Origin of the sequence: Brenneria nigrifluens DSM 30175 = ATCC 13028, assembly GCF_005484965.1 — a bacterium.
Taxonomy (GTDB): Bacteria; Pseudomonadota; Gammaproteobacteria; order Enterobacterales; family Enterobacteriaceae; genus Brenneria; species Brenneria nigrifluens.
The window spans coordinates 2,522,987-2,636,256 of the sequence record NZ_CP034036.1; the positions used below are offsets into that span (position 1 = coordinate 2,522,987).

Here is a 113,270-nt window from a genome sequence, read left to right on the forward strand (position 1 = left end):
CTATGATGACTTCCTTGAACGCTATACCGCAGGCGTTGCGGCATTGCGCGCGGGCGATCCGCTCGATCCCTCGACCACCCTGGCGCCGCTCTCTTCACAGAAAGCCGCCGATGAAGTGAGAGAGAAAATTCAGTTCGCCGTGGATCATGGCGCGACCGCAACGGAAGTCGGTCCCAAAGTGCCGCAGCAAGGGGCGTTCGTCCAGCCGACCATTCTGACCGATATTTCACCGGACAACCCGGCCTATTATATGGAGTTCTTCGGACCGGTATCGATGATTTTCCGCGCCAAGGACGAAGACGACGCGATCCGCATCGCCAACGACTCGCCTTTCGGTTTAGGCGGTTCCGTCTTCACCCAGAATGCTCAGCATGGCGCGGAAGTGGCGAAGAAAGTCTCGACCGGGATGATTTTTGTCAACCACCCGACCATGGTCAAAGCCGACCTACCCTTTGGCGGCGTGCGCCGTTCAGGGTACGGACGTGAATTAATCGGATTAGGCATCAAAGAATTCGTTAACCATAAGCTGGTCAACATTGTTGATATCGATGCTGAATTCTGATTCAGCGGTTTCGTAGCAGGACGACCCGTATTTGAATTTCCGCTGCGGAAATCAAGTACGGGTCTTTATTTAAACGCGACTTTTATGAAAAAATCAACGCGCTGATATCACAGCAGATAGCGGCATTGGCAGACGCCATCAAAAATAACGCCTAGCCGCCATCCCGTTGCGCCAATAATAACGTAAATGGTCAGCATTAATCCGAAAAGCACCGTCCGGCGGAAATACCAGGCCGACGGCGCTAATCAAATATATTAACCAGGATAGCATCAGGCAGGGAAATAGGATATCGAGTGTTCGGGCGCATCATTCTTTGCATTGATAATTAAATCCCACTCGCCAGTGTAAGGAACCGTTAAATAAACCTCCCCTTCCGCACTCAGCCTTATAGCGTCTTTTTCTGCTGTTTTATTTTGAGGGTTCACGGCCGGCGAACCGTTAATCATCTGAAGATCAAAGGTATTAGCGCATCGAACAATTACCGTATCACCGCCAAAAAGACTCAAACACGTGCGAATTACAGACATACACCCTCCGCGGCACACCGCCATTAGCATGCCTTTATGAAGCCAATCTATCGATCATTTCCCACAACGGGATTTTCATAACAACAAAATGTATACCGGCGGATTGTGATTTAGATCAAATTAATTCCACGTTTCCAACCAATCGCCGGTGGAATAAGATGAACCCATGGCAGACAACGTCTTATTAGGTTTTTTGATAATTCTTCATAACCGCGATAAACAATATAATCAGCGCGCCACGAGGGGAATTTCACAGAATAAAATGCGTCGCAAGCCGGTAAATAGCGTCTTCCACCAATTTTGATGCTGAACTCAACGCACAAAAAGCGCTACTTGGAAATTTGCGGCCTATACTTTTAAGGTCATAGTGAAATTGCAGAGGCTGGTATGCTTTGGTTTGAGGAAGGTTTATATCTGAGAATAAAACAGTTGGACAACGGACCGGCACCCTTGCCGCTTAACAACGGATTTAACTGCGAGACCGCCTACCGAGCCATTGGCGTGTTTAATCCGTCGGAAACGTCAGACGCCTATTACATTTTCTCCAACGACAGGGACGAGGTGTGGTTTATCTGCAACCGACATCTGCGCACGGTAGCCATATCGCCTGAACCGGCGGATTTCCGGCGGCCGCTGGCTTCATTTTAATTATTTCCCCGCTGACGGATATCTCAAATAAACAGGGCCATGCAAGGTGACCCGCTACGATACGAAGGCCATACTCACCTTTTCCATCGGAAAAAGCTATGAAATCATTTTTCCCTGGCGAACCGGAATCGACGATAATCAGCCCTGAAAATAGCTTTATGCGTTAATGCCTTGCCATTTATCCGGCAAGGCATCAGAGGAAAATTTGCATGTCCCATATTCATGACCGGCTTGACTGGAATCTGCTGCGCACATTTCTGGCGATTGTGCAGGAAGGGAACATCAGCCGGGCGGCCACCCGGCTGCATCTGACGCAGCCGGCGGTCAGTCTGGCGCTGAAACGTCTGGAGGAGCGGCTCGGACAAAACCTGATCGCCCGTAACGGCAACACTTTCGATCTGACCTCGGCCGGCGAACTGGTGTATCGCGAGGCGCTGGCGATTTACGGCAGCATCGCCCGGCTGTCGATGACCGTGCAGAACACGCCGCACGATCTCAGCGGCGTGGTGCGCCTGGCGTTGGTTTCCGGCGTCAACAGCGACATTCTGGATAGCGTGATATGCGAGTTCCACCATCACCATCCGCGCGTCAATTTTGATATTACCAGCGGTTCAAGCGCCGACGTGCAGCACGCCCTGCTGCATTATCAGGCCGGGCTGGGTATCTGCCTGAAAAACAAAAGCATACCGGGACTGTTGGATACGCCGTTGCTCCACCAGCGATACTTTCTCTACTGTGGGAAGCCGCATCCGCTGTTCGGGCAACCGCATCTGAATGTCAGCGATCTGCATAATGAGGATTTCGTCTCTTTCGCCAGCGAACAGTTGGACGGCGTACTGGCGCCGCTGGCGCTGTTCCGGGCGCAACAGGCGCTGGAGGGACGGATCATCGGCACCAGCGCCAGCCTCGACGAAGTGCGGCGCATGGTGCGCGCCGGGCTGGGGATCGGCGCGCTGCCTGAACATGTGGTGAATGCGGAAGTGGAGGCGGGGCATCTGTGGAAGCTGCCCCCCGACGACGGCATCGCGCGCATCACCCTGTACCTGATGTGGAATCAGGCGCCGAAACATAATCAGGCCGAAGAAGCGTTCCACCACCGTCTGCTTGAGGCGCTGCAACTGGCGGGCTATTAACTAATGCGTTAAATCAGCAACCGGGTATCGTTTTTCGGCAGCAGCGTCGCCGCCAGCAGCCTGCGGGTGTAGTCATGGCGCGGGTTGGCGAACGTCGCCGCGCACTCGCCCTGCTCCACTACCTTGCCCTGATACATCACGCACACCCGATCCGACAAGTGCTCCACCACCGCCAGATTATGGCTGATGAACACCATCGCCAGATTGAACTCCCGCTTCAGCGACAGCAGCAGGTTGATGATTTGCGCCTGCACCGAGACATCCAGCGCGCTGGTCGGCTCGTCACAGATCAGCGCCGCCGGGTTGAGTATCAGCGCTCTGGCGATCGCCACCCGCTGTCGCTGCCCGCCGGACAGCTCGCCGGGATAGGCGTGGGCCAGCCGGCGGGGAAAACCGACGCGGTCCAGCATATCCAGCACCTCGCGCCGCCACTCGCCGCCGCGCCAGTGAATACGCAACGGCTGCAACACGGTTTCATAGATGGTATAGGACGGGTTGAGCGACGAGTATGGGTCCTGAAATACCGGCTGCAACAGGCTGGCGCGCGCCAGACGCTCCATCTCGCGCACCGGTGTGCCGCGCAGCAGCACCTCGCCGCTTTCCGGCAGGTTCAGCCCCAGCATAATATTGGCCAGCGTGCTTTTACCGCAGCCGGACTCCCCCACCAGCCCAAGCGTCTCCCCGGCGTTCAGCGTCAGCGAAACGTTATCCAGCGCCTGTACCCGTCCGGCCGGCTTCATCAGCCCGCCGCCGATGCTGAACGACTGGCTGACGCCGTTGACCTGCAACAGCGGGCCGGTTTCTGTTTCACGATTCATAGCGGTTCCTCCGCGGTGCGAACGCACTCATAACGATGTTCCTCGCCGGTTTGCCGCACCGGCAGCGTCTGCTGGCATACCGGCTGCCGCCAGGCGCAGCGCCAGCGGAACGCGCAGCCGTCCATCTCGCCCAGCAGTTCCGGCACCCGCCCTTCAATCACCGGCAGATCGGAGCCGGGTTGCGTTTTACCCGGAACCGGAATGCTGGCGATCAATCCGCGCGTATAGGGGTGCATCGGCCGTTGCAGTAACTCCCCGGCCGGCGCGGATTCGACAATGCGTCCGGCATACATCACGCTGACTTTGTCCGCCATCGCCGCCACCACGCCAAAATCATGGGTGATCAGCAACAGCGCGAAATTGTGCTGCCGCGCCAGATCACGGATCAGCGCCAGAATCTGCGCCTGGATCGTCACGTCCAGCGCGGTGGTCGGTTCGTCGGCGATCAGCAGAGACGGCTTGCCCATCAGCGCCATGGCGATGATAATGCGCTGGCGCTGCCCGCCGGAAAACTGGTGCGGATACTGGCGAATGCGCTCGGCAGGCTGGGGAATGCCCACCTGCTCCAGCAGTTGCACCGCCCGCTCGCGCGCCTGTCGGCGGTCAATTTTCTCATGCCGCATCACCCCTTCGGTCATCTGTCTTTCGATGGACAGCGTCGGATTGAGCGTGGTCATCGGATCCTGAAAAATGATCGCGATATCGCGGCCGCGCAGCGCATCCAGCTCCCGCTGCGACAGCTTGTCCAGCGCTTTCCCCTGAAAGGTCATCTGCCGGGCGTTGATTTTCGCCTTACTGGTTTGCAGGCCGAGCAGCGACAGCGCGGTAATCGACTTGCCGCAGCCCGACTCGCCCACCAGACACAGCGTTTCTCCGGCCCGCAGGTCGAAATCCACCCCGCGCACCACCTTGAATTCCCCCTGTTCGGTGGGAATGGCGATGCGTAAATCGCGTACCGTCAGTATCGGTTCATTATTCATCGTTTCACCCCCGCCCCCATCACATCGCGCAGACCGTCGCCGAACAGATTGACCGCCAGCACCAGCAGGCAGAGCGCCCCGCCCGGCAGCGCAATCAGCCACGACTCGAACAAAATGTTATCGCGCCCTTCGGCGATCATCAGCCCCCAGGAGGGCGTGGGCGGCCTGACGCCCAGACCGAGAAAGGAGAGCGCGGACTCCAGCAGGATCACATTGGCCACTTCCAGCGTGGCGATAACGATAATGGTATTGCGCAGGTTCGGCAGAATTTCCCGCAGCATGATAAACACATGGGACGCGCCCACCGCCCGTGCCGCGCGCACAAACGCCTCGTTGCGCAGCGACTGGGTTCTGGCGCGGGTCACGATGGCGAACTGATCCCACACCAGCAGGCCGAGAATGGTCACCAGCGTCATGATCGACGCCCCTTTCAGCGCCACCGCCGCCAGCGCCACCAGTACGATCGGCAGCGACAGGCGCGTGGTGATCAGAAAGCTGATCAGCATATCGACGCGGCCGCCGAAATAGCCGGCCAGCACCCCCAGCGAGGTGCCGATAACCCCGGCGACCACCACCACGCCAATGCCGATACCCAGCGAGATGCGGGTGCCGTATAGCAAACGCGACAAATAGTCGCGTCCGAGCTGGTCGGTGCCGAGCCAGTGGCCGCCGCTCTCCGCCGCCTGCCAGAACGGCAGCGCCAGCCGGTTGTCGAGATCCTGGGCGATGGGATCGTAAGGCGCCAGCCACGGCGCCAGCAGCGCAATGGCGATCATCAGCAACAGGATGCCGCCGCCGATAATAATGCCGGTCTTGCGAAAACGCTTCAGACTACGGCGCGCAGGCTGGTTTTCCGCCGCCACCGGCGAAGAATCTAACTGTGACATCTCAGGACTCCCTAATCCGCGGGTCAAGCCAGGCATTAATCAAGTCGGCCAGCGTGGTCAGCACCACATAGATTAACGACAGGATCAGAATAATCCCCTGCACCACCGGTAAATCGCTGCGCAACAGCGATTCCCAGGCCAGACGCCCCAATCCGTTGAGGGCAAACACGCTTTCAATGACAATCGAACCGGACAGCAGGATGCCGAGCTGAACCGCCGCGACGGAAACCAGCGCCAGAATGGCGTTACGCATAGCGTGACGCGTCACCACGGCCCGCATACCGATCCCCTTCGAGCGCGCCGTGCGGATGTAATCGGCCTGCATCACGTCCATCATGCTGGCCCGCATCAGCCGCATCAGCGCCGGCGTCGCGTAGTAGCTCAGCACAATCACCGGCAGCAGATAGCCCTGCCAGCTATCGGCGCCGGAAATCGGCACCACGCCCAGCCAGACGCCGAAAATCACGATCAGGATCAGGCCGAGCCAGAAGCTGGGGATCGCCTGCCCGGTCACCGCAATCAGCAGCGCCAGCCTGTCGACGATGCCGCCGGGCTTCAGCGCCCCCAGCACCCCCAGCGGAATGGAAACCGCCAGCGCCAGCAGGAACGCGCTGACGCCCAGCAGCAGCGTAACCGGAATACGTTCGCCGATAATCTGGCCGACCGGCATGTTGAAGTAGTAACTGTTGCCCAGATTGCCTTGCAGTATGCCGCCAATCCAGCGCAGATACTGTTCCGGCAGCGGGCGGTCGAAACCATAAAGCTGGCGCACCAGCTCGGCGTCTCTGGCGCTGGCTCCCGATCCGGCAATGGCGATGGCCGGATCGCCGGCCAGATAGGCCAGCGCAAAACTGATTGCCGATACCGCCAGCGCGACCAGCGCGGCGACCAGCAATCTTTTTAGTGCGAATCTCAGCATCTCGATGCGCTCATTGCAGTGTGAATAGGGGTAGATGCCCGCCGGCGCGGGCAGCAAAGATTACTTCCAGCTTGACAGCCACCAGCGGGCGAACTCATCCGGCTGCGGCGTAAAATTCAAATCTTTCGACAGGCCGTAGTTGATATTGTAATTATACAGCGGTATCCAGTAGGCCTGGTCGGCGATCTTTTTCAGCGCCAGACTGTAGTTCTGCTTGCGCACGTCGCTGTCCGGCGAGCTGTCCGCCACTTTCAGCCACGCCGCCAACTCGTCATCCTTGATCATGTCGTCATCGCCGCCGCCGAAATAGTTGGACAGAATGAAGGCCACATCGCCAATACCGTAGCTGCCCCAGTTGGACATTAGCGCCGGCAACGTCCCGGCGCGCCATTTCTGCACCGCCGCCGCGAACTGGTTTTCATTCAAACGCACGCGAATGCCCACTTTGGCCAGATCGGAGGATACCGCTTCCGCCACCGGCCGCGGCATGGCGGCAAACACCATCTCCAGTTCAAAACCGTTCGGATAGCCCGCCTCTTTCAGCAAATCCCTGGCTTTTTGCGGATCGTAGCCATAGACGGCGACATCCTGCTCACAGCCGAACTGCAACGGATTACAGGCGGAGTTCAGCACCTGTGAAGACTCGCCGCCGAACACCTTGGCGATCTGCTGGCGGTTAATCGCATGCAGCATGGCTTTGCGCACCAGCGGCTGGGCGATTGGCGTGTCGCCGCCGGTGGCCAGGCTGATATAGCCGATACGCATAATCGGCGCGTTAATGATGCTTACCCGGTTCGCCAGCCGTTTGGCCTGATCGGGCGGTACGCGCCAGATCCAGTCCAGCTTGCCGGACATCAGTTCCGCGTATTGGGTATTCATCTCCGGGATGGTGCGGATCACAATATGTTTGATCGCCGGTTTCCCTTTCGGGCTGCCGGCGTAGTGGCCGTCGAAACGCTCCAGCACATAACGCACGCCCGGCGTCTGCTCAACCAGCTTATACGGCCCGGTGCCGACCGGTCGCTCCGCCATGCCCGCCGACCCTTTCTCGGCAAAATAGGCGTGCGGGTAGACGGGCAGCGCATCGGCCAGCATCTCTACCGCGCCGGCAAACGGCTTGGCCATATGAATGCGTACGGTATAGTCATCCACTTTCTCCACGCTGGCGATCCAGTCCACGGAGATTTGGAAACGGGTGCCGTACTCTGGCTTGATCACGGTATTCAGCGTGGCGATAACGTCATCGGCGCTGAAATCGGCGCCGTTATGGAATTTCACCCCTTTGCGCAGCACGAATTCGAGGGTTTTGTCATCGGTGAATCTCCAGGACTCCGCCAGCGCCGGTTTGATTTCGCCGCTGCTCAGATCCTTGTACAACAGGCCGTCATAGATGTGGCGGGCAATGATCAGCCCTTGCCGTCCGGCGATTTTGTAGGAATCCAACGGTTCGGGCTCGTCGGAAAAGGCTACGTTCAGCGTATCATCCGCTTTCCCGGCCAGCGCGGGCGCGCTGTGGAGTGCGGAAAGGGCCAGCGTGGCGCCAAGCAGTGAAGCCAGCAGCGTTTTTTTCTGCGTCATATTCGCGATCCCCATAAGGTGTTGGTAAATGTAAAAACATCAGTGTTGATGGCGGTAAATCTCGGCCAGGCTAACGCCCTGCCGCAATTTCTCGATAATCAGCGGCTCCTGCCGCTGAATGCGGATCGCCTCCTCCGCGTAGCGCGCCATCTGCTCCGCCGGCAGCGCGACAACCCCATTTTCATCCGCCAGCACCAGGTCGCCGGGGCAGACGCGGACGCCGCCGCAGGTCACCGGCCGGTTGACCGTACCGCCGGTTTTACCCCGTTTGGTGGTCAGCGGCGAACGCCCTTTGCACCAGACGGGAAAGCCGTCGACGCAAATGGCGGACAGGTCGGTGATGTAACCGTCCAGGATCACCGCGGCGATGCCCGCCTGCCGTGCGGCCGCCGTCATCACCGCCCCCCAGCAGGCGTGGCGATCGTCGTTGACGCGCTCAATCACCAATATGTCCCCCACATGCGCGGCCGCCAGCGCCAGCGGCAGGCTGTAGCCATCGTCCTCCGGCAGCGACACGGTAAGCGCCGGGCCGCAGCAGCGTACGCTGACCGGCAGCACGCACTGTATCCGGGGAGGCATAAATCCCTGATCCAGCAGGTGGCCCAGCGTGGCCGTTTCCACCTGTAACAACTGTTCAATCAGTGACGCCGTCACGTCATGCGGTAAAGACATGCGCTTCTCCTCTGTCGGCGCCGGTTCAGCGGGCAAGCTGGATCCAGGTTGATTTCGGGTCGGTATATTTATCCAGCGCGTGCACGGACTTATCGCGCCCGAAGCCCGACTGCTTGCGCCCGCCGAACGGCATGGTGATGGCGCCGTCGGCATAACAGTTAACCCATACCATGCCGCTGTTAAGGCGGCGGGCGACGCGGTGCGCCTGACTAAGATCGTCGGTCCACAGACCGGCGCCCAGGCCGTAATCGGTATCATTGGCCAACGCCAGCGCCTCATCTTCACCGCTGAAGCGGCCTACGCCCAGCACCGGGCCGAAAATTTCGCGGCGCATGGCGATATTGCCGTTGTCGCAAGCCAGAATGGTCGGGTTGAGGAACAGCCCGCCGGCCTGCGCCGGCAGCGGCGTCAGGCAGTTGGCGCCTGCGGCCAGCGCCTCGTTGATGCCGTCGAGCACCCGTTGATACTGCGCGCCATCGACCATCGCCCCCACCCTTGTTTGCGGGTCCAGCGGATCGCCCGGCAGATAGTTCCCTGCTTCATGCAATAGCTGTTCCATAAAACGGTCGTAAATCGAGTCTTCCACGTACAGCCGTGAACCGGCGATGCACACCTCGCCCTGATTGATGAAGATCGCCGCCGCCGCCACCGCCGCCGCCTGTTCCAGCCGCCGGCAGTTGGCGAATACCAAATGCGGCGATTTGCCGCCGCACTCCAGCCAGACACGCTTCAGATTGGAGTCCGCCGCGTAACGCATAAAATGCTTGCCTGTGGCGGTGGAGCCGGTAAAGGCCAGACAGTCCACCGCCATATGCAGGCCGAGCGCCCGCCCCGCCACCACACCGCGTCCGGTCACCACCTGCAAGACGCCGTCGGGTATCCCGGCCTGCCGCGCCAGCTCAGCCAGCTTTAACACGCTGAGGCTGGACTGTTCCGCCGGTTTCACAATCACGCTGTTCCCCGCCGCCAGCGCGGGCGCCAGTTTCCAGCAGGCGATCATCAGCGGAAAATTCCACGGTACCACCGCCGCCACCACCCCCACCGGTTCGCGCACCACCGTGGCCAGCACATCTTCCGGCGTCGGCAGCACTTCATCGGTGGCGGTTTCAATCGCGCCGGCATAAAAACGCAGGCAGCGAATGGATTCGGGGATATCAAACGCCATGCTGTCGCCGATGGGCTTACCCATATCCAGCGTCTCCAGCAGCGCCAGCGTTTCGCTGTTCTCTTCCATCAGCTGCGCCAGCCGCTCCAGCGTTTTACGCCGCTCGGCGGGCGACGCGCGCGACCAGACGCCGCTGTCGAACGCCTGGCGCGCATGGCGCACCGCGCGATCCACATCGGCCTCGCCGCAATCGGCGATGTCCGTCAGCTTGTCGCCGGTCGCCGGATTAATGCTGGGCAGCACCGCGCCGTTTTCCGCGTCGGTATAGCCCCCGCCGATCCAGGCGCGCCCTTCGTAAGTCAGTTCCGCCGCGGCCTGCCGCCAGTACGCCAGAGAATAGTCGCTCATGCCTCTTCCCCCTGTTTCACCATAGCCTGTTGTTGTATCTCACTGAGCAGCACGCCGGGCGCGATGCCGTTGCCGTCATAACGCAGTTCGACGATCGCCGGACGCCGTTTCTGCGCGGCAAAGCGCAGCGCCTCACGGAACGCCGCCTCGAACGCGTCGGTATCCTCAACCACTATGCCCAGTCCGTCATAGGCTTCCGCCAGCCGGGCGAACGCCGGATTAGTAAAGCGTAGCGCCACTTCGCGGCCGGGGAAGTGATGCTCCTGATGGGCGCGGATGGTGCCCCACATACCGTTGTTAAACACCAGCACCACCACGCCAAGCTGATATTGCAGCGCCACGCCCAGCTCCTGCATGTTCATCTGAAAACAGCCGTCGCCGGCAAAGCAGACCGCCGGACTGTCCGGGTTCTGCAGCTTGTAAGAGATGGCCGCCGGCAGCCCGTAGCCCATCGCGCCCACCGTCGGTGCCAGCGAACTGCCCAGCCCGGCGAAGGGGACGTAACGGTGCGGGTACAGCGCATAGTTGCCGGCGCCGACGGTGATGCAGCCCTGACCGTCCAGCACCGCGCCGACGATGTTCGCCACCCGGTCAAGACTCAGCGCCCCCGGCGACGGCAGCGGATTGAGGGTCGCCAGATAGGCGTCGCGGGCCTGAGCGCGCAGTTGCTTCCAGACCGGCTCGGCCGCCGGAGACAGCCCTTGCAACGCGGCGGCAAAGGCGTTGACGCTGGCATTGATGGCCAGCGCCGGCCGGTAAACGTGCCCCAGTTCTTCAGGATCGGGATAAATATGAACCAGCGTCTGCCGCGGCGTCGGCGAGGCGATCCAGCTATAGCCTTCGCTGGTGGCTTCGCCGATGCGCGTACCGACGGCAACGATCAGATCGCTGTCGCGCAGTTGCCGGCGCAGGGCGTCGTGCATGGCGTAACCCACATGGCCGACAAACTGATCGTCGCGCTGGTCGTAGCACTCCAGACGCCGCCAGGCCACCCCGACCGGTAGATCAAAACGGCGGGCGAACTGCTGCAACTGCTGCTGCGCCTGCGCGCTCCAGCCGCTGCCGCCCACCAGCAGGAAAGGACGCCGCGCCTGTTTCAACCGCGCTTCCAGCTCCGCCATCTGCTCGGCGCCGGGATAGCTCTCCAGCCGCGGCCGGGCCGCCACGATGGCGGCGTCCGATTCCCCCCACAGCACGTCTTCCGGCAGCGCCAGCACCACCGGCCCCGGACGGCCGCTGGTGGCCACCGCCCAGGCGCGCGCCACATATTCAGGAATGCGCTCGGTACGGTCGATCTGCGCCACCCATTTCGCCATCTGGCCGAACATGCGGCGGTAGTCGACCTCCTGAAACGCTTCGCGTTCGATAAAATCGTTCCCCACCTGTCCCACGAACAGGATCATCGGCGTTGAATCCTGATAGGCGGTATGCACGCCGATCGAGGCGTTGGTGGCGCCCGGCCCGCGCGTCACCATACAAATACCCGGCTCGCCGGTCATTTTTCCATAGGCTTCCGCCATATAAGCCGCGCCGCCTTCCTGGCGGCAAACCACCGACTGGATGCCGTCGGTATGTTCGTTGAACGCGTCAATGCAGGGAAGAAAACTCTCGCCCGGCACCAGAAATATGCGTTTAGCGCCCTGTTCACGCAGTTGTTCCAACAGGATCTGACCGCCATTACGGGAAACTTGAGAGGGGTTCTGCATTTATTTACTCCAGGGTGTTAAATAATCTTTGTTATGGTCCGTACGGATATTCAGCGACTGCCAATAGCGCACCTGTTCAGGCGCAATGGCGCAACGTGAGCGATAGCCTGCGCGCAGGGACTGTTCGCAATCATCGGCAAAGCCGTCTTCGCCGATATTTTTCGGCCAGGGGCCGTCGATCGCCTCCGCGCCGTGGCGCCGGCAGCGCTCGATAAACTGACGGCGCAGCGGCAATAAATGCGCCATGCGGCGCGGATCGTCGGCAATGCCCATATCCAGCGATAAATCGCCGCTGCCCAACAGCGCGGCCCTGACCCGCCCGGTCGCCGTCAAAACCGCCTCAAGGCGCGCCAATCCCTCACGGCTTTCAATGGTCGGCACGATGGCGCCGTCGGTTAAGCCGTGGCGCGTCATCAGTTCATCCAGTTCAATCAACTGCCGCGCGTCCTCAATCTGCGGCAGGAACACCGCGTCCGGCGCGGCGGCGGCAATCGCCGCCAGCTGCGTCTCTCCGCCCTGCGCCAGGCGATCCAGCCGGATGGCGCAGCCGATGGCGCGGCGGCGGCACATCTCCGCCGTCTCGGCAAACAGCCGGCAGGCCGCGTCTTTTTCGCCCGGCGGGGTAAACTCTTCCAGATCCACCACCAGCACGCCCGGCTGCGTATCAATGGCCTGCGCCAGCGTCGCCCTGTCGTGTCCGGCGACGAATAGCCAGCTTACCGCTTTGCTTCTCGCTTGTTGGTTCATCGGTTAGTCCATCCGCGAAGGGAGATACAGCACCAGCTCGGGAATAAACACCAGCAGCAGCAATACCACCAGCATGGCAAACAGCATCACCAGCAGGGGCTTAAAGGTTTCGGTGACCGTGATGCCGGATACGCGGCAAGCGGCCATCAGATCGATGCCCAGCGGCGGGGTATTCGCGCCAATCGCCATATTGACGGTGAGCAGGATGCCGAAGTGAACCGGATCGATGCCGTACTGCTGTAACAGAGGCATGACTATCGGCGTGACGATAATGATGATGGCGATGGTTTCCATAAAGGTTCCCAAAACCAGCAGCAAGCTCATCAGCATCAGCAACACGGTATATTTGCTATCGGTGATATTGCCGATTAGCGAGGCTATCGCCTGGGGAACCTGTTCATAGCTCAGTCCCCAGCCAAACAACCCCGCCGCGGCGATGATGGTTAAAATCGCGGCGCTGATTTCCGCCGTTTCCCGCAGCGAAAGCCAGATTTCCCGCCATGAAATACAGCGGTAAAAGAAAACCCCCAGCACCAGGGCATAGGCAATGGCGGATATCGCCGCCTCGGTGGCGGTGAATACCCCCATGCGGATACCGCCGATGATCAGTACCGGCACCATCAGGGCCGGCAGCGCATCGAGCCAGGCGCGGATTTTTTCCCTGCCGGAGTAGCGGCGGCCGCCGGCCCAGTTATGTTTGCGCGACAGATAGAGCGCGGCGACGACCAGCGCGGCGGCCAGCATCAGACCGGGGATCACCCCGCCCATAAACAGTTTGCCGATGGAGGTATTGGAAGTGGTGCCGTAGACGATCATCACGATACTGGGCGGCAACACCGTGGCAATAGAGCTTGACGTGCCGATCAGCGCGCTGCTGAAGCCCGGCGCGTAGCCTTCTTTGCGCATCGCGGGCAGCAACATGCCGCCAACCGCCACCACGTCGGCGACGCCCGACCCGGACAGCGAACCGAACAGCATGCAGGCCAATACCGCGACCACAGCCAGACCGCCGCGAATATCGCCGACGCTGGCCATGCACAATTTAACGATACGGGTCGTCAACCCGGCATGGTTCATTAGCTGCGCCGCCAGAATAAACATCGGGATGGCCAGCAACGTGAAGCTCTGCATACCCGCCACATACTGCTGAGCCGCCACCATCAACGGCGCGCCGTCGAAGATCAGCAGGTAGCTCATCGCCGCCACCAGTAATCCGAAGGCGACCGGCATATCCAGCAGCAACATCAGGGCGAACATGCCAATCAATACCCAGGCGCCATCACTCATGACGCCCCCTTGTTCTGAAAAGCTGGCCGAGATTAATCAGCACGACGGCAAGGCAACTCAGCGGTACGCTGCCATACACCACCCCGACCGGCCATTGCAGCGCGGTGGTTTTTTGCTCCATCGTCAGCACGGTTAAATCCCAGCCGGCTTTCGCCAGCAGCAGCATGAATACCACCAGCACAACCTGCATAAGCTGGTGAACGGCGTGCTGCCGATTGCGGTTACGCAGCCACAGCCCCAGCAGCCCCGCATTGAGATGACTGCGGCGCTGGCTGCAATAGGCCATCCCCAGCATGGTGGCCCACACCAGTACGATTTCCGGCAGTTCCTCCGCCCATTGCGGCGTGCTGCCCCAGAACCAACGCATGCAGATCGCCCAGCCCATCAATATTGCCAGCGACGCGATGCCGATGGCCGCGACAACGATAAACAAGCTTGAGATACGGTTGATCATCACCCCTCCCGCATCACTGCGCGCTGTAACGTTTGACTTCATCGATCAATTCCGGCCCGAATACCTGTTGATAGGTTTGCCAGACGCTCTGTACGCGCGCGGCGAAAGGTTTGGGATCAACCTCATTAATCTGCATGCCTTTCTCTTGCAGTTTGCCGATCAGATCCTTGTCGTCCTGCCGGGTCATCCGCCGCTGCTCATCGCGCCACTTATCGGCCAGCGCCTGCAACGTGGCCTGATCCTGCGGAGAAATCCGTTTCCAACTGGATTCAGACATCACCAAACAGGCGGGCGCCCACACATGGCCGGTCAGGGAAAGGTATTTCTGCACTTCAAACAGTGATGAGGAATCGATAATGGAGAGCGGGTTTTCCTGTGCGTCGAACACCCGCTGTTGCAATGCTGAGTAAAGCTCGCCAAACGCCAGCGGGGCGGGGCTGGCGCCCAGCGCGGTAAAACTGTCCAGACGCATCTTATCCGGCGTGACGCGAATCTTCAGGCCCGCCAAATCGTCAGGACCCGCGATCGGAGCACGGTTATTGGTGACGTGGCGATAACCGTTTTCCCACCAGGACAGGATTTTTAAACGGTATTTTTCAGCCAGCGTTTCCAGTTTATTGCCTAATTCGCCATCATAGGCCGCATAGGCCGCCTGACGATTCGGCCAGGAATAAGGCAGTTCGACAATGCCGAATTTGGCATCAATAGGCTGAAGCGAACCACAGCCAATTATTCCGGCTTGCAGACTGCCTATTTGTAAACCTTCGACCAGGTTTTTTTCATTTCCTAATTGCCCGTTAGGAAAAAGTTTTATGCTTACCCGGCCGTCGGTTTGCTTTTGCACATCGTCGGCAAAACCGGAAGCGGCGATATTCCAGTTATGGCTGGTCGGTAAAACATGTCCCAGTTTTAATTCAATGGCATTGGCATGCCACGAAAATAATAATGCGGATGCAATTAACGCGGCTACTTTATGATTACTTTTCATATCACCCCCGGTATCAATTTATTTTTAATTCATTGACAGAGTCTTCCCGCAAGGAAAATTAGTCAATTTTAACGATTTAATAGCGCGTATAATTCCCATTTATATAAAAACAAGGTTAATTTCCCCATTGCAATGCATTAATTCAACACCCCCCCCAATAATGTGCAACGATTGCACCAATAAATATCTTTGCGATAAGTTAATTGAATATTTTATTGCACCATAATAGAACAACCCGTTTTGGATATTAGCCAGGCTAATTAGAATAGAGAAAAAAATGTTTACTCCGGAGAGTAAACACGGACGCGTATTTCTTTTTTTACTTACTGCGGATAGACGAGTTGCGGGACAAAATGATTACGCCGCGCGCAGCAGCACGGCATTAAGCAGGACATCACACCCTTTGGTCACATCATCCGGTAATGCGGCTTCGCTCTCGTTATGGCTGATGCCGCCGACGCAGGGAATGAAAATCATGGTGGTCGGGCAATGTTTGGCGATATTGATCGCATCATGTCCGGCGCCGCTGATAATCTCGCGCCAGGCGTAGCCCAACTCCTGCACCGCGCTACGCACGGTAGCGACGCACCGATCGTCAAAATGCGTGGCGGGGCTTAGCCAGTGCCGTTCAATATGGAGCGTCAATCCCCGTGCCGCGGCAATATCGGTTAACTGCCGGCGCACGCTGGTTTCCATCGCCGCCAGACCTCGATCGTCGGGATTGCGCAAATCCAGAGTAAATTTCACCCGGCTGGGAATGGTATTACGCGACGATCCAGGGATCTCCACCTGGCCGATGGTGAACAGCCCGCCAGGAAAGTCTTTGCTCAGCGACGACTCCAGCGACATCAGCATTTCCCCCACGCCGAACAGCGGGTCAAACCGGGATTTCATCGGCGTGGTGCCGGCATGGGCGGAAACGCCGACCACATCGATATCCAACCAGCAGATCCCCTGTCCGCCGGTCACCACGCCGATGGGAATGCCCTCCTCTTCCAGCACCGGTCCCTGTTCGATATGCGCCTCGTAGTAGGCATCGAACGGGCGGGCCAACGCCGTATTCCCGGCATGGCCGATATCGGCGAGCGACTGACGAATGCTGACCCCGTCGCGGTCGGCGATATCCAACGCTTTTTCCAGCGCCAGCGCCCCGGTAAACACCGCCGACCCCAGCATCGCCGGCGTAAATCTCGCCCCTTCTTCGTTGGTCCAGACGGCAATCTCCAGCGGCTGTTCGGTGATAATCTGCTTGTCGTTCAGGGTTCGAATCACCTCCAGCCCCGCCAGTACGCCGTAAATCCCGTCAAACCGGCCGCCCTTGGGTTGCGTGTCCAGATGGCTGCCCATCACTATCGGATTGACCTGCGGATTTTTCCCTTCGCGCCGGGCAAAAAGATTGCCGATGGGGTCAAAATAAATACTCATGCCGGCATCGCGGCACCATTGAATAAATAATTTCCGCCCCAGCTTATCTTCTTTCGTCAACGCCAGACGCGTATTCCCGCCCGCGTCCGTCGCGCCGATTTTCGCCATCTCCATCAGGCTGTTCCACAGACGCTCGCCATTCGCTTGCAACATTCCCGGCTCCTTAACCCCGTTATTATTCATCAATATTATTTTTCAATAATAAAAAATATTCGCCATTTACTTTTTATTTTATCTCTTTCTGACGCTGCCGGTGTCAATCAATTATTTTTAATAGCCGACATTAATATTATTAATAGCCTTATTTCATAAATACTCCCTATAGAAAACCGCGTATTTAAATAACTGTTCAGAATAGTAGTGAAATACTGATATCAGCATTAAACTCAACAAGCAATGCTAACCGTTTAAGTATCACTCTGATTAACCTCTTTTTTATCAAGAAAAATTTCGGCAATCATACATCTGGCGCCGCCGCCGCCCAATGTTTCAATGATGCCTATCGGGGCGCGGACGATTTTGGCGTAATCGGCGAGCAACGCTTTTTGCTCCGCCGAAAACGCATCCCATGCCTGGGTAGACATGGCGAAAACCGGAACACCCCCGACGGATTTCAGCTCAAGCATATTCGCGCAGAACGATTTCATCTGCTCATGCGTAATCGCGATAATCGTCTTACCCGACGCCGTTAAAGACGCTTTGACCTGTTGCGCTTCATGGTTATCCGTTATGGCATCCAGACAGACGACCGCATATTTCTTACCGACGCTCATCATCACATTGGTATGATAAATAGGCTGATTGCACTGATCGTAAGCATGAAACCAAACCGCTTGATATCCGGTTATTTTTTGCAGTTCAGCCATCACTTCGGGGGAGCTGCGGGAGGAATGGCAAACGTAGGCAATCCGCTTTTCATGATCGCAAACCAAAGACCCGGTTCCTTCCAGGAATTTATTCTGTTTTTCAAAATGCGAAATATCATAAAACTGCTTTACGTCGAAACGCCCGGCAAGGTTATCGATGATATCCTTGCGGCGTTCTCTGCGGCGGTTTTCCGCCTCCATCGGGTAGATAATCACCCGGCCCTGACTATCCAGGGTGATCCAGTTATTCGGGAAAATGGAATCGGGCGTGTCATTGGCTTCATCATCTTCAAAAACAATCACGTTCACGCCGACCGCTTTTAATTCATCCACATAGCTATCGAATGCGGCAAGCGCCCGCTGCTGGATATTGTCTGAAACATAATCGGTTTTTTGAAAATAATTGCTCAGGGCGGTCTCTTCATTCACTTTAAATAAAGAAGGACGCACCATAAAAACAGTATCTGTGGTTTGCATTTTTCACCTGAAAAAAACACGTATAAATTTATTTCAACGAGCCTGAAAGAAACTGTTGCAGACGCGGGCTTTTCGGATTGCCGAACACCTCTGCCGGGGAGCCCTCCTCTTCGATCCGTCCCTGATGCAGGAAAACCACATGGCTGGAGACGTGCCGGGCGAATTCCATCTCGTGTGTGACCACCACCATGGTTTTTCCCTCTTCCGCCAATTGCTGCATGATCCGTAACACTTCGCCCACCAGCTCAGGATCGAGCGCCGACGTCGGCTCATCGAACAACAGCACTTCCGGCTCCATCGCCAGCGCGCGCGCAATCGAGACGCGCTGCTGCTGGCCGCCGGACAGATTGACCGGATATTTAGCCTGCTGGCGCGCGTCTATGCCCACTTTGGATAGATAGCGAACCGCACGCTCCCGCGCCTCCGTCTTGCTAATCCCCAGCACCTGAATCGGCGCTTCCATCACATTTTCCAGCACCGTCATATGGCTCCACAGATTGAAGTGCTGGAACACCATCGTCAGACGCGTGCGCAACAGTTGCAGCTGTTTTTTATCGAACACTTTTAGTTGGCCGTCTTTATCGCGAACCAGCCGTATTTCCTCATCATTGACCCAGATCGTGCCTTCGCTCGGTTTCTCCAGAAAGTTGATGCAACGCAGAAAGGTGCTTTTCCCCGAACCGGAAGAACCGATAATAGAGATAACGTCGCCCGCTTTTGCCGATAGCGAAACCCCTTTCAGGACTTCATGTTCGCCATAATGTTTGTGCAGTTCGGTAACCACTAATTTTTTGTCTGACATAGTTGATTCTCATGTTAATGCGATACAGGTGATTAGGGTTTCAGATGAGCCAGCCAACGTCTTTCCGCTTTGCGAAACAGGCTGATAAGCGCATAAGAGATAATCAGATAGATGACGGCCGCAATGCCAAACGCGTAGAAAGGCTGATAGGTGGCGGCGTTAATATCGCGCGCGATCTTCAACAGATCGGGCACGGTGGCGGTAAAGGCCAGCGCCGTGGAGTGCAGCATCATAATGACTTCGTTGCCGTAGGCCGGCAGCGAGATGCGCAGCGCGGAAGGCAAAATGATACAGCGGTACATTTTGAAGCGTGAAAAACCGTAGGCGCTTGCCGCTTCGATTTCTCCATGCGGCACCGAACGGATGCCCCCGGCAAAAATTTCCGCGGTATACGCGCAGGTATTGAGTATCAACGCCAGAATCGCGCAGTTCATGCCGCTACGGAAAAACGCGTTGAGGAATTCCGTACCGCGGACAATCTCCAGGGTATAGACGCCGGAATAGATCACCAGCAATTGCACATACAGCGGCGTACCGCGAAAGATGTAGATGTACAACCAGGCGGGGAAGCTTAGCCAGCGGGACGATGAAACCCGCGCCACCGCCATCGGCACCGCCAGCAAACCGCCGATGGTCACCGAGATGATCAATAACCACAGCGTAATCGCCACACCGGTAAAACGGTAGCCATCACTCCACAGCAGCGACTGCCAGTACTGTTGTAAAATCTCGATCATAACTCAGCCCTCTTGACGCCGATGGAGTAACGCTTTTCCAGCCACAGCAGAACGCCGTTGGAAATGGTGGTGAAAAACAGGTATATCCCGCCGGCGACCAGCGCGTAGAAGAAGGGTTGCCAGGTGCCTTTACCCGCCAGTTGCGTGGCCTTGACCACATCGTTAAGCCCCAAAATGGAAACCAGCGCCGTCGCCTTGAGGATTATCAACCAGTTGTTGCCGATACTCGGCAGCGCGAAACGCATCATCAACGGAAACAGAATGCGGCGGAAAATCTGGGCGCCGCTGAAACCGAAAGCCGTGGCCGCTTCGATCTGTCCGCGCGGCACCGCCATAAAAGCGCCGCGGAACGTTTCGGTAAAATAGGCGCCATAAATAAAGGCCAGCGTGATAATCCCCGCCGTCAGCGGATCGATATTGATTTGGGCGACGCCGAAAAATTCGGTGACGTTATTCAGCGCGATCTGCAATCCGTAGAAGATCAGCAACATCAGCACCAGATCCGGTACGCCGCGGATCAGGGTAGTGTAGATATTGAATATGGCGACGACCGGACGGTAGCGGGAGAGTTTGCCGCCCGCGCCGATAAGACCGATGATCACCGCCAGCAGCACTGAACTCAGCGCCAGCTCCAGCGTCACCAACGCCCCTTCAAAGATAAGTTTATTGTAGCCCTGCAACATATGTCGTTCCTCTGTATCGCATCATCGTTGGAGTGGTGTTCCAGTCGGGGGCATTCGCCTTTGTAAAGTAACCGATTGCATTAATGAAACAATTATTTTTAATATAATTCAATATATTATATTGAAACAATGTCCACTTCCCCGCCGTAAAAGCGCGTTTTTCTCACCCTGAACAGACCTATTTTTCCCACGGCGGCTCATAGCACGGCAAGACCGTCCGGCGCCATCTCCGTCAACACCAGTCCGGCCCGCAGCCCCGGCGCCACATTCGGGTTGGGAAACAGAATCCATTCGCGATCGTGCTTTACCCGGTAAAGTTCCCCCGGCTGTTCGCACAGCAAGGTTCCCTGCTCGAAACAGGTGAAATTGGCGGTATCGTCAGCGAGGTGCAGCCGAAATGCGTCGCCGTGTTTGATGAGCGAACGGGCAACGCGAAACCACGCCGGCGGCGGCCCGCTTCGCGCCGGCAACGCCATAGCGCTCACTTCGGCCCGCAGGGCGCGATCGATAGCGGAAAACTGGTGCGGATCGTTACAGCCAAACGCTCTCGCTTTGCCCAATTCCAACGTGCAACTACCCGCCTGCAACCGCTCGCTGCTGAAATGGCTGAACGTTCCGCCCGGCTCGCTATGCACCACCAGCGCATCCAACCCCGCCGCCGTCAGGCAGTCCAGCAACGCGGCGCTGTAGGGACGTTGCTGATAGGGCAACAGACCAAAGCGCGGCATCTTTGAATCACGGATCGCGGTATGCAGATCATAATGCCGCCGCGCCGCGCCATTTTCCGGCGCATCGGCGGCGAAAAACGCCGTCATCACCTGTTCCAGTTCGCGCGCGCGCGCCGTTTCGCCGCTCGGTGCGAATTGCGCATGACGGCCGCCGAACATCCGGTTCATATCGCTGTGCAGGTAACGCCGCCCTGCGCGCATCGCCGCCGGATTGCCCAGCACCACCAACAGCCGCACCGCCAGCCCTTGCCGACCGGCCAGGAGATCGTTAACCAGCCGATCGAGCAGCTCAATCGGCGCGGTTTCATTACCGTGGATCCCGGCCGATAGCACCACCGCCCGCTGATATCCGCTGTCCGGCGCCAGTTCCAGCACCCCTTCCCGCCACCAGCGCCAGTGCAGCCCGGCTGTTTCACCGCTTGTCTGCCGGGGCAACGCCCCGCGCAACGTCAGCGCTAAAAAATCGTTCATACCCGTTGTTTCCTACCGTTGGAAGGCATAGACCGATCCCAGCCCCAGAATAGACGTCAGGCTATCCAGTGCTTCCCGTCCTTCGCGCAGCAGCATCGGGTCCGCCAGATCGTCCTGAGTCAACCGGTCACGATAGTAACGGTCAACCCACTGATTGAGCGTGGCAAACAGCGGGTCATTCATCATGACCCGCGGATTCACCGCCCGCAGCTCCTGTTCGTTGAGCACGACCCGCAGGCGCAAGCAGGCCGGTCCACCGCCATTACGCATACTTTCGCGCAGATCAAATACCTTGATATCGTCAAGCGGTCCCCCTGACGCGGTCATTTCCGACAAATAACGCCAGACGCCGTCATGACGACGCGACTCCTCCGGTACGACAATCGTCATCCCGCCATCCGGCCGGGTGAGGATCTGGCTGTTGAACAGATACGTGGCCACCGCATCATCGACCGAAACCCGGCTTTCCGGTACTTCAATCGCCACCAGATCTTGTTCCAACTGCGCCATTTTGCCGCGTATCTCGTCCAGCGCCCGTTGTTGATGCAAAAAGGCCTGCTGATGGTGGAACAACACCTGCTGGTTGCTCACCGCGATAACATCGTTGTGGAACACCCCGCGATCGATAACCGCCGGATTCTGCTGCACAAACACCGTGTGGCGCGCATCCAACTGATGCAGGCGGGCGATCGCTTCGCTGGCCTCGCGCGTCTGACGCGACGGATAGCGCTGCGGCCCCGGCTCGTTACCGGACTGGTGCTGGCCGTAAACGAACACCTGCACGCCTCGGCGACCGTAATCGCCTCCCAGACGGTTATGGTTTGCGGCCCCTTCGTCGCCAAACAGCGCAACTTGCGGCAGCGCCGCATGATGGACAAAATGCGATTCGTCACGGAAAATCGCCCGCAGCATCGCCGCCGTGGTTGGCGCTTCGACCGCCCGATGAAACTTATTGTTCAGGTTGGCGGCGGTAAAATGCACCCGGCCATCGGCACTGTCCGCAGAAGGCGACACCGTGGCCGCATTCGCCGCCCACATCGCAGAGGCCGAACTGAGCGCGGACAGCAGACGCGGCGCCTGTTTCATAGCCTGCGCCAGCATGCTTTCGTCGCTGCCGCTGAATCCCAGCCGCCGCAACATCGGCAGATGAGGCCGATCCTGCGGCGGCAATACCGCCTGCGGATGGCCGAGATCCGACAGCGTTTTCATCTTCAACAACCCTTGCTTAGCGGCCAGTTTCGGATTGGCGACGCGGTTCTGATGCCGCGTTGAGGCTTCATTGCCGAACGACAGACCGGCGTAATGGTGCGTTAACCCCACCAGCCCATCGAAATTGACTTCATATCCGTACATGATGACTCCAGAAAACGGAAAATTGCTCAGGCGCACACGCGGCCGATGACGTTATGCCGCCCCACGGCTATTCCGCCGACGTATCAAACGATACCCCCGGCGTCGGGGTGGCGGGCAGCGTCAGCGTTTCGCTCTCCAGCGAGGCCATCGGCCAGGCACAGTAGTCCGCGGCGTAAAACGCGCTGGCGCGATGATTGCCCGATGCCCCAACGCCCCCGAATGGCGCGGCGCTGGAGGCGCCGGTAAGCGGTTTGTTCCAGTTGACGATCCCGGCGCGCGCCTCCAGCAGCAGACGATCGAACCGATCGCGCCGCGGCGACACTAACCCCACCGCCAGTCCGTAGCGCGTCTGGTTGGCGATACGCAGCGCCTCGTCAAAATCCTCATAGCGGATCACGCGCACCAGCGGCCCGAAGTACTCTTCGTCCGGCACGCCGTCCACACCCGTAATATCAAGGATACCCGGCGTCAATAATGCGTTGTTTGCTTCCGGCCGGGTCAAGGTCAGCAGGGCGGTGGCGCCCAGCGCCAGCAGTTGTTGCTGCGCGACCAGCATATTTTCCGCCGCCGAAGAGGAGATCACTCCCCCCATGAAGGGCTGCGGCTCGGCGTCCCAGCGGCCGATGCGCAGCGCGCGCGCCACCTCGATAAACCGTTGCAGAAAGGCGTCGCCTTCAGCGCCGCGTTTTACCAGCAGACGACGTGCGCAGGTACAGCGCTGTCCGGCGGAGATAAACGCCGATTGAATCGCCAGATTGACCGCGGCGTCGCGCTCCACGACCTCGTCAACGATCAGCGCATTGTTACCGCCCATTTCCAGCGCGATGATCTTTTCCGGCTGCCCCGCCAGTTGGCTATGCAGTTGATAGCCGGTGCTGGCGCTGCCGGTAAACAGCAGGCCGTCAGTCTGCGGATTAACCGCCAGCGCGGCGCCGGTGGCCCGCCCGCCTTGCAACAGGTTCAGTACCCCATCCGGCAGGCCCGCCTGCTGCCATAACCGAACCGTCTCCTGCGCGGTGAGCGGCGTCAGTTCACTGGCCTTGAACACCACACAGTTTCCCGCCAGCAGCGCCGGTACAATATGGCCGTTGGGCAGGTGGCCGGGGAAATTATAGGGGCCGAACACCGCCAGCACGCCGTGCGGCCGATGGCGTAACGACGCGGCGCCGTCCGCCATCGGGGTACGGCTCTCGCCGGTGCGCTGCTGATAAGCGCGCAGAGAAATACCGACTTTGCCGATCATTGCCTGTACTTCCGTCAGGGTTTCCCAACGCGGTTTGCTGGTTTCACGGCTGATGACCGCGGCCAGATGTTCCTTATGTTGCTCCAGCAACCCGGCAAAACGTTGCACCACCGCGGTACGCTGCGCCAGCGGCAGGCGCGCCCAGGCCGGGAAAGCGCGTCTTGCGGCGGTGCAGGCGTCATCAATATCAATGGCATTCGCCGCCGCCCCCTGCCATAGCAGTTGATTATCCAGCGGATCGGTTTTGCTGAATTCGGCGCCGCGGCCCTGTCGCCAGGCGCCGTTGATAAATAGCAAAGAAGATGGCATTACTCTTTCCCCCGTGGATTAAGGGTGACCAGACGGGCCTTACCGCCGGGGGCCATACCTAACGCCGCCGCCGTCTGCGCGCTAACGCGCAGACAATCGCCGTCAGGATCGGCCTGCACCAACAGAGCGCGATACTGCTGATAATCATCATTGGCCACCAGACAGGCCGGTAGATCGGCATGCACGGGCGTCTCATCGATCGCTACCGGCAACAGCCGTCCTTCCTTCACCGCACGCAGTTGGTCGATGTCCGCTTCAAGCGTGGCGCCGCCATCGAAAATATCGATGTATCCTCGGTAGCTGAGTCCTTCAGACTCCAGCACCCGGCGTGCCGGCGCGGTATGAGGATGCACCTTGCCAATCACCTCGCGTACCGTCTCTGGCAAAAAGTCGACGTACAGCGGGTGTTTGGGCATCAGTTCGGCGATAAATGCCTTTTGTCCGGTGCCGCTAAGATAGTCCGCCTGGGCGAAATCGATGGAAAAGAAGCGGCTGCCCAGCCCTTCCCAGAACGGCGAATTGCCCTGCTCGTCGGAGTAACCGCGCATTTCCGCCACCACCTTGCCGGAAAAATGCTCGCGGAAAGCGGCGATAAACAGAAAGCGCACTTTGGATAACAGTTTTCCATTAAGACTGTGGCGGTAATCGGGGTCGAGAAACAGGGTGCAAAGCTCGCTATAACCCGTATGGTCGTTGCTGAGGAACAGCGTCGGCACGGCCTTGTAGACGTTAAGCGTTTTGGAGGCATGAACCAGCGTGCCGACACGAAAGTTGTACCACGGCTCCGTCAGCCCCACCGCGACCTCAAGCGCGCTGACGCCAACTACGCGTCCGACGCGGGTATCCTCCAGCACGAACAGATAGCCCTGCTCTTCCAGAGGAAGCTCCCCTTGCCAGGTCTTGATCGCGCGTTCGATACGTGCCGATAGCGTCTCTTCGTTGTCCGGCAGCGTGGTCAAACCGACGCCGGATTTGCGCGCCAGCGCCCGCAGGTCAGCCAGGTCGCGGCGCTCTACGGCGCGAATAATCATCATAATACCCACCTCTTTATCGCTGAATTAACCACGAAGCCGTTCAATTGCGCGTCTAAACCGCAATAGTCCTTCCTCGATGTCACCTTCGGGAATAATCAGTGAAGGGGCAAAGCGCACCACATCCGGCCCGGCGATCAACGCGATCAGCCCTTCCTCGCTCGCCAGTTGGGTAAGCATCTTGGCCTTACCCGCATAGTCGGCGCTCAGTTCACAACCAATAAGCAACCCTTTACCGCGAATATCGGCAAAAACAGGATAGTCAGCATTAATGCTATTCAAGCCATCGATAAATAACTGGTGACGCCGCCGTACGCCCTCCAGCACCTCCGGGGTGTTGATCAGACTCACTACCGTTCCGGCCACCGCCGAGGCCAGCGGATTACCGCCATAGGTGGTGCCGTGCGAACCGACCGAAAACGCGCCGGCGAAGGTGTCGGTCGTCAGCATGGCGGCAATCGGGAAACCGCCCCCCAGCGCTTTGGCGGTAGTCAGTACGTCGGGAACCACGCCATACTGCATATAGGCGTAAAGCGAGCCGGTACGACCGACGCCGGTTTGCACTTCATCAAAAATCAACAGCGCGCCGTGGCGATCGCATAACGCGCGCAGCCCTTGCAAGAAAACCGGGTCGGCCGGCAACACGCCGCCTTCGCCCTGGATCGGCTCGACAATTACCGCGCAGGTGTGCGCGGTAATCGCGGCCTCAGCCGCGTTCAAATCATTGAACGGCACATGGTCAATCCCGCCCGGCAGCGGGGCGAAGTCCTGCGAGTATTTGGGCTGTCCGCCGGCGCTGACGGTAAACAGCGTACGGCCGTGGAAAGCGTCGTTGAAGGCGACGATGCGGTTTTTATCCGCCGCGCCGCAGTCGCGGGCATATTTTCGCGCCAGTTTAAGCGCCGCTTCATTCGCTTCCGCCCCGGAATTGCAGAAAAATACCTTATCGGCAAACGTGGCGTCGATAAGTTGCTTTGCCAACCGCAGCACCGGCTCATTGGTGTAACCGTTACCGATGTGCCACAGCTTGCCCGCCTGCCCGGTTAACGAGGCCAGCACCGCCGGGTGGCAATGCCCCAGCGCGTTAACCGCGATGCCGCCGGCGAAATCAATGTACTCTTTCTCTTGCTGATCCCAGACACGGGAACCCTCACCGCGCGCCAGAATGAAATCAGCCGGCGCATAGACCGGCACCATTCGGTGGTTAAAATCCTGACGTGTTACAACAACTGGTTGTTCCATATTGGCCTCATTTCGCTCGGCGAGATGCCGGAATTTGTTTCTGTTCACACTTTGAACATCGAATCGGGTAATGAAGAAAAAACGTTCGCTTTTTCATCACCTGTTTTGCGCTGAAAAAAGGAGCGAAAGAAATCATTAACTTATTATTAATCAATTTATTAACCCCCTTCTCTATCCGCCTCTGATGCGCTCCGGCGGCAGGCAAGGCAATAAACCTGCTTTTTCAGATAATGATCGTAGAGCAGCTATCGTGCCAAAAAGTGAATAAACCGGGATTGGGTTAAATTTATTACGTAAAAACAATAAGTTAAATTGCATATTTATGCAATATTTATGCATTCGTAGTTATGCGAAAAGAGAAATCGTCATAAAATCATCATGTGATAGGAAAAAATTATTCAACGCCGGAAAAAATAACATTTTTATTTTTCGGAGCAAATAATGACCGCTGCCGCCCTGCAGACAAACCCCGACGCTCCACCTTATTTTAATGTTGCACCAAAAAAGCGAGGCATCTCACCAAAATATGGCAACTCATGGCTCGCGTTTTTGCAGATCAGTTTCCTTCCCCCGGCGGGAGGAAGGATTGGGAGGGAAATTAATGACAAAATTCGATATTGGGGACAAGGTGCCGACGAGGCCGCAACGACGCGCTTGATAAAAAGTCAGTAATGTTCGCCACAGCCAAACGCGCCCGCTTTCAGACAAATAGCGGCCGCAAAGTCCGCGGCCGCTGAAAGGCTGACAACGATAGACCGCCCCTGGATAAAGGCGAGCAAAAACGCGGTGATAAAAGCATCCCCGGCGCCAAGCGTATCAAGCGGCGTGATAGGGCGTGACGCCTGGAAAAACCAATTCTCGCCATCATGCAGCAAGGCGCCTTCCGCTCCCCGGGTCGCGATGGCATAGCGGCAGCCCGCACCGACCGCCGCCGACAGCAATTGACGACAGTCGTCCATCGACATGGCGGAACAGGAGAAGAAACCAAAATCGAGCCATCGGCAGAGCGACAAGGCGGCGGTCTGGTCGAAATCATCGGAAAAGTCATAAGAGAGCCGCCCCGGCAGACGCTGCAACGCCGGTAATAAATGGTCCAAATAACTGTAGCAGCTGGTGTGAAGTAACGAGAAAGAGTTTAAATATTCGATATCACTTAGAATAAAATCCATTGGGGTATTTTTTCGCACGCCGCCTTGATTAGAGCCGATAAAAACACGCTCGCCATCAACCACCGTCAGTTGCGCATAACCATTTTCCCCCTGGACCTGACGACAGCGTGAAACATCAATGTGATGCGCCGCCAGCGAACGCTGTACGTGCCGGCCGGCGGCATCATCGCCGAATACGCCCAGATAAGCGGCCTGCGCATGCAGCAGGCTGGCGTAAACGCTGAAGTTAAGCGCATTGCCCCCCGGATAGCGGATTCGCAGGTGGCTATACCGATCGACGACATTGTCGCCTATGCCGATGACTTTCATATTATTACTCGCAGAACGTTCAGGTCGCCACGCTGCCGTGGCGACGGGCGATCAGTAAGCCACTTTGTTCATGTAGCGGCGGGTTTCCAGCGGGTGGTTGCGGATATGCGCCAACGCGCCGCGGTATTCGCACATGATGCGGTAAAACAATACCGGGTTAAAGAACTCCACCACCGTTTCCGGCAATACGCCGATGCCTAACGCGCTGGCGTCTACAACCTCGATTTTCTCCGCGTACCGGCCGAGAAAATCGCTCACCCGCTCATCCAACGGCCGGGTACGTCCCTCATTCATCAGCAGAATGAAAGGCGTTTGGCGATCCGTGACCTCGAACGGGCCGTGGAAATATTCTCCGCTATGGATAGCCGCGGCATGCAGCCTCTGCATTTCCATTAACGAACAGATGGCGACGCCATAAGCCTGTCCAAAGGACGCGCCGCTGGAAAGCACGTAAAACAGCGCTTCGGACTGATAGCGTTCGGCAAAATCCGCACAGCGCGGCGCCGCCAGGGTACAGGCGGTGGCTATCACCGCGTCAATCTGCGTCATCGCCCGCAGAAAGTCCTCATAATGCGGGTAGCCTTCCGTCTGATGCAGCGTTTCGACGCACAGGCTGAGAATAAGCGTAATCGGATTTTCGGTTACGCTGGTTTCCGTACCCCATACGTAGGAAATGTGGTGATCGCCATACTGGATGAGCCGGGCTTGCGGATTGTGAGACAACGTAATGGTCTGCGCGCCCCGCTGCTGCGCCAGTTCAGCAGCGGCGACCGACTCCGCGGTATTACCGCCATGCGAGCAGACAATGACCAGTGAATTCTTCCCCAACGCTCGGGGAGGAACATGAACAAATTCGTTTGCCGTCGCCATTCCGCTGCGTAACATTGATGATTCACTGTCCAGAAAGTATTTGGCCGGATACATATCAACCAGCGATCCCCCACAGGCAACCAGATAAATCTGCTGTATTCCCCCCTGTTGCCCGCGCTGGCTTATAACGGCTTCAATCATTTCTCTGGCGTTCATAACATTCCTCGGTTTTATTGCGAAAATTTATCTGTTCAATAGCATTCAGGATGCAGGGAACCAACGCCCCTGCAACCGGAAAGATGCGGGAAGACAAGGTGACGGATTAGTCGCCGTACACGTCAAAAGTAAAATAGCGTTTGGCAATGCGATCATAGGTGCCGTTGCTGCGAATCGCGGCAATGGCCTGATTGAGCGCCTGCCGCAGATCTTCGTCCTCTTTATTGAGGCCGATGCCGGTTCCGGGGCCAAAAATTTCCGGATCGTACACCCGCTGGTTAACCTGAACGAAGCGTTCACCCTCGGGTTTGTCAAGCAGGGCAAGGGTCTGCACCGATGCGTCATCCAGCACCGCATCAAGCCTGCCGACAATCAGATCGGCATAGCTTTCGCTGGAGTCCGGGTAGGCGATAATTTTTACGCCTTCATCCTGCCAATACTTCTTGGCGTAGGTTTCAAAAACGGAACCCGACTGTACGCCGACGCGTTTGCCTTGCAGAGATTTGGCGTCCGGCTTTAAGCCGCTCTCTTTACCGGTAACGATATAGGCTGGGGTGTTGTATAATTTGTCGCTAAAGGCTATCGACTGTTTCCGCTTTTCGGTAATCGACATCGCGGAGAGCACCGCGTCGAATTTTCTGGCTTTCAGCGCCGGGATCAAACCGTCGAAACTGTTTTCAACCCAGACGCACTGCGCTTTCAGTTCCGTACAAATCGCATTGCCGAGATCGATATCGAAACCGGCAAGCTGTCCTCGCGGGGTTTTATATTCGAAAGGGGGATAGGCCGGATCGACGCCAAAGCGGATTTTTTGCCATTTCTCCGCCGCCAATGCATCATGACCGCCGGCAAACGCCACTAGCAGCATAAACGGTGAAAAAATCTTCTTTATCTTGCCCATTTTTTTCCCCTGATTAAATTAATACCACAAAATATACCATCAGGAAGAATATTAGCCATATCTGTTACTTCAAAGCAATTTATTCAACACAAATTAGACCATATGGTTTTGTTATATTGAAAAAAACCCATCAGTGGTATAAAAATGACTTAGCATGGGCCGGTGTAATAATGAATTCCTGTGGATTATCCCGCTGTTTTCGCTTATCTTTAAGCAAAACTCATCGTAAGCTTCATTTTTAAAATTAGACCATGAACGAGATAAAACCCAGACACCCGCGCCCGCGAAAAGCGTATTTGCAAGCCAAAGAGAAGCTGAAAGATCTGCTCCAATCGGCGGAATACAGCGTGGGCGACCAAATCCCGCCGGAACGTGAACTGGCGCAGCTCCTGTCGGTCAGCCGTATGACGTTGCGTAAAATCATCGCGGAAAGCGTCAGTGATGGTCTGTTGGAAAAACATGGCAATCAGGGCACCTATCTGGCGCACCGCGCCATTGAACGCCCGCTATCCCAGTCGCTGAAACAGGGGATCAGCAAGATCGTCGAATTAAACGGCGCCACGCCCAGCAGCCGCCTGATCCTGTTCCACGAATCCGGCGCCAGCCAACGTATCGCGCAACGCTTGCAGATTGCGCAAGGGGAGCCGATCGTGATGATTAAACGCCTGCGTCTGGCTGACGATAAGCCTTTTTGCCTGGAGACCAGTTTTTTGCCGCGCAGCAAGGTTCCCACGCTGCAATCCGAAGATCTCAGCCAGGGGGAATCCCTCTACCATTTACTCAACGAGCGTTATCAATTGTATGGCGAAGCGGATGAAGGCTATATCAGCGTCGCCGGCATGACGGAAGACGAACAGCAACTGCTTGAGGCGCCGCCGGATAGTCCGGCGCTGGTTTATCGCGGCGTTATTTTCGACAGCCGCCAGCAACCGTTGGAATATCTGGTTTCCGTCAATCATCCACACCGCGTTTCTTTTAAAATCAATTACTCAATGAATCATAATACCCGCTAAATAGCCTGCTGGCGGTACTGGCGCCGATTGTGCTCTGGTTATTGGGATATCACTTTGGGAATAAAGGAACCCAGCGCTTAGCTATCACTATGGCGCTGTTTTTTAATCCTTTTTCCTGAAGAATTTGACTGAGGTTTTACTGAATGATTTTTTAAATGTTAAAAATCAGCGGAAGCCAAACGCCCCCGCCGATCAATGTTATAACAATATACTTACATGTTATCGATGATATCCTGCGCGAACTCGCTACATTTCCGCAGTTTAGCGCCGTCCATCAGACGTTCGAAATCGTAGGTCACTGTCTTGTTGCGGATCGCGCCCTCAACGCCTTTAACAATCAGGTCGGCGGCTTCGAACCATTGCAGATGACGCAGCATCATTTCTGCGGACAGAATAACGGAGCCCGGATTCACTTTATCCTGACCGGCGTATTTCGGCGCCGTGCCGTGAGTGGCTTCAAACAGGGCGCATTCGTCGCCGATATTGGCGCCCGGCGCAATACCGATACCGCCAACCTGCGCGGCCAGCGCATCGGAAATGTAGTCGCCGTTCAGGTTCATACAGGCGATAACGTCATACTCCGCGGGACGCAGCAGGATCTGCTGCAGGAACGCATCGGCAATCACGTCTTTTACTACGATATCTTTGCCGGTATTGGGGTTTTTGATTTTAACCCACGGACCGCCGTCAATCAGTTCACCGCCGAATTCTTCACGCGCCAACTGGTAACCCCAGTCTTTAAAGGCGCCTTCGGTGAATTTCATGATGTTGCCTTTGTGTACCAGCGTGACGGAATCGCGATCGTTGGTAATGGCATATTCAATCGCCGCACGCACCAGCCGTTTGGTGCCCTGCTCGGAACACGGCTTGATGCCGATGCCGCACTGTTCCGGGAAACGGATTTTATTTACGCCCAGCTCTTCGCGCAGAAACTTGATGACCTTATCGGCTTCCGCTGAGCCCGCTTTCCACTCGATGCCCGCATAAATATCTTCCGCGTTTTCACGGAAGATCACCATATCGGTCAGCTCCGGGTGCTTAACCGGGCTTGGCGTGCCTTCGTAGTAGCGCACCGGGCGCAGACAGACATACAGATCCAGCTGTTGGCGCAGGGCCACGTTCAGCGAACGGATCCCGCCGCCCACCGGCGTGGTCAGCGGGCCTTTAATCGCCACGCGATATTCGCGGATCAGGTCCAGCGTCTCTTCCGGCAGCCACACGTCTTTGCCGTAAATCTGCGTTGATTTTTCGCCGGTGTAGATTTCCATCCAGGAGATAGCGCGCTTGCCCTGATAGGCTTTTTCTACTGCGGCATCAACAACCTTGATCATTGCCGGCGTTACGTCGACGCCAATGCCGTCCCCTTCAATAAAGGGAATAATCGGATTCTGGGGGACGTTCAGCTTGCCTTGAGCATCAACGGTAATCTTTTGACCCTCTTGCGGTACCACTACTTTGCTTTCCATTAACCTCTCCTTCGAGCGCTATTTTGTTAATGACTTGTAAGATATGTGTCGATACTACTTGAATATTTAGCCCGCGCCAATCGTAAAGCATTTCGAGTATAATGCTTTTGTTATTCGCGGCTATAAAGATGATGAATAAATTCTCTGTTAAAAATCACCAAGTTAACCGATTCAGCTCACGAGCGACGAAAAAACGCGGCGCCGTGGAACCGCGGCGCGTGCTGTTGTTCAATAAACCCTTTGACGTGCTGCCCCAGTTCACCGACGAAGCCGGGCGCGCCACCCTGAAAGACTATATTCCGCTCGGCGATGTTTACGCCGCCGGGCGTCTGGACCGTGACAGCGAAGGGCTGATGATCCTCACCAATGACGGCAAGCTTCAGGCCAGGCTCACCCAACCGTCGCAAAAGACGGCAAAAACCTATTACGCCCAGGTCGAAGGCGTTCCTGATGAAACGGCGCTGGCCCGGTTTCGCCGCGGCCTGGAGCTTAAAGACGGTAAAACCCTGCCGGCTGGCGTTGCCATCGTACCCGAACCCGACTGGCTGTGGCCGCGACATCCCCCGATTCGGGAACGAAAAAACATTCCCGTCTGCTGGCTGAAAATCACCCTGTATGAGGGGCGCAACCGTCAGGTTCGGCGTATGACGGCGCATATCGGTTATCCCACGTTGCGCCTGATCCGCTATGGCATGGCGGATCAGAACGTGGAAAACCTGTTACCCGGAGAATGGAAGGAGATCGCTGATGTTTAAGCCACACGTTACCGTTGCCTGCGTTGTTCAGGCGGAGAACCATTTTCTGGTGGTCGAAGAGTTAATCGACGATAAATTGTTATGGAACCAGCCCGCCGGCCATTTAGAGGCCGATGAAACGCTGATTCAGGCCGCCACCCGGGAGTTATGGGAAGAAACCGGCATTCAGGCCGCGCCGCAGAGTTTTCTGCAGTTGCACCAGTGGATCGCCCCGGACCGGACGCCGTTTCTGCGCTTTTGCTTTGCTCTCGACCTGCCGCAGCGGCTGGCGACGCAGCCGCACGACAGCGATATTGAATGCTGCCGCTGGCTGACGGCGGAAGAGATCCTGCATTCCACTCAGTTGCGCTCGCCGCTGGTGGCGGAGAGTATTCGCTGCTATCAACGCCCGCAACGCTATCCTTTAACCCTGCTGGGCGCCTTTAACTGGCCGTTTTAGCGCACAGCGCCGCGGGAATAGCGGTGCAGGTCCGGGCGCAACATGATAAAATGCGCCGCTCGTTTTTCGCTTCAAGTTCAGTTCGTGAGACTCCCATGTCAGATAACAGCCAGAAAAAAGTGATTGTCGGTATGTCCGGCGGTGTTGATTCATCGGTTTCCGCTTACCTGTTGCAGCAACAGGGCTATCATGTTGAAGGCCTGTTTATGAAAAACTGGGAAGAGGACGACGACACCGAGTATTGCTCCGCGGCAACCGACCTTGCCGACGCTCAGGCCGTCTGCGACAAACTCGGCATTGAGCTGCACACGGTTAATTTTGCCGCCGAATACTGGGATAACGTCTTTGAACTGTTTCTGGCGGAATACCAGGCGGGCCGCACGCCGAACCCTGATATTCTGTGCAATAAAGAGATTAAATTCAAAGCATTCCTTGAGTTCGCCGCCGAAGATCTGGGTGCGGATTATATCGCCACCGGCCACTATGTGCGCCGCCGCGACGTCGACGGCAAAAGCCGTTTACTGCGCGGACTGGACGGCAATAAAGATCAGAGCTATTTCCTCTATACGCTCAGCCATGAACAGATTGCGCAAAGCCTGTTCCCGGTGGGCGACCTGGAAAAACCGCAGGTGCGCGAAATCGCCGTGCAATTGGATTTAGCCACGGCCAAAAAGAAAGACTCCACCGGCATCTGCTTTATCGGCGAACGCAAGTTCAGCGATTTCCTGGCCCGCTATCTGCCTGCTCAACCGGGCCCGATACTGTCCGTTGACGACGGCAAACCCATGGGACAGCATCAGGGGCTGATGTATCACACCCTGGGGCAGCGTAAAGGGCTGGGTATCGGCGGCGTCAAGGACGGCGGCGAAGCCCCCTGGTATGTGGTGGATAAAGACGTGGAAAATAATATCCTCTACGTCGCCCAGGGACATGAGCACCCGCGCCTGATGTCTGGCGGATTAATCGCCCAGCAGCTGCACTGGGTTGATCGTCAAGCGTTAACCACGGAATTACGCTGCGTGGTGAAAACCCGCTATCGGCAAGCCGATATTCCCTGCACCGTCACCCCGCTTGGCGCAGACCGCATTACCGTCCGTTTTGATAAACCGGTGGCGGCGGTGACTCCAGGGCAGTCCGCCGTTTTCTATCAGGATGAGGTTTGCCTGGGCGGCGGCATTATTGAAGAACGTTTACAGGAGTGATCGTGGCCAAAAATTATTATGATATTACCCTGGCGCTGGCGGGCATCTGCCAGTCCGCCCATCTGGTGCAACAGCTAGCCCATAGCGGCAACTGCGACAACGACATTCTGCACACGTCGCTCAACAGCATTCTGGTGGTAAACCCGGCGTCGACGCTGGCGGTATATGGCGATGCGCAAAGCAATCTGAAAACCGGGCTGGAGACCCTGCTGGGAATATTGAATACCAGCGGCAAAGGTCCGGGCGCCGAGCTGTCGCGCTATGCTTTCAGCCTGATCGCCCTTGAGCGTAAACTGCACGCCAAAAGCGCTGCGCTCGACGAGCTGGGTAACCGCATCGGCCAGTTGGAACGTCAGTTGGAGCATTTCGAACTGCTCTCTGATACGATCGTCGGCGCGCTGGCCGGTATTTATGTCGATGTGATCAGTACCCTGGGGCCGCGGATTCAGGTGACCGGCTCGCCGGAGATACTGAAAAACAGCCAGATCCAGGCCAGGGTGCGCGCGGCGCTATTAGCCGGTATTCGTTCCGCGGTGCTATGGCAACAGGTGGGCGGCGGACGCCTGCAGTTGATGTTTTCCCGCGGTCATCTGATAAAAGAAGCAAAACAGATATTGGCGCGCTGCTAAGCAGCGATTAAGTTGCGGGCCAGGCGCGCTAATTTTTATTAAAACCGATCCCAGGAGTTGCTTGCGATGGAATTATCCTCACTGACCGCCGTTTCCCCGGTAGATGGCCGCTACGGCGATAAAGTCAGCACGTTACGCGCTATTTTCAGCGAATTCGGTTTGCTGAAGTTCCGCGTGCAGGTTGAAGTGCGTTGGCTGCAAAAATTGGCGGCCTGTGCCGAAATCCGGGAAGTTCCTGCATTTGATGCCGACGCAAACGCTTTCCTCGACCGGATTGCGACGGAATTTGACGAACAGGACGCCGCGCGCATTAAAACCATTGAGCGCACCACCAACCATGACGTTAAAGCCGTTGAGTATTTCCTGAAGGAAAAAGTCGCCGCCGTGCCGGCGCTGCACGCGGTCAATGAATTTATCCACTTCGCCTGCACCTCGGAAGACATCAATAACCTGTCTCATGCGCTGATGCTGGACACCGCGCGCCGCGAAGTCATTCTGCCCCACTGGCGCAAAATCATTGATGCGTTGGCCGATCTGGCCCGGCAATATCGCGATATTCCGCTGCTGTCGCGCACCCACGGCCAACCGGCCACCCCTTCCACCATCGGTAAAGAGTTCGCCAACGTCACCTATCGTATGGAGCGGCAGTACCGTCAACTGCAACAGGTTGAGATTCTGGGTAAAATCAACGGCGCCGTGGGTAACTACAACGCGCATATCGCCGCCTATCCCGACGTCGACTGGCACCGGTTCAGCGAAAGTTTCGTCACCTCTCTGGGGATCGTCTGGAACCCGTACACCACCCAGATCGAGCCCCATGACTATATCGCCGAACTGTTTGACTGCGTTGCCCGCTTTAACACCATTTTGATCGACTTCGACCGCGATATCTGGGGTTACATCGCCCTGAACCACTTCAAGCAGAGAACCATCGCCGGTGAAATTGGCTCTTCCACCATGCCGCATAAGGTCAATCCTATCGATTTTGAGAATTCGGAAGGCAACCTGGGATTAGCCAACGCCGTATTGGGACATTTGGCCGGTAAACTGCCGATCTCCCGCTGGCAGCGCGACCTGACCGACTCCACGGTACTGCGTAATCTGGGCGTGGGGATTGGCTATGCGCTGATCGCTTATCAGGCGACGCTTAAGGGCATCAGCAAACTGGAAGTCAACCGCGACCACCTGAGTGACGAACTGGATCACAACTGGGAAGTGCTGGCGGAACCGATTCAAACGGTGATGCGCCGCTACGGCATTGAAAAACCTTACGAAAAACTGAAAGAGCTGACGCGCGGCAAACGCGTTGACGTCGCCGGCATTCAGGTATTTATCGATGGACTGGATCTGCCCGAAGCCGAAAAAACCCGGCTGAAGGCCCTGACGCCGGCGAATTATATCGGCCGGGCGATTAAAATGGTCGACGATCTGAAATAAGCGCCGACGCCACCGGCGGGCCGCGCGCCCGCCTATCACCCCGCCGCCCTTCCTCTTTTCCGCCGATCCCGTTTATCCGCCGTTTATTATCTATGTGGATAATTTGCTGGATTAAAATTGTATAATACAAATAATTCCGATTACGGATGACTATGATACGCAAACAGAGTTTGCCTATGGCCCGTTTTGCCAGTGTGACAGAGGAAACAGCGATGCGCATTCTGGTTGTCGAAGATAATGCTTTATTACGCCATCACCTTACCGTGCAAATGAATGAAATGGGCCATCAGGTTGATGCCGCCGCAGATGCCAAAGAAGCCGATTATTTCCTGCGCGAACACGCCCCGGATATCGCGATTATCGACCTCGGGCTGCCGGACGAAGACGGGATGAGCGTTATCCGCCGCTGGCGTTCGCAGCAGGCCAAATTACCCATTCTGGTGCTGACGGCGCGCGAAGGGTGGCAGGACAAAGTGGCGGTGCTGGAAGCGGGCGCGGATGACTACGTCACCAAACCTTTCCATATGGAGGAGGTCGTCGCCCGTATGCAGGCCCTGATGCGCCGCAATAGCGGACTGGCGTCGCAGATTATCAGCATCCCGCCGTTTGAAATCGACCTGTCGCGCCGTGAAGTGATGATTAAAGGGGCGGCGATAAAGCTGACGGCATTTGAATATACCATCATCGAAACCCTGATCCGCAACAGCGGCAAAGTGGTCAGCAAGGAGTCGCTGATGCTGCAGCTATACCCCGATGCGGAACTGCGCGAAAGCCATACCATAGATGTACTGATGGGGCGCCTGCGCAAAAAAATACAGAGCGCCGGTTCGCCGGATGTAATTACCACCGTGCGCGGCCAGGGGTATCGTTTCGACATCGCCACCGCTCAGGCGCCGAATGAGTAACGGAAGAGCGCCTTTCTCACTGCGCGTCCGCTTTCTGTTAGCCACGGTCGCCATTGTTCTGGCGCTGTCCCTCTCTTACGGCGTAGTGGCGATTATCGGCTACAGCGTCAACTTCGATAAAACCTCTTTCCGGCTGCTGCGCGGTGAAAGCAACCTGTTTTATAGTCTGGCGCAGTGGCGGGATAACCAGTTGACCATCGCCACGCCGCCGGATATCGATATTAATTTCCCCACGATGGTCTTAATTTACGACCAACAGGGGAAAATACTGTGGCGGGAAAAAAAAGTGCCCGAACTGGAAGCGCTGATCAACCCCGAGTGGCTGAAAAAAACCGCCTACCATGAACTGGATACCGATACCGATACCAGCAGCGCCGTGCTGAAAGGAAATACGCTGGTGCTGAATAGCCTCAAAGCGCTTAACGGCATCCACGCCAATACGCTGACGCACTCAATCGCCGTGAATGTCTACCCGCACACCGAGCACCTTCCGCCATTGACCATCGTGGTGGTGGACCGCATCCCGCAGGAGCTACAGCAGGAAGATATCGTCTGGGAATGGTTCAGCTACGTGGTTATCGCCAATCTTATTCTGGTGCTTCCCTTGCTGTGGCTGGCCGCGCACTGGAGCCTGCGGCCGATCAAAAGCCTGGTCAGGCAGATTGCCGAACTGGAAAAGGGCACCCGCGAACAGCTGGATGAAAACCCGCCGCGCGAACTGTTCAGCCTGGTGAGAAACCTGAACATTTTATTGAACAACGAGCGCCAGCGTTATCACAAATACCGTACCACCCTGACCGACCTTACCCACAGCCTGAAAACGCCGCTGGCGGTGTTGCAGACCACGCTGCGGGCGTTACGCACCGGCAAGGAGATCAATATCGATCAGGCGGAACCCATTATGCTGGCGCAGATAAGCCGCATCTCGCAGCAGATTGGTTATTACCTGCACCGGGCCAGCGTGCGTTCCGAACACCATATATTGACGCGCGAAGTGCATTCCGTGCCCGCCCTGTTGGACGGGCTGTGCTCGGCGCTGAATAAAGTTTACCAGCGCAAAGGGGTGGAGCTGACGCTCGACATTTCGCCGGAGCTCACCTTTATCGGCGAAAAGAACGACTTTATGGAAGTATTGGGCAACGTGCTGGATAACGCCTGCAAATACTGTCTGGAATTTGTGGAGATCAGCGCCCAGCATTCCGATCACAAACTGCATTTGATTATCGATGACGACGGGCCCGGCATCCCGGCAAGCATACGGGCGCTTATTTTCCAGCGCGGACAGCGCGCCGACAGATTGCGTCCCGGCCAGGGGATCGGCCTGTCGGTGGCGGCGGAAATTATCGAGCAGTATCAGGGCGAGATCATCATCAGCGACAGTAAGTTGGGAGGCGCCCGGGTAGAGGCGATATTTTCCCGCCAGAACCCCGGCCCGCATGAGGCATGAAAGTCGGTACAGCCAACGGCGCTTCCGCTATAATTGTTGCAGCCCCCCGTTTTCTGGAAAACATGGTATGGACTATCAACTCAATCTCGACTGGCCGGATTTTCTGGCCCGCTACTGGCAAAAGCAGCCGGTTATCATCAAACGCGGCTTTAATCGCTTTATCGATCCCATCTCACCGGACGAGTTGGCCGGTCTGGCATTAGAAAATGAGGTCGACAGCCGTCTGGTCAGCCACAATGACGGCCGCTGGCAGGTTAGCCACGGGCCGTTCGACAGCTTCGATCACCTGGGCGAGAACAACTGGTCGCTGCTGGTTCAGGCCGTCGACCACTGGCATGAACCCTCTCTGGCGCTGATGCGCCCGTTCCGCCAACTGCCGGACTGGCGCCTGGACGACCTGATGATCTCATTTTCCGTTCCCGGCGGCGGAGTCGGTCCGCACCTGGATCAGTACGACGTTTTCATCATTCAGGGAACCGGCCGCCGCCGCTGGCGCGTGGGGGAAAAGGTGCCGATGAAACAGCACTGCCCTCACCCCGACCTGCTTCAGGTCGAACCGTTTGACGCCATCATCGATGAAGAGATGGAGCCGGGCGATATTCTGTATATTCCGCCCGGTTTCCCGCACGACGGTTATTCCCTGGAAAACTCGCTCAACTACTCGGTGGGCTTCCGCGCGCCGAACGCCCGCGAGTTATTGAGCAGCTTCGCCGATTATGTGTTATCCCGCGAACTCGGCAGCCACCGCTATAGCGATCCCGATATTCCCGCGCGCCAACATCCGGCCGCCGTGCTGCCGCAGGAGCTGGACCATTTGCAGCATATGATGCTGGAGCTGGCGCAGCAGCCGGAGCATTTCCAGAACTGGTTTGGCGAATTTATTACGCAATCGCGCCATGAGCTCGATCTGGCGCCGCCGGAACCGCCCTATCAGGCCGGCGAAGTCTATGACTTTCTGCAACAGGGAGAGCAACTGCACCGTTTAGGCGGCCTGCGCGTGCTGCTTATCGGCGAAAACTGCTTTGTAAACGGTGAGCTAATCGACAGCCCGCATAAGCCGGCGCTGTCGGCGCTGGCCGAGCATCGCGTGGTCGATGCCGCCATGCTGTCGGAAGCGCTGGACGATCCGGCGTTTCTGGCGCTGCTGACCATATTGATTAACAGCGGCTATTGGTATTTTGCCGATTAGGCCGCGCTGAACGAATGCGTCTTACCCCGCCGCAGCCCTCTCCTTCCCCGGGGAGGGAGGCTTTCCCGGCGGTTTTTAGCCTTTGGCGCGTAATGCGGTGAGTTCGACGATACGCATAATCACCGCCACCGACTGCTCCATGCCTTCCAGCGTGACGAATTCGTGTTTGCCGTGATAGTTGTAGCCGCCGGTAAACAGATTGGGACAAGGCAGCCCGAGGAACGACAGATGAGCGCCGTCGGTGCCGCCGCGGATGGGCTTAAGCAACGGTTCGATATCGCAATCGCGCATAGCCTGCTGCGCCAGCGCGATAATATGCGGATGCTGCTCAACCTGCTCGCGCATATTGTAGTAGCTGTCGGTGATCGTCACCTCGATATAGCAGTCGGGATGCAGACCTTTTCCCACTTTCTCCGCAATATCCAGCATCTTTTTCTTGCGCTGTTCAAACCCGTTACGATCAAAGTCACGCACGATATAGTGCATTTCCGCCCGCTCGACCACGCCTTTGATACTGTGCAGATGATAAAAACCCTGATAGCCGTCGGTGCTTTCCGGCGTCTCATCGGCGGGCACCTCCTGATGATAGCGCGAGGCCAGATTAAGCGCGTTGACCATCACCCCTTTGGCGCTGCCGGGGTGGACGTTATTGCCGACGATTTTCACCGTCACCGAGGCGGCGTTGAAGTTTTCATACTCAAGCTCCCCCACGCCGCCGCCGTCGACGGTATACGCCCATTGCGCATTGAATGCCTGCACGTCAAAGAATTGCGCGCCTTTGCCGACCTCTTCATCCGGCGTAAACGCAATGCGGATCTCTCCGTGCGGCACCTGGCGTTTTCGCAAACGCACCAGCGCGGTGATGATTTCCGCGATGCCGGCCTTGTCATCCGCGCCGAGCAGCGTTTTGCCGTCGGTGGTGATCAGCGTATGCCCCAGCAGCTGATGCAGTACCGGAAACATCACCGGCGAAAGCACTTCGTCGCCGATGCCCAGCGCGATATCGCCGCCGCGATAGTTTTCCACAATCTGCGGATTAACGTGCTTCCCGGAATAGTCGGGAGAGGTATCCAGATGGGAAATAAAACCGATGGTCGGCACCGACCAGGCAACGTTGGCGGGCAGCGTGGCCATAACGCAGCCATGCTGGCTTAGCGTGACCTGCTCAAACCCCAGTTCGAGCAGTTCCTGTTGTAATGCGCGGGCAAGCTTCAACTGACCTTCGGTACTTGGCACCTGCCGGACACTCGCTTTTGATTGCGTATCAAAAGAAACGTAATTTAAAAATCGATCGAGTAATTTATCCATCACTATTGCCTCTTGAACCCTGCGTTTCATTATGGAGACGGCACCTAAGGCAAATATTGCGTCAGGTCAGTTTTTACCGTGTTAACACGCGCAAGGAAAACCTTGATGTTTATCCGCCGCGACGCTCAAATAACGGCACAAACCCGGCGGCACACCGCCTGTAACTTACAAAATTCACTCAATAAAACAACAAGCATTCAACATAATGATCCGGCGTATTATCCGTTCGGCACGGGATTTGTGGTGATTATCGCTAAGTCTCGCGGCACAAGTTGGCGTTCGGCGCGCTTTCCCGTAGAATGCCGACCCTTAACTGAGCTCGTAGGCTGAAAGGTGATAACCCTTGACATAGACCGCGCCGGATCCCCGCGTGGATGCGTCATACCAGGAAATAGAGCAATAACCCTAAATGAAAGATAATCGTCCCGCTACTCCGGTCGTTGAACTGCTCGACGTCCATAAAAGTTTTGATGGCAAAGAGATCATTTCCCACTTTAATCTCACCATTAATAATGGTGAGTTTCTCACCATACTCGGCCCTTCCGGCTGTGGGAAAACCACGGTGCTGCGCCTGATCGCCGGTCTGGAAAACGTGGACGGCGGCAATGTCATCCTGGATAACGAGGATATTACCCACCAGCCTGCCGAGCATCGGCATATCAATACCGTATTCCAGAGCTACGCGCTATTCCCCCACCTCAGCGTTTTTGACAATGTCGCTTTCGGATTACGGATGCAGAAAACCCCCGAGGCGCAAATTGCCCCGCGCGTGCTGGAAGCGCTGAAAATGGTGCAGTTGGACGAACTGGCGCCGCGCCGGCCGCACCAGTTGTCCGGCGGACAGCAGCAGCGCGTGGCGATCGCCAGAGCCGTGGTGAACAAGCCCAAGGTTCTGTTGCTGGACGAGTCGCTTTCGGCGCTGGACTACAAACTGCGCAAGCAGATGCAAAACGAGCTAAAGGCGCTGCAACGTACGCTGGGCATCACCTTTATTTTCGTCACCCACGATCAGGAAGAAGCCCTGACGATGTCCGACCGTATCGTGGTGATGCGCGACGGACGCATCGAACAGGACGGCACGCCGCGTGAAATCTACGAAGAGCCGCGTAACCTGTTCGTGGCCAGTTTTATCGGTGAAATCAATATATTCGACGCGACCGTGATCGAACAGATTGACGACCAGCGCGTGCGCGCCCGGGTTGAAGGCTGCGAGTGCGTCATCGCCGTCGGTTTCCCGGTGCATGCCGGGCAGCACCTCAACGTGCTGTTGCGCCCGGAAGATCTGCGGGTAAAAGAGATCGACGAAGGGGCGCAGGCGGACGGCATCATCGGCTATGTGCGCGAACGCAACTATAAGGGCATGACGCTGGAGTCCAGTATCGAGCTGGAAAGCGGAAAAATGGTGATGGTCAGCGAATTCTTTAACGAGGACGATCCCGACGTGGACCACTCGCTGGATCAGAAAGTGGCGGTCACCTGGGTAGAGAGCTGGGAGGTCGTTCTGCACGATGAAGAAGCCGCGTAAACGCTTTCAGAACACCATTATCACCATTATCGTCGCCTGGCTGGTGCTGTTCGTATTCATGCCCAATCTGATGATTATCGGCACCAGTTTTTTAACCCGTGACGATGCGAACTTTATCAGTCTGGCGTTTACCCTGGATAACTACGCGCGGCTGGCCGATCCGCTGTACGCCTCGGTGCTTCTGCATTCGCTGAATATGGCGGCCATTGCGACGCTGTGCTGCCTGCTGCTGGGTTATCCTTTCGCCTTTATTCTGGCGCACCTGCCGCAAAAGGTGCGCCCGCTGCTGATGTTTTTACTGATTGTCCCCTTCTGGACCAACTCGCTGATCCGTATTTACGGATTGAAGCTGTTTTTGAGCACCCGCGGCTACCTGAACGAGTTTTTACTGTGGATCGGCCTTATCGAGTCGCCCTTACGCATCATGTACACCTCGCAGGCGGTGATTCTCGGTCTTATCTACATACTGCTGCCGTTTATGGTCCTGCCGCTCTACTCCAGCATTGAAAAGCTGGATAAATCCTATCTGGAGGCCGCCCGCGATTTAGGCGCCGGCAAATGGCAGCGCTTTGTAAAAATCATTATTCCGCTCACCATGCCCGGCATTATCGCCGGCTGCCTGCTGGTGCTGCTGCCGGCGATGGGGCTGTTTTTCGTGGCGGATTTGATGGGCGGCGCCAAAAACCTGCTTATCGGCAACGTGATTAAAAGCCAATTCCTGAATATCCGCGACTGGCCGTTCGGCGCCGCCACCAGCATCTGCCTGACCTTGATCATGGGGCTGCTGCTGTTGGTTTACTATCGCACCGCCCGCATGCTGAACAAAAAGGGGGAGTTGGAATGATAGGCCGTCTGTTGCGCGGCGGATTTATGTCCGTTATTTACGCCTATTTGTATATCCCCATCATCATCCTGATTGTGAACTCGTTTAATCAGGCGCGTTTCGGCATCAACTGGCAGGGGTTTACCCTCGACTGGTATCGGCTGCTGCTGAATAACGACAGCCTGTTGCAGGCCGCACGGCATTCGCTGACCATGGCGGTATTTTCCGCCACCTTCGCCACGCTGATCGGCTCGCTGACCGCCGTGGCGCTCTATCGCTATCGCTTTCGCGGTAAGCCTTTCGTCAGCGGCATGCTGTTCGTGGTGATGATGTCGCCGGATATCGTGATGGCCATCTCCCTGCTGGTGCTGTTTATGCTGCTGGGGATATCGCTGGGATTCTGGTCGCTGCTGTTTTCCCACGTTACCTTTTGCCTGCCCTTTGTGGTGGTCACCGTCTATTCGCGTCTGAAAGGGTTTGATGTAAAAATGCTGGAAGCCGCCCGCGATCTGGGCGCCGGCGAGGCGACCATTCTGCGCAAAATTATTCTGCCGCTGGCGATGCCCGCGGTGGCGGCCGGCTGGCTGCTAAGCTTTACCCTGTCGATGGACGATGTGGTGGTCTCCTCTTTCGTCACCGGGCCGGCCTATGAAATCCTGCCGCTGAAAATTTACTCGATGGTCAAAGTGGGCGTATCGCCGGAAGTGAATGCGCTGGCGACGATTCTGCTGATGCTGTCGTTATTGCTGGTGCTCGGCAGCCAGTGGGTGCTGCGCGATCGCAGCGGTAAATAATAACGGGTATAACCTTTGGGACTATAAGGAGATCGACGCAATGAAGAAATGGTCACATCTGCTGGCGGCCTGCGCCATGGCTTTCAGCCTTAACGCGGCGCAGGCCGACGACGGCAAAACGCTCTATTTCTATAACTGGACCGAATATGTTCCCCCCGGCCTGCTGGAACAGTTCAGCAAGGAAACCGGCATCAAGGTGATCTACTCCACCTATGAATCCAACGAGAGCATGTACGCCAAGCTGAAAACCTATCAGAACAGCGCTTACGATCTGGTGGTGCCTTCGACCTACTTTATTTCCAAAATGAGTAAGGAAGGCATGCTGCAAAAAATCGATACCGGCAAGCTCGGCAACTTCCATCATCTCGACCCCAACCTGCTGCACAAATCGTTCGATCCCCATAACGACTACTCGGTCCCCTATATCTGGGGCGCCACCGCCATCGGCATTAACCGTGAGATCATCGATCCGGCCAGCGTCGACAGCTGGGCCGACCTGTGGGATACGCAGTATAAAAACAGCCTGCTGCTGACCGACGACGCGCGCGAGGTGTTCCAGATCGCCCTGCGCAAGCTGGGCTATTCCGCCAACACCACCGATCCGCAGCAGATAGAAGCCGCCTACAAAGAGCTCCAGAAGCTGATGCCCAACGTGCTGACGTTCAACTCGGACAACCCCGGCAACCCGTTTATGGAAGGCGAAGTAAACCTGGGAATGGTGTGGAACGGCTCGGCCTACGTGGCCCGCCAGGCCGGTACGCCGCTGGATATCGTCTGGCCGCGGGAAGGCGGCATCTTCTGGATGGATAGCCTGGCTATTCCGGCCAACGCCAAAAACGTCGAAGGGGCGATGAAAATGATCGACTTCCTGCTGCGCCCGGAAATCGCCGCGCAGGTGGCGGAGACCATCGGCTACCCGACGCCGAACCTGGCGGCGAAGAAACTACTGCCGCCGGACGTTTCCGGCGACAAGACGCTGTATCCGGATGAAGCGGTGATTAGCAACGGCGAATGGCAGAACGACGTCGGCGCTGCCAGCACGCTGTATGAAACCTATTTCCAGCAGCTAAAGGCGGGACGCTAACCGCTTCACCCGAACGGCAGGCGGACGCCCTGCCGTTCGGGTGAGCAAACCTGGCGGTCGGCCCACTCATAATACTACCCAGGCTTTTATCGCACGAGCACGTTTCACCTACCTCGGCCTGATGAAAGCGTATTTTCCCTTTCTGCACCCAGACCGCCAGCATCCCTTCGATAACGCCCGGATCGGCGCGAAACGCGCGGCTGATATCCTGCAATGACGACCGCTTTTGCTGTCGCACATAATCGCGTAGTTCAATTAAGCTCATACATCCTCCGAATAGGCGGGATACCCGCCGCGCCTGCGGAATTAACCACTCAGGCGCTTTCGTTCAGGTTTTGCCGGGAAGGCCGATGCTACGGCATAAAACGATCCAAAAAAATGGCCCGTCCCCTGGGGGCAGGCCATCTATGGCTGGATTTGCCCCCCCGGCGAAGAGGAGGCGTTGGAGTGAAGTCAGCACCAGGTTTTAGTCAAGCGACAACCGACCCAGCGGATTAGCGTTTTTCCTGCTGCGCCAGATCCTGTGCGATATGCACCGTTTCGTCCAGATAGGGATCGGGAGCCTGATAGTCTTTCGGCAAATCTTCCAGCGACTTCAGCGGCTTCTTGCCCTCTCTGGCCAGCCGGTCGTTAATCCGGTTCAGGCGCATCGCCTCGTCGTCATCGTTCTCTTTCTCACGCTGGGCAAGATTGAGCGATACCGTATTGCGTTTATCTTTCAACGCGTTATAACGAGCGATATCCTCGGCGATATATTGAAATTCCGGGTCCTTGGCAATGCGCTGCTGATGAAGCTCGTTCAGCGTGCCGATAAGCGGCTTCAGGTCGCCGCTTTTGGTGTAGCTGGCCGCTTTTATGCTATCCCACGGCAGCGCGTTGTCCTCGAATTTCTCTCCGGTGTCCACCGTTTCGGTTCCGGTCGGCATCATCACATCAGGCGTTACCCCTTTCATCTGGGTGCTGCCGCCATCGATGCGATAAAACTTCTGGATGGTGTACTGAACGGAGCCCAATGCCGGCCAGTCGGGGCGCAGCATCTGGTCGTAGATACGATTCAGGGAGCGATACTGCTGTACGGTGCCTTTACCGAAGGTGGGCTCGCCGACAATCAGCGCCCGACCGTAATCCTGCATCGCCGCGGCAAAGATTTCCGACGCCGAGGCGCTGAAACGGTCTACCAGCACCACCAGCGGCCCTTTGTAGTACAGGGTGCCGTCAGTGTCGCTGTCTTCGCGGATTTTGCCGTTATTATCGCGGATCTGCACCACCGGCCCGCTGGGGATAAACAGGCCGGACAGCCCTACCGCCTCGGTCAGCGCGCCGCCGCCGTTGCTGCGCAGGTCAATGACCACGCTGCTGACATGCTGTTTTTCCAGCTTCTGCAACTGCACTTTTACGTCATCCGTCAGCCCGACGTAGAATCCCGGAATATCCAGCACGCCGATTTTCGCCTGGCCGACGTTCTTCACCGACATCTTGACCGCCCGGTCTTCCAGACGGATGCGCTCGCGCGTCAGCGTAACGATACGGGTTTTGGTGCCCTTGCCCGCCGGCAGAATTTCCAGCCGCACCTTGCTGCCTTTCGGTCCTTTAATCAGCGCCACCACGTCATCCAACCGCCAGCCGATAACGTCCACCATCGGTTTTCCATTCTGACCGACGCCGACAACGCGATCGCCCACCGTGATGTTTTTGCTTTTCGCCGCCGGACCGCCGGGTACCATGGAATTAATCACGGTGTAGTCTTCATCCATCTGCAATACCGCGCCAATCCCTTCGAGCGACAGGCTCATTTCGGTGTTGAACTGTTCGGTATTTCTTGGCGACAGATAGCTGGTATGCGGATCGATCTCCCGCGCAAAAGCGTTCATGATCAGTTGGAAGACATCTTCGCTGTTACTCTGCGCCAGACGGCGAATGGCAAACTGGTAGCGCTTGGTCAGCGTTTCCTTGATGTCCTTATCTTCTTTACCGGTCAGCTTCAGACTCAGCCAGTCATATTTGACTTTGGCATCCCACAGGCGGTTCAGCTCGCCGGCATTTTGCGGCCAGGGCGCCTTGTCGCGCTCCAGCTCGAAGGTGTCGTTGCCGGTCAAATCCACCGGCTTGTCCAGCACCGACAACGCATACTGAAAACGCTCAAAACGCCGTTTCTGGGCCAGATTGTATAGCGCATAGGGAAGATCCAGCCGGCCGGACTTCAGTTCGTCGCCCAGCTGCGTTTTCTTATCGGCAAACTGCGCGACGTCGGAGGCCAGCAGCACATTATGGCTGTAGTCCAGCATATTGAGATAGCGGGTAAAGATCTTCTCGGAGAATTGCTCATCCAGCATAAACTGGCGATAGTGCGAGCGCAGAAAACGCGACGCGACTCTGTCGCTCACCGTAGCGTGCTGAGGCTCCTGATGCAGCTGAGGAATCTGTTCAACACGCGTAATATTCTCATTGGCAAAACTCGCGCCCGCCAGCAGTAGGCCTGCGATGACGGTCATTCTGGCTAAATTGTTCATGCCCAGGTTGGCCTCCGTATCAGAACTGCAAATGTTCTGCGCGTACAATCATCGCCATTCCCGAAGCCAGCTGAACCCTGACTTCGCCTTTGGCAATCTCAAGCACAGTGGCATCCATGGCGTCTCTGCCGGCTCTGACTTTGATTTCCTGACCGATTTGCAGTTTGGTGACGTCCGTAACCGCAACCCGCGGAGGCTCGTTGCCGGCGGGCTTAGCCTGACGGGACTGCGCATTGGCGGGTTGCTGAGTAGAGGGCGGCGACTGGCGGGAAGAAGGCTGGCGAGGTTTACGCGGCGAGGCGTTCGCGACGCTACGCTCGCGGCGCGGCGCATTTTTTCCGTTTGCCGGACGAGTGCGCGCGGGTTCGGCCTTTTCTCCGGCTTCACGTTTCTTCGCCTGCTGCTCGGCGCGTTGGGCCTGAACCCTGGCTTTCGCTTCTTCCAGCTGTTTACGAGCATGGTCGACGTGCTGCTGTTCCAGCTCCCCGCAGGGATTGCCGTCCAGATCCACACGCTGCACGCCCAGTTTCACGCCGTACAGATAACGCCAGCTAGAGGTGTAGAGCCTCAATGCGGAACGCAATTGCGTTTTGCTAAGGTTATCCGTTTCGGATACGCGCTCAACAAGATCTTGAAAAATACCGATCTTTAACGGACGTGTTTCACCTTCGGCGGTGAAACAAAGCGGGAACCGCTCTGCCAAAAGGGCAATGACTTCTTTGCTACTGTTCAACTTAGGTTGATTTTCCATGAAATTTCCTGATTACAACGGGTTTGCCAACCGGCGCAGGCATGAACAGGCGTCATTATAATGACGCCATCGGCAAATGCTACGTTATCCTTGCCTCAACGAGGGAGAATTGATAAAAGTCAGCACATCGCTCTCTGCGAGTTGCGTACAAAGCGTCCTCACCACGGCCTTAAGCCCTTCCTCATCGTCTGCGTCAAACCGTTGATAAACAGCGCTGTCAATATCTAAAACGCCGATTGGACGGCCGCTGACCGTCAACGGCAGTACAATTTCGGCGTTACTGGCAGCATCACAGGCAATATGACCGGGAAACACATGTACGTCGCCGACGCGTTGAACCCGGTTTTCAGCCATCGCCCGGCCGCATACGCCTTTACCCAGCGGAATACGTACGCAGGCGACCCGCCCCTGAAACGGCCCCAGAAACAGCCTGTCCTGTTCCAGCAGGTAAAATCCGGCCCAGTTAACATCAGCCAAACGTTCAAACAGCAGCGCACTGCTGTTCGCCAGGATGGTGATAAAACGATTTTCGCCCTCAATCAACGCGGATAAATCGCCGATCAGGTCGCTATAAAATTGTTGTTTGCTCATAAAATACTATTCTATCTTTTTCAATCTACCCAGCCATATGCGCCGCAATAGCCATATATGAGAACCCGCTACAGCATGCCACAAGATTTCTTCATTAGCGCGCAGAATCATTCTCTTTAAATAACGGGACCGCGCATATCGTGCTATTTGTCATTTAATCCCGTCGCTTACCAAGCATAGTCCCGTTTTGCCTGACGCCTCACCCCGTTATGCGACATGGTTCGGCTACAATGTCCGGCACCTGATATACTAGAAAGCGAGTCAATCCGACAGCAGGGAATATGAAAATAGTTAACATAACGAGCCCTGCGCCATTCCCGTCGGCCAGGCCGCCCTATGCCGACGGCGCCGGCATGCCCGCCGGGAAAGCGGCGCGCTATCACCGCTGTCCCGAGTGCGATGCCTTTTTCTCGTTGCCGATCGTCAAACGTAATCAGACGGCAAACTGCCCGCGCTGCAACGCCAGGGTCAGTTCCGGGCGCGACTGGTCCATCTCCCGGCTGGCGGCCATGGCCGTCGCCATGCTGGTGCTGATGCCGTTCGCGTATACCGAACCGTTAATCAGTATCCGCCTGCTGGGCGTCTCCATTAACGCCAGCCTGTTTGAAGGCATCTGGCAAATGACGCGCCAGGGGCATCCGATAACCGCCAGCATGGTGGCTTTCTGTACCGTCGGGGCGCCGCTGACGCTGGTGTTTTCGCTGTTATATCTGTTTTTTGCGCCGCGCATCGGCATGAATCTGCGCCCGATTCTGTTAATGCTGGGCAAACTGAAAGAGTGGATGATGCTGGATATTTATCTGGTCGGCATGGCGGTGGCCGCCATCAAGGTGCGGGAGTTTGCCGACGTGCAGCCCGGCGGCGGCCTGATTGCCTATCTGGTGCTAATGACGCTGAGCGTACTGACCATTATCCACCTGAATGCCGATCAGCTATGGCAGCGGTTTTATCCCCGTCTGCGGCCGATTATTTCGCCGCAACGCTACCGGATATGCCTCGCCTGCCATTTTACCAGCGCGCCCGATAACCGGGGACGTTGCCCGCGCTGCCATGTTCCGCTGCGCCTGCGGCGCAGACACAGCCTGCAAAAATCCTGGGCGGCGCTGATCGCCTCCGTGGTCCTACTGCTGCCGGCCAACCTGCTGCCGATCTCCATTATTTATGTCAACGGCGTGCGTACCGAAGACACCATTTTCTCCGGTATTCTGTCGTTGGCCTCGGGTAATATTCCGGTGGCGCTGGTGGTGTTTATCGCCAGCATTCTGGTGCCGTTTACTAAAGTTATTGTGCTGTGCGGCTTGCTGTTAAGTATTCATCTGCGCATTGAGGACGGCCTCCTCGCCCGAATGAAGATGCTGCGCATCATGCGCTGGATCGGCCGTTGGTCGATGCTGGACCTGTTTGTCATAGCGCTGACGATGTCGCTGGTCAACCGCGATCAATTACTCGCTTTTACCATGGGGCCCGCGGCGTTCTATTTCGGCGCCGCGGTGATTCTAACGATTCTGGCCGTTGAATGGCTGGATAGCCGACTGATGTGGGATAACGATGCAAGACAGAACACCTGAGACACCAACCGCGGCCACGGTGAAAAACAAACGCCGCCTGTCGCCGTTTTGGCTGCTGCCGTTGATTGCCCTGCTGATCGCCGGCTGGCTGGTGTATAGCAATCAACAGGAGCGCGGCGCCACCGTCACCATTGATTTCGTCTCCGCCGACGGCATCGTCGCCGGCCGCACGCCGGTGCGCTACCAGGGGGTTGAAGTCGGCACCGTGCAGGATATTAAGCTCAGCGACGATTTGCGCACCATCCAGGTCGAGGCCAGCATAAAAAACGATATGCAAGAGGCGTTGCGCAGCGGCACCCAGTTCTGGCTGGTCACCCCGAAAGCGTCGCTGGCCGGCGTTTCCGGTCTGGACGCACTGGTGGGCGGCAACTATATCGGTATGATGCCCGGCGAAGGCGAACCGCAGGACCATTTCTCCGCACTGGATACCCAGCCCAAATACCGGGTCAATACCGGCGAACTGCTGATCCATCTGCACGCCGATGATTTAGGCTCGCTCAGTAACGGCTCGCTGGTCTATTACCGCAAACTCCCGGTCGGTAAAATCTACGACTACACCGTCTCGCCGAACCACCATGGCGTGATGATCGACGTGCTGATCGAACGGCGCTTTACCCATCTGGTCAAGAAGAACAGCCGTTTCTGGAACGTCTCCGGCCTCAACGCCGACGTCGGCTTCAACGGCGCCAAAGTCGAAATGGAAAATCTGGCGGCGCTGGTCAACGGCGCCGTGGCGTTTGACTCCCCCGACGAAGGCGAACAGGCCGGCGCGGAGCAATCCTACCGTCTCTATCCCAATCTGGCGCAAAGCCAGCGCGGGGTAGTGATCACGCTCGACCTGCCGTCCGGCGACAATCTGTCGGCGGGCAGTACGCCGCTGATGTATCAGGGGCTGGAAGTGGGAACGCTGGAGAAGATAACCCTTATCCCCGACGGCGATAAAGTCAAAGGAGAGCTGATTATCGACCCGGCGGTGGTCGCGTTAATGCGTGAAGGGACGCGCATCGAGCTGAGCAAACCACGCTTGTCGTTCAGCGATCTGAATATTCCCCGCCTGCTCAGCGGCCCGACGCTGACGCTAATCCCCGGCGAGGGCGAACCGCGCCACCACTTCACCGTGATGGACGACGGCCCGCAACAGCCCGGCGCCCTGTCGATTCAGCTTACCGCCGCGCAAAGCTACGGTATTGATAGCGGACAGCCGGTGTTGCTGCACGGTGTGCAGATCGGTCAGGTGGTTAAGCGCACGCTGGACGAAAAAGGCGTCGGCTTTGTGCTGGCGATAGAACCGCAGTACCGGCAGTTGCTGCATCGCGACAGCAAATTCGTCGCCAATAGCCGCCTGAACGTCAAACTGGGGCTGGACGGCATTCAGATGCAGGGGGCCAGCGCGCAGGAGTGGATCAGCGGCGGCGTTCAGGTGTTGCCCGGCGGCACAGGTGAGGTGCTGCAACGCTATCCGCTCTACAGCGATCTCGAAAAGGCGCGAGAAGGCGTTCGCGGCGCCTCCCCCTCTCCGACATTGACGCTGGTGACCGATAGCCTGCCCGATATCCAGGACGGTTCCATTGTGCTGTACCGCAAGTTTCAGGTCGGTGAAATCATGCATGTGCGGCCGAAAGCGGATTATTTTGAGGTGGACGTCTATATTCGCCCGGAACACCGCAAATTGCTGACGCACAACAGCGTTTTCTGGGCCGAAGGCGGCGCCCGCATCCAGTTGAACTCCGCCGGGCTGACCGTACAGGCATCGCCGCTAAACCGCGCCCTCAAGGGCGCCATCAGCTTTGACAATCTGGCGGGCGCGCCGGAAATCAAAGGCGGCAGGCGGGTGCTTTACGGCACGGAAACCGCCGCGCGCGCCGTCGGCAGCCGTATTACCCTGCGAACCTTCGATGCCGGCAAACTGGCGCCCGGCATGCCGATCCGCTATCTGGGAATCGATATCGGCCAGCTTGAATCGTTGAAGCTCGCGGAGCGGCACAACGAAGTGTTGGTGCAGGCAGTGCTTTATCCCGAATACGTACGCGGCTTCGCCCGCGCCGGAACGCGCTTTTCGGTGGTGACGCCGGAGATTTCAGCGGCGGGGGTCAATCATCTGGAAACCCTGTTCCAGCCCTATATCAATGTTGAACCCGGCGGCGGCGGGGTGACCCGCAGTTTTGAGCTGCAACAGGCTTCCATTTCGGACTCCCGTTATCAGGATGGATTAAACATCAGCGTGGACGCGCCGGAAGCGGGTACGTTACAGGTGGGCACGCCGGTGCTGTTCCGGGGAATTGAAGTGGGCACCGTGACCGGGCTGTCGCTGGGCGTCCTGTCCGACCGCGTCTCCGTCGCCCTGCGCATCAGTAAACGCTACCAGCATCTGGTGAGGAACAACTCGGTATTCTGGCTGGCATCCGGCTATAACCTGGAGTTCGGCCTCACCGGCGGGGTGATAAAAAGCGGCACCTTCCAGCAATTTATCCGCGGCGGCATCGCTTTCGCCACCCCGGCCGCCACCCCGCTCTCCCCGCGGGCGCAGGAAGGAAAACATTTCCTGTTGCATAACGAAGAGCCGAAAGAGTGGCGGCAATGGGGCACGGCGATCCCCGCCAACTAAGCATGCACAGAGACCGCGGAAAACTTACCCCACCCCAGCCCCTTCGCCTGTCTCTTAGTCACATATACTGTTAACGGTATATGTGAGTTCAGCGCTATTTCGTGCGCTAGAAGGCCGTCATTTCTCTGCTATATCGCAGCACGCGCCCGACGCAGGGTGGTTCAAGCGCCACCACCCTCCGGACCCGGGCTGTGGCTGAAATCACGTCGCTGACGCGATGCCTTCGGCGGTCGCCCCCTTTCCCGAACCGCCAGTGACGCGTTCCCGACGCGGCACTGGCTTGCGCCGCTTCCCTGCGGCGCATTCGAGGGGTCGTCCACCTCAGCGTGATTTCTTACGCCGACGAAAAGCAAAGAACAAAGAATGACCCCAAGACCAGAATACACATGGCCTCTAGAGGTTCCTTGGATTTGTGTATAAGAGACTGCCCCTTCGCAGGGGAGGGAGTAAACCACCACCCACTGGCACTGTCTCTGACTCATTCCTGGTTTTTTGCTTTTGGTCGGCGTAAGAAATTATGCTGAGGAATCGGCGGTCTCCCGAATGAGCGGCAGGGACGCCGCGAAAGCCAGTGCCGCGCCGGGAGCGCGTCACTGGCGGTTCGACAGGAGAACGCCGGTTCCGAAGGTACCGCACAGCGGCATAATTTCAGCCGAAAGCCAGGGTTCTCAGGGCTGCGGCGACTGAGCGCCCTGAGTCGGGCGCGTGCTGCGACGTGGCATAAAAATACCTTTCTTCTCGCGCACGAAATAACGCTGGGCTTACATATAACGTTATCGGTAAATTTGTGACTAAGAGACAGTCCTGCGAAGGGGGAGATTACAACACCTTGGTCAAACCGATACTCTTTTCAATCACCACCAGGGTAATTACCGCGACGAAAATAAATATCACCGAAATGGCGTTGACCGCGGGGTCAAAGGTCTGGTCGATATAATTGAAAATCCTCACCGGCATGGTGACCGTCTGCGGCGCGGTGAGGAACAGGCTGACCGACACCTCGCCAAACGAGGTCACGGCGGCGAATACCGCCCCCGCCACCATGCCGGGTTTGATCAGGGGCAGCGTAACGTGCCAAAAGGTATACAGCCGCCCCGCCCCGAGACTCATCGACGCGTCCTCCAGACGGCGATCCATGGAAGCCAGGCTGACGCTGGCCGTGCGTACCGTATAGGGCAGCGCGACGATGACATGCCCCACCGCCAGCCCGGCAATCGTGCCCGCCATGCCCGCCGCGGTGAGCACATAGAGCAGCGCGATGCCCAGCACCACCTGCGGGATCATCAGCGGCGAAAGGATAAAAGCCTGCAAGGCGTCGCGGAACCTGAATTGCAGCCGCGCCAGCGCATAGGCCGCGCCTGTTCCCAGCAGCACGGTGATCGGCGTGACGATCAACAGCAGCATAACGCTGACGTTAAGCGCCTCTCCCCAGCCGGGATTTTCCGCCAGGGCGTAGAACCAGCGCAGCGAAAATCCCCGCGGCGGGAATTGCGGATAGGCATCGGGACTGAACGCCGACAGGGCGATAACCAGCACCGGCAGCGCCATAAACAGATAAATAATCACCGCCGTCGCCCCCGCCAGCAGGGTGAGCCAGCGGCCGTGCGCGGCGGCGCGCCTATTGTTAGTGACCATAGGTTTTTCTTTCCCAGCGTTTAAGTATTCCCCCGGCGAAAAACGCCACCAGCAGCGTGGCGAACAGCAGCGTCAGCGACAGCGCGGCGGCCAGCGGCAGATTGGCGATCTGCAACGCCTGCTGGTAGATGGCGATCGGCAGCAGCGGCTGCAAACGTCCGCCAATCAGCAGCGGCGTGATGTAGCTGCCGGCCGCCAGCGCAAAGACGATAATAAAGCCGGTCAGCATGCCCGGGATCGTCAGCGGCAGGACAATGCGCCGAAAGGTTTCAATCCGCCCCGCGCCAAGGCTCATCGACGCCAGTTTGAGATTGGGGGCGATCTCATTGAGCGAGGTGACCAGCGGCAAGACGGCGAACGGCAGCATCACCTGCACATAGGCGATGATCACCGCGGGCATATTCCACAGCAACGCCAGCGGCCGGGGAACGACGCCCGCGGACACCAGCAGGTCGTTGATCAGTCCGTTCTGGGCCAGCAGCACAATCCAGGCAAAGGTGCGGATCACCACGCTGGTCAGCAGGGGAGAAACCAGCACCACATACAGCAGGGTGCGCCATCCCCGGCCGCGCACCGACACCAGCAGCCACGCCGCCGGATAGGCCAGCAGCAGGCACAGCAGCGCGGTAAAGAGCGCAACCCACAGGGTGGTCCATAAGGCGTGCAGATAGTCGGGCGAGGTGAAGACGATCAGGTACTGCGACAGGCCGTAGCCGGGCAGCGGTTCGAGCAGGCTGTCGACGTTGCCGAGGCTTTGCCCCGCCAGCAGCGCCAGCGGGGCCAGCAGAAACAGCAGCAGGAAGAGCAGCGCCGGCGTCAGTAAAGCCCAGGAGAATCGCCCGGCGCCGCGGGAATATGACTTTACGCTCATCGCGCCTCCGCCTCATTGGGCAAGGCGATCACGTCATCGCTGCGCCAGCTCAGGGTAAACGGCGTGCCCGGCGCGGGGATGGCGTCGAACTGCCCGTCGGCGCTATGCGCCAGCAGCTCGCCGCCGCCGGGCAGTGCCAGCCGCAGCCGCATAACGGCGCCGGTATAGCTGGCCTCCCGCAGGATGGCCGGCGTCCGATTGACCGCCTCCGCCGACGGTTCCGTCGTTATCCGGATGCGCTCCGGACGCAGCATCAGCCCGGACGGCGCATCGGCCGTAGGCTGCTTGACCCGCAGACGCAGCGGCCGATCGGCGGCGGAAAAATGCCGCTGCGCCACAAATTCGCCTTCGTCGCCCGCCGCACGCACGTCAAAAAGATTCGCCTGCCCGATAAACTCGGCGACGAAACGGTTGGCGGGTTGCCGGTACAGCGTCAGCGGCGTGCCCACCTGTTGCAGGCGCCCCTGACCGAGAATGCCGATGCGATCGGAAAGAGTGAGCGCCTCTTCCTGATCGTGGGTGACCAGAATGGTGGTGATGCCCACGCGCCGCTGCAAGGCGCGCAGTTCATCCTGCATCTCTTTGCGCAGTTTGGCGTCGAGATTCGACAAGGGTTCATCCAGCAACAGCACCTGCGGTTCGATAGCCAGCGCGCGGGCGATCGCCACCCGCTGCTGCTGACCGCCGGAGAGCTGATGGGGCATGCGTCCGCCGAGGGCCTCAAGCCTGACCAGCTCCAAAACCTGTTTCACCCGGCCGGCGATAGCCTTGCGCGGCAGCTTTTTCACCTTCAGGCCGTACGCCACATTGTCGAACACCGACAGGTGCGGGAACAGCGCGTAGTTCTGAAACACCATGCCGATGGCGCGCTGATACGGCGGCAGCGGCGTAATATCCCGGCCGCCGAGCGACACCGCCCCGCGGCCGGGGGCGAGAAAACCGGCGATAATATTCAACAGGGTGGTTTTGCCGCAGCCGCTGGGGCCGAGAAGGGAGAAAAACTCCCCCTGCTCAATCTGTAGGCTCACGCCGTCCAGCGCCACATGCTCGGCAAAACGGCGTTCAATATCCTCGAGATACAACCAACTCATTGCCCTCCTCCGAGCGTCTTGCTCCAGCGGGCGGTCCACTCCGCCAGCTTCGGCGTCGCCGTGGCGTAGTCGATCCAAATCAGCTGGTTATAGGCTTCCTCCCCCACCTGCACCTGGCTCTTCAGGCTATCGCTGTATTGCACCTCTTTGTTGGTCATACCGTAGAGCGATTTGTCGGAGAAGGCTTTTTGCACCTCGGCGCCGGAGAGGTAATTCACCAGCTTATAGGCGTTGGCCAGATTGGGCGCGCCTTTGGGGATCGCCCAGTTCGCCGCCCCCACCACCGGACCGTCCGACGGATACACAAAGTCGATTTTCAGCCCCTGCTGTTTCAGGGCGAAAACGCGGCCGTCCCAGTAGGGCACCACCCAGGCATCGCCGCGCTCCAGCAGCGTCTGGATGGCGCCGGGGCTATCCGGGAAAGCCACCGCCTGGCCTTTCAGCTCGGCCAGCTTGGCGAACGCCTTATCCACGTCGGCGCCGTTTTCCAGCTTGCCGCCGAGGGCGTGCACCAGTCCGGCGAAAAATTGCAGCCCGGCGGCGTAGGTGGGCGACGAGATGGCGACGTGGCCCTTATAGGCCGGGTCCCACAGATCCAGCCAGCTTTTCGGCGCATGCGGCACCAGATCGCTGCGGTACGCCAGCCCCAACTGGCCGAGGCTGAACGCGGCGGCGTAGGTTTTGCCCTCGCTGACGAAGCGCTGCTGCACCGAGGCGTACAGCTTGTCCAGATTGGCGATGTGCCGAGCATCCAGCGGCTGCAGCAGACCGGCGGCTATCGCCCGCTGAATGGTATCGGGCTGAAATACCACGATATCATACGGGGCGCGGCGGCCTTTGGCGGCGCGCAATTTCGCGAACCACTCGGCATCCGCCCCGGCCACCACGGTGACTTTGATATTGTTTTCCTGCGCGAACCGATCGAGACCGGCGCTGCGGATATTCTTTTCCCAGTCGCCGCCGTACACCCCGATCACCACGCTGTCGGTCGGCGCCGGCGCGTCGTCGGACGCCGCCTGGCCGGCAAACGACGCCAGGCCGATGGCAAGGGAAAGCAGTAACCGTTTAAAGGGCAGTTTACGCATAGTATGACTCCTGGCTGATTAGTCGGTGGATAGTCTGTTATTGGCTTGTTGTAGCGCCAGCAGCCGCTGCGGCCACTGTTGCCGAATACGCTCGCACATCTGCGGATCGGGCGCGACTTGCGGAAAATCCGCCGGCAGTTGCGCCAGAATGGCGGCGTAAAACTCCCGGCGCAGCCGGCTGCGTTGGGAAAGCGGATGGGCGTAAAGCGCCGCGTTGAGCCGGTCGAGGGAGTCGCTGTCGAAGATCTGCCGCCAGTTGTCCCAGTGCGCGCCGCGTGAAGAGTTCTGACGTATTGACTGGCGCGCCCGCGCCGTCGCGGCGACGTCGATCTGCAGATTATTCAGCACCACGCCGTACAACTCGCGGGCGGCGGCGGCGCTGACCAGTCCCAACGCCACGTCGCGCGTCACCCGTTCGGCATCGCGCAAAAAGGGATCGCCCCAACCGCCGCCGCCGGCGGTTTGCAGCAGGATTTCATCCCCGCGCTTGACCGGCAGCAGATCGATCTTCCCCAGCGCCCGCGCATCGTCGCGCTGCGCATTGAGGGTCAGGCGCGTCGCGGCGCCCGGCAAGCCGCCCTGCGCCCCCCAGGGCTGGAAGCGCAGGCGCTCCATGCCGCGCGCCAGGATCAGGGTGTCATCCTGTAAAATCCGCACGCGGATTTGTTGTCCGCAGCCGCCGCGCCACTGTCCGGCCCCGGCGGAATCGGCGCGCAGGGCGTATTCGCGGATCTCGACCGCCGTTTCCGCTTCCACCATTTCGACGGGATTGTTCGCCAGATTGGAGATACTGTTATCGCGTCCGTCCACGCCGTCGCAGCCAAAGCGTCCGCCGCCGCCGCCCACCATGGGTTCGATAACCTGCACGTTCTGCCCCCGTTCGCTGCGCTGCGCCACCACCAGCGGGATGATGGCGCCGCCGCTGGCCGCCGGCATAATGTCGGGCAATGCCTGTCCCAGCACGCCGTTGAGCACGTCATTGATGCGCACCGCCGCGGCGTGGCGGACGCCGACGGCGGCGGGATAGAGCGGGTTGACCAACGAACCGGGCGGCGCGAAAAGGGTAATCGGCGCCAGCAGACCGGCGTTGAGCGGCACGGTTTTGTCCAGCGTACACACCAGCGCCAGGATGCGCAGGGTCAGCCAGCTATGCACCTCGCCGTGGCTGGGAATATTGATGGCGGCGGCCACCTGCGGATCGGTGCCGCTGAAATCCAGATGGATGTTCCCGTCATCCACCGCGATTTTCAGCGCCAGTCTGACCGGCAGGCCGCTGCCGGCTTCATCGTCGAGATAGTCCGAGAATTGGTAATGGCCATCGGGGATGCGCCGTAACGCCTGGCGCGCCCGGCTGGCGGAATAGGCCGGCAAATCCCGCTGCGCCGCCAGAACGCCGTCCGCCCCATGCCGGGCGACGATGCCGGCGAGACGCCGACGCCCCGCGGCCAACGCCGCCAGCAGCGCCTGAAGATCGCCATGGTTGGCATCCGGCGTGCGGCTGTTGGCGCGCAGCAGCAGAATAATATCCTGATTGAGCTCGCCGCCGCGCACCAGTTTGAGCGGCGGGATTTGCAGCCCCTCTTGAAACAGATCGCTGTTGGTCGGCGAAATGCTGCTGGGAACGTTACCGCCCACGTCGGAGGCGTGCAGAAACGCCCAGCCGTAGGCGATAATTTCGCCCTGATGAAAATAGGGTTCGATAACCTGCAGGTCGGGCAGATGGGTCGCCAACCCGCGGGAGCGGTAGGGATCGTTGGTAAGGATGACATCGCCCGGTTGCAGCGCGCCCACCGCCTGAATGGCGGCCAGGCAATTCAGCCCCACAAACCCCGACACGCCAATGCCGCGCGGATAGGCGAAAAAACGCCCGTCGCGGTCAGCCAGCGCGCAGCAGAAATCGGCGGTCTCTTTCACGTACAGGGTTCTGCCGGTGCGCTGCAGCGTATGGCACATCTCCTCGGTCAAGGCGGTCAGTTTGTTGTTGAGTATTTCGAGCGTCACCGGGTCGAGTTTCATACCGCTGGCTCCTCCTGCTCCGCCAGGCGGGAAAGATGTAAATTTCCCAGCCGGTCGGTAGTGGCTTCCCAGTGCGGCAACACCAGCACGGTGGTATCTTCCTGTTCAACGATGGCCGGGCCGCTAAAGCGGTCGCCGGGGCGCAGCGCCGCCCGCTGATAGACGCGGGCGTTCAGCCAGCGCTGCTGCAAAAACACCGGCCGGCGATGATAAACCGCCGGGGCATCGCCCGCGTCGGCCGCCGTCGCCGACAGGGCGGGCAGTTGGCCGATCAGCGACAGCCGCAGCGTGGTGAGGTCAATCTCCGCCCCGTCGTCGCGAAAACCATAGCTCCGCTGATGCCGTCGGTGAAATGCCTGATGCAGTTGCTCCACCGTCAGCTCCTCCACGGTCAACGATGCCAGGGCGGCGCCCTGCGTATCCGCCAGCGCGATCTTCAGCTCATAGGCCTGCCCGGCATAGCGCATATCGGCGGCGATATTCACCCGCACGGTGTGCGTCAGATGGCGGGCGCTCGCGTTGAACCATTGTTCCGCCTGGGTAACCAGTTGCCGCAGGGTGGCGTTGATTTGCGGCAGACTGTTCGCGCTGACTTTCACCCGTAAACTGCGCACGAAATCGCGGCGCAGGCTGGCGGTGGCCGCCCCCTGAGCGCAGAAGGTTCCGGGGCGCGCGGGGATAAGAATGCGCCTGATGCCGGCCTCTTGCGCCAGAAAATTGGCGTGGGTCGGGCCGGCGCCGCCAAACGGCACCAGCGTGAGCGCCGCGGGCTCCAGCCCGCGCTGCGCCAGCGCTTTAAGCATTTCGGCGGCCATTTGCGCGGTGGCCACGGCCAGCGCGCCGCTGGCGGCGCGGGCGACCGCGTCCTCCCCGCTGAATTCAAGCCGCGCCGCCACCGTCGCCAGCGCGGCCCGCGCCTTTTCCGTGCTGAGCGGCATCGCGCCGCCGAGAAACGACGCCGCATCCACAATGCCGCACGCCAGATAGCCGTCGGTCAAGGTCGCCTGCGTTCCGCCCCGGCCGTAGGCCGCCGGTCCGGGATCGGCGCCGGCGCTTAACGGGCCGACTTTCAGTACCCCGTAGTCATCCACCGAGACAATGGAGCCGCCGCCGGCGCCGATGGCCGACACGCCCACCACCGGCAGCACCAGCGGTAAACCTCCGATTTCGGTGCGCGTGACCATTTCCGCCTCCCCGCCCTGCGCGATGGCGATATCGCTGCTGGTTCCCCCCATATCAAAGCTGATAATGTCGCCGGCGTCGCAATCCGCCGCCAGCTGCAGCGCCGCCGTCACGCCGGAGGCCGGGCCGGAAAGCAGCGTATCCACCGGGCGGCTCAGGGCGGAATCCAGCGGCAGGACGCCGCCGTTCGATGCGCTCACCAGCAGCGGCGCCGCGATGCCCAACTCCTCGATCAGGGACGCCAGACGGGTAAAGTAACGGCTCATCAGCGGCTGAATATAGGCATTCAGCCCGGCGACCAGCGTGCGTTCATACTCACGGATTTCCGGCCATAGCGCCGCCGCCGACAGAACGTTGATATCCGCGTCGTGCAATTTCCGCCTCAGGATGTCGGCCAGGCGCTGTTCTTGCTGTGGATTGGCGTAACCGTTAATCAGCATCAGGGCGACGGCGCTGACGTTTAGTCCACGTATTTCCCCGGCCAGCGCAGCCAGCTCCGGCTCGCCCGGCCAGTCGGTCACCTCGCCGGCGGGATTGAAACGGGCGCTAATTTCCAGCACCCGGTCGCGCGCCACAAACGGGGGCTCGCGTCCGGCATGGAAATCAAAGGATGAGGGCATACGGGCGCGGCCGATCTCCAGCACATCGCGAAAGCCGCGGCTAACCACCAGGGCAATGGGCGCGCCCTGGCGCTGAATAATGGCATTAAGCCCCAGGGTGGTGCCGTGCAGCAACAGCGCGACGTCGCGCGCCCGCAGGCGGCTTTGACTCAGCAACTGGCGCAGCCCCTGACTGACCGCCAGCGCGGGATCCTGCGGCACGCTGGGCTGCTTATGATAGAAGAAGCGATCGCCGGCGGGATTGAACAACACGAAATCAGTAAAGGTGCCGCCGACATCAATGCCGATGCGCACCCCTTGCAGGGGCTGGTTAAGACTCACAGTACCCTTTCTCCTGGTTTGAAAGACAGGTAATGGCATTCATCGCCTGACAAATAATTTTTATCGTTTAATAAGCGGTGAGCGGGATCCTGACGGGGCCTTATCGGCGGATCGCTAAACCAATACGGTTGGTGACGACAGAGGATGCTAACAGCAGGAAAAGTTAAATCTAAATAACAAAAATGATAATAGCTATTAACTTATTGGAAATAGAATTAACCATTTCGGCCCAATAATAGCCTCTGCCGCTGCGGGCCGAACCTGACGGAGGAACTTGGGTTGCCGTGCGTCGCCGCACGCTTGGCGGCGCATTATGCTACACTGCGCGCTGACAATTTTTCCCGCTGCAACGAGACTTTCTACCGTGGCTAAATCGACGCCGACCCCTTTACCTCCTGAGTTCCTCTCCGCCATTCAGGCCGTTATGCCCGCTCATCTCTCCATGGATGAGTTTATTGCCACCTGTCAGCGGCCGTTACGCCGCAGCATCCGCGTCAATACGTTAAAAATCGACAGCGCGGCGTTTTTAAAGCTGGTGGAGCCCTACCAATGGCGTCTGGAACCCATTCCCTGGTGCCGCGACGGTTTCTGGCTGCTGAACGCGGATGATGATGAAACCCTGCGTCTGGGCAATACGCTGGAGCACCTGAGCGGCCTGTTTTACATTCAGGAAGCCAGCTCCATGCTGCCGGTCGGCGCCCTTTTCCACCATGACGCCGCGCCGCGGCGCGTGCTGGACGTGGCGGCGGCCCCCGGTTCCAAAACCACGCAAATCGCCGCCGCCATGGATAATCAGGGAGCGATTATCGCCAATGAATACTCAGCCAGCCGGGTGAAAGTGCTGCACGCCAATATCAGCCGCTGCGGCGTCGGCAATACGGCGCTGACCCACTTTGACGGGCGGGTATTCGGCGCGGCGCTGCCCGAGTATTTCGATGCGATCCTGCTGGACGCCCCCTGCTCCGGCGAGGGCGTGGTGCGTAAAGATCCCACGGCGATGAACCACTGGTCGCCGGAAAGCATCGCCGGCATCGCCGCCACGCAGCGCGAGCTGATCCTCAGCGCCTTTCACGCCTTAAAGCCCGGCGGAGTGCTGATTTACTCCACCTGCACGCTGAATGCGCAGGAAAATCAGCAGGTGTGCCGCTGGCTGCGGAAAACCTTTCCCGACGCCTGCGAATTCGAACCGCTGGACGACCTGTTCCCCGGCGCCGAACGAGCGGCGACGACGGAGGGATTTCTCCACGTCTTTCCGCAAATTTATGACAGCGAGGGGTTTTTCGTGGCGCGCCTGCGTAAAACCGCCAGCGTGGCGCCGCTTCCCACGCCTGGTTATAAAGTCGGGAAGTTTCCGTTCTCGCCGCTGGGCGCCAAAGATCGGGCGGCGGTGATACAGGCGGCGCGGCAACAAGGACTTGGCTGGGACGACGAACGGTTACAGTTGTGGCAGCGCGACAACGAAATCTGGCTTTTCCCCGCCGCATTGGCCTCCGCATTCGGAAAAATCAGATTCTCGCGCATCGGCATCAAACTGGCGGAACGCTTTGCCAAAGGCTACCGCTGGCAGCATGAAGCCGTTATCGCGCTGGCAAACCCCGACGCCGCTCACGCCTACGCGCTCAGCGATCGGCAGGCTTGCGAATGGTTTCAGGGGAAGGACAGCTACCCGGAGCCGACGCCCTCGTCCGACGAACTGCTGCTCACCTACCGGCACAGCCCGGTGGGCCTGGCCAAGCGCATCGGCAGCCGGATAAAAAACAGCCTGCCGCGCGATCTGGTGCGCGACGGCGCCTGCTGCGCCGCAGCGGATAGGCGCTAAAACCCCTGCCGCATGCAACGCCGTCAGGTGGCGATAAAACCATCCGACGGACCGGCTGCTCCTCACTTCTCGCTGATTCTCATCTACAATTGCCTACATAGCGAAAATAAAACTGCAACGCTATTAAGCAAAATTTGAGAGTTACGAAAAATTGAGGACGTTATGTTCGCACTGGTGATATTTGTTTGTTATCTCGGCAATGGTTGCGATGAACTGGTGATCGGCGCGTATAACACCGAAACCCAGTGTCTCAAGGCCATGAAGGAACAGCGCTTACGCCGCGCCGGGTGTTATCCTATCGAAGAGTTTATTGATGGTTTCTGGTTGCCCGCCCAGGAATACGCCGACTTTTAATCCGCTTCCGTCCCGCCGTTACCGACACACGCCAAAACCGCGCATGCCCAGATGAAAATGGTTGGCGTGGGCGGCGTTGTATTCCGGCCCCAGCGCATTGCCGAAGAAAGCGCAGCTCTGTTCAAAGGTGGCGCGCAAATAATCGCCGCGCGCGTCCGTCGCCCGCCACTGATTCAGTACGCTGATACGCCGCCCGTCCGCCAGACGAAAGGCGGAAATATCCCAGGCGTCCGCGGTGGCGTGTTCGCTTAGCCGCCCTTCGGGACGATGATAAATATTGCGGCAGGCGAAGCTGCCAAGATGATCAATGCGCGCCAGCGCCGCGCCCAGCCGCTGCGCCTGCGGTATCGCCGCCTGGGTGACAAACATGGTGCTGCTCAGCGCCAGCGGGCAGCTGGCCAAAAAGCCCGAATTGAGGGTCACGGCGCCAAAACGCTGCACGCGCACCGGGGAAGAGAGCGGGCACTGTCCGTCAATATCCCCCGGTAGGCTGAAGGTGATGCGCCCCTTATCCTGCGCCTGGCGCAGCGCCGCCAGACAGGCCGCCGGGTCATCCGCCAGTTGCCGCAGCTTGAAGCGGGTCACCAGCGTCGGCGGGTCGTCCACCGACAGCGGCGCGAAAGGATCGTAGCCGGGAGGAAGCTGGCGCTGGATCCAAGGCGCCAGCGCAATCAGGCTCCCCAGAATGACTAATACGACCAGCAGTCCCCGCATTGATTTCGCCGTCCCCGTTATTACATGCCTTCAACAATAGTAGGCGAAATCCGGCGCATGTCATCCCGCCGCGGGAGGCGGAGCGCTAAACCGCTATGGGGCGAACGCCGCCGGCGCCATGCCCAGCGATATGCCCGCATCGACAATCTTTTGCCACTCCGCATCGGAAATCACTATGCCGGCGGCCCGCCGCTGCGCGCGGGCATTGAGTTCCGGCTCGCCGGCGATCAGGATCGGCTGCGCGGGGTCCGGCGCCCGCGACGAGCGGACATAGTCCAGCATCGCGTCGTACTCCTTCTGCAACCACGCCATCGACACCATACTGGCGGGATCGATCACAATGGTGGTCATATTGTTCACAATCACCCCCTGGCGCGGATTTTCCGGCTGAATGGTGCCGCCGCCCGATAACAGCCCGGCCAGCAGCTCCGCGGCCAGCACCAGCCCGCCGCCTTTATGCCGCGCAATGGGCTTTAGCGCCCCCTGTTTTTCGCCTTCCCACATCACCCGCGGATCGTTGGTGGAAACGCCGTCGCCGTCGATCATCACCTCTTCATCAAATTTTTTGCCCGCCAGATAGGCGACGCGGGTTTTGCCCAGCGCCACGATGCTGGTGGCGAAATCGAGCACAAAGGCGGCGTTATTTTCGCTTTTCGGAAAGGCGATGCAGATGGGATTGGTGCCAAAACGCGCTTCGCTGCCGCACCAGGGCGCCACAATCGGATCGTGATCGTTGACGTTGACGAAATGAATCGACACCAGCCCCTCCTCCGCCGCCATCTGGCCATAGGTGCCGATGCGCCCCAGATGACAGGTTGACGACAGCGTCATCAAACACACCCCGGTGGTCCTGACGCGCTCGATCGCCGCCTCCATCGCCTCTTTGCCGGTACGCTGCCCGAAACCCCGATCGCCGGTAAACTGCAACACCGCGCCGCCGTCGCGGATCTTGCGCGCCGGGGTGTTGGGATGCATCTGGCCCTGCGCGATAAAGTTTACGTAATGCGGCAGCATGCCCACGCCGTGGCTGTCGTGCCCTTTCAGGTTGGCGGCGACCAGATGTTGCGCCACGCAGGCGGCCTCCGCCGCGTCACAACCCGCTTGCCGCAACAGCGCCCGGGTAATATCCAATAAGCGACCTTCTGAAATCTGCATCTCTCTTCCTTTCACCCTGTTTAAATAAGTAGGTTATCTGCCGACGTTTATCCTACTGCTGAATTTATCGGCGTTAAAACTTTTAAATAAACAAATGGGTCCAGGCGGAAAATCAAGCGATGGCGCACTTAAGGCTGCGCCGTCGTCCGTACCCGCGCGTTTCCCGCCGGCCGCCCGGCGGTAAACCACGGCAGGCAGAGCTGAATCAACGGCCCGATGGTCAATGCGTACAGCACCGTCCCCACGCCGACCGTGCCGCCCATCAGCCAGCCCGCCAGCAGCACGCTGACCTCGATGGCGGTACGCACGCGCCGCACCGGCCAGCCGGTACGGGCGTTGATACCGGTCATCAGACCGTCCCGCGGGCCGGCGCCGAAACCGGCGCCGATATACATCCCGGTGGCCAACGCATTGACCACCACCGCGACGATTAACAACGCGCTGCGGGCCATCAACGACGTCAGCGGCGGCATCAGCGCCAACGTCGCGTCCGCCGCCAGCCCCAGCACAATCACGTTGCTGACGGTTCCCAGCCCGGGCCGCTGGCGCAGCGGGATCCACAACAGCAGCACCAGCGCGCCGACGATGATCATCACCATGCCGATATCCAGCGAGAAGATCGCCGCCGCGCCGAGATGGAACACATTCCACGGGTCCGCCCCCAGGTTGGCGCGCACCAACATGGCGGCGGACACCCCGTATAACACCAGACCGATATAAAGCTGAACCAACCGACGAACCATTCTCTTTTCCTTAATACGCCACCGCGTTGTGGCTATACCTTTACGCAAAATGGACTTAGTATTAAGGTCCAGTTTTTATAAAGTGGACCATTATATATGGCACAGCGCAGAATAGGCGCCCCGTCGCTGCTCCGGTTACTGGGGCGCTGGCATCAGGATCTACCGCGTACCCCGGTCTATCGCCAGTTGGCGGACGGACTGCGGCTATTAATCCTTGACGGCCGTCTGCCGTTGGAGAGCCGTCTGCCCGGCGAACGAGAGTTGGCCTCAGCCCTCGAGATCAGCCGTACCACGGTGGCGACGGCGCTGGCGCAGCTGCGCGAGGAGGGATATCTGGCCAGTCGCCATGGGTCCGGCTCGGTGACGATGCTGCCGGAAAAGGGTTCGAGCGCCGCCGCGCTGCCCGCCGGTGCGGCACCGACGCTGGACCTCTCCACCGCTGCGCTGTGCGCCGGTCCGGAAATTCATCGGGCTTATGCCAGCGCGCTGATCGCCCTGCCCGAACATCTTGGCACCACCGGTTACAACCAGCAGGGGCTGCCGGAGCTGCGCCAGGTTATCGCCGGGCATTATGCGGCGCGCGGATTGCCGACCAGCGCGGAGCAAATTATGGTGGTGAACGGCGCGGTTAGCGGTTTCAGCCTGATTCTGCGACTGCTCACCGGTCCCGGCGATCGGGTGGTGATTGATCATCCCACTTATCCGCTGGCGCTGGCGGCGATTACCGGCGCCTCCTGCCGGCCGGTATCGGTAAGCCTGCCCGAACGGGGCTGGGACACCGCCGGGCTGGCGGCGACGATCGCCCAGACCGCCCCGCGCCTCGCCTACCTGATCCCCGACTTTCATAACCCTACCGGGCGCTGTATGGATGCGGCGACCCGCCAAACGGTAGCGAATATCGCCGCCCGGACGCGCACCACCATCGTGGTGGATGAAACCATGGTCAATCTGTGGTTTGACGCCCCTCCGCCGCCGCCGCTGGCGGCGTTCGACGGTGCCGATCGGGTCATTACGCTGGGCTCCGCCGGGAAAAGTTTCTGGGGCGGTCTGCGCCTGGGCTGGATCCGCGCGCCCGCCCGCACCATCGCATCGTTGGTGCAGATACGAAATACGCTGGATTTGGGTTCGCCGGTGCTGGAACAACTGGCCGCCATCGCGCTATTTAACGAGGCGGACCATTTTTTGCCGCAGCGGCGGGAAACCCTGCGACGGCAGCGCGACGCTTGCGGCGCGGCGATTGAGGAGTTGTTCCCGGACTGGCGGTCGCGCCCGCCGGAAGGCGGACTGTCCTGGTGGATAGAGCTCCCCAAACCGCTGGCCACCATGTTCGCCGCCAGCGCCGAAACCATCGGCATCCGCATCGGCGCTGGTCCGCGCTTCGGCACCGAGGGTGCTTTCGAGCGCTTTCTCCGCCTGCCGTTCGCGCTGGAAGCGCCGCAGATGTACGCCGCGCTGCAACGCCTACAGCCTCTGTGGCAGCACCTGGCGCAGACCCGGGGCGACAGCGGGCGCGCAACGGTGGTATAAGGCGAAAAAAGCGCCGGATAACACTTTGCGATAAGTTAGAATGACGGTTATTTCTGACCTGGGCCAATAATTGCACGCATGAATACACCGTTAAGCGTGATCGCGACGCTCTAAGAACACTGGGGGGTATCGGATTATCGCCGAATGCGACTGGCAGCCCTATACAAACTATTCGAGCGTGGTCATGTATCTGCCGCTTTCCGGGTAGGGTATTGAGATTGCCCCATCAAAAACGGGCATCTTTACCGACATTCAAATATGAATGGAGTAAATTATTTATTTACCAGTTGATCAATATCCAATTTTCTATGCTGATATAAAGCAAAGGTTTACAATGCTTACCATAACAATAGAAATTCAGATAATGACCTGCATTATGGCTCAATTTTTTCTGCCAGCTACCTGAAGCTGGGCAGGAGTGCAAGATCGATTTATTTCAAGTAAGTACGACTAAAAAACATTGACGAATATCTCAAAAATATTTGCTGGGCAGATTCATACAGGAAGACAACCATAATTTACTAACAAATAATTACCTCGGTGGGAGGGATGAATGGAAAGTTTTAAGTCTCGGCTCAAAAACCACATTGAGCATGTCAAGAACGTCCGCGAACACTGTACTACAGAGGAAACAACCAAGCAGGCATTGATTCTACCGTTCTTGGATATTTTAGGCTTCAATGCATATGATCCGCAAAAAGTAAGGGCCGAATATGGTGCGGATTTTCCTGGGGTAAAAGCAGGTGAACGCGTTGACTATGCGCTATTTTGCCAAGGCGTCCCCGTCATGTTTATCGAAGCAAAATCCTACCGAGAAAAGATAGACAACCACTGCCCTCAACTTTCACGATATTTCAACTCCACTCCCGAGGTTACCATTTCAGCCATTACCAACGGCGTGGAATGGCGATTTTTTACTGATCTGAAAGAGAAAAACATTATGGATCCGACACCGTTTTTGCGGATACGGATGGATGATGTTACAGATTCAGATTCAGAGCAGTTATTTCGCTTCCGGCATGATAAGTTCAAACCAGAAGCTCTGCGCACCTTGGCCGAGGAGAGTGTTTACATATCGGCATTTGTGAAAGTTGTTAGCACCAGCCTTAAAGAGGTTGATGCTGAGTTTGTGCGCTATGTAGCTGGACGTGCAAATATCGGACGCCAGCTAAATCAGCGGTTTATTGATTCGATAACGCCTTTAGTGCGACAAGCCGTCGAGCGCTCGGTCAGCGCAATGGTCGTGTCTGGTTTATCCTCCAAGTCGCCAAGTACGGAGGAGGTCGTTAGCAACAATGTGGAAGAGACGGCTTTTGTGGACGAACGTTCTGATATCACCGATCCAGGTAACCCAAATATCGTCACTACCTACAATGAACGGGTGTTATTTGAGAAGATTGCATCAATAGTTGGATCGGAGTATGAACTGCAGCCAAAGGATACCGAATCCTACTACTCCGTACTGTTTCAGGGTAAAACGAACCGCTGGTTGGTTCGCTATTATGACAAAAAAAACCGGCCCTCAATTCAACTGCCTATTGATATAACGCCAATTACCTGCAATGAAATCAAGAGAGCGGGACTTGAATGTGATAACAATAGAATTTTCATAGAAAATCCAGAAAACGTGCTGAGGATATCCGGACTAATACTTGATTCCTTGCAGTACGTACAAAACGATAAGAACTTTCGCAAACGTCGCTCATAATAAAATAACCGCTTTTCGTCAGTTCTAATCCATTCTCCATCCCACTTCGGTGGGATTTTTTGTGCCTGAAATTACCGCACTACCATTAAGTAAAGAACCAATTTATCCCAATAAACACCGATACCTGACCAAATGGTAAAGTCATTAAACGCGCTATTGATTTTATTAGACGACGCTTCGGTAATTCTGACGGCAATAAATACTTTCAGTCAGCATGCCGGCGGGATTTTTGCCTGTTAACCGCTCTGCCGTCCCGCTCCCCAGGGATTGATGATAGGCACGCCCGTCGGCTCGAAATCAGCTACATTACGGGTGACTACTGTCATGCCGTGAACAAGGGCGGTTGCCGCGATTAACGCATCACGCTCGCCGCGCTTATCAGGAATATGAAGGCGGGCACACCGTAACGCCACGGCGGTATCGACAGGCAACGTGCGCCCGACGAACTCCGGCAGTACGTGCTGCTCCAGCCACGAATGCAGCATGGCTCCCTGCGTGGCGTCTCGGCGCTCAACCGACAGAATGCCCATTTCCAGTTCCATGATGGTGATGGCCGAAACAAAGAGATCGGCGGCATCAACGCTTTCCGCCCATGCCGCCACGTTCGCATCAGCCTTGCCAGCCTGCACTTTTCTCAGTTCGGATACCACATTCGTATCAAGAACGTACATCATGAGAAATCAGCCGCCTTAGCTTCGATGATCGCTCGCGGCGGCTCAAATTCGATGTCCGCAATACCCGGCATAGCCAACGCATTAGAAATGTTGCGACGTTGCTTTGTCAGCCGTTGATATTCATCGATGCTAAGTAGCACATGCGCCGGTCGGCCGCGATCCGTAATAAATACCGGGCCATTCAGCGCCGCCTTTTTGGCGCGGGTAACGTCCTGATTGAGTTCTCTACTGGATAAAGTCGTGATGGTCATAGCAGTACCTCCTGCTTGATGCAACTCGTAGTAACGTTACTACAAAATGGATAGAGGTGCAATAATAGGCTACTGATGCACTTTTGGAAATTAGTGGCAACAAAATGGCGGCGGAGTACGTCACAGGATGATATGGGATAGAACACCGAACGGTTAACTTACTGATTTTTAATATAACCCATTGTATCTTAAAAGGTTATAAAAAAAGACCGAATACGATTCCTTTATGCGCCAAATAAGGGCTATCTCGTTGAATAACATAAATTATTCCACTTATACAGTCTAAAAATACATCAAAAAAACCGTCTCACCCTATCCTTTAAAATCAAATACATGTTAGATTTTTCGTAAATCGACGAGAAAATTTCGGGCGCAATTTATGCGAAAAATTGATTATCACGGAACGACAATCTGCGTTTTAGAAGACAATGACATGCTGACTGAGTGCCCACTCGGCGCATACGCTGTTGTTGAAGATTCAGGTTTTTACGTCGTAGTTATCGTCGGAGAGACCGAAGCTGCAGCAATTCACATCGATCCTGTTCCGACGCTTGAGGATGCGCTCGACATTATTGCCGAGCGGCACACGTTTTTTGCGTGAGTATTACAGTGCTGTTAGCACGAAATTCTCATTCGTGAAAATGTACTCAAAGTATTTATCGTTGATAGTGCTGTGCCAGCGCCAACGCAGGCCCAATTGTTTCCCGTAGAAAGATGAATAATCCTGCTGTTGGACTTTAAAGTATTGATACCCCCCGCTTGCATTCCACCCCAAGAATGTTTGTCTGTCGAGGAGTGTGGGGTTTGATGTTTGTAATGTCAGGTACGCCCCTGTGCTGGGTATTAATGCTGACGAACTGCCACTGTCGTATTTCACGCCTATGGCTGTAGGCTGGTTTGAGCCAGTAGAAAACATATCAACAGGGACGACCTCCCCCGTCTCTACGACGATGTAGTCGTAGTACGACCAATCCACATCTGTTCCAATACTGTCTAAATTACTCAGCAATGGGATTCGAACACTATTCGCAATCCACGACAGGCGGTTTGTCGTTTCAGATGCATTCCCCTGCGTCAATGTGAGTGTTGTGGCGTTGGCAATATCGTAATATGCGGATGGGTCTTCATATTCCGTATAGCTGGGGAATACTTTTTTAAACGTTCCGTTGTCATTGATCCAGGCGGCAGCAACAGATTTAAATTCTCCGCCGTCATTGACATTCAGAGCCGAAATAAGGGCGAAAACGCCCCCTTCTGTTTTGCGATAAATCGGCATGATTATTCCTCGATCTGATACCAGATATGGCCCGCAGCGTATCCCGTTGCGTCGGTCGGCGCGACGTCGGCCGATATTGTGTAACTCACCCCGAGATTCTGGCGTGACTGCGCTACGTCGGCGACATCAGCGAGGTTTTGGCTGGCTTCCAGAAAACCGCCACCTTTCACCCACGTACCGAAAACCATCGGATTGGTGCCAACATCAACACAGTAGCGGTGATAAACGTCGGTATTGTTGTACGGGTAATACACCTGCCGAATACCCGATGCGGTTGTTTTGATAACGTCCAGCATGCCGGCCAGCGCAATGGGATAATTACGGGCGAGCGTTGCGTTACTCGTCAGCGACTGGAATTCGCGCCCCGGCGTCAAAACGGTGTTCAGGTCCGCAGTTCCGAGCGATTCCGTGGACTGCGGGACAGCGCCGACATCGCTGGCCGTCAGGCTATCTTTCGTCGCAAGTTCGCCCAGGTCCAGAGCGTCCCGCGCTTCGCTCTGCGCAGTCGCGCCGGCGGCGGCAATCTCAGAAAGATTGTTTTCAATCTGGAGATAAACCTCCGGCACTTCCTCTTCTGTCGCCGTAATCGTTACCAAGGCTGTTACGCCGGAACTAGCGCCTGTAAGGGATAGCGTAGCTGTACCCGCTCCGCTAATTGTTAATGTGCCGGCGGATGATAGTGCGGCAACTGATGCGTCAGAGGACGCGGGATTAACGGATTCTGTATAACCGGCTGGCGAGTACGCAATAGGGATGTTGTAGGTATTCCCAGCGATAAGCTCCAGTGGTACGGTTCCAATGGTAATTGACGTGAGATAAATATGCTGCGTCACCGTAGCTGTAGCGGTCAATCCGGTTGAAATACTGGCAATAATCGTTTGCGTGCCGCTCTGGCCCGCCGTAGCAGTATACAGCCCGTTACTGTCTATGCTGCCCAGCGTTGGATCGGATACAGCCCACGACACCGGATAATCGTCAGCGAGCGATGCTGGTAGAACGGTTCCGGTGAATTGCCGCGTCGTGCCTGCGTTAACTGTCACGGCAGCCGGTGTGATAACGATAGCTGTGGGTGCCCCAGTCCCTTGCTCGGATTCGGCCTGATCGGTTTTTATAATGTAATAAAGACCGATATCAGCGGGGTGCATGCCACCATCGTTTATGGGTATAAGATCCCCAGTATCGATACTGTCAGATGCATTTTGCCGCGGTACCGTGTTCTCTGCTATTCCTTGCCACTCTCCTGAATTGCCTCGCGAATAGTAATTTTTCCCTCCCCATTTAGATAAATCACCACCACTTTTTGAAATGCTTCTACCGGATATAAAATCCGCGTCGTCAGCTCCATATCCACTATCGGCTTGCCACTGCCCAACAGGGTGATAATGTTCCCAATCAGCCTCTCTCAGTGTTCCTACCGGGTTGCTGTCGCTGGCGCCAATGACATAGCGGTCATCTATGTTTGGTACGCGTCCGTCCGGATACTGCAGTGCTAAAATTGGGTTCAACTCAACATCAAATGACTGTCCGTTACATCTCAACTTCCCTTTCGGGATTAATGATTCGGGTCCACCCCAGAGGGTTATTTCACCGATACCAGTTAGATACGGCGTCAACGCAGTTTTTAGTTGGTCGTCGAGATAACTGGCGCCAGCATGCAAGCGTCTGGGCGTAATAACTTGCTCGCTACCCTCGCCCGCGATCGCCTCCGCCTCGGTGGCCTCGCGCTGGATGTACGGCTGCCATTTCGTCGCGTCAGCGCCCGGAGTCGCCATGTTGTTGCCGACGAGAGACAGATACAGTGCGCCGTTGTATTCGACGACTACACCGGCGTCATACGCGAACGCTGCACCGTTGTTGTTGGCCGTTGTGATCCACTCGGGGTATCCGTTGGTCTGGTACTGACGAATCGCGCCGGTGATAGCATTCAGCACCGTATTCATCGCTTCACGTTCAACCGGCTTCGCGTTGGCGTCTGCCGACGGGTCTTTGGCGTAGTCAGCTCCCCATCCCGATGGATAGCTCACACTGCCGTCGCTGGCGGCGGTTTCGGGAATAGTCTGGGTATCACCGTTCGACGCGAACGGAACACGGAAAAATTTCTGATCCATTTATTGAACTCCAGAAATGAAAAAGGCCGCTAAGGGGCCATGGGAGATTTTGATTTGGTTTACGGGTTTACGGGATTTGGTACGCAAGTTTGTAATTTCCTGCCGTCACAGTGCGGAACGTCACGCTGTCTGTGCGCCAACGAACTTCCACTTCTGCCGGCGTCTGCAACTTCCAACTTGATGCCTCGTTGACGTTCAGCACCAGGCGGTCGATTGTCGCAACGTCGGTCGCCGGGTCTGTGATATCAAGAGCAAACGCAAACGCGAGATAGTCCGGTACACCGCCGTTGGCGTCAAAAAACTGCGTCCACTGTGCTGCGTTGATGCCGCCGATATCTGCGGGCGTCATACCGTCAGTGATGAGTTTTGTCGCTCCTACCGTGTCCGTAGTCAGCGCACCGATATCAACCCATTGCCCGCCGCGCCATACATGCCAGTTCACTAAATCCCGCGTAACAGCCACACGAACCGCGCCGTCATTCGTCTGCGTTGCTGTTAGGGTTGCGGAGTTGATTTGTCCAAATGCGGCAACTGACAATAATGATTCTCGAATGGCAATCTGATACTGAGGAGTAAATAAAATTTTCACATCCGTCGCAACAGGAGAGACAACGTTAATCTGCGATAGCGACGACAACTGCGATTCTGGTATTTCCCCTGACTGCGAAAATCCGTTGTTATTAAAATCGTCGGCAGTAGCTGGCGCAGCGACAGGGAAAAGCAAGCCGTTGCTCGAAGAATACCAATCGGACCCGGAATTTATCATAAACATGGTAAATGGAAATAATGATAACTCCCTCAGTGTGATATAGCTGCTACTCGCACTGGAAAATAACTCTTCTATTAGCAATCTATATGATGAGTATTCCGCAGGGACACTATCAATTATAAAACGTCTTACAGCACCGGCGGTATTATTCGTGTCATTAGTGACGGAATGAATTGTTTCCCACGTATCACCGCCATCATTACTACCCTGTAATTTCCATGTCTTAGGGCTATTAATGAGGCCGGCGGCGCGGTTCACAAGGGAGTACCCAGACAAAGCCTTTGCACCCGGCATATCTATTCTCAGCCATTGCGGATTTCCCGGCGTTGGGATTGCGCCAGTAGCACCAACCCACGCATCAGAGCCAGTTCCAGATACTATACGTCGGTCAAATGCGAGGTATGCGTTATATCGAGAATCATAAATTGATGACGCAGATGCGACATAACCGGACGGCGATGTGTTTGATGTCATTACAGGGATAATAGATTCGTCCACACCGGAAATTGATAACGATCGAGATCCGTCCTGAACAGGAAGAGAGTAAAATTCTCCCTGAACAGATGTGGTATATGTTCCGCCAGTATAGGCACTTAATTGGCCGTCAAAAACAACGGCATTAGTTGAATCATAATTTAGTTCACTCTCTGCATTAAAATCATCAATCACGTATGTCTGATTTGTCGCGCCCGCAGTTTCTTTCAGCGCATACGCCGTTAGATTAAAGGCATTCTGCGCGCTGAAACTGAATGAGTGATTCTGCCCGGCTGTCGCGCTGGGGCGATCAACAACAATATAACCGCCACCGCCGCCGGAACCGCCGCCCACCGCGCTGATTATCGTTTTCCCGCTAACCGGGTTTTGTCCCAGCGTGACGCCCGGCCCCGCCTCCAGCGAGTTGATAATTAATGCCTGCGCCTGCTGGGTGAAATCTGTGATGTCAGAAACGGTGTGCGTATGCGACGCTGCCGCTGCGCCCATTTGCGCCGGTGTGGGCGCTAGATTGCCGGAACCCAGCAGCGACTGGCCGAACAGCGAACGGATATTGGTGGCGGAAACGAGCGCCGCTTGTTTCGCGTTCCAAGCCGTTTTCTCGGCGGGAGTAGCAAATTTGCGGTTCGCCGTCTCATTAATCTGGTCAGCGTCATAATCCCCAGCCTGCGCCGTCACCGCGCCAGTGCGCCCGAACACCGACGACACGCCGGAAACTGTGGCCGCCTGCCCCTGAACCCAGTTTGCCGCCACTGCCGGGTTATCCCCGCCATTCAGATAAAACAATGTATCGATATCTGCCTGCGCGCATATGGTCAGGTTCGACGACGACGCCAGCGCCAGCCGTGCCGCCTCGTCCGCAACAACAACATACCTGGACGTCAGCGTTTGCAGCAGCGCCGCGGGGATTTTACCGGATGCATCCAGTTGCAGCCAGCCGTTACCGGTGTTTGCCAGCGACGTTTGCACATACCGCGCATCGCCGCGGGACTCGTTAAAATACTGCGGATGCGGATCGGCATCATTGATATGCGCTGTAATAAGTGCGTCGGCCGTTCCCGCCGCGTCAGCGCCCACATCGCTATATTCCAGCGTGACAGTGCCAGATTTGCCGTTGACAGACCGTACCTGAGTTGCACTCATATTGTCGATGCGTTGTTTCAGAAATTTTGTGCGGTTCGCCAACGCCTGCGCCTGTTCGTTCGCCGGACCAATATCCGTCCCGTCATACCCGCGCACCGGCGTGTCGGTATCCAGTCGCAGCACGTCCGCCGTAAATTCTGCGGTTTCGGTCAGATTAGCCATTTCAACCCCTGTATGTGTACTGGCCGCTATACGTCACGGCCCCATTAAAAAAAATGTTCGTAATCACCTCACCGCTTTCTACGTTCTCCCATTCGCATAGCGGCGTCAGAACCTGCGCGCGAGCCACAACAGTAAAGTCAGCTCCGACATCAGTCACTGTGCTGAACTGGCCGCCGGCATCCGTAACCATCCGTTCCGTGACGGTCGCGCCACCCGGCAGCGTATAAATCAGCGTGATATCGACATCGGACACAACAACGCCGGCATTCGCCGTCAGCTCGCCGGATAGCACCCCATCGACCAAGGTCAGCGTCAATTTCAGATTGGTGTAGATTTTAATGCCATCCCCATGCCAGAACGGCGCCCGGAAATTGGCATAATGCAGGCCGAAGCCGAAAGGCGTGTATGTCAGCGTGCGAGCCTGTTTCGTCCCGACACCCTGCGGCCTTGGTATCAGGTCGTAATCAGCGACGAGCTTTTGCGATCCGACATCAAGATATTCGGTGAACACCGGGCGCATGGTCATATCCTGACCATCCAGAATAAGCGCGCTAGTACCAAGGATGTAATCGGTAGCTCGCTTTATCTCGTCAATCGTCGCGATGCTGTTGTTTTTGAATATCTTCGCCTTAATCATCCGGCGAAAAAGATCATCACTGACTGCCGCCGGGGCGCACGCTGGGTAAAACGTCCCGACTGGACGCTTGGTGTAACCAACGATGCGACCGCAGATATCAAGCTGTTCACCCTCCGCACTGTCAATGTCCAGCATGACCTGGATTTTCGATAACTGGTCTTCAATGCTAGATTGCGCGATATCCGGCAGCGTCAGCAGTAGCGAGATCAACTTCGGGGCATTTTTGTATTGCCAGTACGCCCGCGTCAGCGCCTTATTGCGGTGTTGCATAGGAGACCTCGATACCATCAGCGGAGAACACGGCCAACTGGTTAAACGCGATCGGGATGGTGCTGTACGTCACATCGCCCGCGTTGGTGCCGACGGTGATCGATGCGACGTAATCATCATTGCCCACGATTTTATTTACTGGCGTGAACAGGCGTCCGGCGCCCACGGTTTCGCCGATGCGAAATCCCTGTTTTGCAAATCCGTTCGTTTCGGGAAAACCGTTCAGTGAATAATCAATGATCGCCTGTTTGATTTCGTTATCGGCAGCGCTGGTCAGCGTGTCAGAGACGATTTCCACACGAACATGCGAGGAAATGTATTCCGGCCTGAAAAACGTCGCGTTGAACGGATTCCCGCCCGGCGTGGTGGTGTCTATGCTGATCTGGTTCGGGATGCCGGTGTTATAGCGGTTCAGTCCGCAACCGGGGTTTTTCCGCGCCGCCAGCGCGGCCACGATGTCAGCTACTTCCCCGCCGTCAATAAAGATCGCCATTGAGTGGCCCTCGATGCCGTTCGCGTCTGGCGATGACTCGGTGTTTTCGTAAATGCGCACCTTTTTTACGCCGTCGATGTTTACCAGCGCAGCGTAGATGTTGTCGATCTGGTTGTTGCCGGGCAGCGCCACTGATTCATTGCGCCGGATGCGGAATGCGTCGTCTGTTTCCTCATCAGCTCCCAGCGACGCGGCGTCAGGGTTTGTTACTGACGTGATGCCGCCGACGGGCGTGGCAATGATTGACAGATTATCGGTGTTGGCGCCCTGCGCACCAGCAGTGGCACAGGTCACGCCTACTGTGGCGCTCCCGGCGTTATTGGTCGCTACAATGGTATCCGTAGCCCAAATCGTATTCGTGATACGGTTGCGGACCAGCGTCCCGGCGGGGATTTCCACCAGAGGTGTGCCGGCGAAAACCACCATCGCGGTTGAAAACGTTGCATCCTGCCGCGTGATGCCCGCGAATGCTGCGATGCGGTCAAGCTGCTGGCCGATGGCTGAATTCGGATCAGCAGAGTGATAGGCGTCAATTACCCCCTCATCGAGATTTGCCAGCGTTTCGCACCACGCTGCAATAACGAGTCCGTCCGGTGATTCCGGGTTGATGTTCCAACCGTCATCGATATCCAGATAGCGCTGGCGCATCACGGTTAAATAGCTGTTTAACGTCGTCCCTGTTGCGCCGTCTTTTGTAATCTCAGCCATTAAATGATTTCCTCGTTAAACAGCAGTTCGAACTGTTCGTTATTGGTATCCACCAGCGACACATAAACGGTGATTTTTCGGGTTTTCTGGTCGATATCGAATTCGAACTGGTTAATGCCGACAACGCCCGGCGCAGTCAAAATCCGCTGCTTGATGTTCGCCGCGGCAATATCCGTCTGGTTTTTGCCTAAAATGCTCTGAAACCACGGCGTTCCCTCTGTCACGTTAAGGAAGTATTCACCCAAGAACAGCCGCAGACGCCTAATAATCCCCTGCTGCGTCGCCTCTTTTCCCGTTGCGAAGTGGTCGTCGTGCGTGACGATATCGCCGTCTGTAAAATTGCGGATCACGGTTCAGGCTCCATAAAAAAGCCCCAGCGGATGCCGGGGCGTGGTGTTATCTTGGAAGTTCTCACACAGCCAAGAAGGAACTGACAATGAAAATTGACTTAATACTTTGCGGGGAAATTCTTACCAAGCTAGGTGAATACTACCCCACACCTGCCCGCAGTGAACAGCTTTCAGAAATAGAAAAAATCGCAGGCGATGACGAGGATATCCTCGTTGCCAATCTCGTTTATCTGGAACAGCACCGACTTTTAGTTAGCGGAATTAAGCGCGGACTCAATGGTCACGTTATCTATACAGGTGGACTGGTGCTAACAAAAGACGGTATCGACTACATTCGGGAAGATGGCGGGCTTACAGCATTACGAGATAAAGCTAGCGCCAATTACCAATTGCATGAGGCAATTCTTTCCGAGCTGATTCGTCAGATACAGGCGTCACCCGATACCGATCGAGATAAAGAGGCCCTCGCATCTCAGCTTCGATCGCTTCCCGCCGAGACCATAAAACACCTGTACATGAAACTACTGGATCAGGGTGTTTCATATCTGCCGGGCGTATTTCAGCTAATTCAAAAATTGCTCCGCCCGGAGTGAGTTCATCATCGGGGCGCACCATTGTGAAGCGCCCCCATCCGATATTCTTTCCGAGAAACATCCAGAAATCGAACTGGAAATTTGCGCTTAGATAAAGCCCTCCTGGCTGAAAAACTGCCGTCTGTACCTTTGCCTGTTTCATTTTGGTTCCTCTGTTATTGCGGGCCATTGGTGTTGCTTCCGCCGCGCTCAACGCCGCTATGGACGTGGTTGTCAAAATCAATATCGCCCACGGACAGACCGCCAGCGGTGACCTCAGTTCGACCGTTTAATGTCGTTTTGCCGTTGTGTGTCACGCCCTCATGCGAAACCGTCAACGAAACGCCGCCACATGTCAGGGTTATCCCGTTGTCTGTCAGGTGAATGCGTACCGAACCATCGCGATTACCCATACCCATACCGGATGTAGGCAGATCGGGAATGGCTGTTTTCAGCGATCGATAGCCGGGGGAGAAAAACGCATCGCTGGCACTGAACATACGCATATTATGCGGCGCGACAGGCCCGCCCTGATCAAGCCATGTATCGATCGCCCGTTGGCTAAAATGGATAACGCCCTCAGTCCCGACGGGTAATTCATGGAAAACAGTCCATTCTTTCGTGCCGGAAAAATTAACAGGCACATTCTCAATAATTGATAGTGTTTCAAATGAATCGCCGTTTTTGCGTTGAATTCCGCATTCAACCTGCGCACGCTGATTATCAGGATTGTATGAAATGATCTTTCCCGGAAGACACACCATAAGGCGCGATACAGTGGCTAATTTGGCCGCTTCAATGGCTTCATATAGCGGGTTTTCCCTCTTTGTCGAATCCATCAATAAACCCTCCCGTTTTCAAACCGCAAGTTCGCTGAAATTGTCGTTTTCCACAGGTCGCCGTAGAAATCCCCCTGATGCATGGTTGCAAGAACGGCAAACTTCCCAATGCTGCGCTGTTTCTTAGATGCCTCACCTTCGCCAGGGCGGTAAACATCGCTGAATCCGTATGTTTCGAACTCTGAATAAACATCAACCCAATCCAAAATGCGGATGCGGTGATCAAGTTTGACGTCAACCTCTATCTCTCCGATGTATATTCTCGGTACACCTTCCATACCATTAAATGCCCGTACCTCATGGGTAACATTACGAGAACGCCCATTCCTAAAAATAACTATCCGCGTGCTCTCAAAGAACCAATCAAAATCATAAATCCTTTTCAATTCGTTCATTTCATAGATAGCACTTCCAACACGCGTCTCACCGTAAATTGCAGGGGTAAGATCTGAGAAATCCCCAATAATATCTATGTCAGTTTGAAACACGCTGGCAACATCACGAATTATCTCTATTGCCGGTGTATTATTTCCCCACGTTTTATTGACCGACGCCTTACGCCATCGGTCGAAATGACTCCAGCAATAGAAGCGAATATATGTGGACGGGCCATCTTTCCCGGTTTCGATGTTGTTTATCTGCCCCCTGAAAATTAATCCGTTACTATCGTTATAACCAGCATAAAGAAATAGCTGATCATACTCTCTGTATATGCGCCTGCGCGTTTCCCGCGATATGCCATACATGGATATATTGGCGCTGGCTTCATGGTTGTTTGGTGATCCGGCTACAGAAAAACGGATTTGCATGGGTGGTTCATAAATTAAGTCTTCGCCTCCCATGCTTGATTTTATTATCAGCTTGTAGCTTCTTCCAAAAATCACGCTCATGACGGATACCATACCAAGTTATTCTTCTCCCCAAGATTGGCGAGCGTTGGCGTTTCGCCTTCCAGCACGATTTTACCAATACGGGTATTCAGTCCAGCCAGTAGATTTATGCCAACATGCAGCGCCCTTCCCAGTGCGATCGGGTTGTTGTCCGCATCGCGGATATCCACCACAAAATAGCTATACCGGGTTAACCAGCGGACACGAAAGGCGAGATTATTGTTACCCAACTGAACGGAAAACTCCTGGTCAGTTACAGAATTAATTAACGGAATGATATTCACTGTAACGATACCTCGCCTCTATTGATTGTTGCCTGCCCTTGTGTGGCTGCTGTGTCGTTTTGTGGCAGGTTTGCATTTGTTACATCTGCGCTGCGATTGGCATTAATTAGAACCAACTGACGCATTTCAACCACCAGTTCAAGCCCACCCTCGTTCTCTTTATTGCGCTGCTTTCTTGTGTTGGTAATGATCATGTTGTCATAAGACGCGCCGGCGGAATCAATGACCGTGAGAATTTCGCTGTTTCGCTGTGACCATCGCATTCCGTCTAACGCCTCTTGCGACCGTTTGTTTCCTGATGCTGTAACAGAAAGACCAATGCTTGCGGCGACACCCGCCAGCGCTGCCGTTCCGCCACCAAGCAGCGAGCCGACGGCACCAGCGGCCACACCCGCACCAATCCCACCCAGCGCTGAAAACTGGCCCGCCTGCGCCATTAATGACTTAACCGGGTTATCAGAGATCGCCACTGTCATAATCAATACCAATGGGCGTGTAATGGCGTTGTCGTTGGCGGTATACCCGTTTTCAAGGGGGTATTCACTAACCACGGTAGGAAGTTCGCTAGATTCTTCCAGAATGGCATCAAAAAAAATCCCGCGTATTTGTGGGCGGGATTTGTTGAATATTCCGACAATGCTCATTGGATATCAGACTCCTGTGATAATTTCAGGTTTCGTCCGGCTTCCGCCAACCCCTCTCTGGTTCCTTCCCTTGCCCCCTGTCGAGCAGCTTCCTTGACCGCAGTCGGATCAGACGCCCCTCTTGCATCAACGGTGGAATGAACGGTTACGGTGGTTTCTCTTGATGAATTTCGACTTAAAAACTGCTGGTCAAATTTCTGCTTGTCGTTGTAATACCCCATCGTTCTATCGTAATAATCCAACCCAAAATTAGAATCTACGACACCAGCTATTCGTTGTGGCTGAACGTACCCCTTGCCATTTTCATGATCGATGATTCCCTGCATGAGACGAACCATCATTTGCTTGTCGTTATAATTTAACCTCTCGTTTCGACCTTTTCCGATGGAGCGAGAAAGTTGCTCGGCGTAGGCAGCAACATTATTACCATCAGATGCTGGTGCGTAGGTTTTGATTATCTCATCAATGGTGTCCTTCCCTCGGCCGAAATACAGGCCAAGCTGTTGATAGAGAGCCTCAATACCCTCATCCATAGATGAAAAGACAGCAAAACGACCATTCGTTCCACTTTCCTTTCTGGCCCCTTTTTGCCCCATGAAATTCAAGTTTCCCGGATTGTTATTCCGTATTCCTCTTGGAGCGGCATTGCCTGGGATATCATTTGCGTTGGGATTGGGTCCTGTAGGCATTCTTACTGGACGCTGAGGAACTAGGTTGTCTTTCAGGCCAAAGAACCCAAGAAAATCACTGTACGGATAATTAATATTTTCATTGAGCCACCTTCCCGCCTGACGCTTGTTATAATCCCAAGAAGATGAGGCGCTATCTTTTATATTGTCGAAATCATTATAAAAATATTCCGCATAAGCCGCAGCGCCAAGAATGGGTAGATTGCTAAGAAACATCTTCCCTCCTTTTTGTGCTGCATTTATTGCAACAAGTATCGCTATGCCCTTAGCGGCCTGCTCAAGATATGGCATGGCTTGATCTAATTTTTCAACAATCCCTTGTTTATTATCCATTAACCATTTATCGGCACGACTTGCCAGATCTGTTAATTTTGGAGTCAACCTTTCACTTATTGAGTTACCCAACCCTTCCAAGTTTGTTGTTAAATTCTGAACCGCCGTATTATATTCATCAGCAATTCGTATTGTTTCAGGAGTGATAACTCTCCCTCTCTTGTTATATTCTTCAAATTGCTGCATAACCCAATCAGGGCCTTTTGATAAAACATCCTGCTCCGTGACATTGAATCCAAGCCTTTTTGCAAACTTTGTCAACGCGTCAGGGTTGTTAGACAGCTTCTGCATTTGCGTTGCCGCCCACATAAGCCCAGATTGGGAGTCTTGCAAATCGCCCAACTCATAAGGATTGATCCCGGCATTTCTCAGCGCTTCCTTACTGATTCGACCTTCCCTTGCATCATCCCTGAGTGCGTTTATTTTCTCTATTGCACTCATTGCGTCCTTAACGTTGCCGCCCATAGACTCAAAGGCATAGCCCCAGCGGAGAACGTTGTTAGGGTCAATAATATTTCGCTTAGAGAAGCGATCCAGTTCAGAGACAAAACCCGCAAATTGTCGCGTCAGTTTATCGAATCCAAAGCCAGCAGTAAGCGCTGATGCCATTTGCAGCATGTTATCAGTGACGCCTTTAAATGCTGCCCTTGCCTGATCAAAACTTTTTGCATCGGTTTCTAAACCAAGTGAAACCAATAGTTCATCTATAGTTTGTGCCATTGTGCTATTACCTTCTTAGAAATAGAGCCTGCCACATAGGAGAACCAGCCCAAAGAGGCAGCACAGACCATACCGGCTTCCTCAGGCTCTATTCCTAAACAGGTTCTTTGGTGGATTTTGCGCATGTGGTGCGCGGATGTAAAAAATCCCGCCATATGACGGGATCTTGTTAAATTTATTCTTAGTAAGAACTCACCAAGTATTGACACTTATCGGAATTAATTTGAATGATTTTATTTCTTCACTATATTGTATACGTCCGTTTAAAGAAAAATCATATTCACCTGTTGATATATTATTCACGCTGGCAGGCCAAAAATCATAGACATCAACGACGACCCCTCTTTTGTCTATTGCAGATAATTTCATCTCAATACCAATAGGAACATTACAATTATTTATAACTGTCGCAGCGCCCTTTAGGTATTTGTCTTTTCCATGCCCATCTACAAATTTAGCATTAAATTCTTTTACTGATATGTCTTTTATGCTGCACGACAACTCATCAGCGTTTGCCATACTGGAAACAAATAACAGGATAAAAATAAGCACCCTCACATCCTTGCCCTCAACCAGTAATATTCGGAAACATCCTACCACCGGTTGACGCGCCGATCACCATACCAGCAACGAAAAAACCCGCAGCTAAGCGGGTTGGATTCATTAATCGGCTGTTACGCAGCCACGCCGCTCACTCCAAGCATTTTAGAAATCTTAGCAATGCCCTTAGCGGTTACGAGCGCCTGTTCAACTATCTTCTCGCTACCATCCGAACGGGAAACGGTCGTCACTTTATGTTCCAGATAACCAGACTGGATCTTGTCCTGATATCCCAGCCACGCCTTGCCGCCGGCACGCCGGTAAATCCAGTGCTGCTCCGACAGGGTTTTGAACAAGAACTTCGGCTGAACCTGCAAATGCTTCGCTGCGTCGGTAATGCACATGCTACCCTCTGCTTTGGTGGCGATACGGTCGAACGCCTCCACATCCGGACGCATCTCGTCAACCTGGTGCGTCAGCGTGATGACTTTTTCAGAATAGGTAAGCAAAGCTCCGCGCAGAAACTCAGGGTTGTTAAGCGCAACCATAGGATCGGCCGTTGGCCTGCTTAACGATTTTAGCTTCTCCAGAACTGAGCGACGAACTGCTTTTGATTCACGCATGCCGATAAGGGTCATCTGATCCATATTCAGAATGGTGTAGTAGGTTTTATGCCCTGTTTTACCAACTACGAAATTTTCGTAGTTTAAATCTTCACCAATTTCATCATTAACTCGTGCGTGAAAATCAGATGGTCGAACAGGTTTTTCACCAGCCTCTTTACGGGATGGGTTAATAATGTTGTTCAGGAAGTCCAGACTGGACATAGTGACAACACCATTAGGTACTGCTAAAGTAGATTTAGTCATTTATTTGCCTTTTTGACTAATTGATAGATGCCAGTAGCTGAACCCTACTGGCGTTTTCATTTGCACTACTGCAAATTCTTGATTGCTCCAGTCATTTTTTCGAGCATGTCCTCTTTACGCATAACCACCCAGCCGTTACGGCGAGCCAGTTCTGTGAAATCATTCAGTGTCAGTACGATTTGATCTTCTCGTAGCGGCAAGGACTGAGCCACCGCACCGTTTGGATGAAGATACAAAAGCACTCGATTACTTTCAGCAGGTAAAGACCACGAAGCGGGAGCCTTGCCCTGCTCCAACTGACGAGGTAACAATTCGCCATCCAGTGCCAACTTATGCACGTATTCGATCGCCAGTGGCAGCAACTCTGGTGCCAACTCGTCAATGCTTGCCACATTAAAGCGCTGGTGAACGTAGCTATACGCCTCTGGATACATAATCCCTTTCTTGCCCACCAGCAGGTTTACAGCATCACGTAATGGTGTGCGTTCATCTGTGTTTGTCTTACGGGGATTGGTTACCTGCCCCTTCGTCCAGTATTCGTAGAGGACGTCATCGCATTCATTCTGATAACGGATAACGCGATCGCGGATCTCGGCTTTAACCTTGTTTGGGCTGATGGTGTTCAGCCAGGCGGCTAGCTTGCGCAGGGCGAGGCAAATCATCTTCTGAATGCCACCGGCGGTGGGTATAGAGATTTCCTCTATGCCTTTGGAAAACCGCTGTTTCAGTTTCGTGTACTGCCCCATCCAATCCATACCCATGCCTTCAACAATCGGCTTCATTGGTGCGTACGGTTCGCCGCAGTGATTAACGACGAAAAGATCTGTTCCATAAAACGGCACATTGATGGCGCATGGTGCTGTTGCTATACTGTTCATGTTGGTTTTCCCGCAAAGGTTGACTGACAAACAGAAGCCCTGACTATCGCAAGTAGTCGGGGCTTTCTCATTTTTGATTCGCATTGGCACGCTGCCCCTTTATGCGATTCATTCTTTCCGTAAGAAGCTTCACCAATTCCCCATTCAGCGAACGAGAATTAAATTCAGCCTCAGATTCAAAAAACTCCCTCACATCAGACGGCATGCGTAATGGATATGGTGTCGGCCTAACTGTTTTTTGACTCATAAGGACTCACTATTTTATTCAGATAAACAAGATAATCACCCAAGAGTGGATCATATGGACTCACTTGTCAAGCGAGTATCACCTGATAGACTCCCATTAAGTGAGTCTTATGGAGTCATATTAATGTCAAGAATAACGCCATACCCTTTACGGATGCCCGCCGAAATGAGAGAGCGGTTAGAAAGTGAGGCTAAGGAATCTGGCAGAAGCCTTCAGCAGGAAGTGATGAAGCGATTAGAAGTATCTATGGCTCTTGATGAGCTAACAGGGGTTGCTGTGGAATACCTACCAACCTTAGTTGAAGACCTTCAAGCTGGGATAGAACAAGTCAAGGTGCTGAAATCGGAAAACAACGAACTAAGTAAGAAGTTAAAAAATTTGCAATCAGAAGTATCGGCTTCGTTTTCCATATCAGGAACAGATCGCTCAAACCTAGCTTTAATGAAGCTAAAGAAGGCGTACGCCCATATATCGTCTGGATTGGATGAGATAAAAAATCTCATACCAGAAGACAGCAAATAGACTGCTGTCTCCCGGCTACCCTTTAGATTTTTCCCTGGCGCGTTCTACGCTCTCGATCGCCTCTTCAATCACGTCATGCATGGCCTGCACATCATCAATGGTATAGGTGCCGTCGATCATATCCGACCATTTAGCCAGCGGCGGGCAAGCATCGCCCGCCCCCAGGCACGGACGCCAGAGAAACCAATCTATTCCGCTGTCGTTTCGCTCGTTGTCTCGCTTGCGCCGTTTTCGCTCCCTGCGCTGAGCGTCCAGAAAGGGCCGATGTTCTCCTTAAGCACGCGACCCAGCAACAATAGGTAGTTTTGGATCTGGTCTTGAAACAGGTTTTCGGCCACCGGGATGCTATCGGCGTCACGCACGATTTTACCGTTTTTGATGCACAGCTCTTTCAGCCGATTGAGCGATAATGCATCCATGCTGGCAAGCGCGACGGCTAACCCCATATCAGATGCACTATCACCCAGCGCTGGTAGTACGCTGTTTTTTGTGGCGATCTGAAGCATTTCCAGTTGGTCTTTTGCTGACGGCGTGGCGCCACTGTATGTCACACCGTCGATTTCAACTTCAATCTTACGTCCCATTTAAAGCCTCACTTAATTGATTTAATTATGTTTCTTCTGAGTCTGCGAACTCGAAAATGAATGATTCGTCCGACACGCTGGTTTTGCCGCCACGCGTCATCGAGCCACGATTAGTTAGTATCCCATCAAACCCCAGCACGGTTTCAGTCGTCCCGGTCTGGAAAAACGTGAACGTAGCGTCCACACCGGTTTTCTCCACCGCCAGAATCTGGCGTACCTGGTCAGAACCGGGCATCAGGTTGATGGTAAGGCGTTTTGGCCGCGTCTGGTTGTCCAGCCTTACCGACGTTTTGCCGATGCCCCTTTTCAATGTGGCGCGTGGCTCCAGGTCTTCAATTGTGATCGGCGGATCGGTATCGCCGAAATCGTCAATCGGAATGCCAAACACCGTCAGGTTGGCGCCATCTGCGCCATACCGTTTCATTGTCATAGTGTGTTACTCCACAGTGATATTGATTTCGGCAACATGGCCGGCACGCGCCAGAATGACCAAAATTGATGTTGGCGGATAAGTACGCTCTTTGCGTTGGCTGGACGTTAGTTCTAAAACATCCTCGGGCGCAGAGCGCAGCACAAAGCCGAATTGAGCCGTTTTTGTCTCGCCGTCGTCCGGGTCAACATACGATCCAGTACCCAGCACGCCGTTGTCATAGAACCGTTTGCAGGTGGCCGTAATTGCCGACAGCAGCCCAGCATAATCCCGCGGCGTCAGCGCGCGTTTTGAGCCGGCGTTTGCGATGTAGTCGTAGCCATCCACCTGAATGTGGTTTTTCAGCACGTCCAGATTGACTACATCATCGATAAACTCGCCGTAGGACGACATTGACTTACTGTTGATCACCCGGCTGTTGTCTGTTTCTCCAGCCAATTCAATCTGGGTGAAGAACACCGCATTTTTGGCTTTCAGTGCGTTATATGCGCTGGTGGTGAGGTCATCACCGCTGATGCCCGGCAATACCTGGTATTCACCAGTAATGGCAGTATTAGTGCCAGTCGGCCGGAATTTATGGAACGCCGCAGCCAACTGCACCATTGCATACGCCTGTGATGCGTCAGCAGTAACGGACGCGGCTGATTTGTACCCCGCAAACACATGGCGGTTGCCTTTGGCTTTCAGCGTAGAAATCACATCGGTCGTATCGTTCTGGTCGATAATCGCGTCAGCGCTGAACGTAAACCAGAGCGGATGGCTGGTGGCGTCCGACCAATCAGCCAAATCCGGCAAAATTGCCGTAGTCACATCGGCGTTTTTGAAAAAGTAGTGATAGCGCCATAGGCGGTCGTTCGCGCTGTTGATTATTTCCAGCAGCGTATCGGTCGCGTTCTTCATCCATACCGTGATAGTCGGCGGTTTCGGTATGTTGGCAAAATAGCGCGTAGCGATGCGGTAAATGTCGCTGGAGGTATCAAAGTCTGCCGCAATTTCAGTGACAGAACCGTAATCGCGGTAGGTGTCTGCCGCGAACGTCACGCCCTGTGCCAAATCGGCTGCGTCAGCAAAAACCAACGCGCTGGAAAAATCTGCATATCCCAGCCCCGCCGGTGTCAGCAGCAGGTTTACCGGAATGATGTTATCAACTGGATAGGCCATCGGGATGTTTACCCCTCGTTGGTAAATTGAACATGGAACCCTGCGGCGCGCAGCAGTTCGTAGGAAATGGTGTGCTCGATGAACAGGTTAATGTCGGCCTGCCAGCGTGGTTGAATGCCTGCCTGCATAATCCCGGTGAGATTCCGGCATGTACTGACGTGGCGCCAGGCTATTTCGTTGCGGTAAAGGAATTCACTGACGGGCTGGCGCAAATTGGCGTTATGCAGTCGCATGATTGCCGCATCTGCGCCCTCGTTGATAATGTTCACTGAAAGCATGAACTCCATCGACGTGGCCACGGTTTCGCGCAAGTCCTGCCATTGCCCCAGCGCCGGATCTGCCTCTTCCGTTGCCGGGATTAATTCGCGCCGCCGCTGCGACCAGCCATAGGCGCGGATGGGGATAGGTTTGTAGGTGGCATACAGACCGGTTGGCGCATCACGCCCCTGATCGGCCAAAATGACCGTATCCACACCGGAAGTCAGCGACACCAGTTCCTGAAATACGGTGTACAGATCGTCAATACTCTCCATCAACCGGCCCCCCGATATCGTTCAACAACCGCACGACAGAAATTGCGCCATGGCCGATTGTCGCAGGATTGAACACGCCACTGTCGCATCACCTGCCCGTCGCTGAACTCCAGCAGATCGGCGAATTTACCGTTGTCATCTGGGTAGAGATAATTCACGCCGTCGTTGATATGCACCACACGCGCATCCTGTGGGTTAGCCGTCCCACCCATACCCATCAGCATTTGCATATCTTTCCACTTCGCAGGCTGCACATTGACGCGGGTCAGTTCGACGGTTTCACCTGGCTGCTCCTCCCAACGACCGCCGGGTCCGGTGTAGCCACCCGCCCCCGCGCGGATTATCCGCACGCCGCCGTCAATGGGAGAATTGAACGTTGAATCGATATGACCGTGCATATCCAGACCGTTACCGAACATCGTTAATCCTCCACGACATGGGTAATGGCGCCTTTGAGTGTGCCGTGATTAACCAGTGGTTTATCTGAGCCCTTCTGCCTGATAGTTGACGGCGCGTTGGCCGGCTCTATCCCGGATTCGATCGCTTCCTTGCAATAACCTGCCGCCCGCGCGCCGATCTGATCCAGCATCTGAAAGGCAGTGATTTCTCCGCGCGTGACTGCGCCGGTCAACGCACGAAACGCCTTTTTGATATTGTCCTGATTCTGTCGGAGTGGGACGCGCAAAAGTGAGCGTTCGGGAATATTGATGGTATGCGGACCGGTGACGCCCAGCTGCATAAGCCCTGCACCGTCTTTCATGAACCGCACCTTTCCGGCTACCGCATCCTTTTCATTTCGATATCCGTAACTGGTACCACCTGGGTGCTGAATAGTGCCACCAAACTCATTTACCGCGCCAATAACAACCAACGGCGTACCATCTTCGCTGTTACCAGAACCGGCGGGCAAACCCACCAACACCCGGCGTTTAGCCATGACGCGATCCTGAATCTGCTTAAGCTTTTGCGCGATTTTATTACCGCCACGCACCTCCGCATTGAGTTTCATATCATCAGCCCCCCGGTTCCCGCCCGGCGACGCAGGCGCATGAATTCCACACCGTACGCCGTCAGCGGCAGATCGCCGTTAATCGTCAGGTCATCCATTGTTACCGACGGCACGGCGAACGATGTAGACTCGTCGCCCACCGATTTACCAGAAATCGCATAGGCCGCCCCGACATCGCCGCTGGCGGAACGCTGGCGCATCACCAGGCGGTGAGCGGCAAACGCAAACATACCGCGCTTTTTAATGCTGACCACTCGCCCATCCGGGTACACGCCCCAGCGCTTACCGGTTTCCGCGTCACCTTCTTCCAGAGCGATAACTACCCCTGAATCCGGCCACGTTGTTTCGTCGCTGAATTCGGGGTAATAGGCCCGGAAATCAGCCACGATTTGCGCGGTAATTTCCATCGTTACCCCCATAAAGCAAAACCCCATCGCGGCGACGGGGTTTATTCGGTTTCGGTAGAGTTACCGCCGGGATCGGACTGTTGCGCCAGGGCTTCGTCAATGGCTTTTTGCAGCGTTTCCGCTTTGGCCGCAGACGGAGCCTTTTTACCCAGTAGCTGTTCGTATTGCTCACGCAGTGTGGTGATGTCCGGTTCTTTTTCGTCTTCCTGTTTCTGCTGTTGCGCCAGGGCTTTGTCTTCCTCATCATGCTCCGCGCGAATCAGACCAGACTTAACGAACAAGTGATTGCTGAAGTCCCCCTCAACCAGCGCAGAATGACCGCGCGGAATGGTGACGCGTTGCCCGGTAACAGCGTCGGTGACGGTTACTGGTGCCGTGTGGATATTGAATAATTCAGCCATTTTATACCCCGTCAATGTAGTGGCCAGCTTTTGGAATTCTCCATTCCGTCCCGCCGGTACGCAGGATTGCCGGAACCTTGAAATTCACGTTATCCGCCGTGGCCGGAGCCAGGAATCGGAGAGGCATGACATCATGGCCCTTCACGATGCGGATCTCTTTCTTGTACACCGCCATACGATCAGCGCCAGCGACACCCGCACCTTTCAGTAGGATGTCATCCTCAAACGTGATGTCAGGGAAGTTGGTGCGAAGGAACTGCAACAGCGTAACGTTGGAGGCGTTCTGCGTAGACAACAGCGTACGGGCCAGCAGTTGGAACTGCGCAGGCGGCAATACAAACGTATTGGGACGATGAACGGTCAGCGTATTGTCCAGATAAACGGTGTTATACGCGTTACCGAAGAAATCAATGATCGGTTGCGTACCGTTCGTCGGGATAGCAGCTACCAAGGCCGTGAGGTTAGATGCCGCTACCTCTACCGAAACATTCGGGCTGGTGTAAAGACCCTCACCGACGCCCTTATCGCCAAGCAGATAGATTTTGTTCAGACCTTGTTCAACAACATCACGCACCGCCTGTCCGCGCTCTGCATCCAGATTGACGTTGTTTAGCATGGCGTATCCAATTTCCTCAATCGAATACGTGTAACCCAACGCCGCCGTGGTGATGTCTTTGAAGCCTTGCGACATCGCAATGTCAACGGTCGGCACATCGGTGGAGTTAGGTCCAAATAATTGCAACTCACCGCGGGAGTCAATGGAACGGAACATTACCGCCTGAGCCCAGTCTGGCGCGCTGTTATCCAGCGGTAGCAATGTGCCATATTTAAACTGCGGGTATTCGATACGGTAAATTTCCGACTCGATATGCGCAGCCTGATTAACTAAAAACGACAGCGCGGAAACCGGGCTGACGTCAAATACGCTCTTTGGCATGTCAATTTTCCTTTCTTATGCGCTTACGTTCAGAATGCCGTCAACGCGGATTTCGCCGATCTCGCCAGCAACCACGTCATAAACCCACTTAACCTGATTGAGTACCAGTAAGTTTTCGCCGGTACCGGTGGTGAGGCGTCCCTGATTATCACCAGCAGCTAAAATGACGCTGGCGGTATCACCCGCGCTGGCGCCATCCACGCATAGAGCGAACATTGGGCCACGACGCAACACTGAAGCCACGGCATCGACCGCATAACCAGTTACATAATTGGCCGGATTGGCTGGTGCTGACGGGCTGGATGTCGCCATTGAGCGAACAGAGAAACCGATAATTTCGGCAGCGGTCGTTGTTGCGGCAATGGGTGCGCAACTACGATTCTCACTACCGCGGATAACCGCACGGCCAAACTGAACCAGAGCGTTTTCCACTTTACGGGACACGACTTCAACAACATCAGTCGTTGAAATCTGGCCCTCATACGCCTTACCGCGATAAAGCGTAAAATCATCCTGAGCAATAGCCATTATTTGCCCTCCTGTTTGCCATAACGTTTATCCAGCCATGACTGGCGAACGCTATCGCGCGTCGCTTGTCCATTGCCGGTTTTAACTTTTTTCATGTCACGACTGAAATTGCGAATCGAATCATCAGAACGCTGCTTATCGCCGTCCGGATCATCCTCATCCTCGTTTTCTTTGCGCTCTTCTTCAGCATCGAAATACGCCGTGACATACGCTTCAGGGGCCTTATCCCATGATTCGTATTTGCGGCATTTGATGCCGGCAGAGTCCAGCGCGGCGCGTTTGATTTTCAACGGATCGAGTGAGTCGCAGGAGAATTTCTCACCAGCGATTTTCGCGGCGGAATCACGGACAGAAACTACCTCGGCGATCAATTTGGAAATCGAGTCCTCGGAGGTTTTCTCTTTCAATTTCTCGATCTCTTCGTCTTTCGCGTCAGCCTTGGCCTTTTCCTTTTCCAGTTCCTCTTCCGTCTGGTCTTTAGCGGCTTCGGCCTTTTCTTTCTCTTCCTCGGCATCCTTGACGCGCTGGCGCAGGCTGTCGATAGTCGATTGGATCAGCGTATGTGCGTTTTCGTCGGCCACTTCGACCTTAACGCCACTGTCCAGCGTCACTTTTGGCATGGGTTTTACTCCCGTTGGTTTGTTGTCGAACAGACGCGCCTTGTGTCCGGCGCGAGCCTGGTCACACAACGCAATGTGGTTGATAAATATATCTCGCTGAAAGAGTTCATACGGGGTGCCATCCGGCGCGATTCCGGGGGTATCTTCGTATTCAGACGTGTAACCAGCGGACAGTTCCGCTTTGCCGCGGCTAATTTCGTCAATGGCCTCCTGGTCTTTGATCAGCAAATCGACAACAACGAAATCGCCATCACGTCGACCAGGTGAAACTGCGTGTCCAGCGGTTACCTCTTTAAAGGTGGTGGCGTCCACGAGGTCATCAGGATGATCAACGGTAACGTCTTTGTTGTCGTAACTCGCCAGACTATCCAGTTTGAAAACTTCCTCCGGCGGTCGGTAGACATTGACTATTTGACCGGGTGGCCTGTCCGTTAATCCCAACTCGGATGCCAGATATTGCTGGATACCGACGCGAGCAACCCGCCCGGGGACTTTTAGATAGCCCTCAGGAGTGATTTCACGTTGAGACGGGATAGGATAGGACACGCGGTCACGAACAGTGATCCGCATAATTTTTCCTGTTAGTAGTCGAGACCTTTGATTTGAGCAATGGCATGGCAGCGGCAACCGATGTGAGCCCTACCGGGGAATAGTCCGGTCTGGCCTTTGTAGGTCGCCCCTTTAGACCAGAGGTAAACGCCAGCGCCGAGTCCGGTGTCCATTCGGGAGATAGCAAAACACGAAACTTTAGCGTAGGGGTATTTCCCTGCTGGGTTGCCGGATACCCGCACATCCTGAGACGTTGACCAGCGAAAGCGATCAATACCTGCGTTCTGCTGGCGCGCGCTGGTGATGTCGCTTTGGATTTTCGCTGTTTGGTCCCGTGCTATCAGATGGGCACGGTTATAGGTTGCGCCCGTAACATGCTGGAGGTTACGAACTATTGTAGTGAGAGAATCGCCGCGCAGAATACCGTCATACACCTGCATCTGGATGTCTTCAAAATAATCCGATGACAGCGATTTAATCAGCGCGACGTTGCTCTCTATTGACGCATCGACATAATCAACCAGGTTTTCATTGACCATCAGTGCGGTCATATCGATACCAATAGCCCGGTTAATCTGTTCAACAAACGCTTCGGTACTGTCGGACTCAGCGCGACTGACAACGCGTTGAGAAAGCCGCTCTGCCTGACGTTGAAAGATCTGACCCTGAAAGTTTTCCGCCGCCTGGCGTATGGCTTCTTTCAGAATGTCAATGAGGTAGCTATCGGCCGTATAGTTGCGGCGCAATACCGGAACCAGTGCCTCATCGACCGCCTGCGCCATTTGCCGAATGATTTCACGTAACTGAGCGCGGTAATAACTCTCAGCGTCATCATTCGGTTTGATTGGGCGGATTGGTGCCCGTCGGCGTACTGGTGTTTTCGCCAGTAGTGTTTGCAGGCTCTCCAATCCTGAATAGGTAATCACCGTCCCGCTCTGCCTTTTCGTCAGTTTCGAGCCCGGTAATATCAGATTCGTCGATACCATAAACGCCTTGCTCCATCAGTTTTCGCGCCACCTGAGAGGGGCGAACGACGCGTTGTTGCAGGCGTATCTCATCCGCCTGAGCGTCCGCCAGCCGTTGCGCTGATAGTTCGGTGTCTGTCGGCTGCGCCAGCGGCGCAAACTCGAAATCAAGCCCATCGGGCATGGTCCCCAGCGTCGAGCGGATCAATACCTCATCGATGCGCTTCAAGAATGGCCTATACTGCGACTCCTGCCCGCCGCGGATGGTGTTGTAGTAATTGTTCATGTCGCCCTGACCTGAGTCGCCCAGGCCTTTCGCCTGGACACCAAACAGGCGCGTCATGGGAATACCCGCCGCACCGGATGTCCATTCCATTAGCGCGTTGAGTATTTCCCCCAACCCGCCAAACGATAGTTGTTTACGGTCTAACTCCTCGTCCTTATCCAGAAGCGCGAGACGATACAAGGATTTCATCATGCCGAAGATGTTGTATCGCTTTGCTATCGCATCATCCATGTCACCAGACGATAAATCGTTAGCCAAATTAGCGCGGTTGATGACATCAATGTTCGCTTCCTGTATCAGCGAGGATATGCCGGATTTTGCCGATACCGCGTCTTTGATATCTTCCATGCAACGACGTAGCCGACTATCGTCCCACCCGGAGTTAATCATGCGCCAGCGCATCGGCAGCGGCGCGCCCGGTGCCGCAACAAAATGACTGTAATGAATTTGCTGGGTGCCGCCGGTTACCACGTAGTAATCAGGCATCATATAATTCACCGCCAGCGGATCCGTAACGTTGAATGCCTGTCCGTTGATGAACATGCGATCCAGCACCAACAAGCGTTTAAGTGAGCCTTTTTTGATTCTTTCCATGGCCAAGGGCTCATCGAACGGTTGATCGGTAATCATCAGCACGCCAGCGCCCCCGTAAACGCCAGCCCACTTAAACGCCTCTTGCGTTATGGATTGGACGTTATAAAACTTTTCCGCTTCACGAATGGCTGTGGAGTCATCAGATGAGAACTCGCGCCACTCTCGCGTAGCGTCATCAACTGGATAATCAATAATCGCCCGCGCTATCCAGTTTTCGACGTATGCCGCTTCCAACTCCGTAAAATCCTGCATCACGCCAAACATGAACCGGTTGAACATGCGGCGATCGCGACCGGTTCCCATCCCTGTCATGACGTTAGCTAGGCCATCACTGGTCACGCGCAGACCGTCAGACGTTGCGCGGACGCGTAGTTTTTCGGTCATAGTTAAACCCATCCCCACCCGGCGCCAGCGCCGGAGATCAATTCGATATCAATCGCATCCATAAATGTATCCAGGATGTCATCATTTTTGTGGCTATCGTCTGCTGAGAAGTCGGCGCATTCGGCCAGCGCCGGCATAACCCAGTCGGTTTTTGCCGCTACCGTGCCATCTTCGTAATAAATCTGATCAATCCGCTGTCCGTCATCCGTCATCAACGCAGGAATGAACACCTTCCCGGTTTTCATCTGAGGGACGACATTAAGGCAACGGATCAGTTTGTTCTGGCCGGCACCGCGGGGAATTTCCAGCACAGGGATACTTTTGCGCTTTTTCAGTGTAGTAATCAGCCCTTGGCCGGCCTGCTTGTCCTCAATTCCCATGTGCCTTAATGGCGCAGGCTTTTTGCGGTTAAATGGCTTCCACTTTTCCCACAGTTCTATCGCTTTGCTCAGCAAGTCTTCCGGATCCCATTTCCCGCGCACGCTATCGATGAGATAGAGGTTGCCGTCAACACCCATCCCCACCAGAGAAAACACAGTGTAATCGTTGTAATCCTCGACCTTGCCGGAATTGGTATCCACATATACAGCGCGATGCGTAAGCTGCGGCAGATGCGTGTAGCGCTTAAACCAATCGGTATCAATCAGATTTCCCGTCAGCGCGCGAGGCCGCTGCATATACTGAGAGAGAAACGTGTATTCGTCGCTTTCCCAAAGGCGCATTAAATCGCCGACATATTCGTTAACCGGCCAGTAAGACCAATAACGAACGCCGCCGACAACGACGCTTTCGGTGTCTTTTACGGAAAACCAACACATCGCGCGCCAGGGTTCAGGCAAAGAGTCAATGTATTCTTCGCTAACTAGTGCAGGGATTGTGACGTGGTGGAAATCGACACCCATACCACCAGACAGCATGAATCCCGTAGCGTCTTCGGTATGCAATCTTTGCTGAATGCTGACGAATGGCGTCGGGTGGTCTTTGGATTTATCGCCACGGCGAGACCGGATAGTGTTGACCAGCATCCTGTTTGCATTATCGCGCCGTGAGGCCGAAAACATATCTTCTGGTTTATTGTAATCGTCCAGGCACACAAATCCTGAAAAATCAGGGCCGGGATACCCGGCACGTCCACCAGTAATTTGCCCACCACTAGATCGCGAAACGGTTTGCCCGACAGATCGCCTTTTGGTATCTATAACCTCCCATTCTTCAGCCTGATTAACACCAAAACCACAGGGCCATAATTCCTGATATTCACGGCTGGCAATGATGTCGCGCGTACGTCGGCTATTACGCTTAACCAGAGTGTCGGCAAAAGAAATATTGAGATTACGAAATCGGCGTAATCGCTTAATTTGCACCAACGTATTGATATACGCTGGCAAATGAACAGAGAAAAATTCTGTCTTTGTTCCACCAGGTGGAATATTTACTATGAGATTGCGAGGGCGTAGCTTTCCGTTAATTAATTCATCAATCTTGCTGGACATCAACCGGTGGTGCCAGTTGACCATCATTCTTTCGCCCTGTAGTACCTCAAACCACAAACGCGTGAAATTCAGGAATGATTTTTCAGACTTGGATTTCAGGGCTACCCGCGCCGGGAAGTCTAAGTCTTCCCATTCCAGCAAATTAGCCATGATAATCCTCAGTCTAAATCAGGTAGGTTTTTCTCCAGCGCTTGTTGTGCCTTGGCGTAGTCTTCCGGCGTGTAGTTCACCTGGTTTATCGGGCCACCATCAGCGCCGGTCAATTCCGTGCGGTTTTTTAGCATGCCCAGATGCTGGGCCACCATCTTCAACGCGTCATCCTGATTACGAGTGATAACCTCTAAACCGAACTTACCCTCTTTGACGCCAGCGTATAATCGGCGAGCCGCGCCGCGTAAATCACGCGTGTCATGGAAATAGGAACGACTGACGCCCATGCCATTACAGCGCGGACATTCTGGGTTCGGATCGAGTTGAGCGTCAAAACCGTAGCCGCCGTTATCAAGCGGTTCACGTTTTTTACTTTCCAGCGCCTTTAGCCTAGCCTCCTCAAACTCTACCGCGTCCTGCCACTGGTACTGAAAACCAAATCCCCAGCAGTGGCGACAACAAAGGCGGCGCAGTTCGGTAATCTGGTTCGCATCGGCGGTTGCAATTTCCCACCACATCTTCAACACGTCATCTTGTGTGATTTGGGTGCGGCGTTCTCTCGCGTCGAGTGCGTCACGAATGGCCCGGCTAACCTTAAAATTCCTATAAAGGATCGAAGCAGCAACGTAAGCCTGTTGCCCTTCGCATTTATACCCAGCACGCTTATACGCGGCGACTCTGTTCAGATCCTTAAGGTACTCATTCACAAAGCGAGCCTGCATGTCATTAAGCCCGTACTCATCGGGGTTTAGCATCCATTCTGCGTCAGAGTTTTCAATTTTCGGGCAACTGGAATCAATTTGATTTTTAATTTGAGGAATTGTTTTTTTTGCGCACTTTTCCTTTTGCGCAGTGCGCAATTTCTTCCGCGCAGTTTTTTGCGCAGTTTGCAAATAAGGTTTTTTGATGTATCGACGAGCGGTAGCGTAGTTCAGTCCCTGCGCTTCACACCAATCCTTCGGTGATACGCCTGTATCGGCATGCTCGGACAGGAACCGCTGCTGAAGCTTGCCCCAGTCCGGTTTTGCCATGATGATTTCCTGTATTAAAAGCCATTACGATAGGTCTACCTATGGTGATGGCAATAAAACGGTTTTGCAGCATTGTCACTCTTCACAGAGTTACGCCGCCACTTCTCGTCTGTTCCGAGCCGTCAAGATTGATCACCTCCAGGGTTAGCAATCTATTCCTTGTCGGGGGAATTTGTTATTTCTCTACCACTGCCAACTCAAGCTGATATGCGATAGCAGCCAGAGGACGAACTCAATAGCAGCCCATCCAACGACGGCGCACAGAATCCCCAGCAGGATAAATGCCGTATTCAAGTCACGGTCGAACATTGCCGTCTCCTGTTATCGCATCATAGGCCCGTTCGCACGTCAGGCCCGCTACTCTGGCCCGGTCAGCGTACGCTGCCAGCTCTCCCGCTCTGTCGTCAGCGCGCTGGAGCACGTCGGCGAGCAATATTGCGGTACTGGCTTTTGTCGCGCCTGTTGCGGCAGTTGCGGATATGCGGCCGGTTTCACTTGCTGCGAGTTGGCGCCTGATTGTGGCAATGGTGTCCCGCAAGCCGTTAGCAGCAGACTGAGCATTAACAGCATCAGTCTGTGCCTGTTCAATTTCACGCTGCGCATTAGTCGATATCGCATTGATCGCTTCCTGTCGGCGCCGTTCTTCATGGCGCTCATCAGATTGTCGTTTCTCCAGCGCTTTAGCGTCTGCTATGTCCCGCTGGTCCCACTTGTGTTGCCACGCAGCATTGGCATCATTCCGGCCGGCGGTATATCGCCAGTGCGAGAATCCCCAGATCAAAAAAGCCACCAGCGTTATTAGTGCCAGTGGCTTCCAGTATTTTTTTAGTAATGCCGTAACGATTGCGCTCATACCAGCACCCGCCGCGCCAAATCAAAACGCTCACGCCTGTCGGCCAGACCGTTCCGCCCGCCGTTAATAACCAGCGTCACGCGCTCAACGTCGGCGCCATATCTCCCGAGCCGTTTTGAATTCCAGAACCAGCCCGCCGACCGCATCGCGTTGCTGTCCTCCTCCAGACGTTCCGGTGATGTGACTAAATCCAGTTTCAGCCCAGCACCGCACGTCCGGTAATTATCCAGACCTGTGATCTGAATCAGCCCGCGCCCGCGGTATCTCCAGCCGTCTCCCACGCTCTTATTCCCAAGGCGCCCGGAGTAGACCAGATTTGCTATTGCCGCCTGCCGATTCGGCGGCACAGTCGATTCACCACTCTGGCGCCCCAGCATTGCGATTTGTTCATTACTCAGACGATGCCCGAACGTCGCACGTAAACCCGGCTGGCTATAGTTGAATGACTCAAGAACGCGAGTAAATCCAGCTGACTCATGCCCGACTTGGGCGATAAATTGCGCCCGCGCCACAGCATCATCAATGTCGAACTCGTTGAATGTCGCTATCAGATGCGAAAACCAGCGCGTAGCTAACCCGGCGCTGATATTAGCCGCCTTCTGAAATTGATCTTGTGTCATATGATTTATGCCTGCGGGTCGCCAGTCTTGTTGCCAATTGCGCGGCGGAGAATAGAACTGATGTAGTCAATGCCGAGGAAACCGATAAACACACTCCCTATCGATGCCCATGACGAATCCCAACCGAGAGCCGCCAGCCCATCATTAATGTAATAGGCCACCAGCGAACACATGGCGGCATCAAGAAGACGACGAGACCAACTATTTTGACCGACATATGCGCCGCGCAGCAGAGCCATCAGCGCCGCTGCGGCTGAATAGCCAGCCTCCTCTTTGTGGGCGGTAAACCACGCGGTAAACCACGCAATAAATTGCGCCCACAGGTCGGGGTTTTTGTCTGGCATTTTCATGATCCTTACCTCCCGAATGGTCGGCGCTGTGTGTGATTAACGGAAAAGAAAAAGCCCGCAGCAGAGGGCTTGTCAGAATTATTTTGGATTTTCCACTCAAAGTATAAAGTAAAACGCTTTACATTAAGTATAAAGTGTTTTACTTTATATCCATTGAAGCGACACATACAACTACCGGAGATAAATCATGAAAAAGTTCCTTGAAATCGTAGGTAATGCATCAACTTCTGTTGAATTAAAGGGCCGTTATATCGGGCATAACGTTAATGCTGTCGCGTATGTGGACGGTGATAACATCACTATTCAACTTGAATCCAACGGCTCCCGCGTTCGCGGAGTTTCGGCGATAACGATGAGCAAGGAAGAGTATGAAGATTTTCGTCAACCTCAGTCGCGTAAACTGTTTGTTCGTGGTATAGAGATGTTCGGTGCAGAAGTTCGTCTGTAAGGAAAGAACAGAGTGACTCTGCTTGCTTTCATCGATAAATATTTTGCGGGCAATCAAGCTGAATTCGCGCGATACCTTGGCGTAAAACCGCAGCAAGTTACGCAATGGATTGATAAGGGCTTTATTGTTGTAGACGATACGCTTTACAGTCCGCGACGCAAAATATCTAAGTAAGCCTCCTCCTCACTGCCGTGCAGGCAGCTTTTCACAAATGAGGATGCTTTATGAGAATCGCAAATCACATCACCCCGGCTTTAATCGGCTGGGCAAATCCTTCTTTCCGTAAGCTTTCCAGTTGGCTCGATGTGTACGAGTCAATAATCAGAGCTAAGCCGTTTGACTCAAAGACCCTGAGCAACAAATTGACAATTCTGCGCACTATAAACCAGTTGCTCGGGAAAATTCCGGTACGCAACATAACTCCGCAGAATGCCGTATCAGTTATCGATTTCTACATTGCACAACATAAAAATCGAACGGCACAGATAGCTCACTTTATGCTAACCGACATTTTTCGGGAAGCGGAATATAACGGCTGGGTATACAAAAACCCGGTCACGTCAGTGCTAAAACCGGAGGCTCTTGTCAGGCGAGAAAAGCTCACTCTCGACGAATGGCGAAGCATCTATAACGCCGCACTGTGTGTCTGCCCGTCCTATTTTCATCACGCCATGCGCATCGCATTAGTCACGGCGCAACGCCGGCGGGATATTTCTGATATGACTCGCGCTCAGGTGTTTGATGAGCATCTACACATCCAGCAGCAAAAAACTGGGGCGAAGATAGCAATACCGATCACCCTTACTCTCGAAATTGCGGACATGCAACTCAGTGACGTTCTCAGTGACTGCACGGGCAATAATCATGTGCTGTATTCCCGGAGGATATCTCCCCATTCGCTCACAACGTGGTTTCAGATTGCGCGTGATACTGCCTACGGCGCCGAGCACTGGACGGGCTCGCCACCAACGTTTCATGAACAACGCTCATTAGCTGAACGCCTATACCGCGATCAGGGAATAGATACGCGTCGGCTACTGGGTCACAAATACCAGCGTACAACTGATCGATATAACAACGATTATGGTAAAGAGTGGCGACGGCTGATTATCTAAGTAAATAAAAAACCCGCACTGATGGCGGGTTTCATATTACGCAAATAGCACAACCATTACGCGGCGGCCAATTCCAGACGTTTACCCAGCGCGGATAGTGCTTTCTGTATCGTGTCAATCTTCGTCGCGTGATGCAGATCGAGAATTCGCGTTACTTCCTGCGGCCGAGTACCGATCAACCGCGCAAGGTCAGCGTTTGATACACCCTGCTGAACCACAGCGTTCAGCAGCAGGACTTTAGCGGCTACGCTGGCCGGCACTTCCACGAACACCTCGCCAGTCGATGACGGTGTTGGGATTTCACGCCGATCCTCAAAGTAAAAGTCCAGCGCTGTAACCAGAGCATCCTGCGCCATTGTTAACGCCTCCTCCCTGGTGTCGCCGCCGGTCATGGCTTCAGGGATATCGGGGAATAGTACCGCCCACCCTGTTTCATCGCTATCGAACGTTACCGGATATTGCATATTTATTCAGTGAATCTCCGCGAGTACCAGCCAGCCCCGAAGGGCTGGCCTTTATTTCAATCCGAGTTGCTTAAGAATCGCTTTCCTAAGCGGCTCCGGTATCTCTTTACCCGGATGCCTCGGCATTATCGTCTGCCTGCCGTTGAGGAAAATTTTAAGGTGATTCGTTCCATCCCTAAATTCTGCCCCTTGAGCTGCAAGCCAACGCCTGAACTCGCTTTGCTTCACTGCCTCCTCCTGTCTGTTTAACCTGAGATAAGTATAAACATTTTTGTTTATGCGTTCAAGAGGATTTATAAACTTTTTTGCTTACAAAAAAACCCGCACTATGGCGGGTTTCTGTAATTCTGTCGCTTCTTGATACAGCTTCGCTAAAGCGTACTACAATTATGCAATTTAAAAACTTGTTTGCAACTATTTTTCGCTAGTTTCTGCATCCTCGCTGCATAATTCGTCAAATAGAGTGAAATAGACAGCAGAATTGAACAATTCTATGCACCAGCGAACTCGATCAACACACTGCTTTTCTGTCAGAAATGGGGCGTGCTTGTAGTTCAGCCAGCGAGCCATAGCAGCAATAGATTTATTCCAAGTGTAGTAATCACGGCCAATCTCATAGACCGGACTGTCTTTGCTAAATGACTGGAGAATCATTCGTTCCATGAATGCCGCTTCCTCTTCGTCACCAGCATTACCAATCAGATCCCCCAGCGTTCTTTTAGGCCAAAGAATTTTTTTAGCCATAATGAGTAACGTATCTCCCTGATACCCGATTTCACGTAGACCAGCTAATACAGTCGTTATTTTTTCCTGCTGCTCACAACTCCAGCCAGTCATTAATTGCGGCCACATTCCGCCGCCAGAAAGATGCTCTGTACCGCTACCACCATAAAATGATCCCCAGTGATTCAGGAGTGACCGAACCCAACGGTTCTGTGATGGCTTCAACCTGCGATATTTTCCCAGATACGAACGCCGCGGAGCGTGCGCCAATACTTGCCATGACTTATCTTGAACGGTTTTCAAGCGGCCTCCTGATGACGGGCACGTCGCCGCTCAAGCGCGCGGGCCTTGCGGGTGAAAATGGATTTGATGCGTTTGAAAAATTCGATATCGAATTTTCTCGGGGTATTGTTGCAGTTCAGGGCTTCAACTCTCTCCGGTCCGATCCGTTCGATCAGCCCGGACTCGAATTCCTTTTGCGCACCAGCCCGATCGCGATTACAGCGAACACACTGGCAGGCCGCATTATTAAGGTTGAACGCCAACCATGGCCGGGCGCCTCGGGTTAGGAAGTGCCCGCAGTCCATCGTTCCGCCGAGTTTCTGCACCGGCAGAGCGCCGCAACTGATGCAGGGTTTCCCTGCGTCGCGTAGGCGCACGTATCGGTTAAACGCCGCCTGTGCTTCTCGCTTCCAATCGTTGCGGGTTTTCAACGCCACTTTGCGCGCCCTGGTACGCTGTCGCTCAGCCCTCTCCTCTTCCTGCCGTTTCTTTTTTTCCTGCTGCCGCGCGCGCTGGCGGGCCTTTTCCGTCTGTATCTTCCCGTACGCCGACGCACAGGCGTAAGAGCAAACGATCTGACCGTCCCGCGACGGATGGAACCACTGACCGCATGATTTGCATTTGCGCCGGGGTAATTTAGCCATGCTGCTCACCCCAACGTTTCGCCCACTCTATTTCCAGCTTGGATTTTTCGCTGAATTTCACATTCTGCTGAGTGCCGAACCAGTAAATCGCCTCAATAACCTCCACCATCTGGCGAACACTCATTTTGCTGGTACGCTGACCGAACATCACAACCCCACCATCCAGGCCGGGTGCCATGCGTTGCTCTTGCTTTTTAGACTTCGCCACCATCGCGGTGATCAGGTCTTTCCAATCGTCGGTGTCGTATTTATTGCCGAACCAAACTACCTGGTCAGAAAGATCTTTCAGGAGCGGCCACATCTTCCGGTTTTGTTCCGCCGTTCGTCCCGGCTCTTTAATGTCCACTACCAGTGGGCGTTTTTGGTCAACTGGCAATTGGCGAATAAAATTAATGGCGTTTTGCTTGACGCTTTCGCTTGCGAGATGGAATTGCTGTTTCATGCGCCACCCCGCAGGATGAGCGCTGAATACAAGAAATCGCTGGCGTCGTTAAACGTCAGTCGATGGGGATTTTCGGTGTAAGTATGCGCCATTGGTTTCTCTCCAGTGGCGCAGCAGGTGCCGGTTGTTCAGGCCAGCTAAGAAAGTTTATCAGGGGAGCAAACGCGATATCCAGCTTTTTCCAGCATCTGTGTGAATAGTGAGATATTTCCAATAATTTCATCAGGTTGTAGCGGCATGAATGACACCAAATCGCCATTCCTGTACATCAGTGCACGCTCACAGTCAGGAAATTCCATAAACTTCGCTACCACTGTTTTATCGCGGCAGCGAATGACTGCATATCCCGTGGCAGGTAATTTTTCTTGTACTTTGGCCACTTAGTCCCTCACAAAATACTGTTCATGCATACAGTGTATTATTGCCTGAGATATTTCTGAATGTAAAATAAAAAAGGCCCATACGGGCCAAATAATTAGGCGGCTTGTTGTTTTTTAACGCACATTTCCGGCAGGTTGACGCGGACCAGCGCTTCGGCGAACGGCGGCGGCACAGCGTTACCGCAGCGCGCTACTTGTTTGTCTTTCGCGTATTTCACTCCGCGGTAATCCTGATCGATGATGTACCAATCGGGAAATCCTTGTGCTGCATACAACTCATGCGGCTGCAACATGCGCATGCCGATATCGACGATCTGATAGTCAACGCCCTCGACCGTGACCAGGCCAAAGCGATCGCGGCTGGTGACGGTGTGTAACGGATCATTGATGTTTAGACCTTCCTTCTCGTTGCCATAATACTTAAGCAAGAAAGCACGTACCTCCCCGATATGCAGCCCGCCAGCGGTGATAGTCGGCATCGGCTCAGTGATCGGCTGGCCGTCTTTGCATGTACCACGCAGTTTGACCAGATGAGACGATACCAGCGCATGATGATCGACCGCCGTCACGGTGTGCGCCGGTTCGTCCGCCGCAGCGCCAGGACCGGTATAGTTGCCGCCGTAGTGCTTCGCAAGGAACGCGGAAACCAGTTGGCTCTTGCCACCGCCGCCAGCCGTGATCGTGCCGTTCGGTTCGTCGGCACCATGTCCCACGCTGGCGCCAAATTGCCGGGCAATGACCGGGGCCACCAGCAGATGCTCTGCTTTGCTCGTGACGGTCGTCAGCAGATCCTGCGCGTCATACGCCATGCGGTCTCCGCCAAATCCAGTCTGCCCGATGCGGGCAATGTATGGCGTAACTAAGGCAGCATGGGATTCTTTCAGCACGGTGTGCAGCGGCTGATCCGCGGGGCGGGGTTTACTCTGATATTCTGAGCCGCCAGCGCCAGCGATGAATGGCGTCAGTTTGGCCTCAATCATGCCCAATGCATGCCCGTTGCCACCGGGACGTTCAGAACTCCCAGCGGTGATGGTAGAGATCGGCAAATTACATTCCTGCCCGGTTGCGCCGCTGCGAAATTTGGTGATGTGAGGTGCCACCAGCGCATAGCCAGGGGTTTTAGTGATCGTCTGCAATGGCTCGTCCAGCGGTTGCCCGCGGAAACAGTCATATTTCGTCTGGTTGCTGGTGTGGTTGCACTTCACGATAAACGGCGTCGGGTTATCCAGCACGAACCGCTGAATGCCGCGGGCGATACGCTTCAATGTATTTTCCGCCAGCGGACGTTTGCGCTCGAAAATCGACGGGCAAGGAATTGACCAGTCGATACACTCCGCCGCAGTTCGCCAGGGTTTTAGCTGGCCGGCCCGCACCTCCGGGGATTTCTGGTCGCCGTGCGTCGGCTCCGGCCACGCCACCGGCTGCCCGTCGCAGCGCATCACCATGAAAAAACGTTTCCGGATGGTCGGCGCGCCGTAGTCGCAGGCACGTAGCTCGCGGTAATCGACGATGTAACCCAGCCCGCGCACCAGCTGCTGGGCGTGTTCACTGCCGGGATCGATCTCCAAAAACTCGCACACCTCGGCCAGCGCCGGATGCCCCGCCGGTACGCCGGCGCCCAGCATGCCGACGAATGCCGCGAACGTTTCCCCCGCGCGCGCCGGGTCCGGCCGTTGTGTGCCATCTGCGTCAGTCAGTAGCGGCCCCCAAGTTTTGAACTCCTCAACGTTCTCCAGCATCATGACGCGCGGGCGCACTGCCAGCGCCCAGCGCAGAACAATCCAGGCCAACCCCCTGATCTCCTTTTTCACCGGTTTGCTGCCTTTGGCCTTGGAAAAATGCCTGCAGTCCGGCGAGAACCACGCTAACCCCACAGGGCGCCCGGCTGTAGCCGCGACCGGATCGATATCAAATATCGATTCGCAATAATGCAGCGTCTCTGGGTGATTGGTGGTATGCATGGCGATCGCATTCGGATCATGGTTAATCGCAATATCAACACTGCGTCCGATCGCCATTTCAATACCGGTGCTCGCCCCGCCGCCGCCGGCAAAATTATCAACAATGATTTCTTTCACGCGTAATTCTCCATCACGGTGGCCAGCGAACGGGCCGCTTTGACAATTTCCGGAACCGGCATTTTCTCCAGCCACATACGATTGATGTGGTGGTGTAAGCGGCGTTGGTGGTGCGTCGGCAATTCCCCGGCGCTTTCGACCTGCGAATAGACCATTTCCACTTCCGCGGGCCATACTGTTTCCGGCGCATCCACCAGCAACAGGGATTCCAATTCAATGATCCGACGGGTGGCGTATGACAAAAGGACATCATCATCGCCAGCCGGATCCGTGCCAGCTTTTAGAAACAGCATCCAGTGGGTTTTGTCGCCTTTTCCTACCCTCTGCGTGATCATCGGCTTTTCATTGGTCAGAGACAGAACATCGCTAACTGGGATTTGCGTTTCGTTCCATTTAAACACCAGCACGCCCAGCGGACACAGAACACGGAACGCCTCGCTGAATCCCATTCGCAGGTCATCACGCCACGTATCTGGGTTCAATACGCCGTATTTTTTACGCATCCAGCCATTTTCACCCGCACGCTCCAAGTGCGGCGGGTCAAACACGACAACAGGGAATGATTCATCCGGGAACGGCAACGCACGAAAATCGGCGATAATATCCGGGTTAATAACAAGGCTGCGTCCATCGCACAGCGTGTGCTGTTCGTTGCGGTTATCAATAAACACGGCGCGTGGGTCGCTTTTGTCATACCAGAACATACGACTACCGCAGCACATATCGAGAATCGGTACGGTGTCAGTCATGCGTCACCGTCCTTATGCTGCGGAGCGGCGGCATTGGGATGCAGTGCGCGGATGCCTTCGGCTATATCAACCAGCGTGGACGAATGTTCCTGCTGTGCATCGTTACCGAATTCGAATGTGCCGGTATCGGGATCGTGGCGTCCGTGCTCGCTATCGTAAGCCTCGCGTTGCTTGTCTACCCATTTCGCGGCTGTCTCGATACCATCACGATAAAACGATATAGTCGGCGCTGGCGGAACGGGCGCGGCGTAGAGCGGGACAACGGAATATTTAGGCTCACCGTCCGCCATATCTTCGTTCAGATAATAAATTTCATCTTCCAGCAGGCCCTTATCTTCACAAACACAAAACTCATCAAAATACGCCCTGCCGTCTGGCGTCATAATGCCGTACATGAATGGTTCCTGGTTTTGCAGTTCCGCCAATTCCGACCGCAGTGCCAATATTTCCGTATTCAATCGGGTAAGCTCTTTCACAACACCAGACTGGACAGATTCACCCGGCGGAATGTCCAAGGCACAGCGAACGCTATTCAGCTCAAGTGACATACCAGACTCTGAGGCCAGTAACAGTTCGATGCGGTCGGCAACCAGGTTCAAAAAATTATCGCTGGTTGATTGGCCATTGCCAGCAATTTGACGAATGCCCTCAATCATCACAGCCGTAGAAATTTCAGGTTTCATGCCCGTACCTCCGCCAACAGTTTGTTAAGCCGGGCCTGCGCCGGATGAACGCCGAACATTACCGCCGGCGCGCCGGTCGGGTAATACCGATATTGGTTGCGAGTTCCAGACACCTCCACCACGCCCTTGCTTCTCAACTCTCCAAGGGCGTGGTGGACCTCTTTCCCCGTCAAATTCAGCCCGCGAGCTATCTCACCCTGAGTTAACCCCTCTTTGATGCGGATATAGCGCGCAACGCGCTGTTGTGTCGTCAGTTTTTTAGTAACCATTGGTCAAATCTCGATTAGTTGTTGTTAAATTAATCCTGCAGCTTTGCGGCGCTTGTATTCCGCATAGGCCAGTTCCGCCGGCGTTGGCCCCGCGGGGTGTTTCGGCGCCGCGAGCTGGCGGCGGATCGGCGGAATACTCATCCCGTTACTCACGTTTTTTACCCATTTCGTCAGCTGTCGCTCGGCCAGACGCTCAAGCTCGCCGGCAGTCATTCGACGCTCAACGCCGGCCCGCCGCATTTCGATGCAGATGTGATACAAAACCGGATGGCGCCAGGGGAATTTCTCGCTGCCGGAATACCGGTACGATTCGTTGCGCCAGCGCTTGTACTCGGCCATCACGTCGTCCACGTTCAGCCCGAACGGATTGGCGCCGCACTCAGTTACCAGGGACATGAATTCAGCCAGGTCCGGCGGCCAGGTATTTCCGGCGGCGCAGCGCTCAAGGCAGCCGTTAACTACCGTGGCTAATTGGTTTTCAGTCAGATGACCAATCGCTGCGCTCCAGGCCGTTGACGGGGTTGCCCCGTTCTTCGCTATCCAGCGATCCGTATATATCTCGATCATCGCCTCCCACAGGCTGGACAAAATCAGGTCCGTATCGCTGGGCCTGGGCCTCCCGGAATTTCTGCATGGCGCGGGATTCGCCACTGCTGGGGGTGTTTGATTGCGGTTTTGCATTTGGACCTCCGTTTGGTTTTTTCATGGACTCCTGGCGGCGTTCGTACAGCACGCTGTCAGCAAATTTTTGCTCCCACTGAACGTGGTGTAACGCTTTCCCCTCCGCTTGCCAGAACGTGGTAAATCTCACCAGTTCGGTTTCGGTGTAGCCCGGTTTCGGCCCATCAAGAATTCGATTCCAGTAAGCGGCCCGCTGCTGGAAATCGGGAGACGGGCGCCAGTCTGGATGCATGGCAAATTTCCCGATTGGTTCATCCAGCCCAGAAAAATCCAGTTCAGGTGGGCCGCCGTTTTCTGGTTGCCCTCCTTCGCCTAAATTTTCACCGCCCCCTAGAGAGGGGGGTTTATCTTTTACTTCTTCTTCTAATTCTTCTTCTGGTAACGCTTTTTGAAACGCTGATGTAACGCTCGTAGCGTTACTATTTGCGTTACCGTTTGGCGGTTTTTTGCGGTGTTCTGTAACGCGCCTGTTTGTAAGTGTCCGTTTTTTAGATGATTTACCGTTGTGCCTGTCGAAGTTAGGAAAGACCAGTGTGTTACCCTCGTTTCTTAGCCAACCTACCTGTAATAGCGCGTCAGCAAATCCGGGCAAAAAAGCGACACGATCGATGGCGTTTTTTGTAACGCTCGCAGCGTTACTATTTGCGTTACCATCTATCGTTTGCTGGTCGGCCCATGCCCATATACGGATCAATTTTCCCAACACAGAATCAGGGTCGATGTTCAATATTTCGGCCAGTTGATAAATCTCCGGCTTGTCGGGCGTGATTACCTCGACCTTGATCCATTCGTAAGCCATCAATCCCCCTCAATGCGGCGAAATTCGATAACCCAGCACCATGGATTACTGGCCCAATTTTCCTCGCCGTAGATAGATTTCCAGATCGTGGCAAAAGAGCCTCTGGCGCTCAGTTGATGCTGAGTCCATCCAGGCTGGTAATGCCGCCAGTATCCGCCGCGTAGCTGCTCAACTCCTTCTGCCCTTGCATCCTCTTCACTGATATCGTTCAGCCGCTCTACGCGCACGTCGGTGGTGTCTAGCAGAATGCGGCTTGCCCAGCGAGGCATGTGGATTGAGGGAACAATTTTCCCTTCACCACCGCGATAGCGGTACAAGTCGATCCATAAGCCAGCGTCAAGCGGATGAGCTTTGATGGGAATCTCTGCTTGATCTGCTGGATAGCAAACTACATCCAGACCAGATTCCAGTTCTTTAGCGTGGACCGTCTCGCGCACATACAAACGGTCGCCAATCTCACCGAATGGGCAGCGATATATCTTTTCGCTGGTATCCATCCACGGCCCGCCACGCAGTCGAGCTAAGCCGTCTTCATCCGGCTGCGGCTTTACGATGCGCCGCGTCTGCGTTTTATGTCCGGACAAAATCGCCCGCACCATATCGCCGTTAAAAATAATCCCGCGCTCTTTCATTGCTGGGTTCCTTCATATTGGTCATTGGTCAAAACTCGATTAAAAACATTGCCCCAGCATGGAGGCTACGCCGCTAAGAACCGGCCCCCAGCTATCAATCGGCATCAAACGCATCAGCGATTCAATGCCCTCCTTCACCTCCTTTTCAAGAACGTGCAGCGGCGCGCCCAGCAATGCAGCTTGTTTGGCGTCAGAACATTCTCGCGACGCGGCGGCCACCAGCTCCGCGTTTGTCTTCCCCTTCTTCAATCCGTACTGGCGGGCAATTTCGATCGGCATCACATCGGCAATCACCGGCGCCAGCTGCGTGACATACCCGGCGTAGCGCCGCGAGTTGAACGGGTTATCCAGCCAGCGGAAAATGTTCTGTCTGTTATTCCGGGCAGAATCGCCAAGTTGCAAACCACGGCCGCCGCGCCGGTGCCATTCGTCAACGACCAGCTGCGCGATGGTTTCCTGCGCCCTGCCCGGCAATGTTTTCTGCCACGCTTCCACCGCTTCACGAACGGCAATATGGCCAGCGGCGCCAGCTCGGCGAGAAGATTGATTTTTGGATTTCAATA

118 protein-coding genes and 2 pseudogenes (2 of these 120 running past the window's edge) are annotated in these 113,270 nt (G+C 55.7%); 28 read left to right on the forward strand and 92 right to left on the reverse strand.

All coding sequences use genetic code 11. The features are described 5' to 3' along the window. Positions 1 to 562, forward strand: partial view of an NAD-dependent succinate-semialdehyde dehydrogenase gene (locus tag EH206_RS11845; protein ID WP_009113000.1) — the 3' portion only. 830 nt of this gene lie to the left of the window's left edge; 562 of the gene's 1,392 nt are visible here — the last part of the coding sequence; its start codon lies off the left edge, out of view; the stop codon is at positions 560 to 562. A gap of 269 nt (positions 563 to 831) precedes the next feature. Here EH206_RS11845 and EH206_RS11850 read toward each other — a convergent pair whose 3' ends face one another. Beyond that, on the reverse strand, positions 832 to 1,089 hold the full coding sequence (locus tag EH206_RS11850; protein ID WP_009113001.1) for a hypothetical protein: 258 nt from the start codon (positions 1,087 to 1,089) through the stop codon (positions 832 to 834). A gap of 387 nt (positions 1,090 to 1,476) precedes the next feature. Here EH206_RS11850 and EH206_RS11855 point away from each other — a divergent pair, with 387 nt between their 5' ends. Then, on the forward strand, positions 1,477 to 1,737 hold the full coding sequence (locus tag EH206_RS11855) for a hypothetical protein (RefSeq protein ID WP_009113002.1): 261 nt from the start codon (positions 1,477 to 1,479) through the stop codon (positions 1,735 to 1,737). A gap of 209 nt (positions 1,738 to 1,946) precedes the next feature. Further along, positions 1,947 to 2,870 (forward strand): LysR family transcriptional regulator, encoded by a 924-nt coding sequence (locus tag EH206_RS11860; RefSeq protein ID WP_009113003.1) that lies wholly within the window; start codon positions 1,947 to 1,949, stop codon positions 2,868 to 2,870. 8 nt (positions 2,871 to 2,878) lie between these two features. On the opposite strand, the gene EH206_RS11865 is transcribed toward EH206_RS11860, so the two are convergent. The 25 genes from EH206_RS11865 to EH206_RS11985 form a co-directional block, all read right to left on the reverse strand. Beyond that, positions 2,879 to 3,688 carry an ATP-binding cassette domain-containing protein gene (locus EH206_RS11865; protein ID WP_009113004.1) on the reverse strand — a complete coding sequence of 270 codons (810 nt, stop codon included), beginning with the start codon at positions 3,686 to 3,688 and terminating at the stop codon, positions 2,879 to 2,881. Continuing rightward, a complete protein-coding gene (locus EH206_RS11870) occupies positions 3,685 to 4,668 on the reverse strand; it encodes an ABC transporter ATP-binding protein (protein ID WP_009113005.1) in 984 nt (327 codons plus the stop codon). The genes EH206_RS11865 and EH206_RS11870 overlap by 4 nt, the downstream gene beginning before the upstream one ends. Continuing rightward, positions 4,665 to 5,555, reverse strand: a complete 891-nt coding sequence (locus EH206_RS11875; protein ID WP_009113006.1) for an ABC transporter permease — start codon at positions 5,553 to 5,555, stop codon at positions 4,665 to 4,667. The genes EH206_RS11870 and EH206_RS11875 overlap by 4 nt, the downstream gene beginning before the upstream one ends. 1 nt (position 5,556) lies before the next feature. Beyond that, positions 5,557 to 6,474 (reverse strand): ABC transporter permease, encoded by a 918-nt coding sequence (locus EH206_RS11880; protein ID WP_040343898.1) that lies wholly within the window; start codon positions 6,472 to 6,474, stop codon positions 5,557 to 5,559. 60 nt (positions 6,475 to 6,534) lie between these two features. After that, positions 6,535 to 8,052 carry an ABC transporter substrate-binding protein gene (locus EH206_RS11885; protein ID WP_009113008.1) on the reverse strand — a complete coding sequence of 506 codons (1,518 nt, stop codon included), beginning with the start codon at positions 8,050 to 8,052 and terminating at the stop codon, positions 6,535 to 6,537. A gap of 39 nt (positions 8,053 to 8,091) precedes the next feature. Further along, complete coding sequence (locus tag EH206_RS11890; protein WP_009113009.1) at positions 8,092 to 8,724, reverse strand: RraA family protein; 633 nt, start codon at positions 8,722 to 8,724, stop codon at positions 8,092 to 8,094. Positions 8,725 to 8,749: 25 nt separating this feature from the next. Beyond that, a complete protein-coding gene (locus EH206_RS11895; protein WP_009113010.1) occupies positions 8,750 to 10,237 on the reverse strand; it encodes an aldehyde dehydrogenase in 1,488 nt (495 codons plus the stop codon). Then, on the reverse strand, positions 10,234 to 11,943 hold the full coding sequence (locus EH206_RS11900; RefSeq protein ID WP_009113011.1) for a thiamine pyrophosphate-binding protein: 1,710 nt from the start codon (positions 11,941 to 11,943) through the stop codon (positions 10,234 to 10,236). The genes EH206_RS11895 and EH206_RS11900 overlap by 4 nt, the downstream gene beginning before the upstream one ends. Further along, complete coding sequence (locus EH206_RS11905) at positions 11,944 to 12,690, reverse strand: aldolase/citrate lyase family protein (protein WP_009113012.1); 747 nt, start codon at positions 12,688 to 12,690, stop codon at positions 11,944 to 11,946. It lies immediately after the preceding gene. 3 nt (positions 12,691 to 12,693) lie between these two features. After that, positions 12,694 to 13,977 carry a TRAP transporter large permease gene (locus tag EH206_RS11910; RefSeq protein ID WP_009113013.1) on the reverse strand — a complete coding sequence of 428 codons (1,284 nt, stop codon included), beginning with the start codon at positions 13,975 to 13,977 and terminating at the stop codon, positions 12,694 to 12,696. Next, entirely contained in the window at positions 13,970 to 14,473 is a 504-nt protein-coding gene (locus EH206_RS11915) for a TRAP transporter small permease (protein WP_198008294.1), read from the reverse strand. The genes EH206_RS11910 and EH206_RS11915 overlap by 8 nt, the downstream gene beginning before the upstream one ends. Next, positions 14,445 to 15,419 (reverse strand): TRAP transporter substrate-binding protein, encoded by a 975-nt coding sequence (locus EH206_RS11920; RefSeq protein WP_009113015.1) that lies wholly within the window; start codon positions 15,417 to 15,419, stop codon positions 14,445 to 14,447. Before EH206_RS11920 ends, EH206_RS11915 begins: the two co-directional genes overlap by 29 nt. A gap of 357 nt (positions 15,420 to 15,776) precedes the next feature. Continuing rightward, a complete protein-coding gene (locus EH206_RS11925) occupies positions 15,777 to 16,997 on the reverse strand; it encodes a Zn-dependent hydrolase (RefSeq protein ID WP_009113016.1) in 1,221 nt (406 codons plus the stop codon). A 254-nt stretch (positions 16,998 to 17,251) separates the two neighbouring features. After that, positions 17,252 to 18,187: a citrulline utilization hydrolase CtlX gene (gene ctlX / locus EH206_RS11930; protein ID WP_009113017.1), complete on the reverse strand. Its 936-nt coding sequence runs from the start codon at positions 18,185 to 18,187 to the stop codon at positions 17,252 to 17,254. Positions 18,188 to 18,215: 28 nt separating this feature from the next. Further along, a complete protein-coding gene (gene hisP, locus EH206_RS11935; RefSeq protein WP_009113018.1) occupies positions 18,216 to 18,989 on the reverse strand; it encodes a histidine ABC transporter ATP-binding protein HisP in 774 nt (257 codons plus the stop codon). 32 nt (positions 18,990 to 19,021) lie between these two features. Beyond that, positions 19,022 to 19,726 (reverse strand): ABC transporter permease, encoded by a 705-nt coding sequence (locus tag EH206_RS11940; RefSeq protein ID WP_009113019.1) that lies wholly within the window; start codon positions 19,724 to 19,726, stop codon positions 19,022 to 19,024. Further along, the gene (gene hisQ / locus EH206_RS11945) at positions 19,723 to 20,409 is read right to left on the reverse strand and encodes a histidine ABC transporter permease HisQ (protein WP_009113020.1); all 687 of its coding nucleotides are present in this window, start codon (positions 20,407 to 20,409) and stop codon (positions 19,723 to 19,725) included. Before hisQ ends, EH206_RS11940 begins: the two co-directional genes overlap by 4 nt. 197 nt (positions 20,410 to 20,606) lie before the next feature. Beyond that, positions 20,607 to 21,608, reverse strand: coding sequence for a succinylglutamate desuccinylase (astE, locus tag EH206_RS11950; RefSeq protein WP_009113021.1), 1,002 nt, complete (start codon positions 21,606 to 21,608; stop codon positions 20,607 to 20,609). Positions 21,609 to 21,620: 12 nt separating this feature from the next. Then, positions 21,621 to 22,961 carry an N-succinylarginine dihydrolase gene (astB, locus tag EH206_RS11955; protein ID WP_009113022.1) on the reverse strand — a complete coding sequence of 447 codons (1,341 nt, stop codon included), beginning with the start codon at positions 22,959 to 22,961 and terminating at the stop codon, positions 21,621 to 21,623. Positions 22,962 to 23,028: 67 nt separating this feature from the next. Beyond that, a complete protein-coding gene (gene astD, locus EH206_RS11960; protein ID WP_009113023.1) occupies positions 23,029 to 24,513 on the reverse strand; it encodes a succinylglutamate-semialdehyde dehydrogenase in 1,485 nt (494 codons plus the stop codon). Next, on the reverse strand, positions 24,513 to 25,547 hold the full coding sequence (gene astA, locus EH206_RS11965; RefSeq protein ID WP_009113024.1) for an arginine N-succinyltransferase: 1,035 nt from the start codon (positions 25,545 to 25,547) through the stop codon (positions 24,513 to 24,515). Before astA ends, astD begins: the two co-directional genes overlap by 1 nt. A 24-nt stretch (positions 25,548 to 25,571) precedes the next feature. Continuing rightward, a complete protein-coding gene (locus EH206_RS11970; protein WP_009113025.1) occupies positions 25,572 to 26,786 on the reverse strand; it encodes an aspartate aminotransferase family protein in 1,215 nt (404 codons plus the stop codon). 665 nt (positions 26,787 to 27,451) lie between these two features. Next, positions 27,452 to 28,264, reverse strand: a complete 813-nt coding sequence (locus EH206_RS11975) for a PfkB family carbohydrate kinase (RefSeq protein WP_009113026.1) — start codon at positions 28,262 to 28,264, stop codon at positions 27,452 to 27,454. Positions 28,265 to 28,315: 51 nt separating this feature from the next. After that, complete coding sequence (locus EH206_RS11980) at positions 28,316 to 29,290, reverse strand: SIS domain-containing protein (RefSeq protein WP_009113027.1); 975 nt, start codon at positions 29,288 to 29,290, stop codon at positions 28,316 to 28,318. A gap of 106 nt (positions 29,291 to 29,396) precedes the next feature. Continuing rightward, complete coding sequence (locus tag EH206_RS11985) at positions 29,397 to 30,173, reverse strand: ABC transporter substrate-binding protein (protein ID WP_369750668.1); 777 nt, start codon at positions 30,171 to 30,173, stop codon at positions 29,397 to 29,399. A gap of 269 nt (positions 30,174 to 30,442) precedes the next feature. Between EH206_RS11985 and EH206_RS11990 the strand changes: the two genes are divergently transcribed. After that, positions 30,443 to 31,204 (forward strand): GntR family transcriptional regulator, encoded by a 762-nt coding sequence (locus tag EH206_RS11990; protein WP_009113029.1) that lies wholly within the window; start codon positions 30,443 to 30,445, stop codon positions 31,202 to 31,204. A gap of 212 nt (positions 31,205 to 31,416) precedes the next feature. Here the strand turns inward: EH206_RS11990 and icd are convergent, their stop codons facing one another. Continuing rightward, a complete protein-coding gene (gene icd, locus EH206_RS11995; protein ID WP_009113030.1) occupies positions 31,417 to 32,670 on the reverse strand; it encodes an NADP-dependent isocitrate dehydrogenase in 1,254 nt (417 codons plus the stop codon). Between the two features lie 131 nt (positions 32,671 to 32,801). Between icd and rluE the strand changes: the two genes are divergently transcribed. The 8 genes from rluE (at position 32,802) to EH206_RS12035 (ending at position 40,673) form a co-directional block, all read left to right on the forward strand. After that, positions 32,802 to 33,425, forward strand: coding sequence for a 23S rRNA pseudouridine(2457) synthase RluE (gene rluE / locus EH206_RS12000; RefSeq protein ID WP_168709097.1), 624 nt, complete (start codon positions 32,802 to 32,804; stop codon positions 33,423 to 33,425). Continuing rightward, entirely contained in the window at positions 33,418 to 33,864 is a 447-nt protein-coding gene (locus EH206_RS12005) for an NUDIX hydrolase (protein ID WP_009113032.1), read from the forward strand. The genes rluE and EH206_RS12005 overlap by 8 nt, the downstream gene beginning before the upstream one ends. Positions 33,865 to 33,959: 95 nt before the next feature. After that, a complete protein-coding gene (gene mnmA, locus EH206_RS12010) occupies positions 33,960 to 35,066 on the forward strand; it encodes a tRNA 2-thiouridine(34) synthase MnmA (protein WP_009113033.1) in 1,107 nt (368 codons plus the stop codon). A gap of 2 nt (positions 35,067 to 35,068) precedes the next feature. Next, positions 35,069 to 35,695 carry a high frequency lysogenization protein HflD gene (gene hflD / locus EH206_RS12015; protein WP_009113034.1) on the forward strand — a complete coding sequence of 209 codons (627 nt, stop codon included), beginning with the start codon at positions 35,069 to 35,071 and terminating at the stop codon, positions 35,693 to 35,695. Between the two features lie 66 nt (positions 35,696 to 35,761). Then, positions 35,762 to 37,132 (forward strand): adenylosuccinate lyase, encoded by a 1,371-nt coding sequence (gene purB, locus EH206_RS12020; RefSeq protein WP_009113035.1) that lies wholly within the window; start codon positions 35,762 to 35,764, stop codon positions 37,130 to 37,132. Between the two features lie 212 nt (positions 37,133 to 37,344). Next, positions 37,345 to 38,037 carry a two-component system response regulator PhoP gene (phoP, locus tag EH206_RS12025; RefSeq protein ID WP_040343223.1) on the forward strand — a complete coding sequence of 231 codons (693 nt, stop codon included), beginning with the start codon at positions 37,345 to 37,347 and terminating at the stop codon, positions 38,035 to 38,037. Continuing rightward, entirely contained in the window at positions 38,030 to 39,484 is a 1,455-nt protein-coding gene (gene phoQ / locus EH206_RS12030) for a two-component system sensor histidine kinase PhoQ (RefSeq protein WP_009113037.1), read from the forward strand. The genes phoP and phoQ overlap by 8 nt, the downstream gene beginning before the upstream one ends. Before the next feature lie 67 nt (positions 39,485 to 39,551). Then, positions 39,552 to 40,673, forward strand: a complete 1,122-nt coding sequence (locus EH206_RS12035; protein WP_009113038.1) for a ribosomal protein uL16 3-hydroxylase — start codon at positions 39,552 to 39,554, stop codon at positions 40,671 to 40,673. A gap of 75 nt (positions 40,674 to 40,748) precedes the next feature. Here the strand turns inward: EH206_RS12035 and pepT are convergent, their stop codons facing one another. Beyond that, the gene (gene pepT, locus EH206_RS12040) at positions 40,749 to 41,981 is read right to left on the reverse strand and encodes a peptidase T (protein WP_009113039.1); all 1,233 of its coding nucleotides are present in this window, start codon (positions 41,979 to 41,981) and stop codon (positions 40,749 to 40,751) included. Positions 41,982 to 42,390: 409 nt separating this feature from the next. On the opposite strand from pepT, the gene potA reads away from it, so the two are divergent. Genes potA through potD form a run of 4 tightly spaced genes read left to right on the forward strand, consistent with a single transcriptional unit; the run spans position 42,391 to position 46,207 of the window. Then, on the forward strand, positions 42,391 to 43,506 hold the full coding sequence (gene potA, locus EH206_RS12045) for a spermidine/putrescine ABC transporter ATP-binding protein PotA (protein WP_009113041.1): 1,116 nt from the start codon (positions 42,391 to 42,393) through the stop codon (positions 43,504 to 43,506). Then, the gene (gene potB / locus EH206_RS12050) at positions 43,490 to 44,350 is read left to right on the forward strand and encodes a spermidine/putrescine ABC transporter permease PotB (protein ID WP_009113042.1); all 861 of its coding nucleotides are present in this window, start codon (positions 43,490 to 43,492) and stop codon (positions 44,348 to 44,350) included. The genes potA and potB overlap by 17 nt, the downstream gene beginning before the upstream one ends. Next, positions 44,347 to 45,123, forward strand: a complete 777-nt coding sequence (gene potC, locus EH206_RS12055; RefSeq protein WP_009113043.1) for a spermidine/putrescine ABC transporter permease PotC — start codon at positions 44,347 to 44,349, stop codon at positions 45,121 to 45,123. Before potB ends, potC begins: the two co-directional genes overlap by 4 nt. A gap of 40 nt (positions 45,124 to 45,163) precedes the next feature. Next, complete coding sequence (gene potD / locus EH206_RS12060; protein ID WP_009113044.1) at positions 45,164 to 46,207, forward strand: spermidine/putrescine ABC transporter substrate-binding protein PotD; 1,044 nt, start codon at positions 45,164 to 45,166, stop codon at positions 46,205 to 46,207. Here potD and EH206_RS12065 read toward each other — a convergent pair. The 4 genes from EH206_RS12065 to EH206_RS12080 form a co-directional block, all read right to left on the reverse strand. Next, positions 46,122 to 46,472 carry a FeoC-like transcriptional regulator gene (locus EH206_RS12065; RefSeq protein ID WP_009113045.1) on the reverse strand — a complete coding sequence of 117 codons (351 nt, stop codon included), beginning with the start codon at positions 46,470 to 46,472 and terminating at the stop codon, positions 46,122 to 46,124. The two genes, potD and EH206_RS12065, sit on opposite strands and share 86 nt — an antisense overlap. Positions 46,473 to 46,701: 229 nt before the next feature. Then, positions 46,702 to 48,717 carry a carboxy terminal-processing peptidase gene (prc, locus tag EH206_RS12070; protein ID WP_009113046.1) on the reverse strand — a complete coding sequence of 672 codons (2,016 nt, stop codon included), beginning with the start codon at positions 48,715 to 48,717 and terminating at the stop codon, positions 46,702 to 46,704. Between the two features lie 19 nt (positions 48,718 to 48,736). Further along, a complete protein-coding gene (gene proQ, locus EH206_RS12075) occupies positions 48,737 to 49,468 on the reverse strand; it encodes an RNA chaperone ProQ (protein WP_009113047.1) in 732 nt (243 codons plus the stop codon). Positions 49,469 to 49,552: 84 nt separating this feature from the next. Beyond that, positions 49,553 to 50,059 (reverse strand): GAF domain-containing protein, encoded by a 507-nt coding sequence (locus EH206_RS12080; protein ID WP_009113048.1) that lies wholly within the window; start codon positions 50,057 to 50,059, stop codon positions 49,553 to 49,555. 281 nt (positions 50,060 to 50,340) lie between these two features. Between EH206_RS12080 and yebS the strand changes: the two genes are divergently transcribed. Beyond that, positions 50,341 to 51,627 carry a membrane integrity lipid transport subunit YebS gene (gene yebS, locus EH206_RS12085; RefSeq protein ID WP_009113049.1) on the forward strand — a complete coding sequence of 429 codons (1,287 nt, stop codon included), beginning with the start codon at positions 50,341 to 50,343 and terminating at the stop codon, positions 51,625 to 51,627. Continuing rightward, entirely contained in the window at positions 51,608 to 54,232 is a 2,625-nt protein-coding gene (locus tag EH206_RS12090) for a PqiB family protein (RefSeq protein ID WP_009113050.1), read from the forward strand. The genes yebS and EH206_RS12090 overlap by 20 nt, the downstream gene beginning before the upstream one ends. 819 nt (positions 54,233 to 55,051) lie before the next feature. Here the strand turns inward: EH206_RS12090 and EH206_RS12100 are convergent. From EH206_RS12100 to EH206_RS12125, 6 genes are read right to left on the reverse strand one after another with little or no spacing between them, the layout of a single operon-like run. Beyond that, complete coding sequence (locus EH206_RS12100; RefSeq protein WP_009113051.1) at positions 55,052 to 55,867, reverse strand: ABC transporter permease; 816 nt, start codon at positions 55,865 to 55,867, stop codon at positions 55,052 to 55,054. Continuing rightward, positions 55,857 to 56,738 carry an ABC transporter permease gene (locus EH206_RS12105; protein ID WP_009113052.1) on the reverse strand — a complete coding sequence of 294 codons (882 nt, stop codon included), beginning with the start codon at positions 56,736 to 56,738 and terminating at the stop codon, positions 55,857 to 55,859. Before EH206_RS12105 ends, EH206_RS12100 begins: the two co-directional genes overlap by 11 nt. Further along, the gene (locus tag EH206_RS12110; RefSeq protein ID WP_009113053.1) at positions 56,735 to 57,829 is read right to left on the reverse strand and encodes an ABC transporter ATP-binding protein; all 1,095 of its coding nucleotides are present in this window, start codon (positions 57,827 to 57,829) and stop codon (positions 56,735 to 56,737) included. Before EH206_RS12110 ends, EH206_RS12105 begins: the two co-directional genes overlap by 4 nt. Then, on the reverse strand, positions 57,826 to 58,914 hold the full coding sequence (locus EH206_RS12115) for an ABC transporter substrate-binding protein (RefSeq protein ID WP_009113054.1): 1,089 nt from the start codon (positions 58,912 to 58,914) through the stop codon (positions 57,826 to 57,828). Before EH206_RS12115 ends, EH206_RS12110 begins: the two co-directional genes overlap by 4 nt. An 18-nt stretch (positions 58,915 to 58,932) precedes the next feature. Beyond that, complete coding sequence (locus EH206_RS12120; RefSeq protein WP_009113055.1) at positions 58,933 to 60,930, reverse strand: hydantoinase B/oxoprolinase family protein; 1,998 nt, start codon at positions 60,928 to 60,930, stop codon at positions 58,933 to 58,935. After that, entirely contained in the window at positions 60,927 to 63,053 is a 2,127-nt protein-coding gene (locus EH206_RS12125; RefSeq protein ID WP_009113056.1) for a hydantoinase/oxoprolinase family protein, read from the reverse strand. The genes EH206_RS12120 and EH206_RS12125 overlap by 4 nt, the downstream gene beginning before the upstream one ends. 364 nt (positions 63,054 to 63,417) lie before the next feature. On the opposite strand from EH206_RS12125, the gene rsmF reads away from it, so the two are divergent. Continuing rightward, positions 63,418 to 64,872 carry a 16S rRNA (cytosine(1407)-C(5))-methyltransferase RsmF gene (gene rsmF, locus EH206_RS12130; protein ID WP_009113057.1) on the forward strand — a complete coding sequence of 485 codons (1,455 nt, stop codon included), beginning with the start codon at positions 63,418 to 63,420 and terminating at the stop codon, positions 64,870 to 64,872. A 162-nt stretch (positions 64,873 to 65,034) separates the two neighbouring features. Next, a complete protein-coding gene (locus EH206_RS12135; RefSeq protein ID WP_009113058.1) occupies positions 65,035 to 65,226 on the forward strand; it encodes a YdfD/YebW family protein in 192 nt (63 codons plus the stop codon). Between the two features lie 18 nt (positions 65,227 to 65,244). On the opposite strand, the gene EH206_RS12140 is transcribed toward EH206_RS12135, so the two are convergent. From EH206_RS12140 to yczE, 3 genes are all read right to left on the reverse strand, one after another. After that, on the reverse strand, positions 65,245 to 65,940 hold the full coding sequence (locus EH206_RS12140) for an extensin-like domain-containing protein (protein WP_009113059.1): 696 nt from the start codon (positions 65,938 to 65,940) through the stop codon (positions 65,245 to 65,247). A 93-nt stretch (positions 65,941 to 66,033) separates the two neighbouring features. Continuing rightward, a complete protein-coding gene (locus EH206_RS12145) occupies positions 66,034 to 67,095 on the reverse strand; it encodes a malate/lactate/ureidoglycolate dehydrogenase (RefSeq protein ID WP_009113060.1) in 1,062 nt (353 codons plus the stop codon). A 128-nt stretch (positions 67,096 to 67,223) separates the two neighbouring features. Then, positions 67,224 to 67,838 carry a membrane protein YczE gene (gene yczE, locus EH206_RS12150; protein ID WP_009113061.1) on the reverse strand — a complete coding sequence of 205 codons (615 nt, stop codon included), beginning with the start codon at positions 67,836 to 67,838 and terminating at the stop codon, positions 67,224 to 67,226. A 96-nt stretch (positions 67,839 to 67,934) separates the two neighbouring features. On the opposite strand from yczE, the gene yczR reads away from it, so the two are divergent. Together yczR and EH206_RS12160 are read left to right on the forward strand one after the other, a co-directional pair. Beyond that, complete coding sequence (yczR, locus tag EH206_RS12155) at positions 67,935 to 69,365, forward strand: MocR-like transcription factor YczR (protein WP_009113062.1); 1,431 nt, start codon at positions 67,935 to 67,937, stop codon at positions 69,363 to 69,365. Positions 69,366 to 69,918: 553 nt separating this feature from the next. Beyond that, the gene (locus EH206_RS12160) at positions 69,919 to 71,073 is read left to right on the forward strand and encodes a type I restriction endonuclease (protein WP_009113063.1); all 1,155 of its coding nucleotides are present in this window, start codon (positions 69,919 to 69,921) and stop codon (positions 71,071 to 71,073) included. Positions 71,074 to 71,309: 236 nt separating this feature from the next. Here the strand turns inward: EH206_RS12160 and EH206_RS12165 are convergent, their stop codons facing one another. Both EH206_RS12165 and EH206_RS12170 read right to left on the reverse strand, forming a co-directional pair. Next, entirely contained in the window at positions 71,310 to 71,744 is a 435-nt protein-coding gene (locus EH206_RS12165) for a type II toxin-antitoxin system VapC family toxin (protein WP_040343226.1), read from the reverse strand. After that, complete coding sequence (locus EH206_RS12170; RefSeq protein WP_009113065.1) at positions 71,744 to 71,998, reverse strand: type II toxin-antitoxin system prevent-host-death family antitoxin; 255 nt, start codon at positions 71,996 to 71,998, stop codon at positions 71,744 to 71,746. Before EH206_RS12170 ends, EH206_RS12165 begins: the two co-directional genes overlap by 1 nt. A gap of 379 nt (positions 71,999 to 72,377) precedes the next feature. On the opposite strand from EH206_RS12170, the gene EH206_RS12175 reads away from it, so the two are divergent. Then, on the forward strand, positions 72,378 to 72,599 hold the full coding sequence (locus EH206_RS12175) for a hypothetical protein (RefSeq protein WP_040343229.1): 222 nt from the start codon (positions 72,378 to 72,380) through the stop codon (positions 72,597 to 72,599). A 3-nt stretch (positions 72,600 to 72,602) separates the two neighbouring features. Here EH206_RS12175 and EH206_RS12180 read toward each other — a convergent pair whose 3' ends face one another. The 6 genes from EH206_RS12180 to EH206_RS12205 form a co-directional block, all read right to left on the reverse strand. After that, entirely contained in the window at positions 72,603 to 73,274 is a 672-nt protein-coding gene (locus EH206_RS12180) for a hypothetical protein (RefSeq protein ID WP_009112638.1), read from the reverse strand. A gap of 2 nt (positions 73,275 to 73,276) precedes the next feature. After that, on the reverse strand, positions 73,277 to 75,382 hold the full coding sequence (locus tag EH206_RS12185) for an Ig-like domain-containing protein (protein ID WP_009113066.1): 2,106 nt from the start codon (positions 75,380 to 75,382) through the stop codon (positions 73,277 to 73,279). Positions 75,383 to 75,449: 67 nt separating this feature from the next. Next, positions 75,450 to 77,948 carry a discoidin domain-containing protein gene (locus EH206_RS12190; RefSeq protein ID WP_009113067.1) on the reverse strand — a complete coding sequence of 833 codons (2,499 nt, stop codon included), beginning with the start codon at positions 77,946 to 77,948 and terminating at the stop codon, positions 75,450 to 75,452. A gap of 1 nt (position 77,949) precedes the next feature. Continuing rightward, positions 77,950 to 78,855, reverse strand: coding sequence for a baseplate wedge 1 family protein (locus EH206_RS12195; RefSeq protein ID WP_009113068.1), 906 nt, complete (start codon positions 78,853 to 78,855; stop codon positions 77,950 to 77,952). Then, complete coding sequence (locus EH206_RS12200; protein WP_009113069.1) at positions 78,839 to 80,056, reverse strand: baseplate J/gp47 family protein; 1,218 nt, start codon at positions 80,054 to 80,056, stop codon at positions 78,839 to 78,841. The genes EH206_RS12195 and EH206_RS12200 overlap by 17 nt, the downstream gene beginning before the upstream one ends. Continuing rightward, entirely contained in the window at positions 80,056 to 80,406 is a 351-nt protein-coding gene (locus EH206_RS12205) for a contractile injection system sheath initiator (protein ID WP_009113070.1), read from the reverse strand. Before EH206_RS12205 ends, EH206_RS12200 begins: the two co-directional genes overlap by 1 nt. Positions 80,407 to 80,492: 86 nt before the next feature. Between EH206_RS12205 and EH206_RS12210 the strand changes: the two genes are divergently transcribed. Continuing rightward, complete coding sequence (locus EH206_RS12210; protein WP_009113071.1) at positions 80,493 to 80,999, forward strand: hypothetical protein; 507 nt, start codon at positions 80,493 to 80,495, stop codon at positions 80,997 to 80,999. 155 nt (positions 81,000 to 81,154) lie between these two features. Here EH206_RS12210 and EH206_RS12215 read toward each other — a convergent pair whose 3' ends face one another. The 9 genes from EH206_RS12215 to EH206_RS23630 form a co-directional block, all read right to left on the reverse strand. Next, complete coding sequence (locus EH206_RS12215; protein WP_009113072.1) at positions 81,155 to 81,817, reverse strand: Gp138 family membrane-puncturing spike protein; 663 nt, start codon at positions 81,815 to 81,817, stop codon at positions 81,155 to 81,157. After that, the gene (locus EH206_RS12220) at positions 81,817 to 82,707 is read right to left on the reverse strand and encodes a phage protein (RefSeq protein WP_009113073.1); all 891 of its coding nucleotides are present in this window, start codon (positions 82,705 to 82,707) and stop codon (positions 81,817 to 81,819) included. Before EH206_RS12220 ends, EH206_RS12215 begins: the two co-directional genes overlap by 1 nt. After that, a complete protein-coding gene (locus tag EH206_RS12225; RefSeq protein ID WP_009113074.1) occupies positions 82,704 to 82,991 on the reverse strand; it encodes a phage baseplate plug family protein in 288 nt (95 codons plus the stop codon). The genes EH206_RS12220 and EH206_RS12225 overlap by 4 nt, the downstream gene beginning before the upstream one ends. Then, on the reverse strand, positions 82,988 to 83,635 hold the full coding sequence (locus tag EH206_RS12230) for a phage baseplate protein (protein ID WP_009113075.1): 648 nt from the start codon (positions 83,633 to 83,635) through the stop codon (positions 82,988 to 82,990). The genes EH206_RS12225 and EH206_RS12230 overlap by 4 nt, the downstream gene beginning before the upstream one ends. Further along, on the reverse strand, positions 83,632 to 85,377 hold the full coding sequence (locus EH206_RS12235; protein WP_009113076.1) for a hypothetical protein: 1,746 nt from the start codon (positions 85,375 to 85,377) through the stop codon (positions 83,632 to 83,634). Before EH206_RS12235 ends, EH206_RS12230 begins: the two co-directional genes overlap by 4 nt. Positions 85,378 to 85,569: 192 nt before the next feature. After that, positions 85,570 to 85,929, reverse strand: coding sequence for a hypothetical protein (locus EH206_RS12240; protein ID WP_040343231.1), 360 nt, complete (start codon positions 85,927 to 85,929; stop codon positions 85,570 to 85,572). 122 nt (positions 85,930 to 86,051) lie between these two features. Further along, a complete protein-coding gene (locus tag EH206_RS12245) occupies positions 86,052 to 86,786 on the reverse strand; it encodes a phage antirepressor KilAC domain-containing protein (protein WP_009113077.1) in 735 nt (244 codons plus the stop codon). A 65-nt stretch (positions 86,787 to 86,851) separates the two neighbouring features. After that, entirely contained in the window at positions 86,852 to 87,664 is an 813-nt protein-coding gene (locus EH206_RS12250) for a phage antirepressor N-terminal domain-containing protein (protein WP_040343906.1), read from the reverse strand. A 67-nt stretch (positions 87,665 to 87,731) separates the two neighbouring features. Further along, positions 87,732 to 87,911 (reverse strand): Arc family DNA-binding protein, encoded by a 180-nt coding sequence (locus EH206_RS23630; protein ID WP_083832785.1) that lies wholly within the window; start codon positions 87,909 to 87,911, stop codon positions 87,732 to 87,734. A gap of 123 nt (positions 87,912 to 88,034) precedes the next feature. Between EH206_RS23630 and EH206_RS12260 the strand changes: the two genes are divergently transcribed. After that, the gene (locus tag EH206_RS12260; RefSeq protein WP_040343232.1) at positions 88,035 to 88,433 is read left to right on the forward strand and encodes an Arc family DNA-binding protein; all 399 of its coding nucleotides are present in this window, start codon (positions 88,035 to 88,037) and stop codon (positions 88,431 to 88,433) included. Between the two features lie 188 nt (positions 88,434 to 88,621). Here the strand turns inward: EH206_RS12260 and EH206_RS12265 are convergent, their stop codons facing one another. The 19 genes from EH206_RS12265 to EH206_RS12350 form a co-directional block, all read right to left on the reverse strand. Next, positions 88,622 to 89,017 (reverse strand): phage tail assembly chaperone, encoded by a 396-nt coding sequence (locus EH206_RS12265; protein ID WP_009113079.1) that lies wholly within the window; start codon positions 89,015 to 89,017, stop codon positions 88,622 to 88,624. A 25-nt stretch (positions 89,018 to 89,042) separates the two neighbouring features. Continuing rightward, the gene (locus tag EH206_RS12270) at positions 89,043 to 89,447 is read right to left on the reverse strand and encodes a hypothetical protein (RefSeq protein WP_009113080.1); all 405 of its coding nucleotides are present in this window, start codon (positions 89,445 to 89,447) and stop codon (positions 89,043 to 89,045) included. A gap of 6 nt (positions 89,448 to 89,453) precedes the next feature. Next, positions 89,454 to 90,608: a DUF3383 family protein gene (locus EH206_RS12275; protein WP_009113081.1), complete on the reverse strand. Its 1,155-nt coding sequence runs from the start codon at positions 90,606 to 90,608 to the stop codon at positions 89,454 to 89,456. An 8-nt stretch (positions 90,609 to 90,616) separates the two neighbouring features. Further along, complete coding sequence (locus EH206_RS12280) at positions 90,617 to 91,141, reverse strand: phage neck terminator protein (RefSeq protein WP_009113082.1); 525 nt, start codon at positions 91,139 to 91,141, stop codon at positions 90,617 to 90,619. Further along, positions 91,141 to 91,560: a hypothetical protein gene (locus EH206_RS12285; RefSeq protein ID WP_009113083.1), complete on the reverse strand. Its 420-nt coding sequence runs from the start codon at positions 91,558 to 91,560 to the stop codon at positions 91,141 to 91,143. Before EH206_RS12285 ends, EH206_RS12280 begins: the two co-directional genes overlap by 1 nt. Positions 91,561 to 91,562: 2 nt before the next feature. After that, complete coding sequence (locus tag EH206_RS23410; protein ID WP_009113084.1) at positions 91,563 to 92,150, reverse strand: hypothetical protein; 588 nt, start codon at positions 92,148 to 92,150, stop codon at positions 91,563 to 91,565. Next, positions 92,147 to 92,569: a DUF4054 domain-containing protein gene (locus EH206_RS12295; RefSeq protein ID WP_050815608.1), complete on the reverse strand. Its 423-nt coding sequence runs from the start codon at positions 92,567 to 92,569 to the stop codon at positions 92,147 to 92,149. The genes EH206_RS23410 and EH206_RS12295 overlap by 4 nt, the downstream gene beginning before the upstream one ends. Positions 92,570 to 92,598: 29 nt before the next feature. Further along, positions 92,599 to 92,958 (reverse strand): hypothetical protein, encoded by a 360-nt coding sequence (locus EH206_RS12300; RefSeq protein ID WP_009113086.1) that lies wholly within the window; start codon positions 92,956 to 92,958, stop codon positions 92,599 to 92,601. Between the two features lies 1 nt (position 92,959). Beyond that, positions 92,960 to 93,895: a DUF2184 domain-containing protein gene (locus EH206_RS12305; RefSeq protein WP_009113087.1), complete on the reverse strand. Its 936-nt coding sequence runs from the start codon at positions 93,893 to 93,895 to the stop codon at positions 92,960 to 92,962. A gap of 15 nt (positions 93,896 to 93,910) precedes the next feature. Beyond that, positions 93,911 to 94,423 carry a structural cement protein Gp24 gene (locus tag EH206_RS12310; protein ID WP_009113088.1) on the reverse strand — a complete coding sequence of 171 codons (513 nt, stop codon included), beginning with the start codon at positions 94,421 to 94,423 and terminating at the stop codon, positions 93,911 to 93,913. Next, positions 94,423 to 95,613: a DUF2213 domain-containing protein gene (locus EH206_RS12315; RefSeq protein WP_009113089.1), complete on the reverse strand. Its 1,191-nt coding sequence runs from the start codon at positions 95,611 to 95,613 to the stop codon at positions 94,423 to 94,425. Before EH206_RS12315 ends, EH206_RS12310 begins: the two co-directional genes overlap by 1 nt. A gap of 11 nt (positions 95,614 to 95,624) precedes the next feature. Continuing rightward, a complete protein-coding gene (locus EH206_RS12320; RefSeq protein WP_232216497.1) occupies positions 95,625 to 96,518 on the reverse strand; it encodes a phage minor head protein in 894 nt (297 codons plus the stop codon). Next, positions 96,424 to 97,821 carry a DUF1073 domain-containing protein gene (locus EH206_RS12325; protein ID WP_009113091.1) on the reverse strand — a complete coding sequence of 466 codons (1,398 nt, stop codon included), beginning with the start codon at positions 97,819 to 97,821 and terminating at the stop codon, positions 96,424 to 96,426. Before EH206_RS12325 ends, EH206_RS12320 begins: the two co-directional genes overlap by 95 nt. 2 nt (positions 97,822 to 97,823) lie before the next feature. Beyond that, the gene (terL, locus tag EH206_RS12330) at positions 97,824 to 99,464 is read right to left on the reverse strand and encodes a phage terminase large subunit (protein ID WP_009113092.1); all 1,641 of its coding nucleotides are present in this window, start codon (positions 99,462 to 99,464) and stop codon (positions 97,824 to 97,826) included. 8 nt (positions 99,465 to 99,472) lie between these two features. Then, the gene (locus EH206_RS12335) at positions 99,473 to 100,495 is read right to left on the reverse strand and encodes a terminase small subunit (RefSeq protein WP_009113093.1); all 1,023 of its coding nucleotides are present in this window, start codon (positions 100,493 to 100,495) and stop codon (positions 99,473 to 99,475) included. Positions 100,496 to 100,678: 183 nt separating this feature from the next. Beyond that, positions 100,679 to 100,804, reverse strand: a complete 126-nt coding sequence (locus tag EH206_RS23520) for a hypothetical protein (RefSeq protein WP_009113094.1) — start codon at positions 100,802 to 100,804, stop codon at positions 100,679 to 100,681. Next, complete coding sequence (locus EH206_RS12340; RefSeq protein WP_009113095.1) at positions 100,791 to 101,348, reverse strand: DUF2514 family protein; 558 nt, start codon at positions 101,346 to 101,348, stop codon at positions 100,791 to 100,793. The genes EH206_RS23520 and EH206_RS12340 overlap by 14 nt, the downstream gene beginning before the upstream one ends. Beyond that, entirely contained in the window at positions 101,345 to 101,968 is a 624-nt protein-coding gene (locus tag EH206_RS12345) for a glycoside hydrolase family 19 protein (RefSeq protein WP_009113096.1), read from the reverse strand. The genes EH206_RS12340 and EH206_RS12345 overlap by 4 nt, the downstream gene beginning before the upstream one ends. Positions 101,969 to 101,973: 5 nt before the next feature. Continuing rightward, a complete protein-coding gene (locus EH206_RS12350; RefSeq protein ID WP_009113097.1) occupies positions 101,974 to 102,318 on the reverse strand; it encodes a phage holin, lambda family in 345 nt (114 codons plus the stop codon). Positions 102,319 to 102,505: 187 nt separating this feature from the next. Here EH206_RS12350 and EH206_RS12355 point away from each other — a divergent pair, with 187 nt between their 5' ends. The 3 genes from EH206_RS12355 to EH206_RS12365 are packed head-to-tail and all read left to right on the forward strand — an operon-like array spanning position 102,506 to position 103,881. Further along, entirely contained in the window at positions 102,506 to 102,766 is a 261-nt protein-coding gene (locus EH206_RS12355) for a hypothetical protein (RefSeq protein WP_009113098.1), read from the forward strand. Positions 102,767 to 102,778: 12 nt separating this feature from the next. Then, positions 102,779 to 102,940: a helix-turn-helix domain-containing protein gene (locus EH206_RS12360; protein ID WP_009113099.1), complete on the forward strand. Its 162-nt coding sequence runs from the start codon at positions 102,779 to 102,781 to the stop codon at positions 102,938 to 102,940. A gap of 50 nt (positions 102,941 to 102,990) precedes the next feature. Further along, entirely contained in the window at positions 102,991 to 103,881 is an 891-nt protein-coding gene (locus EH206_RS12365) for a tyrosine-type recombinase/integrase (RefSeq protein WP_009113100.1), read from the forward strand. A gap of 56 nt (positions 103,882 to 103,937) precedes the next feature. Here the strand turns inward: EH206_RS12365 and EH206_RS12370 are convergent, their stop codons facing one another. The 15 genes and pseudogenes from EH206_RS12370 to EH206_RS12435 form a co-directional block, all read right to left on the reverse strand. Further along, entirely contained in the window at positions 103,938 to 104,345 is a 408-nt protein-coding gene (locus tag EH206_RS12370) for a type II toxin-antitoxin system HicB family antitoxin (protein ID WP_009113101.1), read from the reverse strand. 51 nt (positions 104,346 to 104,396) lie between these two features. Continuing rightward, positions 104,397 to 104,573 (reverse strand): type II toxin-antitoxin system HicA family toxin, encoded by a 177-nt coding sequence (locus EH206_RS12375; protein ID WP_009113102.1) that lies wholly within the window; start codon positions 104,571 to 104,573, stop codon positions 104,397 to 104,399. A 186-nt stretch (positions 104,574 to 104,759) separates the two neighbouring features. Then, positions 104,760 to 105,371: a DUF1133 family protein gene (locus EH206_RS12380; RefSeq protein WP_009113103.1), complete on the reverse strand. Its 612-nt coding sequence runs from the start codon at positions 105,369 to 105,371 to the stop codon at positions 104,760 to 104,762. Next, positions 105,368 to 105,994: a recombination protein NinG gene (locus EH206_RS12385; RefSeq protein WP_009113104.1), complete on the reverse strand. Its 627-nt coding sequence runs from the start codon at positions 105,992 to 105,994 to the stop codon at positions 105,368 to 105,370. Before EH206_RS12385 ends, EH206_RS12380 begins: the two co-directional genes overlap by 4 nt. Beyond that, entirely contained in the window at positions 105,987 to 106,436 is a 450-nt protein-coding gene (locus tag EH206_RS12390) for a recombination protein NinB (protein ID WP_009113105.1), read from the reverse strand. Before EH206_RS12390 ends, EH206_RS12385 begins: the two co-directional genes overlap by 8 nt. A 137-nt stretch (positions 106,437 to 106,573) precedes the next feature. After that, a complete protein-coding gene (locus EH206_RS12395; RefSeq protein ID WP_009113106.1) occupies positions 106,574 to 106,816 on the reverse strand; it encodes a hypothetical protein in 243 nt (80 codons plus the stop codon). A gap of 95 nt (positions 106,817 to 106,911) precedes the next feature. Beyond that, positions 106,912 to 108,894: a DNA cytosine methyltransferase gene (locus EH206_RS12400; RefSeq protein WP_009113107.1), complete on the reverse strand. Its 1,983-nt coding sequence runs from the start codon at positions 108,892 to 108,894 to the stop codon at positions 106,912 to 106,914. Positions 108,895 to 109,166: 272 nt separating this feature from the next. After that, positions 109,167 to 109,643, reverse strand: a pseudogene (locus tag EH206_RS23415) (class I SAM-dependent methyltransferase); the annotation flags it as partial. After that, positions 109,640 to 110,326: a hypothetical protein gene (locus EH206_RS23420; protein ID WP_009113109.1), complete on the reverse strand. Its 687-nt coding sequence runs from the start codon at positions 110,324 to 110,326 to the stop codon at positions 109,640 to 109,642. The gene EH206_RS23420 and the pseudogene EH206_RS23415, both read right to left, overlap by 4 nt. After that, positions 110,323 to 110,595 carry a winged helix-turn-helix domain-containing protein gene (locus EH206_RS12415; RefSeq protein ID WP_009113110.1) on the reverse strand — a complete coding sequence of 91 codons (273 nt, stop codon included), beginning with the start codon at positions 110,593 to 110,595 and terminating at the stop codon, positions 110,323 to 110,325. Before EH206_RS12415 ends, EH206_RS23420 begins: the two co-directional genes overlap by 4 nt. A gap of 24 nt (positions 110,596 to 110,619) precedes the next feature. After that, the gene (locus EH206_RS12420) at positions 110,620 to 111,162 is read right to left on the reverse strand and encodes a replication protein P (protein WP_083832787.1); all 543 of its coding nucleotides are present in this window, start codon (positions 111,160 to 111,162) and stop codon (positions 110,620 to 110,622) included. After that, complete coding sequence (locus EH206_RS23635) at positions 111,074 to 111,508, reverse strand: DnaT-like ssDNA-binding domain-containing protein (protein WP_425456679.1); 435 nt, start codon at positions 111,506 to 111,508, stop codon at positions 111,074 to 111,076. Before EH206_RS23635 ends, EH206_RS12420 begins: the two co-directional genes overlap by 89 nt. A gap of 105 nt (positions 111,509 to 111,613) precedes the next feature. After that, positions 111,614 to 112,075 (reverse strand): annotated as a pseudogene (locus tag EH206_RS23640) (DnaT-like ssDNA-binding domain-containing protein); the annotation flags it as partial. Continuing rightward, positions 112,075 to 112,707 (reverse strand): ASCH domain-containing protein, encoded by a 633-nt coding sequence (locus tag EH206_RS12430; protein ID WP_009113113.1) that lies wholly within the window; start codon positions 112,705 to 112,707, stop codon positions 112,075 to 112,077. The gene EH206_RS12430 and the pseudogene EH206_RS23640, both read right to left, overlap by 1 nt. 39 nt (positions 112,708 to 112,746) lie before the next feature. Beyond that, a protein-coding gene (locus EH206_RS12435) for a toxin YdaT family protein (RefSeq protein ID WP_009113114.1) crosses the window boundary here: on the reverse strand, positions 112,747 to 113,270 show its 3' portion. 46 nt of this gene lie beyond the right edge of the window; 524 of the gene's 570 nt are visible here — the last part of the coding sequence; its start codon lies beyond the right edge, outside the window — the gene reads right to left on this strand; the stop codon is at positions 112,747 to 112,749.

Excerpts from the sequence above, each read along its gene's own strand:
- EH206_RS11850 (WP_009113001.1), bottom strand. The coding sequence starts at position 1,089 with ATGTCTGTAATTCGCACGTGTTTGAGTCTTTTTGGCGGTGATACGGTA.
- EH206_RS11855 (WP_009113002.1), top strand. The coding sequence starts at position 1,477 with ATGCTTTGGTTTGAGGAAGGTTTATATCTGAGAATAAAACAGTTGGAC.
- EH206_RS11860 (WP_009113003.1), top strand. The coding sequence starts at position 1,947 with ATGTCCCATATTCATGACCGGCTTGACTGGAATCTGCTGCGCACATTT.
- EH206_RS11865 (WP_009113004.1), bottom strand. The coding sequence starts at position 3,688 with ATGAATCGTGAAACAGAAACCGGCCCGCTGTTGCAGGTCAACGGCGTC.
- EH206_RS11870 (WP_009113005.1), bottom strand. The coding sequence starts at position 4,668 with ATGAATAATGAACCGATACTGACGGTACGCGATTTACGCATCGCCATT.
- EH206_RS11875 (WP_009113006.1), bottom strand. The coding sequence starts at position 5,555 with ATGTCACAGTTAGATTCTTCGCCGGTGGCGGCGGAAAACCAGCCTGCG.
- EH206_RS11880 (WP_040343898.1), bottom strand. The coding sequence starts at position 6,474 with ATGCTGAGATTCGCACTAAAAAGATTGCTGGTCGCCGCGCTGGTCGCG.
- EH206_RS11885 (WP_009113008.1), bottom strand. The coding sequence starts at position 8,052 with ATGACGCAGAAAAAAACGCTGCTGGCTTCACTGCTTGGCGCCACGCTG.
- EH206_RS11890 (WP_009113009.1), bottom strand. The coding sequence starts at position 8,724 with ATGTCTTTACCGCATGACGTGACGGCGTCACTGATTGAACAGTTGTTA.
- EH206_RS11895 (WP_009113010.1), bottom strand. The coding sequence starts at position 10,237 with ATGAGCGACTATTCTCTGGCGTACTGGCGGCAGGCCGCGGCGGAACTG.
- EH206_RS11900 (WP_009113011.1), bottom strand. The coding sequence starts at position 11,943 with ATGCAGAACCCCTCTCAAGTTTCCCGTAATGGCGGTCAGATCCTGTTG.
- EH206_RS11905 (WP_009113012.1), bottom strand. The coding sequence starts at position 12,690 with ATGAACCAACAAGCGAGAAGCAAAGCGGTAAGCTGGCTATTCGTCGCC.
- EH206_RS11910 (WP_009113013.1), bottom strand. The coding sequence starts at position 13,977 with ATGAGTGATGGCGCCTGGGTATTGATTGGCATGTTCGCCCTGATGTTG.
- EH206_RS11915 (WP_198008294.1), bottom strand. The coding sequence starts at position 14,473 with ATGAAGTCAAACGTTACAGCGCGCAGTGATGCGGGAGGGGTGATGATC.
- EH206_RS11920 (WP_009113015.1), bottom strand. The coding sequence starts at position 15,419 with ATGAAAAGTAATCATAAAGTAGCCGCGTTAATTGCATCCGCATTATTA.
- EH206_RS11925 (WP_009113016.1), bottom strand. The coding sequence starts at position 16,997 with ATGTTGCAAGCGAATGGCGAGCGTCTGTGGAACAGCCTGATGGAGATG.
- ctlX (WP_009113017.1), bottom strand. The coding sequence starts at position 18,187 with ATGCAAACCACAGATACTGTTTTTATGGTGCGTCCTTCTTTATTTAAA.
- hisP (WP_009113018.1), bottom strand. The coding sequence starts at position 18,989 with ATGTCAGACAAAAAATTAGTGGTTACCGAACTGCACAAACATTATGGC.
- EH206_RS11940 (WP_009113019.1), bottom strand. The coding sequence starts at position 19,726 with ATGATCGAGATTTTACAACAGTACTGGCAGTCGCTGCTGTGGAGTGAT.
- hisQ (WP_009113020.1), bottom strand. The coding sequence starts at position 20,409 with ATGTTGCAGGGCTACAATAAACTTATCTTTGAAGGGGCGTTGGTGACG.
- astE (WP_009113021.1), bottom strand. The coding sequence starts at position 21,608 with ATGAACGATTTTTTAGCGCTGACGTTGCGCGGGGCGTTGCCCCGGCAG.
- astB (WP_009113022.1), bottom strand. The coding sequence starts at position 22,961 with ATGTACGGATATGAAGTCAATTTCGATGGGCTGGTGGGGTTAACGCAC.
- astD (WP_009113023.1), bottom strand. The coding sequence starts at position 24,513 with ATGCCATCTTCTTTGCTATTTATCAACGGCGCCTGGCGACAGGGCCGC.
- astA (WP_009113024.1), bottom strand. The coding sequence starts at position 25,547 with ATGATGATTATTCGCGCCGTAGAGCGCCGCGACCTGGCTGACCTGCGG.
- EH206_RS11970 (WP_009113025.1), bottom strand. The coding sequence starts at position 26,786 with ATGGAACAACCAGTTGTTGTAACACGTCAGGATTTTAACCACCGAATG.
- EH206_RS11975 (WP_009113026.1), bottom strand. The coding sequence starts at position 28,264 with ATGAAAGTCATCGGCATAGGCGACAATGTCGTCGATCGGTATAGCCAC.
- EH206_RS11980 (WP_009113027.1), bottom strand. The coding sequence starts at position 29,290 with ATGAACGCCAGAGAAATGATTGAAGCCGTTATAAGCCAGCGCGGGCAA.
- EH206_RS11990 (WP_009113029.1), top strand. The coding sequence starts at position 30,443 with ATGAACGAGATAAAACCCAGACACCCGCGCCCGCGAAAAGCGTATTTG.
- icd (WP_009113030.1), bottom strand. The coding sequence starts at position 32,670 with ATGGAAAGCAAAGTAGTGGTACCGCAAGAGGGTCAAAAGATTACCGTT.
- rluE (WP_168709097.1), top strand. The coding sequence starts at position 32,802 with ATGAATAAATTCTCTGTTAAAAATCACCAAGTTAACCGATTCAGCTCA.
- EH206_RS12005 (WP_009113032.1), top strand. The coding sequence starts at position 33,418 with ATGTTTAAGCCACACGTTACCGTTGCCTGCGTTGTTCAGGCGGAGAAC.
- mnmA (WP_009113033.1), top strand. The coding sequence starts at position 33,960 with ATGTCAGATAACAGCCAGAAAAAAGTGATTGTCGGTATGTCCGGCGGT.
- purB (WP_009113035.1), top strand. The coding sequence starts at position 35,762 with ATGGAATTATCCTCACTGACCGCCGTTTCCCCGGTAGATGGCCGCTAC.
- phoP (WP_040343223.1), top strand. The coding sequence starts at position 37,345 with ATGCGCATTCTGGTTGTCGAAGATAATGCTTTATTACGCCATCACCTT.
- phoQ (WP_009113037.1), top strand. The coding sequence starts at position 38,030 with ATGAGTAACGGAAGAGCGCCTTTCTCACTGCGCGTCCGCTTTCTGTTA.
- EH206_RS12035 (WP_009113038.1), top strand. The coding sequence starts at position 39,552 with ATGGACTATCAACTCAATCTCGACTGGCCGGATTTTCTGGCCCGCTAC.
- pepT (WP_009113039.1), bottom strand. The coding sequence starts at position 41,981 with ATGGATAAATTACTCGATCGATTTTTAAATTACGTTTCTTTTGATACG.
- potA (WP_009113041.1), top strand. The coding sequence starts at position 42,391 with ATGAAAGATAATCGTCCCGCTACTCCGGTCGTTGAACTGCTCGACGTC.
- potB (WP_009113042.1), top strand. The coding sequence starts at position 43,490 with ATGAAGAAGCCGCGTAAACGCTTTCAGAACACCATTATCACCATTATC.
- potC (WP_009113043.1), top strand. The coding sequence starts at position 44,347 with ATGATAGGCCGTCTGTTGCGCGGCGGATTTATGTCCGTTATTTACGCC.
- potD (WP_009113044.1), top strand. The coding sequence starts at position 45,164 with ATGAAGAAATGGTCACATCTGCTGGCGGCCTGCGCCATGGCTTTCAGC.
- EH206_RS12065 (WP_009113045.1), bottom strand. The coding sequence starts at position 46,472 with ATGAGCTTAATTGAACTACGCGATTATGTGCGACAGCAAAAGCGGTCG.
- prc (WP_009113046.1), bottom strand. The coding sequence starts at position 48,717 with ATGAACAATTTAGCCAGAATGACCGTCATCGCAGGCCTACTGCTGGCG.
- proQ (WP_009113047.1), bottom strand. The coding sequence starts at position 49,468 with ATGGAAAATCAACCTAAGTTGAACAGTAGCAAAGAAGTCATTGCCCTT.
- EH206_RS12080 (WP_009113048.1), bottom strand. The coding sequence starts at position 50,059 with ATGAGCAAACAACAATTTTATAGCGACCTGATCGGCGATTTATCCGCG.
- yebS (WP_009113049.1), top strand. The coding sequence starts at position 50,341 with ATGAAAATAGTTAACATAACGAGCCCTGCGCCATTCCCGTCGGCCAGG.
- EH206_RS12090 (WP_009113050.1), top strand. The coding sequence starts at position 51,608 with ATGCAAGACAGAACACCTGAGACACCAACCGCGGCCACGGTGAAAAAC.
- EH206_RS12100 (WP_009113051.1), bottom strand. The coding sequence starts at position 55,867 with ATGGTCACTAACAATAGGCGCGCCGCCGCGCACGGCCGCTGGCTCACC.
- EH206_RS12105 (WP_009113052.1), bottom strand. The coding sequence starts at position 56,738 with ATGAGCGTAAAGTCATATTCCCGCGGCGCCGGGCGATTCTCCTGGGCT.
- EH206_RS12110 (WP_009113053.1), bottom strand. The coding sequence starts at position 57,829 with ATGAGTTGGTTGTATCTCGAGGATATTGAACGCCGTTTTGCCGAGCAT.
- EH206_RS12115 (WP_009113054.1), bottom strand. The coding sequence starts at position 58,914 with ATGCGTAAACTGCCCTTTAAACGGTTACTGCTTTCCCTTGCCATCGGC.
- EH206_RS12120 (WP_009113055.1), bottom strand. The coding sequence starts at position 60,930 with ATGAAACTCGACCCGGTGACGCTCGAAATACTCAACAACAAACTGACC.
- EH206_RS12135 (WP_009113058.1), top strand. The coding sequence starts at position 65,035 with ATGTTCGCACTGGTGATATTTGTTTGTTATCTCGGCAATGGTTGCGAT.
- EH206_RS12140 (WP_009113059.1), bottom strand. The coding sequence starts at position 65,940 with ATGCGGGGACTGCTGGTCGTATTAGTCATTCTGGGGAGCCTGATTGCG.
- EH206_RS12145 (WP_009113060.1), bottom strand. The coding sequence starts at position 67,095 with ATGCAGATTTCAGAAGGTCGCTTATTGGATATTACCCGGGCGCTGTTG.
- yczE (WP_009113061.1), bottom strand. The coding sequence starts at position 67,838 with ATGGTTCGTCGGTTGGTTCAGCTTTATATCGGTCTGGTGTTATACGGG.
- yczR (WP_009113062.1), top strand. The coding sequence starts at position 67,935 with ATGGCACAGCGCAGAATAGGCGCCCCGTCGCTGCTCCGGTTACTGGGG.
- EH206_RS12160 (WP_009113063.1), top strand. The coding sequence starts at position 69,919 with ATGGAAAGTTTTAAGTCTCGGCTCAAAAACCACATTGAGCATGTCAAG.
- EH206_RS12165 (WP_040343226.1), bottom strand. The coding sequence starts at position 71,744 with ATGTACGTTCTTGATACGAATGTGGTATCCGAACTGAGAAAAGTGCAG.
- EH206_RS12170 (WP_009113065.1), bottom strand. The coding sequence starts at position 71,998 with ATGACCATCACGACTTTATCCAGTAGAGAACTCAATCAGGACGTTACC.
- EH206_RS12175 (WP_040343229.1), top strand. The coding sequence starts at position 72,378 with ATGCGAAAAATTGATTATCACGGAACGACAATCTGCGTTTTAGAAGAC.
- EH206_RS12180 (WP_009112638.1), bottom strand. The coding sequence starts at position 73,274 with ATGCCGATTTATCGCAAAACAGAAGGGGGCGTTTTCGCCCTTATTTCG.
- EH206_RS12185 (WP_009113066.1), bottom strand. The coding sequence starts at position 75,382 with ATGGATCAGAAATTTTTCCGTGTTCCGTTCGCGTCGAACGGTGATACC.
- EH206_RS12190 (WP_009113067.1), bottom strand. The coding sequence starts at position 77,948 with ATGGCTAATCTGACCGAAACCGCAGAATTTACGGCGGACGTGCTGCGA.
- EH206_RS12195 (WP_009113068.1), bottom strand. The coding sequence starts at position 78,855 with ATGCAACACCGCAATAAGGCGCTGACGCGGGCGTACTGGCAATACAAA.
- EH206_RS12200 (WP_009113069.1), bottom strand. The coding sequence starts at position 80,056 with ATGGCTGAGATTACAAAAGACGGCGCAACAGGGACGACGTTAAACAGC.
- EH206_RS12210 (WP_009113071.1), top strand. The coding sequence starts at position 80,493 with ATGAAAATTGACTTAATACTTTGCGGGGAAATTCTTACCAAGCTAGGT.
- EH206_RS12215 (WP_009113072.1), bottom strand. The coding sequence starts at position 81,817 with ATGGATTCGACAAAGAGGGAAAACCCGCTATATGAAGCCATTGAAGCG.
- EH206_RS12220 (WP_009113073.1), bottom strand. The coding sequence starts at position 82,707 with ATGAGCGTGATTTTTGGAAGAAGCTACAAGCTGATAATAAAATCAAGC.
- EH206_RS12230 (WP_009113075.1), bottom strand. The coding sequence starts at position 83,635 with ATGAGCATTGTCGGAATATTCAACAAATCCCGCCCACAAATACGCGGG.
- EH206_RS12235 (WP_009113076.1), bottom strand. The coding sequence starts at position 85,377 with ATGGCACAAACTATAGATGAACTATTGGTTTCACTTGGTTTAGAAACC.
- EH206_RS12245 (WP_009113077.1), bottom strand. The coding sequence starts at position 86,786 with ATGACTAAATCTACTTTAGCAGTACCTAATGGTGTTGTCACTATGTCC.
- EH206_RS12250 (WP_040343906.1), bottom strand. The coding sequence starts at position 87,664 with ATGAACAGTATAGCAACAGCACCATGCGCCATCAATGTGCCGTTTTAT.
- EH206_RS23630 (WP_083832785.1), bottom strand. The coding sequence starts at position 87,911 with ATGAGTCAAAAAACAGTTAGGCCGACACCATATCCATTACGCATGCCG.
- EH206_RS12260 (WP_040343232.1), top strand. The coding sequence starts at position 88,035 with ATGTCAAGAATAACGCCATACCCTTTACGGATGCCCGCCGAAATGAGA.
- EH206_RS12265 (WP_009113079.1), bottom strand. The coding sequence starts at position 89,017 with ATGGGACGTAAGATTGAAGTTGAAATCGACGGTGTGACATACAGTGGC.
- EH206_RS12270 (WP_009113080.1), bottom strand. The coding sequence starts at position 89,447 with ATGACAATGAAACGGTATGGCGCAGATGGCGCCAACCTGACGGTGTTT.
- EH206_RS12275 (WP_009113081.1), bottom strand. The coding sequence starts at position 90,608 with ATGGCCTATCCAGTTGATAACATCATTCCGGTAAACCTGCTGCTGACA.
- EH206_RS12280 (WP_009113082.1), bottom strand. The coding sequence starts at position 91,141 with ATGGAGAGTATTGACGATCTGTACACCGTATTTCAGGAACTGGTGTCG.
- EH206_RS12285 (WP_009113083.1), bottom strand. The coding sequence starts at position 91,560 with ATGTTCGGTAACGGTCTGGATATGCACGGTCATATCGATTCAACGTTC.
- EH206_RS23410 (WP_009113084.1), bottom strand. The coding sequence starts at position 92,150 with ATGAAACTCAATGCGGAGGTGCGTGGCGGTAATAAAATCGCGCAAAAG.
- EH206_RS12295 (WP_050815608.1), bottom strand. The coding sequence starts at position 92,569 with ATGGGGGTAACGATGGAAATTACCGCGCAAATCGTGGCTGATTTCCGG.
- EH206_RS12300 (WP_009113086.1), bottom strand. The coding sequence starts at position 92,958 with ATGGCTGAATTATTCAATATCCACACGGCACCAGTAACCGTCACCGAC.
- EH206_RS12305 (WP_009113087.1), bottom strand. The coding sequence starts at position 93,895 with ATGCCAAAGAGCGTATTTGACGTCAGCCCGGTTTCCGCGCTGTCGTTT.
- EH206_RS12310 (WP_009113088.1), bottom strand. The coding sequence starts at position 94,423 with ATGGCTATTGCTCAGGATGATTTTACGCTTTATCGCGGTAAGGCGTAT.
- EH206_RS12315 (WP_009113089.1), bottom strand. The coding sequence starts at position 95,613 with ATGCGGATCACTGTTCGTGACCGCGTGTCCTATCCTATCCCGTCTCAA.
- EH206_RS12325 (WP_009113091.1), bottom strand. The coding sequence starts at position 97,821 with ATGACCGAAAAACTACGCGTCCGCGCAACGTCTGACGGTCTGCGCGTG.
- terL (WP_009113092.1), bottom strand. The coding sequence starts at position 99,464 with ATGGCTAATTTGCTGGAATGGGAAGACTTAGACTTCCCGGCGCGGGTA.
- EH206_RS12335 (WP_009113093.1), bottom strand. The coding sequence starts at position 100,495 with ATGGCAAAACCGGACTGGGGCAAGCTTCAGCAGCGGTTCCTGTCCGAG.
- EH206_RS23520 (WP_009113094.1), bottom strand. The coding sequence starts at position 100,804 with ATGTTCGACCGTGACTTGAATACGGCATTTATCCTGCTGGGGATTCTG.
- EH206_RS12340 (WP_009113095.1), bottom strand. The coding sequence starts at position 101,348 with ATGAGCGCAATCGTTACGGCATTACTAAAAAAATACTGGAAGCCACTG.
- EH206_RS12345 (WP_009113096.1), bottom strand. The coding sequence starts at position 101,968 with ATGACACAAGATCAATTTCAGAAGGCGGCTAATATCAGCGCCGGGTTA.
- EH206_RS12350 (WP_009113097.1), bottom strand. The coding sequence starts at position 102,318 with ATGAAAATGCCAGACAAAAACCCCGACCTGTGGGCGCAATTTATTGCG.
- EH206_RS12355 (WP_009113098.1), top strand. The coding sequence starts at position 102,506 with ATGAAAAAGTTCCTTGAAATCGTAGGTAATGCATCAACTTCTGTTGAA.
- EH206_RS12365 (WP_009113100.1), top strand. The coding sequence starts at position 102,991 with ATGAGAATCGCAAATCACATCACCCCGGCTTTAATCGGCTGGGCAAAT.
- EH206_RS12370 (WP_009113101.1), bottom strand. The coding sequence starts at position 104,345 with ATGCAATATCCGGTAACGTTCGATAGCGATGAAACAGGGTGGGCGGTA.
- EH206_RS12385 (WP_009113104.1), bottom strand. The coding sequence starts at position 105,994 with ATGGCTAAATTACCCCGGCGCAAATGCAAATCATGCGGTCAGTGGTTC.
- EH206_RS12390 (WP_009113105.1), bottom strand. The coding sequence starts at position 106,436 with ATGAAACAGCAATTCCATCTCGCAAGCGAAAGCGTCAAGCAAAACGCC.
- EH206_RS23420 (WP_009113109.1), bottom strand. The coding sequence starts at position 110,326 with ATGAAACCTGAAATTTCTACGGCTGTGATGATTGAGGGCATTCGTCAA.
- EH206_RS12415 (WP_009113110.1), bottom strand. The coding sequence starts at position 110,595 with ATGGTTACTAAAAAACTGACGACACAACAGCGCGTTGCGCGCTATATC.
- EH206_RS12420 (WP_083832787.1), bottom strand. The coding sequence starts at position 111,162 with ATGATCGAGATATATACGGATCGCTGGATAGCGAAGAACGGGGCAACC.
- EH206_RS23635 (WP_425456679.1), bottom strand. The coding sequence starts at position 111,508 with ATGCATCCAGACTGGCGCCCGTCTCCCGATTTCCAGCAGCGGGCCGCT.
- EH206_RS12430 (WP_009113113.1), bottom strand. The coding sequence starts at position 112,707 with ATGAAAGAGCGCGGGATTATTTTTAACGGCGATATGGTGCGGGCGATT.